This window comes from Candidatus Zixiibacteriota bacterium, assembly GCA_040753875.1.
Classification (GTDB): domain Bacteria; phylum Zixibacteria; class MSB-5A5; order GN15; family FEB-12; genus DATKJY01.
Genome location: JBFMDV010000005.1, coordinates 57,672 through 173,014 on the forward strand (window position 1 = coordinate 57,672; position 115,343 = coordinate 173,014).

The following is a 115,343-nucleotide window of genomic DNA, read 5'->3' on the forward strand; positions in this document are numbered from 1 at the left end:
ACAGCGACCAGGATTTTTTGGTTCAAGCAGCCGCTCCGCTATTTCGATGTGACCACGAGGCCATCGCTCAGTCGGTACGAAAGACCGCAGCGACAGCGTGCGACTCTTGACCCGCCCGATTCTTCGTCAAAAATCAGCCGTTCCGTGCATTTGCAGATATAGGCAACGAACCTGGCCGGGTTCCCGAACCAGAGGCTGAAATCGGGCACGTCCCTGGTGACCACCGCACCAGCACCGATCATAGCCCACCGGCCGATGGTGTGCCCGGCAACGACGACAGCGTTGGCGCCGATGGTGCAGCCTTCTCTCAGCAGCGTACGGTCGACCTGGTCGTGGTACACCTTGCTGCGGGGATAGATGTCATTGGTGAAAACGGCGTTCGGACCGATGAAGACGTTATCCTCGATAGTCATGCCATCCCACAATGACACGCCGTTCTTGACCGTAACGCGATTCCCAATGGTAACCCTGCTTTCTACAAAACAGTGGTCGCAGATATTGCAGTCCTCGCCGATGACGACATCTTTCTGGACATTCGCGAACGCCCATACGCGACTCCCCTTGCCGATCCGGTCGGTGGCCACAAGAGCGTTAGGATGGACAAAGTACAGGCGGTCGTTCATACGATCACAGCTCCACCACCTGGCCGTTGTTCCGAATGGAACGATTGGCGGCCTCAAGAATCCGCACAACCTGAAGCCCGGCCTGGCCATCGGTGAGCGGCTTTCGCCCATCCTGTATGGCGCGACAGAACTCAAGACTCACCTTCTTCAACGCTTCGGTCAGATCGATCTTTGGCGCCAGCATATCGCCAGTCCGGTACTGCACCAGCATATGGTAGATCTGGTCACGGTCGGTGATGAATTCGACACCGCTGTCGTAGATCTTGACCTTCTCCGATGGCTCCATGTCATCGTAGATGATCATTTTCTTCGAACCGGAAACCAGCGTCCGGCGGACCTTCACCGGCGCCAGCCAGTTCACGTGGATATGGCCAAGCAGATTGTTGTCATAATAGGTTGAGATGTACGCGATATTCTCGACACTGTTGGGAAAATGGGCTACCCCTGTGGCGGAAACCGCCAGAGGCGGTCGGCCCAGCAAAAAATCCATGATGGAGACATCGTGCGGCGCCAGATCCCAGATCACGTTAACGTCGTGCTGAAACAGCCCGAGGTTGACGCGCACTGAATCGAAATAGTACAAGTCGCCAAGATGGCCGGCGTCGATGTATCGCTTGATACTTTCGACCGCCCCGGTATAAATGAACGTATGGTCCACCATTAGGCGGAGATTCTTCGCCTGGGCGAGGTCGATCAACTGGCGCGCTTCGTCAGACGTAGCCGTAAAGGGCTTTTCCAAAAGTACGTGTTTGCCGTTTTCGAGCGCTTGTCTGCCGAGAGCGAAATGAGTCGAGACGGGCGTGCAGATTACCACGGCATCCACGAGCGGCGATGAGAGCACCTCGGCCGCTCGAGTGGTGTACAGTTTGACGGCAGGATACTGACGTCTGACAAACTCCAGCCGTTCCGGGCGAAGGTCACTGACTGCGGCCACTTCGACATCGGGTAAAGCGGCAAAATTGCGGACCATGTTGGGGCCCCAGTAGCCGCACCCGATCACACCTATTCTCATACACGTTGTCCTTTACACCACGTATTAGTAGACGGCCAGACTGCTGTCGCTTCGGAAATGCATCAGGAGTATGTGAAACCGACCTGTCTGCAAGCCCGGTGCATCCGACAAGTCACCGCCACTGTTTTCCGCGCCACTATTGGGGCCAATATAATAGGAAATCGCCGAATCTGACATGAAATCTGCCCGCAGTCGAAGGCGCGGATCATCGGCGCACACCCATCGCTCGAGACTGGTGTAACGCATGGATGGAATGAAGGCATCGCGACCCGAATCTCTGGTGGCGTACACAGTCACGCTGTTTGCGCCGAGACTGTCGGCGAGCGGGCTGATGCTCACATCAAGGTACCCCGCTTTCGCCACTTGTTCGGCGATCAGCGTCCGGTCGACTGAAATGTATGCGTACTGGCGTATCTCGTTCCGGGCGATATCGGCCAGTTTCATCACGTAATCATAGTTAGTTTTGACATAGCTCTGTTCGAACGGAGGCTTTTCGGCAACCTGAAACTCATGAGCAAACTCGCCGATCCTGAGCGAATATGCGCCGCTCATGGTCCGATTGCTGGTCATGTCGAGGACTATGCCAAGGGGATCGCCCGCTTTGATGGCGTCGAGATCGGAGATATACAGTCTGGTCCCGGCACGATGGTCGGGTGAGTTGAGTCGGCACGAAAACTCGCTCCAGTTGTCTCTTGAGATCGCCCGGGCGAACATCGGGACGGCAAGGAACCCTGCCACTGTCAATATCAGCACCATGCTCCGCCAGCGTGGCTCTCCTTTGAACAACTGCGTCGACAATAGCGCCAGGCCACTCATCAACAATCCAGTCTTGACGACGAGCATGAGTACAACCCACCCGTGAGTGAGCGCGACGATACCAATGCTTTCCGGCCATTGGTAGTCCAGTATCCACGCGGCCGCCAAGACAACAACACCGAGGACGACCGGTTTCCTGATGGATGAACCGTGAAGAACTGCGGCGCCAACCGTTACGAAAGCGTACGCGGCTGAAATCAGCACCAAGGGAAGGGCATTGAAACTGTATCGCGATACCGAATGATAGATAAGATGGATGGCCGTGTAATATCCTGCTATCAGGAGACTCCAGCTTCCCAGGTGAGGTGACCGTACGGCCAGAAGGATCATCCCGAACAAACCGGCTACCACCAGTATCAAGTGGAAAGACTCGTCAAACCGATACGGTGTGATGAAACTCTTGCGGAAGTCGTTGTACGGCCGACCCCACAAGCGGTCGAATTTTTTGATGAACAAACCTGCATACTCAAGGGGACTTTGCATTATGTCCGAGTAGATGCCCCGGCTCCAAAAATTGGCCGAGACGATATCCAGATCGTAGCCCTCGTAGAGGACGGACGAAGATGACCGGAGTCCCGATTCCTGATACATGGGGTCCCTCAGTGACAACTGACCATATTTGATGGCGCCGACTGTCAACCAGGCAGCAAATACCACGGCGACCGGAGCCACGAACCAGCTCAATCGCCGGAGTTGGTCCTTCGTACGGAGTTGTGATGGATGATTGACTACAATTCCGATTGCCAACGGAATGACAAGCAACATGGCGGTTGGTTTGTTCAAAACCAGGACCGCGACGAGTGAACCCGCGCCCAGATACATGCTGCGCGAGTCATTTTCCAATGCCCTTAGCACCAGTGCGATTGCCGCCAGGAGCAGAAAGCTGGTAGAACTTTCCAACAACAGCATGGTACTGGTCTGGATGAACGGAAAATAGAGGGCGTAGAACAGCCCGGCCACGAACGCCGCAGCAGTTCCGACCAATCGGCGGGCGATCAGGATCACCAGAAGCGTCGAGACGATATCAAGCAAGACGCCAAACAGCCGAGCGACGGTGAGGTCTCCGACCGGCGACACGACGAATAGAATCGCCAGCACGGAGGGATAGAGCGGCCCACCCACCATGATGTCATCGCGTGCTTCGCTAAGCGTGTGCGGCTTGTACGGCAACCAGTGGATTCTCTCCCCCTCAAGGTACTTATCGACATAATACTGTAGATTCGCTCGATCCTGGTTCTCATCATCAGGTGCGGGCCGGACAGAACGGTCAAGATAGGAAATGACCCCAAGCGCCGCAGCAGCGTAGCGTCGGGCGTCGAATATGACCGGCACGACATCGCCGAAAGTCAGAAAGCCCACGCGAAGGAGCGCCGACGCTACCACGACGGCAATGGTCAACTGCCGAAAGCGCCGATTATCGATCATGCTTCCTCACCTCAAAAGCTCTGCAGGCGACGCCTCGGATGCACCGGAGGATCAGTCGGTCTTCTCGACCGCCTCGGCCTCCAGGCGCTTCAACGACAGATGCTCTTTCTTGAGATAGTAGAACCCCATCAGCGTAATGGGGATGTACTGCGCGGCGTGAAGCACCAGCGCAAACGAGAGCGCCTGCTCCTTGGCGATGCCGTAGCTGGCCAGTGTCCAGACGGTTCCGTAGTGGTAGACACCCACGTATCCGGGAGATGATGGTATGAGGATCGAGATCGACACCACGACCAGCAGCACGAACGAGGCGGTCAGCGGCAGGTCGAACCCGAAGGCCAGGAACACGAAATAGTTCGAGAGTCCCATAAACAGCCAGAGGACCACCGTTTGGACAAACACCCAGACAAGCGTCTTGGTGTCCTTGATGAACTCAAGCCCGCGGGAGAATTTCAGGACTGTCCCCTGCACGCTTTGGCGGACCCGTTCCGGGGCGAAAAAAAGCAGTTTGGCGATGACCTTACCTGAAGCTGCCGGTCGCAGGGCGAGAATGATGACGAAGATCACGCCGACCAGGGCAATGAGGACCGCCAGGAGTGTCCCCTGTTTCATGTCGTCATGCAGCGCCATATGTGACGACGCCACCACCGCGCCGAAAATGAAGAGCAGCACCACCAGATCGAACACCATCCGCTCGATGAAAATGGTCCCCAGCGAGGCCGACTTGGTAACCCCGGGGTCTTGATAGGAGAGCGAATAGGCACGCACGAATTCGCCGAGACGAAGCGGCAAGACGTTATTGGCCATGAAGCCAATGCAAGTGGCAGCAAGCAGCTTGGGATAGGTGACGGCCTTGATCGGGGCGAGCATGAACCGCCAGCGATAGGCACGCTGGTGCATGGCAAAGACGACAAAAAACAGATTCGGCAGCAACCACCAGTAGTTTGCCTCCTTGAGGGCGGTCACAAGCTCCGAGAAATCGACATTTCGGAACAGCGCCCACAACAACACCAGTGAAATGCCCACGCCGACCACAAGATAGAGGAGGCGCTTCTGCTGCATCGTCACAATGGTCTCTCCGCTACCTGTTTCAACAGTTCATCGAATTTGCGCGCGGCAACATCCCAATTAAACCGTTCGGCCCAGGAGAGCGCCCCCTGCTCCAGTTGCATTCGCAGTTGCTCGTCTTTGAGAATCCGCAGCAATTTGTCCGCCAGTTCGGCCAGGTTGCCGTGTTCGTACAAGAACCCGGACTGACGATCGCGGACCGAGTCGCGCAGACCAGGGGCGTTGGCAGCCACGACAGTTGTGCCCACCGAGTTCGCCTCGATATTTGTCAGTCCCCATCCTTCCTTGAGCGAGGGGAGCACTGCCACATGAGCGCGGCGCATTCGCATCACTTTGTCCGCCTGCGGCACAAAACCGGTGAATTCCACGCTATTGGCAAGGCCGAGTTTGCCGGCCAGTTCCCGCAAGTACGGCAGATAGTCTCCGTCGCCAACGATCATCAGGCGCGCGTCGGGCAGCTCTTCAATAACGCGCTGGAACGCCAGTATCAAATGATGAATGCACTTGTACTTCTTGATCCTCCCCAGGTACAGGACAGTCGGTCGATCGTACTTGGTTACCGAGGGATCATGGGCGTAGAGTCTCCGGTCGATCCCGCAATGGATGATCGAGACATCACTGCGTGGGATCCCTCGGGCGACGATATCGTCGGCGGTAGATTCGGAAATGACGTTAAACGCCCTTCCCCGGTACACCGACACGAGCGGTCGCTCGGCCAGGTAGATGTAACTGCCGAGAAGAAAATTGATCTCTTGAAACACGGTGGTGGCGAACAAATGCGGTATCACAACTAACGTCTTCAGGTTCAAATAGAGCGGCGTGTAGAAAGGGATCTTGTTGATATCTTCGATCAAAAGGTCAAACGGCCGGCTGCGTGCCAGCCGCCTCAGATGTAACGGCGCGATCAGGTTGAAATCGTACCGGTTACCGCGCCGGATGATCTTCACGCCCTCGACTGTTTCCTCGGGGAGACCGCCGGGGAAATTGGAGCAAAATAGAGTCACGTCGTGGCCATAGGTCACCAGACGCCGCAGCAGTTCTTCAAGGTGCACTTCCGCGCCGCCGGCGAACGGATTCTTGAGGTCGTTCCAGTTGAGAGCCAGTAGTTTCATTTGGGCTGAGCTGACGGAGTTGGGGCGGCGCCGCTCATCTGTTTGACGAGGTCGTCACGCAGACGGCGGACATCCTGGTCCGATGGATCCGAGTTGAGCCACATATCCAGAAGTGTCTTTAGACTCGGGTATTGATTGGTTTCCACATACAGTCGTGCGAGTTCCTCGAAAGCCGGGCGGTAGGTCGGGTTCTGCGTCAACACCTGGGTCAGCAACTGCTCTGCCTCCAGAGGTGCGCCAGCTTTCCGCTTGATCCGTGCCAACATAGTGCTAAGCCACTTGCGGTCCCCTTCGGTAGTTCGGTCCATGAGATCGGCCAGCGGACCGGCTTTCCCCTGCTCGGCATATACGGTGGCCAGGAAGTTGATCAGATCGCCCGAATATGGGATGGCCGCCAGCGCGTAGGCAGCCAGCCGCTCGGCATCGTCAAAACGCCTCGCCCGCCGAAGCGTGTCACCGACCACCACAAAACTCTGGCCGTAATTGACTGACAGTCGCAGCATGTTCTCGTCTTTATACAGGTTGGGGTCGTTCAAACCGCCCAACCGAAACCGCTCCGGATTCATGAGGAACTCCATGGACTCGTCCGTCGCCACATCGCGCCCGTCGGCAGTTTCCTTCCACCGCCATTTCATCCCCACCAACCGCAGGTGCGCATCGGCTGACTCGCCGCGGTGCTTACGGCTGTCTGCCGGTACGGTCACCGAGAAATTTATGGGACGCTTTGCGCGATTATTGTCGATGACGGCATCGACCAGTTGGTCCGATATCTGGAAAACTCTTCCATCCTCAGTTCGGTATGGTTCGATGGCGTCGATCTGGCGGTCGCTCATACCGAGGTCTACCTCCATGTAATCTCGCACCTGCTTCTGATACCATTTCATGCCCGACAGAGACAGGTTGACCACCCGTACGTCCTTGCGGATACGGTGCGCCTCCTGCAACGCCCATAGGGGAAACGTGTCGTTATCGCCGTAGGTGAAGAACACCGCGTTGGTATCCGCGCTCTGGAGAAGATTCCAGGCGTAATTGAAGGCGATCCGGTTCTGTGAGCGGTCACTCTCATGATAGTTGCGTGCCAGCGCATACACAGGCAAGAGGAAAAGTACCAGGCTCGCAGCGATAACCGGGCGGCGAAGATTGAGCGACAATTTGGCGACCGAATCGCGGATGTACTGGATGGTGGAGGTAATGCCGAGGCCGATCGCAAGTCCAAAAAGCAAGAACGCCGGGGTCCAGAAATAATCGCGATCACGTACTTCGATATAGTCCTGACCAGTGACCGGATTCTGTCGGGTCCCGTCCGCAAAGTTCATATACAAGACCAGACCGACCGAACAGACCAGTACCAGCACAGCGAAACCAAGCCCAAGTTGCGAACGAATACGAATCGCCTCCCAGAGACCGAACAGTCCCAATACGAATGCGACAAAAAAGCGCGGGCCATTCAGTCCGTATTGCTCATTGAAGAATCCCCAGAACCCCATCCGTCGATAATTACCGAATTGGTTTTCCCATTCTCCACGGCGGGTGAACATGCGGGAGGTCATAGACTCGGCCCCGTATTGCTTTCGTTCGAGGAAATTGACGAAGGACGCAACATTCTGTGACGGATTGTTTTCGTTGATATACGGGTGCTCCGCCGACCGAATCGGAATATACAGATGGACCGAGAATCCCAGCCAGGCAGCTACGACTATCAAGAGCGCAGTTTTCCACGAACCGTCTCGAAATGCTTTCGCGGCCAGCAGAATTACGCCGACGGCTGCCAGCGAGCCGTACCAGAATGGCCGCTGGCCAATCGCTATTAACGCAACGCCTGCAAGAGCGACCAATATTAGCCATCGAACATACTGTCGCACTGCCAAAGCGAGAACCAGAGTTAACAGAATTGACACGACGCCGAATGCGGTATACCCGCGGACACCAAGCAGCAGAACGCCGGCCATGAGGCCGGTGCCGATGCCAAAAAGCGCTACGACAAGCAGTGACAGCGGTTCGGGTTGGCGAGACTTCGCGCGTGACAAATACCGTCCCAGAAGGACAATTGAGTACAACACCAGTCCGGCCAGGCCGATCAGACCAATAATCGAGGCGACCGGATTCGCAGTTTCAAGCGGTGCACTCATGCCGCTCATGGCGCGCCGGGCAGCGGCAAAGAGGAACTGATACACCGGCAGCATCGCCACCAGAAACCCGCCTCCCACAACCAGGGCAGCCTTGGGTACTTGTTCCAATGAGAAGACATAGAACAGGAACAAAACGAACGCGACGATGACCGGAACATAGTACCCAACTTCGTGGGGCCGCGAAGACAGAGCGAATATCAGGTACAGCTCGAAAAACAAATAGATGGCCGTAACGAACCATACCCATACCGGACTCTCTTTGCGCAGGATAAAGAAAAGAGCACAAAACGGCAGGATCAGAAGCGTAGTCTGGTGTGCGCCGATCCCCAGAAACGCGATGTACAGAACGGCGAGCATGATCCGGTCGGCAGCCGACGACCGTGGTGTCTCGTGATAAATAAGTGTCAGCCAGAACGCTCCCATAAACATCGCCATGGATAATCCATACACTTCGGCTTCGACGGCATTTCCCCATCCTGTCCGACCGAGTGCCAGAAAGAGCGCACCAGCCGCGGCGCCGGCATAGATCATGAAACGAGATAACGTAGAGTTGTCCGAGGCGAACCAGGGGCGCATGATACGGACCCCCGACAGATATCCAAACAGCGCCGCCAGCGTGGAACAGATGACGGACACGAAATTGATCCGCGCCGACGCGTCAGCGAAAAAAGGGAGCATCGCGAACAGGCGTCCGACCAGCACGAACAACGGTGTGCCGGGCGGGTGCGGGATGCCGAGAATGTGACTGACCGCTATGAACTCACCGCAATCCCAGAACGTCACAGTGGCCGCCATCGTGGACAGATAGACGAGAAACACCGTCACCGAAACGCCGGCGGCCACAAGCGCATTGGTCCGGTCCAGATCCTTCAGCCAGTCCCTTAACATAAAGGCAGCTAATATAATGCCCCGAGACCGGATGTCCAGTTTGATTCTGCGCCTGTTACTGAGAGATCGGCATCGCGCCAAGCCAGAAAGCCGAAACCACCTCGAAATGAAGTGCCCCCAAAAATCACTTTGAGTGCGGCGTTTTCTCCATCCCCTTCACAAAGCTGTCAAGAATACCGTTGATGAAAGATGACGATTCACTGGTGGAAAACTTCTTGGCCAGTTCTATCGCTTCGTTGAGCACCACTTTCACGGGAGAGTCAGGCATCTCCTTGAGTTCCACGAGAGCCATGCGGAGGATATTGCGGTCCAGGTCGGCAATCCGGTCTATAGCCCAGTTTTTCGCCAGTGCCTGGATCTGTTCGTCGGCCCACTGCTTGTCGCGGCACGTAAGCAGAAAGAGCGATTGGGCGAACTTCTGGTGTCGGGCAGCCAGCTTGTCGTCGGTGACAACCCTGTCGAGAACGGTGCTCTGATCAAGTTCCTGAACCTCACAGGCATAAAGCCCCTGAAGCACCAGTTCGCGGGCGCGGCGGCGCGGTGTGGTATCCGCCATGTGCTAGCCCAACACCCGATACAGATTGACCATCTCTATCGCCGTCATGGCGGCATCCCAGCCTTTGTTACCGGCTTTCGTCCCCGACCGCTCAATCGCCTGCTCCAGATTGTCAGCCGTGATTATTCCATACACGACAGGAATATTCGCCTCCATACCAAGACGCGCAATCCCTTTCGACGCCTCTGCCGCTATATAGTCGAAGTGCGGTGTGTCGCCACGAATCACGGCGCCGACGCAGAGAACGGCATCGTAGTTGCCGCTCTTGACCATTCTCGATGCCGCAAACGGTATCTCGAACGAGCCGGGAACATGAACAATGGTAATCTGCTTGTCGTCGGCGCCGTGACGGATCAGGCAATCGAGCGCTCCTTCAACCAATTTATCAGTAAAGAAATTGTTGAAGCGGCTCGCCACCAGGCCAAAGCGAAACCCCTTCGCTTCCAGCTTGCCTTCAATTCGCTTCACGTTCACTGTGAACCTCCAGTCTCTCCAAGGGACAGCATATGGCCGAGCTTGTCCCGCTTAGTCTCAAGATAACGATGGTTGTATTTCGAGGGCTCCACCTGAAGCGGAACACGCTCCGTAATTTCCAGTCCATACCCGGTCAATCCGATCACCTTGCGCGGGTTGTTGGTCAACAAGCGAATCGATGTCAAACCCAGATCGACGAGTATCTGCGCTCCGATGCCGTAATCACGCAGGTCGGCGTCGAAACCAAGCTCTTCATTCGCCTGTACCGTATCCCGGCCGGCATCCTGGAGTTTATAGGCGAGAATCTTGTTGGCCAGTCCGATGCCTCTTCCCTCCTGGCGCATATAGAGCACGACGCCGCACCCTTCGGCCTCCACCATTTGCATTGCTCTGTGCAACTGTGGGCCGCAGTCACACCGGTACGACCCGAACACGTCGCCGGTCAGACAGCTCGAGTGAACCCGGACCAGCACGTTTTTCCTGCAGGCAATATCCCCTCTGGTGAGCGCCAGATGGTGGTGATCATCGATATCAGACTGATACAGATGCAGCTTGAACGTCCCATGCTCGGTGGGAAAATCGACCGATGTCACTCGGGTGACCAGTTTTTCGGTTTGGTGACGGTAAGCGATCAGGTCTCGTACGGTAATGAATCTCAGATCGAACTCTTTGGCTATCTGGGCCAGGCGGGGCACCCGCGCCATGGTGCCGTCATCATCCATGATCTCGCAGAGCACTCCGACCGGTTTCAAACCGGCGAGACGAGCCAGATCGACTGCGGCCTCGGTGTGCCCGGCGCGCGAAAGCACACCCCCTTTGAGAGCCTTGATGGGAAAGACGTGTCCAGGGCGACCCAGGTCCTCCGGCTGCGTGTGGTCGTCCGCAAGCGCCTTAATAGTTACCGCCCGGTCGTGCGCCGATATGCCGGTCGTGGTGCCGCGCAAGGCATCGACCGAAACCGTGAACCGTGTCCCGAGCTTGGCGGTGTTCTTCTCCACCATGGGGTGAAGCCCCAGATTCTCGATCCGCTCCTCGGTCATCGGCACGCAGATGAGTCCGCGCCCGTGACGCGCCAGGAAATTGACCGATTCCGACGTGACTTTCTCGGCGGCCATGATCAGGTCCCCTTCGTTCTCGCGGTCTTCATCATCGACCACCACGACGAATTTGCCCCGACGGATATCTTCGATCGCCTCGGGCACGCTGTTGAACTGAATCGTACCCGCCATATCACCACCCACTTTCGCGCAGCTTTTCAAGTGTAATCGCGTTATGCTCATATGAACTACTCAACCGTGAAACATATTTGCCAATGATATCAAATTCCAAGTTGACCCGGTCCCCCCTCGAAAGAACTCCCAGTGTGGTTGCCTTAAGTGTATGCGGTATGAGGTTCACGCTCATTCCGCCCGACCAGGCCTCGTTGACCGTCAGCGACACGCCATGAATGGCGATGGAGCCTTTGGCGACGAGATAGCGGTCGAATTCCGACCGGTAACCGATCTTCAGTTCCAGCGATTCACCGATCGGGAGGATTGACACGATTGTCCCGCAATCATCAATGTGACCAGTTACCAAATGTCCACCCATCCGGCTATCGGCGCGGAGCGCCCGTTCGAGATTCAATCGTGTTCCGGCTCGATAATCCCCGGCCACCGTCCGTGCAAGCGTCTCCTGCGACGCTTCGACTTCGAAACTGTCTCTATCGAACGAAACAACGGTGAGACAGGCGCCATCGCAACAGATCGATTCGCCGATCCTCATGTCCTGTTCTACAAGACGCGAAGCGATAGACAGCACGCGATAATTTCCGTGTGGTCGAACCGACACTACCGTTCCGATATCTTCAACAATGCCCGTGAACATACTATCTCTTTGTACTGGGGTATCCCACGAACAGATAATCTTTTCCACAAGGCAGGAACTCGTACTTGTCGAATTTCACAGACTTCGACAGGGTCGTCACGGACAGGTTTCCAACCGAACTTACGCCCTCGCCGATCACCATCGGCGCCAACACGACAATGTATTTGTCTACCAACCCTGCCTTTAGAAACGAGGTGGCCAGTTTTCCGCCCCCCTCGACCAGCAACGAGCGAAAACCGAATTGCCGGGCCTTAGTGACCAGATCGCCGAGGTCGAGCAGTCCATGTGTGTTCGTCGTGATCTCCCACAGTATTGGGCTGTGCCTTCTTCGTGTCGTGCCAAATCGCGACAATGATCGGCGGCTCGATGCCACGATGGTCTTCAAGTCTCCGTCCTTTTCCAGCAATTGGCAATGGCGAGGGAAACTCATGCTGCGCGTCACGACGATCCGGTACGGATTCGCGCCGGCCACATGACGAACGGTCAGGGCCGGATTGTCGGCGATAACCGTCCCCATACCGACCACGACGGCGTCGGCTTCGGCCCGCAGTCGGTGCGCGAACACCAGGGCATCATGTCCCGAGATCCATTTTGAGTCACCGGTCGCGGTGGCGATGCGCCCGTCGATGGATTGCGCCGTCTTGAGCACGACAAACGGGCGGTGTTTGGTATGGTAACAGAAGTACGCCTCGTTCAGCGTCCTCGCCTCATGGCCGAGTAATCCTTTTTCAACGATGACACCCGCCCGCCGCAATACCGTCGCCCCCTGGCCGTCGACGCGCGGGTCAGGGTCGTTGGTGGCGTAGACCACGCGAGATATCCCGGATTCGATGATAGCCTGTGTGCACGGTCCGGTGCGGCCGGTATGGCAGCAGGGCTCAAGACTGACCACAAGTGTGGATCCCCAGGCGAGATGTCCGGCACGTTTTAAGGCGACGATTTCGGCATGATCGGCGCCGGCACGCCGGTGGTACCCCTCGGCGATTATCCGCCCGCGCTTGACCACCACGGCCCCTACCATCGGATTCGGCGATGTGTTGCCTCGTCCGCGTGCGGCGAGCGTCAGGGCCCGCTCCATGAACTGAGTGAATTGTCGGTCCACCATAAAAATACCCCAAAGAGCTTCGGGGCAAACGGACAGACCGATAGTGAGACGAACTCCTATCTTGGTTTTCTACCATCCGGACTTTAACCGTCGGCGCCTGAATTGCACAGGCTCAACCAGCTTTTGGCCGGGTCGCGGGCTGTACCGCCGATCGAGGAATTGCACCTCGCCCCGAAAACCGCTTTGTGAGCGTTAATATATGGGGTGGCACAGAAAAGGCAATCAGATATTTTGTGACTCGAGTTCCCTGCTCCGCTCGTGGGTCAGCTCGTACACAAGGGCCTTTACGTCTTTCAGATGGAACGGCTTGGGGACTACAGCCTTAACTCCCTTGTGGGCTATCTCTTCCTCGTTTAATTGAGTGCCCCAGCCGGTAATCATCGCGATCGGCATCTTGGGGTGAGCCTGGTGAGCCGCCCCGGCTAGCTCCAGACCGGACATGCCGGGCATGCCAAGGTCGGTAATCAGAATATCGTATTTCTCCCCCTTGAGTTGTTTGAGGGCCGAATACCCGTCGGCGCACCCAACCGTGGTGTGCCCCTCAAGGTCCAGCATGTCGGCCAGGATACCGCGGATCTGCTCGTCATCATCCACCACCAGCACGCGGAGCGGTCTGGTAATGCGGGTTTTACTGGTACTGTCGGATACCGCATCGGCGGCGCCTGTTTTCTGCAGCGTGATCCGGAAAACGGATCCAACGCCGGCGTCGGAATCAACCGTCACTTTGCCGCCCCAGCGAGTGATAACGCCATGGACAATAGCCAATCCCAGCCCGGCGCCGCGGATACTCTTGGTCGTAAAGAACGGGTAGAATATCTTACTGCGGATACCGTCCGGTACCCCCGGTCCGGCATCGATGACCGACAAATGAAACACGCGATCATTCTCGGTCAGGGTGACGCGAACGGACGATTGGTCGGGCGCGAATTCGACGGCATTCTGAACCAGCTTATCAAGAACGGTCGTGAGATCCTCGCTCGAACCATCGACACGCGCCTCGGCCGTCTCGATGGAACAGGTCACTGTGACCCGTTTGCCAAGCGCGAGATCGCTCCAGACGTGGTCGTGACAGTCGAAGTACCCTCGCACACAAGAGACCAGGTCGATCGTGTCGAGCTTGCGTGCCTTCACCGACGTGCTGAACTGCTGCAGTCGGGAAATCGTGGTCGCGGCTTCGAGTGCCGTCGCCTCGATCTTTCCGAGGGAATCGACGGTGGCCTCGTCGGGACATTTCATTTTCAGCAGCTGCAACCGGCCCACAATGCTTCCGATCACGTTATTCAAATCGTGAGCGATCCCCGAGCTCATGTCGGCCAGGGTGGCCATGGTTTCCGCGTCAGCCAGACGTACCGAAGTCTCCTTAATACGTTCGTTGTGCTTGCGAAGCCCCCGTACCAACAGCGCGTTATTGATGATGGAACGGCAGAACATCCGGACCAGACTGATGAGTTCGATCTCCGCTTCGGCAAACGAGATCTCGTCATCGCGCACGAACGCGGCGCCATATTGATACTGCTCATCGCCGTACAGCTCGATCGCCATCACTTCGCGGCGGTACTTATTGAACCGGTGGCTGAGATCGTGCCAGCCTCGTGTCGTGACTTTGCGTTTTCGCAGACCTTCAAGGAGCGCTTTGCACTCGTCCTGAAGATCGTCGTACAGGTCTTTCGGCAACGGCGATCCGCCGATCGGGTCGGTGGTGGTGTACTGGCCGGTGACTATGTCGCGGGTGACGAGAAGGATTGATGCCCCCGGCAGCACTGTACGCACCGTTCGCAGCATGCGCACGACCAGCTCGGACACCTTGTATTCGTCGAGCGGCAGATCGAACAGACTGATCAACGCCGACAGCCGAAGGGAGAAGTTGTCGGACACATGGATCTCCTCGATCAGTGCCATCCAGCCCAGTAAGACTTCCGAAAGCGGCGTGATGATATAGCTGACGTTGGTCAGGTTGTTCTCCGGACGAGTCTTCCAGTAAGCCACGATGACGGCGCGAAGATTTCCGCCCACGTAGATCGGGTATTGAAAGCGGGTGACGAGCCCGTTGGCCACGGCGAAGCGGTCCGTCTCGTCGGCGGCGCCCGATCGATCGTTCAGATGGAAGATGCCGCGCCGTGATGCCTTCCGGGCACCGGTCGCGCCCTGATACGCCGATTCGAGCTCCCGCAGCTCAGCCACACCGCGGTCGTCCCATCCCTGAAAAGCAGCCGGCACCAGGTCTTCGCTGTCGGAGCGGCGGTAGAAAATGGCGGCAAAGTCGCACGAAAACAGCTTGAGAAGCAGCTTGGCGACCGTGTCGATCTGTCCCACAATCCTATTGATGCGCGTGCTTTGACGCACGTGGAAATACTGATGAATCAACTCCGATGAGCTTGCCATGCGTTACCTCATACGATTCCCCGGGCGGTCGTCATAGGTGTCGGTGTCGAAGAATGTCGTGGAGCACCACAGTCTATACACAGTTCATAGGTGTCATCGTCAACAACGTGCACGTAACATGTCGCCAGGCCGCTCACGTAGCCATCCTGGCCGTTGCTGTTCGGCGCGGGCTCGTATCCGTGCAGCACACCGGCGCCGAATTCTGTCAGACTGATATCGCCAATCAGGGCGCGATCAAACAAAATGGTCAACCGGCATTGATCATCTTCCGAACGCATCGACACCCCGACCGTCCCCGAGCAGACAGCGCTGCCGAGCACCGATGTCACCAGTGGCAGGAGGAAATCGTAGATGGCCGCGCTGCCTATCGCTATAGCTTCATCGGGTACCTCATCCGAGTGCACCGACACGCTGATGTTCTTTGTGTCTCTGATCTGACGGATGGTCCCTTCAAATAATAGCGGCAACAGTCGAATGAAAGCTGATGCATCGCCAATAGTCATGTTTGTCGGCTCGGCGCACGCGCAGATCTGCCCTATCCCTTCGACATGTTTCCATACGGCATCCATAGCGTCACGCATACGGGCCGTACGCAATTCGTGGTCACCGGTCGAAATATCCTTCCCGCTCTGACTCAACAGTTCAAGTTGTCCGTCCGCCACTGAAATAGCGCTGTTGAGCCCGTGGAGTGTTGCCAGAGAGAGCTTCTGTACAGTCTCCAGTCGTCGGAGCAGCGGTTCGATCTGCGGCCCGGTTGTTCGTGTCGAGGATGGGATCTCCCCACGGGTGACCGCGTTCAGCAGTTTGCCATGCAGGCGAATGTAGTCAGCAACACACTGCAGAAACGGCAGCATTGAGCTCAGGTAGTCACCCTGTACCGGGCTTCCGAAAACAACCATGCCGCTTTCCACGCCGGCATCTCCCAAGGGCAAGTACATCTCGGCACGGACGTTTCGGACGTAGAGCTCCTTGGCGGTCTTCTGATCCAGGTCCGACAGGCCGATCTCCTTAACGACGAACGGCCGACCCGCAGCCAACGTTTCGACCGCTTGCGACGGGATCGCAACGCCCTCAGCGACCCCTACGGAGGCGGGCCGACCAGGTTGGATGACGATCTCACGATAGCGCTCCCGTGTCGAATCGACACCAAGGTCTATAGCCACACGCGTCAGTGCGATCTGTTGGGACAACACGTCGAACAGCTCCTTCAGGTCTTCGTTGAACTGCCGTTCCGTAGCGGCGCTGGTACCCAAACGACCGAAATGACGGGTCATTTCGGCGCAGGTCGTGAACTGGCTGACATGCAGACGCGACAGCAGACGAAGTATTTCGCCGAGGCGACATACGGAGGCATCCAGCAGGTTACCCGGCCCGGCTATCACAAGAAGCTGCTTTTGCGGCTCGCAGACGACCCCAGGGTGCATGAAGAGGAAATCGGGCGGGGCAGTCAGGAACATGGGATGGTCGGGCAGGATTTCCGCCGGAATCAATCGGTTCGCCAGGCCAATATCATTCTCCCAGGGAGCGGCAACCTCGAAAGGGATCTCGCGGGCCAAGCGATGGCACCGCTCGAGACTGCCCACGGTAAGGCGTTGCACATAAACTCCCTGTGCTTCCACATACACACCGGCGTAACTATTGGTCCAGATATGCGACATCCAGGCCAGTGTCCTGCGGACGAAGCTGTCGACGCTGTTGTCGCGGTGAAAGAGACGGCTCACGAATTCTGACGCGATCTCTGTCCGGAACACCGCGTTGGCGTTATATTTGACGGCAAGACCGGCGCAGAGCTTCTGTAACTCCTGTGCCGGCACATCCTGTCCTGCGTTGACGGTCAGAATTGCGGCAACACGATGGTCTGTCAGAAGCGGGATAAGCTGGTACTGTTCACTTTCCACAGGATTGCCGACGGCTGTCGACACGTCGATCTCGGACTCGAACGGTTCCACTGAGCGGCGCATGGTGTTGAGGTGCAGACGGGGCACATAGAGCCAGGAATCCTCGAACTGTTCGCCCCGGCCATCCCCCACCCGTGCAAACAGCTGCGGCACACCATGGGTGGCGTACAAGCGGACACCGAGACTGGTCGCCTGGCAAGCCAGCGCGGCCCAATCGACACCCGTTTGCCGAGTCGACGTGTTCAGCGGTTCGATCATAGCGACGCGTCCTCGAAGAATAACGGTTCTTTGTAACGCTCACCCGGAACCACAAGGGCCGACCTGGACGCGACGTCAGCATCGCGCAGAATTGCACCCTCCCGTTCAACTGAGAGACGAATGGACAACCGCGAGCCGAGGGTAGCGAGTTTGGCGGCTTGTTGCCGAAACCGAAGACGCAACCGTCGCTCGTGATCCCGGCGGAGAAGCTCCGCGAAGATGTCGGCGGCCACGCGCAGCAGACCCAGATCAACATGGCTGACCGACCGCGTAGCAGCCGGTGCGAATGAAAGCACTGCCCCGGAGCCGTGACGAGCGATCACCGGCACCTGCGGCGATATCGATTGACCCAATGATTGAGACCTTCCGGCCGGCATCCGGAGGACGTCGCCGATACTATCGGGCAGGGTCGTGATCGATCTGTTTTCAATCAGCGGGTTTTCGCTCGGTCCCCAGGTGTATCGACGAATTCTGCCGGCCCGGCGGTTGACCATCGTCAGTGTCACCAGGTCGCAGTGAAGTTTGCGCCTCAGGGCAATAGCCAGCCGGGACAGTTTGGCAGTCAGGTCCCCTCGCGCTGAGAGCAACCCACGCAGTTCCGCGCGGAGTTTAGCGCATTCGTGAAAGTAACGGCATTTGCGAGCGTCGAGATCGTGGTGGATCGATCGGGCCAGTACATCTGCAGCGAGTCTCAGGTCCAGCGACGTTGATTCATCGACGGCAGATTCGCCCGCCCAGACTAACATGAAAGCTACGGGTTTCCGCTCGATGAGCAACGGTACCACCAGCGAAGGCTTCCCCAGACGCGGATTGAGGTTGTCGAAAGGTGACACCGTGTGTGCAACAGATCCCGATTGGACGCGTGCCCAGGCGGCGCGGTCGAACCGGACGGCCGTTTGTACGAAGCGAAAATCGGCCCACGGGCTGGCGGTCGTCAGGTGCAAGACGTTGCGGCGAGCTGACAGCCGATAGATGGCTCCATATGGAAGCTGAAAACCCTCTGCGATATACCCGAGCGCCCGTTCGAGCAGATGTTCGGGGCGCGTCTCAACACCGACAAGCTGCACGAGCTTCTTCAGTGTCTCAAGCCGTCGAATGGTGACGCGATCGCGTTCATTACGCGCTCTTCTGTGTTGTAACCAGATCGAAATGCCAGTGGACACACACACGGTCCCAAGGATCGTCCCAACCCACACCAGTACGCGATGAAATAACGGGTCGGACAAGAACGGCACTTCGTTCAGATAGCCATACTCAAAGTAGAGCTTCAGTAGTGAGGTAAGCGCCAGAATGCTGATGCCTGCGGCGACATACCGGAAAGCTTCTCTTTGTTCGCGCCAAATGTCAGCGCGAAGTCGGCTGAGCATGATGAGCGCGACCACAAAGAAAAGCGGCACGAGTAGTTCGGTTGGCAGCCTGAGCATAAGACGTTCCGCAACGCTAAGTCGTTATCGTTTTATTGATTATCGGCAATTGGTCGCCGCAGTTTAGGTGGGCGACGTAAGATGCGGTGAGTGAATCTCAACGCATGGACGACTGGCGAAAGTGGATTCGGTCCCCCACGGCCGGTTCAACCTGCCAGAACAACGTCACTGTGAAATCACTTGAATAGCGAACCGGCGGTGGCACGCTGGAAGTTCTTAAAGTGTACTTTAGATACTTGCTCTAACACATTGGTGCCGTGCATCTTAACAAACTCGCGGCCCGCCTTGTCGACGATACCGGAGGCTCCCCTGGGGAGTTCCATGCCAAATTGCTTCGACAGACGATCCATCTCCCGCAGAAAACGTGCTCTGGCCAGAATGGAGGCTGCGGCCACTTGAAGGATCGACTCTCCGCGAACAATCTGTGAAAGCGAAATCGAACAGCCAATCCGCGCCAGCGCCGATTCGACAAGCTCGGGCTTTCCGAATTTGTCCGAGATGGCACGGTCCGCGCGGGTAATCTTGAGAACTGCTGCTATCGCGTCGGCGTGTCCTTGTGCCAACAGCTTGTTGAGATTCTTGATCTCGCGATACGTCCGATTGTACCGCTCCGGCGAGATGACAATGACTGCATGCTGAAACTGTGCACGGAGTTCCTCATCCACACGGAGGAGTTTCTGGTTGCTGACCAGCTTGGAGTCACGAGCTCCCAGTGCTCGCAGTTGAGCGCTCGACTCATCGTCTGCGACCAGCGCTGCGATCACCAGGGGACCGAAGAAGTCTCCCTTGCCGGATTCATCGACACCAACTATGACCGGCAATGTGCCCCGCCGTCAGTTGGCTCGTTCCAGATATTCACCGGTGCGCGTGTCTACCTTCACCTTGTCCCCCTCCTTGACGAACGGCGGGACACGGACCTCGATGCCGGTCTGGAGCTTGGCCGGTTTGGTCACGTTTGTCACCGTGTCCCCGCGTACTACCGGCTCCGTTTCGGTGACTTCCAAAATGACGGAGGCCGGCAGGTCGACAGAGATCGCCTGATTGTCCAGAAACAGCACCTGGTATTCATGGTTCTCCAGCAAATACCATCTGGCATCCCCCAGACTTTCCACCGGGACCGAGAGTTGATCGAAGTTCTGGACATCCATAAACGTGAACTCGCCGCTGTTCTCATACAGGTACTGCATCCGTCGGTTCTCCAGATCGGGCGGTTTGAAGCTGTCGTTGGACGAGAACACCTTCTCGACAACCGCACCTGTCTTGATATGCTTGAGCTTGGTGCGAATATTGGCGCGACCGCGCCCCATCTTGAAATGCTGATACTCGACTACATAGTACGGCTGGTCATCCACCACGATCGGCAGTCCCCGCCGAAAATCGGACACAGTATACATCAGACCTCCTGCAAAAAAGCGGGGTCAATATAATCGAAATACGCCGATTGAAAAGGAGGATTTCTACGTCGTTCGGATCTGGGGGCGGATGTCCGGCACTGAAAGGCCGATGGGAACATGGATGGTGAAAACCGAACCTTGGCCCGCGGTTGACTGGACCGTAATTCGGCCCCCGTGAAGGTCTACCATCCGACACGCCAGCGGCAGTCCCAGACCGGTCCCGGAAGGGCGCGAGGAATAGAACGGCGTAAAGATCGACTCAAGATGCTCAGCGTCAATACCGTCAGCCTCGTCAATGACATGGATGACAAACTCGCTTCCACACATAGCGGCTCTGACCGTGACCGTACCGGAACGTGGTGCATAGGCTCTGGCGGCGTTGTCAATCAGATTGCAGACGGCCTGTTTGAACAACAGTGGGTCAAGCGCCATCTCCAATTCGGTCGTGCAATCAAGGTGGAACTGGAGCGCGCGATACTCCTCGCGCAGCCGAAAGGAGTCCACGATCTCGGCAAGGAATTGGTCGATCCTGACTAATCCAAAATTAGGCGTTATCGGTCGGGCAAATGTCAGAAACCGCTCGATCAGCAGCTCGGCTTGACGGGTTTCGTCGCTGATCGATTCGACGGCGCTGTCGATCTCTTCACCTTTCGCCGCCTTTCGCCGAGCCAGCGTGCTGTATCCGGCAATGGCGCCCAGCGAGTTTCGCAGCTGGTGAGCGATCCCACCAGCCATCTCACCAAGAGCTACCAGACGGCTCCGCTGCTCCAGTTCGGCGCGCAACTGTCTGAGTTCACTCAGGTCGTTGACAATCAATGATAACCCGACCAGTTCACCGTCTGAGTTTCTGACAAACGACGTTGTTATCCCCAACGTCTGCTTCCGTCCGCCGACGGCTGAGACGGTGTATTCGCGATATGAACTTCCCGCATGGGCATCCAGCATCTTGTGAACGTCGCCGGCCGGCATCGGATATCCGCCCAGCAATTCGGAAATAGCAATGCCGCGGCTGACCTCCGGCGTTACGCCAAGTATCCGGCCGGCGGCGCTGTTGACCTCCAGCACTCGTCCTGTCATATCCATGGTGACGATGCCGGTGTCGACCGACGCCAGCAGATACTGATTGAACTGCTCCAGCGATTCGGCGCGGTTTTGCAGCTCGCGATTAAGCCTGAGCAGTTCATTCTCTTTGTCGCGCAATTCCGAGATGACACGGCGGTATTCCGCTGCAACCTCATCACCAGTCTCGACCTCGGCGCCAGACCGTCCGGCGAGCTGCGCTTCCTTTCTTATCTTGCGGATGGGTGCAAAGATCTTGCGTGAAAGCGCCAGGTACATGACGATCACCACCACCAGCGACGCCACACTGATCATGAATATCAACCGCGATGCATCGTCCAAGAGTGCCAGTTCAGAGACGTTGGTCGACAGGATCAGAAGATTCTGACCCTTCCCGTTGGGAATAGGCGACACGAAGAAATACTCGTTCCCTTCGGCCCGCGTCAGCTTTTTGAAATCGGCGGCAAGAAGTCGCTCCGCCATCCTGGGGAGGCTTCCCACAGGCAGGTCGCGTGCGATCGAGACAAACCATCGGCGCCGGGTTTCTGGCGAGTTGTCGTCAGGCCCCGATGCCACCAGTGTGACTCCGCTCAGTCCGTATTGAGCGCGGAATTCCCGCCGCTGGACCTCCGATAGCTGCTGCTGGCTGTTTCCTTCAACTACGCGAGTTATGGCCAGTGAGGCTTTCTGCAGGTGCGAGGTAATATCCTCGATCTGCCATGTCCGCGCCCGAAAGATAGTGTAGTTCGAAACCACGTTCAAGGTCAGCAGGACGCAGATGATCAGCAGGAGGCCGAGATGCACCTCGGTCTCGTATTTATGCAGACGTTTTGCCATACTCCTTACTCAATCATCGGAAGGAGCCGCACAAAACTGCACGGAAGTATCAGGGGATGGCCAGGAGCGTATGGACGTAAAACCCGAGCAGACGATCACCGTAGAGCACCGCCAGCATGGCGGCCAGCGCCAGAAACGGGCCGAAGGGGATCACACGATGGCGGCGCAGTTTCTCGGAAACGCTCATGGCCCCCAGCGCAACCAACAACCCGATCACCGAGGAGACGAAGAACACGAGCAAAATCTTCTGCCATCCGAGGAAGGCTCCAAGCATGGCTGCCATCTTGATGTCACCGCCCCCCATCGATTCCTTCTTGAACAGCCAGTCTCCCAGCATGGCGATCAGGTAGAGCGCCCCGCCCCCCACGACCATCCCGATCGCGGCATTCAAAAAACCGATGCCGCCCGGCCACGCGGAAGATGACAGACCAACGACGATACCGGGGAGGCTGAGAACATCGGGAATGATCTTGAATTCAAGATCGATAAAGAATATGGCTATCAAGACGGATGACAAGAAGGCGTAAGCAGGCAATTGGGCACTGAAACCCAGTTGCCAGAGGAAATAGATATACGCAGCGGCATTGAGGGATTCGACAACCGGATACCGCCACGAGATCGGCATGTGGCAGAAAGCGCATTTGCCTCGAAGCACTGCGAAACTCACGAGCGGAATGTTATGGTACCATTTCAACGGTGTCGAGCAATGCGGACAGGCGGATCGCTCCAGTAAGAACTTGATCTTCCTGGGCAGACGGTAAATGACCACGTTGAGGAACGAGCCGATCGCCAGACCCAGTAAGCCAACCCAGATGTACGTGATCAGAGTCATTGTACTGCTATGTATCGGACAATTCGCATGTCAACTTAGCTCTCCAAGCATCTGGAGCACCAGCGCGACGCAGACCGGTCCTGCCGTTTCGGTGCGGAGTACCCTGCTTCCCAGGGTCACCGTGACGAATCCCGCCTCGACAGCCCAGCGGACCTCGTCGGCACTGAAACCGCTTTCGGGTCCGATCAGAATAGATACGCGGCGAACCTCGCCAGTCCGGGTTACGCGAGACAGCGGTGTCGCCGAGGGGTCAGGTACAAAGATCAGGTTGAGACTACCGCCGTCAGTTTCCCGAAGGTACTGCTTGAGTCTGGTGGGAGTGGAGATTACTGGGCGGTACGACCGTCGGCACTGTTTGATGGCTGCGAGGGCCACTTTTTCAAGCCGTGTAACTCGAGTATTCGCCTTGGAGGCAACATCCAGGCGGACTTTGGACTTGTCTGTGATGATGGGCACGAATCGGGACACCCCTAACTCCGTCCCTTTCTCAACAACCTCATCGAACTTGGACCCGGTCGATAACCCGGCCGCAAGCGTGACCTTGACCATCGGCTCGCCGAAATTCCGTATTTCGGAATGCACTCTCACGGACAGATGACGGCCACCGGACAGAATGATCTCCCCAACTCCGGCTCTCCCCAGTCCGTCTATCACCGTTACCAGAGCGCCTGCCCTGAGCCGCAACACCGTCTGGGCGTGGTGTGCCTCAGGGGCCGGCAATTCGATTGTCCCCCCGTCCCATCGCTCAGGCGGTGCGTAGAAAACCGGCGATTCCATCGCTCAACTCTTTCGTACCGTGTAGGTCAACCATTTGTTATCGGTTAGGATCGTGAATTCGGACTGGTGGAGATCTCGCAGCGCCGCCGCGACCTCTTCTTCATCTTGCTGCAGCAGTCCGGAGAGCACGAGAAATCCGGCCGGCCGGGTCAATTCGAACATGCGCGGCAGCATTGGAAGTATAGTGCTCTTGATGATATTCGCGCAGACGAAATCGTACGGATCATCCCGTTCGCATTTTTCGATCGAACCGAAGAGTATCTCGTGAGGTGTCGACACGGAATTGAGCGCAAAATTCTCGCGGGCGTTATGTACCGCCGTCAGGTCATAGTCGATCGCTTTGACGTAGCCGGCTCCCATTTTCGAAGCCAGAATTGACAGGATCCCGGAACCGGTCCCCAAGTCGAGAAATCTCATGCCCGGCGCAAAGTTCTCGCGCAGAACCACAAGGCAGCTTCGTGTCGTTTCGTGGCTTCCGGTCCCGAACGCCATTTTCGGTTCGATGATGATGTCATATTTCGCGTCGGCAACGACAGGCTGCCAGGTAGGTCGCACCACAACGTCACCTGCAATTCGAACCGCTTGAATGGATGCCTTGTAGTGTTCCACCCATTCGACATTCTTTACCAGCTTTTGACGAAACGGCGGAATGGCCGAGGCCGGGAGGATCTGCTCTAAATATCCGCGAAGCGCTGTCAGGTAGACTTCTTCTTTGTCCTGAGGGATATAAAAGAGGACTCCGACTTCGGGCGAATCCTCCTCTTCTTCGAGAACCATGCCGTTCGTGATGTTGTCTACGATGAAATTGCAGACGGCATCGGTCTGCTCTTTCGGCACCGCTACCCTCACTTCAAGGTAGTTCTCCGGTTCGCGCTCAGGCACGATCAGACTCCGAGCGTCTCGCGAAGGCGCTCCAGAAACGACTTGTCCGCGCGCGGTGGTTTGAACGACTCCGAACGTGACAATGTTTCCAGCAGGTTCTTGTCATTAGCGCTCAGCTTCGTCGGTACCCAGACCAGCACTTGTACCAGTTGGTCACCGCGACCGGTTCGGTTCAGATGCGGGATTCCTTTCCCTCGCATCTTCAGCAGCTTGCCGGACTGAGTGCCGGCCGGAATTGACACCATGTCATCCCCATTGAGGGTAGGAACTGCCACCTGTCCACCCAAGGCGGCCACCACAAACGAGATAGGGAGTTCGTAGACAATGTTATCACCGTGACGGGTGAACAGCGGATGTTCCTCCTCCTCGAAAACCGCCACCAGGTCGCCTGGTTCGCCGTTTCGCGGAGCGGCGTTTCCCATGTTCTCAATAGTCATGTAATTGCCGCTGGTAACGCCCGGGGGAATCTTGATCGTCACCCTCGAGGATCCGCTCATTCGTCCCTCACCACCACAGCTCCGACACGGGTCGGAGATCACTTCCCCTTTGCCGCGACACATGTTGCAGGTAGTGACCTGCTGCACGGTCCCCAGGAATGTCCGGCTGATCGTGCGGACTTGCCCGTTCCCTTTGCACTGCGGGCACGTCTTTCGCGATGAACCGGCGGCCACACCGGAGCCGGCGCAGGTGTCACACCGGATCATACGATTGACCTTCACGGTCTTCTCGATGCCATCGGCTATCTCATTCAGGGTGAGCTTGATGCGTATGCGAAGATCTTCACCACGTTCCGCGCGACGGCCGCGTCGTGAACCCTGCCCCATATCGAAAAAATCCTCGAAGATCGAACCACCACCGAAATCGCGCATGAAAGCACGCAGCGCGTCGCTCAGGTCGAACCCCTCGTATCCGCCGTAACCGCCGCCGAAACCTGCTCCCTGACCCACCCCGGCGTGGCCAAACTGATCGTACATTTGGCGTTTCTGGGGGTCTTTGAGAACCTCGTACGCCTCGGTGGCTTCTTTGAATTTCTCCTCGGCCTCTTTATTTCCCGGATTACGGTCCGGATGATATTCCATGGCCTTCTTCCGATATGCGCTCTTTATGGAAGCCTCATCGGATGCTCGTTCAACGCCCAATATGTCGTAGTAGTCTCGCTTGGCCATGGTGGCTACTTTTTGTCGTCGTCGACCACCTCAAAGTCGGCATCGACCGCACCGCTCCCCTTGTCATCACCTCCAGCTGCCTTCTCACCGGCGTGCGGGCCGCCAGTTCCGGTTTCAGCTCCGGGCTTTGCTCCGGCGCTCTGCTGAGCCGCCTTGTACATCTCCTCGGCGAGTTTGTGTGAAGCAGAGGTCAGTTTGTCTCGGGCACTGGTGATGGCTTCAAGCGATTCCCCTCCTATAGCGGTGCGCAGGTCCGTTATCGCCTGCTCGATATTCTTCTTGTCGCTATCCGAGACCTTGTCGCCGTTCTCCTTGACGGTCTTCTCGACGCTGTAAATGAGCTGGTCCGCTTCGTTGCGCGCCTGGATCAGGTCTGCCTTCTTCTTGTCTTCGTCAGCGAATTTCTCGGCGTCCTTCACCATCCGCTGAATCTCACCTTCCGACAGACCCGACGAAACCTCAATCCTGATCGACTGCTCTTTACCTGTGGCCATGTCTTTGGCGCTGACATGGACGATGCCGTTGGCGTCGATGTCGAATGTTACTTCGATCTGTGGCATGCCGCGCGGCGCCGGAGGGATGCCGACCAGGTCGAACCGTCCAAGCGTGCGGTTATCCACGGCCATCCGACGTTCCCCCTGCAGCACATGGATCGACACGGCCGTCTGGCTGTCGGCAGCAGTCGAGAATATCTGTGATTTCTTGGTCGGGATAGTCGTGTTGCGCTCGATCAAGGTAGTCATCACGCCGCCGAGCGTTTCGATGCCAAGCGACAGCGGCGTAACATCGAGCAGCACGATGTCCTTCATGTCACCGGAGAGAACGCCTCCCTGGATGGCAGCACCGACAGCCACAACTTCGTCGGGGTTTACTCCCTTATGTGGCTCCTTGCCGAACAACTCCCGGACCGTCTCGACGATCTTGGGCACGCGCGTCATGCCGCCGACCAGCACCACCTCATCGATATCGGAAAACGAAAGCCTGGCGTCGGACACGGCCGCCTTGCACGGACCGATAGTCCGCTGCACCAAGTGCTCCGTCAACTGTTCCAGTTTCGCGCGGGTAAGCATCAGGTCCAGATGCTTGGGGCCGGATTGATCGGCCGTAATGAACGGCAGATTGACGTTTGTTTGCATGGTCGACGAGAGTTCGATCTTGGCTTTCTCAGCCGCTTCCTTCAGGCGCTGAAGCGCCATGCGGTCTTTGCGCAGATCGATCCCCTGCGACTTCCTGAACTCATCAGCCATCCAGTCGATTATGCACTGGTCAAAATCATCGCCGCCAAGGTGCGTATCGCCGTTGGTCGAGCGGACCTCGAAAACACCATCCCCGATTTCGAGGATCGAGATGTCGAACGTCCCGCCGCCGAGATCGTACACGGCGATCTTCTCGTTTTTCTTCTTGTCCAGACCATATGCCAGCGAGGCCGCTGTAGGCTCGTTGATGATTCGAAGGACATCGAGCCCGGCGATCCGCCCGGCATCTTTGGTCGCCTGACGTTGCGAGTCATTGAAATAGGCCGGGACAGTTATCACCGCCTGTGTGACCTCATACCCAAGGTAGTTCTCTGCCGCTTTCTTGAGGTATTGCAGTATCATCGCGGAGACTTCCGGCGGCGTCAGCTTCTTCCCCTGCACTTCCACCAGTACGTTGCCGCTGACGTCCTCGCCCACTCGGTACGGCACCAGCTTCTCCTCGGCGGCCACCTCGTTGTGACGGCGTCCCATGAAACGCTTGATCGAGAAGATCGTGTTCTCGGAATTGGTCACTGCCTGGCGTTTGGCCGCGGCGCCAACTATTCGCTCGCCGTCTTTCGTGAAGGCCACCACCGATGGAGTGGTGCGAGCCCCCTCCTGGTTGGGAATGACTACCGGATCCTTCCCCTCCAGCACCGCCACACATGAATTGGTGGTACCAAGATCAATGCCGATTATTTTGCCCATACTGTATCTCCTTTTCCTTGCTTTACCGTGCGCCGTCGGGGCGGCCTGAGGCGGTCACGACGATTTCCCCTTGCTGACCCCCACTTTACTGTGGCGCAGGACTCGGTCGGCCTGTCGATACCCCCTGGCCATCTCCATCGCCACTGTTCCCTCCTCATATGTAGTTGATTCAACCTGCAACATGGCATCGTGCAGCGCCGGGTCAAACTTCTGGCCGATCGCTTCGATCGGAACCACATCATACCGCTTGAGCAGCGCTCCCAGTTGATTGTAGATGAGTTCCATCCCTTTTTGCAGACTGTCGGCATCAGTTTTCTCATTGATGTGTGAGAGTGCACGCTCGAAGTTGTCCATCACCTCGAGCAGTTCACCGAGCAGCCGGTCGTTGGCGGCCCTGATCTGCTCGTCGGCCTGCCGAAGAGTCCGTTTGCGATAATTCTCGTACTCGGCCGCCGTGCGCAGAAGCCGGTCCTCAAGTTCCGCCACCCGCGACTGCAACTGCTCTTCGGGCGTAAGCTCCGCCTCTTCCACCGTCGGCGCTTCTGTTGCCGATGAAAAATCCTGGTCTTTCTCGATCGCATCCGGAGGCGGAGTCTTCTCGCCAGACGCTGCGGCGGCCTCGCTGGTTTCGATTTCGATACGGTCTTTGGTGTCTTTGTCTTCCGTCATATTGCTATATACCCTGCTTTTCATTCAGACCCGAGAGCACTTCAGTGATCGAACGGGCCGTGTATTCCACCACTGATACCAGCTTGTCGTAGGCCATGCGGGTGGGACCGATAATGCCGATCGTTCCGGTGATATTCCCTATCCGATAAGTCGAGGTCACGACCGAGCAGTTGAGAATCTCACGGATGCGGTTTTCACGGCCGATGGTTATGACCAGTCCCTCTTCATGCGCCTGCGTGAGGAAATCCGAAAGTAACTTGCCGTCTTCCAGCAGTTTCATAAGTCGCGACAGTCTGTCCCGGTCGGCAAACTCCGGCTTGGCCAGCAACTGATCGGTACCGGAGATGCGAATATCACCGGCCCGGTCCTCGGTCCAGATCTTCTCTTTGGAATCGACGATCAACTTAAGCAGTCGGGCGTGGCCCGTGACCGCCGCCATGCGTTGAGAGATAGTATCCCGAATGCACGCCAACGTAAGCCCGGCCAGCCGCTCGTTCAGCAGCGATTCAACCTCGGTCAACGAGGTATCCGCCACCGAGACCTCGATCTCCAGAATAACCGATCGAGCCAAACCGGACCCGACAACTACGACCGCCATGATGCGGCTGTCGGCAATCGGGATGAGACGGATCGATTGCAGTTTACCTTCTTCAAATTTGGGTGCAATCGTGACACCAAGCTGACTGGTGATATCGCTGAGGAGTTTGGCGGTCTGACCGAGTATCTCATTGATACTTCGTCCCTCCTTGAGCATCGTCTGACGGATCGCCTGTTCTTCAGCCGCCGTCAGCTTCTGTGGCTTTAACAGATAATCGACATACACCCGGTAGCCGATATCCGTGGGGACGCGTCCGGCCGATGTGTGAGGTTGTTCCACCAGACCCAGCTCCTCCAGGTCCTGGAGCGTATTACGAATAGTCGCCGAGGATAGTCCCATCTGAAACTTATTCGCAATGACACGGGAACCAACGGGGTCGGCCGACGCGATGTAGTAGTTTATCAGGTTTGCCAGGACCCGTTTTTCCCGTTCGGACAGGTTTTCGAACGCCGTCATACTCTTGTTCCATTCATGCCAACTGCCTTTTTGGCAGTCATGATGGCAGCAGGAAATAAATCTATCGCTTTTATAACGAGAGTCAAGAGGAATTGGTTCTAAACGACATGTACGCAAAAAGAAAGGCCGCTGTTCTGATAGCGGCCTGATACGTTTCTTGGCGTCACACGACTACTTATCTGGTTTTTTCTTGTCCTTCTCCAGACGATCATCGATGCCGTTGTTATTGGCATCGACGAACTTGTCGTATTTTTTCTCTTCCCCTTGTTTCGGCTCCTTTTTAGGCGGCTCCTGCACCTTCGCCGGAGCTTTCGGCGCAGGTTTAGGTTGAACTTTGGCCGGCTGTTCTTTCTGCTTCTTTTCGACCGCGATCGTTGACAATGGAAGGGCAATCAACACCGCAGCCAACAGCACTGATTCAAGCAGTTTCTTCATAGTACCACTCTCAGCTTTCTGTACGGTAGGGACGTCCTCGCTGTCCGGTCAAGACAAAACTACCGCTTCTCCTTGCCGCCACCGCCTCCTGAGGGTTTCGAATGTCCGCTCTGTCCGCCCTGCTTGCCACTGCTGTGAGACTGGCCGCTGCCACTCCCACCGGATGGCGATACCCGGCGCCCTTCAAGCTTCCGGCCGCTTGATTCACTCTTCGACCCTTCATTCCCTCCGCTCTGCTGCGGATGGCTCACCTGCCGCTTTTCGACCTGCTGCTCCCGCTTGCGGCTGGTCGATCCGGAGTTCCCCTCAGACTGAGTCTCGATTCGCTTATTCCTAAGGCGGCTCCGCTCGCTGCTGGACGAGCCGGCGTCGCTGGAACCCTGGTTCTTCACCGAGCGGCGTTCAAACGTGTTGTCTCTCGACCGATCGGTGCTCTGCGACTCGGACGAACCGCCCGTACGAACTGATCGTCGCGAAAGCTCCTGCGAACCCTTGCGATCATCGAAACCGCCGGTGGTCTCAAGGCCTCGTGAGGACTGTCTAACGCTCGTCGAGCCGCGAGCATATTTCTTTGGCAGACTGATATCGCCACCTGCGAACTCGCCGACAGTCGTCTTGCTTCGCGAGATCGTGCCGCTGGCTCCACCACCTTGCCCATCAACCCGGGCTGAAAGTTTACCAATGGTCTCTTTATAGTGCGGGTACCCGTTGCGCACTGGATCGCGATACCCCACCTGTCGCACTTCTTTGAATTTGGAGACAACCGTCGAACTGGTACGAATGACCCGGTGGTCCAGCACGACGGTGTTGTAGCGGCTGATGTGTACGTCGCGTTCCCAGCAGTACCCCCACGGGTCGTAGATCGTGAAGGTGTGCCATCCGACCAGGATACGTGGGATGTATAGAGGCGCAATACCCCAATATATCCCGTTGACATATACTGAGCCGCCCCACGGATAATCGATATACAGATTGCCGTAGAGCGACCAGCTCGGGTAGGTCGGATAATAGATCGGCCGGAAGTATGTCGGCTCCCACTCACGAATAAACAGCACCGCCCGGTCATAGGCGAACCGCTGGCCGCCATAGCGGACGAAATACCGATTGTTCAAGTAATCCATGTAGTCGTCGCGATCGTCCTCGTCAGCCACCAGACCCGAGTTACCGTACCAGTTGGGAATCGGGAATCGTTCGCGTGACGCGATCACCTGGACATATTCTCGCCCCGAAGGTCCGTTGACCACGAGATCGTAATCGTCGTTCGGACCCGGCAGCGTATAGGTTTGATCTCCGAGCACGAAGTTGTCCTCGGCGCGATTCGACGGGAACAGGAGATTCACCCGGCCGCGGCTGTCGATCGAGTATATCGCCACGAACGCATCGCGGTTTGCCCGGAAGTGGATCCTGACGTTGTCTCCTTCATAATAGTCGCCGTCGGACTGGTCTGTCCAGACCTCGACATCCAGATAGCGGTCGATCCGGGCGCGCTCGCGAGCTTCATCCTGCTGATAGGAGTCGTCGCGGTAGTCATCGCTGCGCTGATCCTCGTCGTAATCCCGCTGGATATTCTGCGCCGTCGCAGGCACAGCGGCCAGAGCCAGCAGTGCGGCTCCAACCATCAGAAGGTACCATTTGCGTAACATATCATGCCATCCTTTCGGCTTTATCGCGTCGAGCTTTCGCTCGTAGTTTGATGTCGCAAGTAACCCCGACCATGCACCGGTTTCTGTTCGCCCGGGAACGGCGCCACCAGCTCGCGGTTATCTACTGCGGTCTGGTACGCCCATTGGCAATTAACAGCGCCGGACGATGTCTGAATCGCAACCACCCGCAGCTTCGCATAGTGCGAATCGCGCGTCCACACCACGTAGGTATGACCTGGGATCAGTTCAATGAAACCGAGATCAGACCAACCATTAGCGGGTGAATATCCAATCTCATCGAAATCACTGGTGTATCCCATGTCCTGTATGTCAGTCTGGATATCTCGCGCGTTGAGATAGTATGTCCCCTGGAAGATGTCTATGAAGATGTCGGCGGCGGGACTGGTATCCGGAACTTGGGCGTGCGCTGCGAAACTGAATCCGGACAAACTCTGCTCTACGGTGTTCGGGAACAGGACTGTCTCCCCCTCCGGTCGCGGCGTATCGAATACCTCTTCGGCGGAGAGATCGGACTCGTGGCCGGCATCATCGACAGCAGTGACTGCATAATAGTAGGTTGTGCCGTTGGTCAGAGGAGCATCGATAAACTCGTAGATCAGAAGATCAAGATTGGGATTCGGGTCGGCAGCCACGGTACCGATCTGCGTGTAATCTGTCGTGGCCTGTAGCGAACGATATACGCGATACTCTCGTATGTCGCTCTCGTACACGCCGTTGAAATAGACATAGACAGCCTGGTCGCCGGTAACGCTGTAAACCCCCTGCGGCGTGGCCGGGACCGGGTCAAATATCTGATTGTTGTCATCGCAACCCACCAAGCCAACCAAGCCTAGGGCGGAAGCAAGTATTGTCTGAAATCGGTTCATGTTCGTCTCCTGTACTTTTCGTCTATCTCGACACAGAGTTATACAACTGCCATGCCAACATGCATAACTACTTATATTTCAATAAATTAAGATGCCGAAAGACAATACCAAACCGCGTCCTGCGCACAATAATTGTGCACGGAACGGCTGATGTGCACGAAAAATGTCAGCGGAGTTTCTGCGGGCTCAACTGGTATTCTTTGATCTTGCTACGGAGGGTGTTGCGATGGATTCCGAGGCGCTCGGCACAGAGTCCCAGATTCCAGTCAAGTTGATCGAGACAAAACTGGATGTGTTCGCGTTCAATTTCACCGAGCGGGCGGACCTCACGAGGCTGAACACCCGTTCGCGCCGGTGCGAGACCGGTGAGGTCATTTTTGTCTATTGCAGAGTCGGTGCTTAATACCACGGCTCGCTCAATCACGTTTTCCAGTTCCCGCACATTGCCGGGCCAGGAATATGCGGCCAGCGCCGCCGCCGCGTCCGGCGTGATAGAATCGATCTGCTTGCCGAGTCGCCGCGAGAATTTCTCCAGGAACTTGTGTGCAAGAAGAAGGGTATCGCCCGGTCGTTCGGCCAGTGACGGGAGTTGAATTCTCACGACATTGAGGCGATAAAAGAGGTCCTCGCGAAACGCCAGCTCCCTCACCATGTTGTCCAGATCGCGATTGGTAGCAGCGATGATGCGGATATCAAGCGATATCTCCTTCACGGAGCCGAGCCGCTGGATATGCCGGTCCTCAAGCACACGCAGAAGTTTGACCTGCATGCTCTGGGGCATTTCACCAATCTCGTCAAGAAACAAAGTGCCGCCGTCAGCCAGTTCGAACCGCCCCTGCTTTGGTTTGTCCGCTCCCGTGAACGCCCCTTTCTCGTAGCCGAAAAGTTCGGCTTCGAGCAGTGTCTCCGGAAACGCCGCGCAATTGATAGCTACCAGCCGTTTGTCGGACCGTGGGGACAGCGCATGGATAACGCGCGCCACCAGTTCCTTGCCGGTTCCGGAGGCACCGGTCACCAATACCGTTGCTTCACGCGGTGCAACCAGTTTTATGAGCTCCCGGACTTTGTTGATGGCCTGCGACTCGCCGAGCAGTTCAGAAGCGGGGAACACGTCGGCGATCCGATCCTGCATAATCTGGTTATCTACGACCAGGCGGTTCTGTGCGGTCGCTTTCTCGAGTTTCACCAGCAGTTCATTGAGATCCTCGACCGGCTTAGTGAGATAATCGTAGGCACCGGCTCGCATAGCGGCGACGGCCGTCTCAACCGAGCCAAACGCGGTCAGCACGATGACTTGAATGAGCGGATTGAGTTCGCGAAGCCGCGCGAGCAATTCGAGACCGGTCATACCGGGCATTTTCATATCGATGAGTGCCACCGGAGCGAACACGCCGGGATAGCGTTCGAGCGCCTCTTCCCCGCTTCCCGCCTGGGTAATCTCGTAACCCGAACGCGAGAGAAAACCGGCCAGCAGTTGTCGCTGGTCAGACTCATCATCAACCATGAGCAGGCGGGTGGCAGCCATGTTCTGAAACGTAATGTCCCCATTCACCGCGGGCAACTCAAAATCAAAGGCCCATCGTTACCGATGGGCCTCACAATTTATGGTGTTCGTGAATTGCTATTGGCCTGAGCCAAAGAACACGTTGATACCGGCACGCACTTCAAGCGCACTGCTCGATTCACCGAAGACGTATCTCGTGCCGCCCCATGTCTTGCTCACATCCTTGGTGAAGCCGTGTTGGAATTCGGCCTCGGCGAATAAGCCGCCGTAGTCCGATGTATAGTAGAACACGCCGGCACCGAGCCCTGCGGCGACACCGGGCTTATAGGACAACTGGCGAAACTTGCCGACCCCTTGATCGACAACGAAGGTGGCAAATTTGGGAAAATCAAGCCCGGCGTACACCTTGACATAGGGGACCCAGTTGGATTCGCCAAAGAAATAGCGTTTCAAATACAGTTTGGGCGTGTACAGACGGTGTTTTATGTCCAGTGATGCCGTATTGGACTCAATGTCGAACTCATTGAACGAGAAGCCGAGTCCCAGCACCATCTCGCGGGTAAGAAAATAGCCGACCTCGAAACCGACATTCCAGCCAACCTTGGCGCCGAGAGAATCGTTCCAACTGGTGATGCCGCCTACCGGGACCCCAAGTCCGCCGCGGATACCCACCTCCAGTGCATCTTTCTCTTCCGCCGCCTGCTCCTGCGCCACCACCAACATGGGAACGGCCATCACCAGAGCTATTGTCAGGAAGGTTGACAGTCGTTTCATCACCGCCTCCTCAGGAATATGTCCAAACCACACTATCATTCAATCCGATTCCGGGCCGCGAGCGCAATGAATCGCCGCCCCGTACCGAAAACAGGGGGTCAAGATACGAACCCCTTTGACGCCTTGTCAACAGATTATGTGCAATCGTGTCCGAACGAAAAAGCCGGCCCACACAGGGGCCGGCTTTTGTGCTTGTGGACAGATCTCGCCACTATTACGGACAGACCGGCAGCGGCGCGCCGAAGAAGAGATAATCGATCAGCGCCTGCAGATCGCTGATATCGACCGCGCTGTCGCAATTGAGATCACCAAGTTGCCACGGGTCAGGGCCGATGCCACCGAAAAACAGATAATCGACCATACCGCTGAGGTCGCCGATATCAACCGTGCCGTCGTTGTTGAAATCACCCGCAACGAGCTGGTCGTACACGGAGGTGGCAACCAGATTGCCGAGCCGTCCCTCCTGACCCTGAGCATCGGTTGCGCGAGCCCGATACCAGTAAGTTCCTGGCGTCCTATTAGTGAATGCGTATGATGTGTCGATGATCGTCCCGCCGATCTGCGTCGAGCCGGCGAACATATCCACGTTGCCGATATCATCGAGCCAGACGCCGAGGCCGAGAGTGTATGAATCCGTGAAATACGACAAGCGTATAATGACCTGCTGACCCGCGTATGCCGACAGGTCATACGCCACCCGCACCCAAGTGCCGGAACTTCCGGTAATACCGTTTCCAAGATTCTGATTGTTCGGATCGGAGTTGGTGGTGAGGTCGTTGGCCAGATTCGCAAACTGGTAGCCACCGTCGGTCGACACTTGTGCGTAGAAGTAGTCCCAATCCTGCTCGATATCATACCAAATCCAGAAGCGCAAGGAATCCCCCGACGTGACCAGATACGGCGTCCGCGAGACCAGCCAGTGATTGGCACGGTTGGCGCTCTGGCTGCCCCACGACCAGGTGCCGGCATGTTTGCGCACGGTGGAACGGATCATCCTGGCTGCGTCCCAATAGCCGTGGTCCACTTCCGCATCATCAGTAACCGTCTGCTTGCCGGTGAGCTCGTAGAGACGATAGGATACCGGCGTGTTGATCGAATCATCGACATGCCAGTGCACCGAGTACGACGGACCGGAGGAATCCGGCACCGCGAGAATTGGCTCAGTCGGCGGTGCAATGACATAGGGGTTGTCCGCAATCCTGGCCAGGAACAACTGCGGGTCGATGTTCTCGGCTTCCAGCACCGGGATTCGCGAAGGGGGCGGCCAGAAACCGTCGCTCGGTCCGCCGATCTCGGTCGTCAACGAGATGATGCGAGGTTTGGAGATAGTATCTCCCCACATCCAGTCATCGGCCGCACCGTTCGTCGGGTACAGCACCCAACTCACTTGCGGCGTGTAGCCGTTAAACTGCGTCATCGAGTCCCCCAGGTTGTTGAAGAAATCGTCGCGATGCGTGTAGATACGGTCGTAGCCGAACGGCCAGAGCACCAGATTGGAATAGGTGTGAATATTGTGGCATATGACGAACTGGCGGGCATTTACAAAATCGCGGATGTTTTGTGTTTCGGGTTCGGAGAATGGGCCGGTGCCTCGGTACGTTTCCGATGCAGGCAGCGAAGACGAGCCGAGGTCATCGAAACCCCATTGGGCGGAAAAATTACGATTCAGGTCTATCCCATAGTCGCCGCCGACAACACGACGGTTCTTCCGCCACATGCCGCCTCCGGTTGGATCGGTGACCTCATTGTAGTAATAGCCATCGGGATTGGTGACGGGGAGGAAATAGAACTCCCTGTTGTCGACAAGATCCGTGATCCCCTGGTCCACGCCGTAATTTGACAATAGGTAATCGATAAACGTCAGTAAGGCAGCAGCACCGGCGGGCTCCCGGGCATGGATAAGCGAGTTGTAAAAAAGTTCGGGTTCGTTCTCGTCGACAGCAGGGTTATCGGAGACTTTGATCACCCACATCTGCCGACCTTCGATCGTCGTGCCGATAGAGAATTTTTGAGTGCAAAGATTGGGATAGACGGTAGCCAGCGTGTCGAGATACGCCTCGATCTCCGAGAGCGTCCGGAAACCGCCGTAGTCGACGGTCGGTTCGTAACGCGAAGCATAAAACGCCGCCATGTCCGCCTGAACGACATCGTAAGAAATGCCGAGAAAGCGGAGCTTATCCAGGTCCCCCGGCTTGGCCAGTATCTCGAATTGGTCCCCGTCGGCTTCGAGAATGTCAAGCCCTAGGCTGATCATGTCCAGATACTGTGCCTTGGTCATCTGGTGAACCTTGATCTGGGAGACCGGCTCCGCCGCCGCCCGCGCCGTTTGAACGCACGCCAGCGCGCTGAGGCACGAAAGGAGAATTGCCTGACGAATCATAGTGTAGCGAACTCCCTGTTGCGTGGATTACCGGGGCGCCCCGGTCCGGAGCCGCCCGCCGTTGTTAGAGCAAGTATTGGCAACAAGATAAGCCAATTGTCCGATTTGGCAACGGGAAACCGCCGGATCAATGCCAGCATTCAAAAAACTGTTGAAATTCAGGACGCAGGCGGTATACTTATTGATTCAACCGTGTAACAGGTAGTTGGATGAATATATTGGTGATCGGCTCTGGCGGCCGCGAACATGCCATAATCTGGAAGCTCCGCCAGTCCAAGAAAGTCGACAAAGTCTTCTGCATCCCCGGCAACGGCGGCATTTCGCTTCTGGCCAAGTGCGTCAACATGAAGCTGGAGTCTAACCGGGCGCTGGCCGATTTTGCCCTGCGGAACAAGATCGATCTCACGGTCGTCGGCCCCGAACAACCGCTCGCGCAGGGAATAGTTGATGAATTCCAGAGGCGAAAACTCCGCATATTCGGACCCGACAAGCGTGCCTCGCAGCTCGAAGCAAGCAAGATCCGCGCGAAGGAGTTCATGCAGAAATACCACGTCCCGACAGCGCCGTTCCGCACGTTCCAGATGGCGGCAGAAGCGATTGGGTTCTGCAAATCCGTGGAGTATCCGGTGGTCATCAAAGCGGATGGTCTTGCCGCCGGAAAAGGTGTTACGGTTGCCAAGTCCCTTGATGAGGCAGTCGCGGCGATCGAAGCCATGATGCTCAAGCGGATCTATGGCAAGGCCGGGGACCGGATCATTGTAGAGTCGTTTCTCAGCGGACAGGAAGTATCGATCATGGCGGTGACCGACGGCAAGGTGGTCATACCGCTCCTCCCCAGCCAGGACCACAAGCAGGCGCTTGAGGGGGACAAAGGGCCGAACACCGGCGGTATGGGGGCGTATTGTCCGACGGATTTCGTTACACCGGAGATCCTGGAGCAGATTGAAGAACATGTGCTGACTCCAACGATCGCCGGCCTGCGAAGCGAAGAGATCAACTATGCCGGGGTGCTATACGCCGGACTAATGCTGACCGAAAATGGACCAAAGGTGCTGGAATTTAACTGCCGGTTCGGCGATCCGGAAACCCAGGCGGTATTGCCGTTGTTAAAAACAGACTTGGTGGACTTGATGATGGCGGTGGTGGAACGGAAGCTCGGGAATTTCGGCAGGCTGGACTGGCGCAAGGGTGCGGCCGCGTGCGTGATCATGGCATCGAAGGGATACCCCGGCCAGTATTCCACCGGCATGGCGATAAACGGCCTGCAGAATACCAAGGACAACGGTGTCTTTGTCTTTCACGCGGGTACGCGACGAGACGGCAGCAACTGGCTCACCGCGGGCGGAAGAGTGCTTGGCGTGGTGGGCGTGGATACTGAGTTAAAGGGGTCGTTGGACCGAGCCTACGCAGCGGTCAAAAAGATCAGGTTCGACGGGGCCACGTATCGCCGGGACATTGGGTTCAGGGTCCTGCAGGCCAAGCCGCAAGCATGAGGTAAAATGCCTAAGGTACTCATTTTGCTTGGTTCCAAGAGTGATCTCGAATATGCCGAGAAGTGCCGCGAGCAGCTTGGGGCCTTCCAAATCGAGGGGGATATCGAGATCTCGTCAGCCCATCGTCACCCCGAGAAAACTGCCGATCTGACCGCAAACGCACAGCAGCGTGGTTACGAAATTATTATAGCCATGGCCGGTTTGTCGGCGGCACTGCCCGGCGTGGCGGCGTCGCATTCAAACCTGCCGGTCATCGGGGTGCCGCTGCCGGCGGCTCTTGATGGTCTTGACAGTCTGCTTTCGGTAGTGCAAATGCCGCCCGGAATCCCGGTAGCCGCCGTCGCCATAGGACTCCCCGGGGCGCGCAACGCGGCGGTGCTTGCGGCCAGAATCCTGGCCCTCAAGTACCCGCAGATAGCCAAGACGTTGGCTGAGTTCAGGCAAGCGCTGTAAAGCGCCGGGACCCAAATGGAAACAAGAAGTGTATCAGATATCAGGAACTATTGGAAAGGAGAGAACTACATGGCAAAACAGTCGACGATGAGAGCCTTGCCTGTACTGCTGGCGCTGGGGTTGGTGGCTTGGGGATTGCTTCCAGGGGTTGCATCAGCGGATGAGAAAGCGAAAGAGTTATACAACCAGGGCGTCACCGCCATGCAGGCCGGAAAGCTCGATGATGCCGTACTGGCGTTCAAGGGCGCTATTGCGTCCGACGGCAACTATTTCGACGCCTACCTGAACCTCGGCGCCGTGTATTTCCAGAAAAAGCAGTACGATGATGCGGCCAAGATGCTTCAGTCGGCCACGGAGAAAAACCCCAAGAGTATCGAGGCTTTCTCCAGCCTGGGACGGGTCCAGTACGTGCTGAATCGCTTTGTGGAGGCGCAGATGGCGTACAAATCGGCGCTCGCGCTTGACCCCAAGAACGCATCACTCTACAAGGAACTGGCCAAGGTCTGTTTGAAGCAGGGGAACAGCACGGAGTTGGTGGCAACGATACAGAAATGCCACGAGCTTGGCGGCGCTGATGAGCAGACGTACTTCTGGCTGGGCAAAGGCCTTGAAAAAGAGGACAAGACTACCGAAGCCCTGGCTGCCTATCATAAATCGATCAAGTTAAAGGCGAAGAACTATGAGGCCCAATTTGCTGTGGGCAAGATCTATCTCGGGCAGGAGAATTACGACGGCGCCGCCAAGGCATTCAGGTCGGCCCTGACCGCCGATCCGAAAGGGTTCCGCGCTGCCTACAATTACGCAGTCGCGATGGAATCGAAGGACCAGGAGGCCACTGATCAGAATATCGCCAACTGGAAAGAATTCGTCCGCATCGCGCAGGGGAACCCCAAGGCAAACGGAGACGTGCAGGTTGCCAAGCAGCACATCAAAGAGCTTGAAGACGCCAAAAAGGCGAAACAGGGTTTGTAGACGGTAGAAGCTGCTGTTGATTTGAGACCCTCTCGCCTGCGAGAGGGTCTTGTGCTATCAGGTGCCCGAATTCACGGGCAGTGCCGCCCCGGAAATCACCACGCTTACTTGCGCGTAAACTCCACGCGGGAAAACTCGTCCCAATCCACTTCCACCTCACGTCCCTTTGGTGAAGTGGTTATGAATATCCCCTTGTTGTCCTCGTCGACATCATTGGAGCCCCGCAACACGAAGGTGCGACCATCCCAGGTCGTCACCTTGCTGGCACGGAAGGATTGTTTGGAGATCTCTTTTATGAGGCCGAATTCAATGTCGAACTCGCAGTTCCGATAGGCGCCATCAAGAAATTCCCAGGTGGACTCTTCATCGTTGTCCCATCGGATCGTTCCGGTGTAGCTGTCTCCATCCTCTGTGTACACGGTGCCGGACAGCGGCCGCCCACCGTCGAAGTCGGCGTATGTGAGTGGCTGCGGCGCCTGGCTGAACACGAGTTTATCGAAATCATCCCACTCGATCTGAACCTGCCCAAATCCGGGATCCGCCACCAGGATACCGCGGTTGCTCTCATCGACATCATTGCTCCCACGCAGGACCAACTCCTCGCCTGACTTGAGCGCCACGCTTGCCGCGCTTGCGCTATAGCGCGCAATTGAGGCGATCCGATCAAACTTGACCTTGCGATCCCGATCTTTCTGTTCTCCCTCAAGGAGATCATTGGTGAACACTTCGTCGATGTCCCAGCACACGAACCCGGTATACTCATCCCCACGTCGGGTCGTCACAGTTCCATAAAGTCTCTCACCGAACACCGAGGCCTCGCCGGTCTTCGCCGGCTCCAGATCGACCCGTTCTATATCGTCCCAGGCGAGCTCGGTCTCCCCTTGCTTTTCATCTTCGATGATTATCTCCCTTATGTCCGACCCGATATCAGTGGAGCCCTCCGACAGCGTGACCGTCTGACCGGATTTGAGTTCGATGATTGCCTCGTCATCCCCGTCAACTTCCAGACTCTTGATATGTCCAAACCGAATCCCGGATGAGGCCGAGCCCGACCACGAGAAATCTCCGTCAGACTCACCGATCTTTATACCGAACACCTCTATTCGGGTGGTTCGCTTGGATCGACGGCTGCGGCTTGACCTGTCCCGATCCTCGTCCGACAGCTCTTTGGTTCCATTGAGGATATCGCACCAGTTTGTCTCATTCTTGTCCCACCGGATAAGGCCGCGGTAGACGTCACCGTCGGTCGTGGTGATCCGGCCATAGATTCGTCCGCTGTTGTCTTCTGCCAATACCGCTCCCCCGACCGCCAGCAGTCCCGCCAGCGCGATCAGCCCTGCTCTACGCACCATAGATCCTCCATCGTGAAGCAATAACTTCTTATAGAGGGAGTTTACGTGGAATCAGGGAAAAGGTTGTGTGGGACCCGAGGTCTGATGCCGGCGGAATGATCCCGGCTGCAGGCCTACTTGATCAGGACCATTTTCCGGACAAGTGACACATCGGCGGCTTCAAGACGGTAGAAATAGATACCCGATGTCAGCAGACGCCCGGCCGCCGACTCGCCGCTCCAGGATGCCCGGTACTGCCCGGCTGCCTGCGTGCCAACTGCCAGCGTGGCGACCCGCTGCCCCAGTATGTTGAAGATCTCGAGCGTCACACTGCTGCGTCGTGGCAGGCTATATTGGATAACGGTTGAAGAATTGAACGGGTTGGGGTAATTCTGCCCAAGGGTGTATTCCTGGGGTAATCCTGTTTCTGTGGGGTCATCGGCGGAGGTCGGCAGGGAGACCGTGACCGTCCCGCGCTCAAACCAAGGAACGAGCGACTGCCCCTCGGCCGTTATGATTTCAAGATGACCGGTGCCAATGGATGTAGTATCGATCGGGCTGACACCAACCAATTGGCCGGCAGTGAAGAACAGTTCCCCAAGCACATGTGTACCGACGGACAAAGCCGTACCGTTGGCGAACATTCGAATGATCGCCTGCCCAGGGACCGTGTCGGGCAGCCATTCCATGAGCGCAGTGGCAGGCATACTGGTATCGAATTGGATTGAGTCCACGCTGATCACTGTGCTGTCCCATTTCAGCGGCAGTACAATGGACTGAATGCTGGTGACAAGCGTCAGTGTAATCGGAACAGAGCGGACCGTGCCAGGCCGCACTTCCGCGGAAGTGATGGCGATGCTGTTCTGTAGCGGACTCTCCGAGGATACTTCAAGTCGGACCGGCACGGCTTGCGATGAATCAGCGCGATCAGTATCGATAAGTGTGATATCAGCAATATATGTTCCTTCGGCCATCGACTGGTCGACCACGGAAACTGTGAGCGTGTCGGGCGTCGCGCCGCTCGTCGGAGAGACACTCAACCAGGAGGCTGCGGCAGTGACTTGAAAATGCAGCGAGTTGTATCCGCCATGGTTCAAGGCCACGCGCGCCGATGTCGGCAGAGCTCCTCCCGGCGACATACGGAACGCCAGCGATGCCGGTGCGGCGATCAGACGAGGTGTATTGTAGGTGGTGATGGAAGCGAAAATGTCGTATTGTCCCGAACGCCGGTCCGTCCAGACGGCATACCGATAGCGACCATCGAGCGCGACATCCGGCTGGAGTTGCGCGCTGTCTCCTGAGCTGTTGGCACGGAAATTCGTCTCCCGCACAACTCCGTCGACATCGATCATCTGCCCCACTATATCCCACGAACTGGAGGTGGAATCGGCCCACAGGATCGCGACGTTTCCCATCCGGTCGGCTGCGATCGACGGGTCCCGTTGCGGACGGGCATTGACATCAAAGTTGACCTTCCTGTCGGAGTAAAGAGGCGTCAGGATAGTATCGTATTTTCGCGCGTAGATGTCGGGATTAGCCGGATACACACCGTTGCGCCAGTCGGTCCAGACCATCGTGAAATGCCCCATGGCGTCAGCCGCTACATCTGGAAACGCCTGCCGGGCATTGGTGCCATCGGAACTGACGCGGATATTAGGACCAAAGCGCGTACCGGATGAATCAAAACGCTGCGCGTAGATGTCGTCATTGCCAGAGCGGTTGTCGTACCAGGTCACCACGAACCATCCGTCCGGCGACACGGCGACACGCGGCGCATGTTGCTGAGCGGTGGCCAGGTCATCGTTGACACGGAAATTGACTCCCAGCAGGGCGCCATTCGCGGAAATGCGTTGTCCGTAGATATCCCAATTGCGATTACGATAATCCGCCCACACCACCACCCCATCACCCCACGGTGCCAAAGCGATATCCGGATTCTCCTTGAGGGAGTCGGGCAATTCGAGTGTCAGTCGGGCATTGGTACTCAGGAATGCCGCATTGGTGTCAAAGCGTTGACTTAGTATCTCTGGATCAAATGGGTACGTGCCATATCTATAGTCCTGCCAGACGGTCGTGTAATGGCCCGCGTAATCGACGCCCACAGCCGGACCCGCCTGGTGTGCTGATGTCGTATCGTCGTTTACTCGCTGATTCTGCCCTATGGCCGCGCCGACTGAGCTGAATCTCTGGTAGTAAATGTCGCTGTTACCGTTGCGAGCGTCAGACCAAACGACGATGAAGCAGTTCGATGAAACCGCCACGCGGGGCTGTGTCTGCTCAGCGACCGTGCCATCGTCATTCACCATGAAATCGGTCCGGTCGGCACGTGCGGTCTTCGCTGCAACGGCGAAGGCAAAGCATACCAGCGCAGTCGGTATGAGAAGAGCGTGTTTCACCGCCAAACGCCATGGCAATAAGAATGCCTGCCGGTGAAGGCAGGCATTCATAACATTTCCGCTGTGAGAAGCGCTTGCAGGCTAAAAGGATACATCGTCGCGGCGTCTGGCGGTTTCACGCGAGAACCGGACTGAAGCGGTCACACAGGGAAGGATTTCACCGTGCGGTTGGGCCCGCTGTTCCTACAGGGCTTAGCGTACTTTCTTTTTATGACGGTCAGCGCGTCTACGTTTCTTGCGCTTGTGCGTGTTGATTTTGTGGCGCTTACGTTTCCTACCGCAGGGCATCAATCCTCCATCTTAGACAAATGTTACAGCGAAAGTTTGGTGATCATGTTCTTGAACTCATTGGACGGCTTGAACACCGGCACTTTGCGATCCGGCACCGGCACCACATCCCCCGTGCGGGGATTGCGAGCCTTCCGAGCCTTACGCAGCTTGATTTTGAATGTGCCAAAGCCACGTATCTCGATATTGTGTCCGTTCTCGACGGCCTTCTTCACCGTGTCCAGAAAAGAGTCCACAACAACGGCTACGTCCGTTCGTGTCAGGCCGGTTTTCTCGGCCACCTTCTCGACCAGGTCCGCTTTCGTCACTGCGACCTCCCTCGACAATCGAGTCTATACTGCATTAGTTTCTTTGTCCACAACTCCGGCTGAATCCACTGCCTCACGGTCATCCATTTCATGCCCATAAGCTTTTGGGGCAGTGCAGGATACTCTATGTCGCCGGCAAAGGAAAACAAAAACTTTTCGGCTGTCCAGCGATTTTTTGAAAAAAGCGACAAAAAAGCGGGCTAACTCACTGATACAGGTACAGTAGCTGAGGACCGGAGAACGCCTGATCGATCTGACCATTCACTTTGCCGGCCATCTGACCCATAAGGTCAAAAAGGGAAATCTTTTCCCGCTTGTAGGGCCGAACCACGTTCGGTTCTCCCTGGATATCCGCCAGCTCAGCCGCAACTTCTATGGCCTGCTGCAAGCCACCCAAGGTATCCACGAGGCCGAGATTATAGGCTTGCAGACCGGTGAATATTGATCCATCGGCCAACGGATATATCTCCTCTTTCTCTTTCTGGCGTCCAGCCGCCACTACCTCGACAAACTGCTCGTAGGTATTGCTCACTACCGCCTGGAGCATCTGCTGCTCCTTCTCGGTCATCGGGCGGGCGTATGAGCCAACATCTTTGAGCTCGCCGGACTTGATGGTCTCTGTGCCCACCCCAACCTTGTCGAGAAGTCCCTTGAGGGTATGGAACTGGAAGATGACTCCAATTGAACCGGTGATGGTGCCGGGGTTGGCGATCACGCGGTCGGCAGCACAGGCGACATAATAGCCGCCGGAGGCTGCCACCGACGCCATCGCCGCCACAACCGGCTTCTCCTTCTTCGCCCTGATAATGGCATCGTATAGCTCCTGCGATGGCGCTACGACGCCTCCGGGTGAGTCGATGTGTACGATAATCGCTTTGATCGAGCCGCTCTTGGCCCAACGATCGAGCTGCCGTATGACCGGACGGGCGCTTTGTTCGTCGATAATGCCGAACATCTCGACAATACCCACCTCCCCGCCGCTCAGACCGGTAAACTCGAGTTCATCGGTTTGCGAGAGCATCCCGATCACCATGAAAGCAAACACTGCCAGCGCCATGAGAAACGCCGCAGCAATAATGATTCCGATAACGACGTCGCGCGTCCGTGCCATCTTACTCCGTCCTCAGTCAACTGCTATTTTGATCCGGTCGCCGATCTTAAGCTGGTGCGGGTCATCGAGGCTGTTCAGCGCCAGTATCTTGTCAATGGTGGTCCGGTACTTCTGGGCGATTCGCGTCAGCGTGTCGCCGTATTTCACCCGATACACCACGTATTCGCCTGAGGCCTGCTCGCCGGGAACGATCAGTTCCTGGCCGGCGTGAATCCGGCTCGAATTGCTCAGACCGTTCATCCGCCGGATCCATTCGACCGATGTACCGTACAGCCGCGCGATACCCCAGATGCTGTCGCCCGAGCGTACCGTATGGACGGACACTTTGGCGGCCGTACTTGCAGGAGCGGACGAGCGCGACTTCCCAGCGTCCGTCTTTGAAGTCGAAGTGGGCGGGGTGTTCATAGCGCTGGCCGGAATCTGGAGTTTCTGACCGATGCGCAGGCGGGCTCGCTTGTCCATGTTGTTGACCCGCCGGAGTTCGTCTACTGTCACGCCAAGACCACGGGCTATATCCCACATCGTGTCCCCTTCGCGGACAGTATACACACTCCCGGAAACGTCAGTGGGCTTGATCGCTCTCTTGACGCTTTTTTTCGCCGGCGACGGTGTACTCGTTGAGGCGTGGTCAGCCGGTATCGGAATGATCAGGTCTCGCCCGGCCTTTAGTTTCGTGCCCTTGGGCAGATTGTTCGCCTCAAGTATGGCGTACTGAGACACGCCGTATTTGCTCGCGATCGAGGCGATCGATTCGCGCTTACGAACTTTGTGATGTGCGAACGCCGCCTCCTTGGGAGACTCGAGCTGCTCGTACACGGCCCAGAAACTCTGCTTGAGCCCCTGCGGGATTTTCAGGGCGTAGTTCTTGTCGTTCGGCGGCGTGTAGATGCGAAGCAGTTCGGGATTCAGGGTTTTCAAGGTGTCCACGCTGCAGCCAACGCGCGAAGCCACGTCGCGCAGATCCAGGCACCTATCGATGACGACCTCATCCCAGTACACCGCCGGCTCGAACAACACGTCGCCAAAACCGAACTTGGCCGGTTCCTTGGCGATAATGGTAGCGGCATAGATCAGCGGCACATAGTCCATCGTCTGACGGCGGAGGCGGAGTTTCCAGAAATCATCGGTCCGCTGGCTTTTCATCGTCCGCTCGACCCGTCCCGGCCCGCCGTTATAGGCCGCCATCGCGAGGTCCCATTTGCCGAACTTGTCGTAGAGATCTTTGAGGAAACGGGCCGCCGCGCGAGTCGATTTCACCGGGTCCTTCCGTTCATCTATCCACCAATTTCGTTCCAGTCCATACAGTTTTCCGGTGCTCGCGATGAACTGCCAGAGACCGACCGCGCGGGCCCACGAATACGCGTGGGGGTTGTACCCCGATTCGACCAACGACAGATACACGAGATCCTGCGGCAGGCCGTACTCGGCGAGGACTTTGCTGAACAGGTGATTGTATTTCCTTGACCGACTCAGGTACCGACGGAACGCGTCGTTGGCAACCGTCTGGAAATACACGATCGAACTGCGCACCCTGTCATTCATCACCACCGGCAGGTCGTAGGAAGCCGGTCCCCCCTCACGCTTGAACACCACCATGGAATCGTGCTCGAGTTTCGACTCCAGGTCACCAAACCGCTCGATAATAGCCGATGGCGCCGCGTCTTCTCCAAGGCGGCCAAGTGACCGGAGAGCAACACGGTAATCGGCGACAATGTTGTCGAGCAGAGTATTATATTTCACCGCCTCGGGAGTGAGCGTGGAGTCGGTCTGGACATCGAGACCGGCGAGCACTTTCAATGCGCGTTCGAAATAATACTGCGCCTCCTCCCAACCTCCTTCGCGGTTGGCGATCCCCCCCATGGCATAATATTCTTCGGCCATGGCGAACATGCGCCAGAGGGAATCGTTGCCATTCGATTCGCTGTCGCTGGGCCATTCCGGATCCAGTATTAACTGCTCAAGAAGCTCGTCGTCCAGAATCGATTCCGAATCCGCCGGTAGAGCAGCAAATTTGTCAATGTCGGTATTAGAACCGTCTGAAGTGTCTGGCGCCAGGCTGTCGTGGTGATCGGCCCGATATTCGCCATCGAGCCCACTATTCTTCATCCCTTTAGAGCCGCCGCAACCGGCGAGAAGCAGCGCAACGCCAGCCAGAGACAAAAGGACCCATGTCGCAAATTCAAATCGTCTTTTCATACGCACAGTGCCGCCATTGAATCGGTCAATGGGGTTTTCTCCATTTATCGGTTATACGCGGCACAACCTTTATAGCGCCACGGCTAAGCCCTTGCTATATAACGGGTACTGTAAAATAGTGTCAAGTTTTTTCCCTTTCGGACCAGAGAGTGGTCAATCGTCCTGCAACGGCGTCCATCAGTAGCCCTGGTTCACCGAAATACAGGCAGCCTGTTTGTTTGCGGAACCAGGTCATCTGTCGTTTGGCATATCTCCGGGTATACTGCTTCATCAAACTCACTGCCTCGTCAATAGTGAGACGCCCATCGAGGAAATCCAGGAGTTCATCGTAACCGATAATATTGGACCGTCTGATTGCGTCCTTCATGCCTTGCAACACCAAACGCTCGAGTTCGTTCAATAGTCCCGACGCCATCATCTGGTCTACCCGCCGGTCTATGATGTCGTACAAGTGTTGGCGAGGGGGCAGCAGACAAAAATATTCGTAGGTATACTTTGGATGACGATGGTTCGACGAAGTTCGCAGTTGTGACTTGGTCAGTCCGGTGAGTTCGAAAATCTCCAGTGCCCGCAAGACACGAACAGTGTTGTTGGCGTGAACCAGTGCCGCTTCAAGTGGGTCGATCTGCCGCAGTCGGGCGTGCATCTTCTCCGCACCGACCCGAGCCAGATCTTTTTCCAATTGCTCGCGAACGGGCATGTCGTCTTGTTCAATTTCGATCACCCCTTCCGTGAGCGCTCGAAGGTACAGGCCGGTTCCGCCGACTACAATCGGCAAACGCTGTCGCGCGCGTATATCGCCGATCGCCGCTTCGGCATCGACTATGAACCTGTAGGCGTTGTACCGCTCTCCTGGCTCCACCAGATCAAGCAGGTGAAAACGGACGCGCAGCTGCTCTTCGATCGTAGGTTTGGCGGTGCCGATATCCAGGTGCTTGATTATCTGGCGTGAGTCGGCCGAGACGATCTCAAGCGGAAACTGGTTGGCCAAGACAACTGCGACGGCGGTCTTGCCGGACCCGGTAGGTCCGCAAATGATCGGTATGGGCGGGAAATCAGGCACGGCCAAACTGCCGGTCGAGTTCCGAGCGGGACAACTTGACGAAGGTCGGGCGGCCGTGTGGACACGAATATCTGTTCTCACACGTAAGCAACTGGTCAAGGAGCACCACGGCCTCCTGGTCACTCAGTCGGTCTCCGGCCATGACCGCAGCACGGCAGGCTATCGACTGGGCCATTCCCTTTTTCAGATCCTGCCCGGACCTTCGCATGGAGACCAGGTCATCAATCACCTTGAGTAGCATGCGCTCCGGGGACTTTCGCGACAAAACCGACGGGATAGCCTCGATCTGCACCATCCGACCGCCGAACTCCTCAACGGAGAAACCGGACCGGCTCAGCAGTTCTCGTACTTCGCCAAAGACCCCGAACTGTTCCGGATTCAATTCGAGCTGCACCGGCAACAACAGTTGCTGACCGACCATCGCCTGGCGATCGATCCTTCGCAGCGTATCCTCGTACAGAACCCGCTCGTGCGCCGTGTGCTGATCGACGATATAGAGGTCATCTCCGGCCTGCAGCAACAAATACAGATCGGCAAAACGCCCCACTAATCTGACACCGGCCGTGGGCCCGCTCGGTCTGGCAGCGTCCGGCGCGGGCGGCTTGGGCGTCGATTGCTCGATGATCTCTCCGGTATGCGTATCGACATGCACGATGGACGGCAGGCTAAGGCTCGTGGCTGTTGTCGGGCGGCGGAAAAGTTCGTTGAGCTGTTCCTGGCTTGAGATCGGGTGTGAGCCGATGCCCGGGATCACCGTCGGTCTGTTCTGCTCCAAGTGTCCGGACGGCGCATGCGAACGGGTTGCGAACATCGGGATGATCCCGTCCTGCGCCAGAGCCTTCTTAACACTCTCCATGATAGCGGCATAGAGTTCCCGCTCTCTGGCGAGCCGCACCTCGGTCTTAGCCGGATGGACATTAACATCGACCTCGGTTGGTTCGACTGACAGAAGCAGAGCGCCCACCGGGTAGAGGCCTCGCGGCAATAACTCGCCATAACCGGCACTGATGGCATGCGACAGAGTGGGGGATTGAATGAATCGACCGTTTATGAAGAGGTAGTGGCCCCAGCGATTGTTCGTCGCCGTGTCCGGCGTGCCCACAAACCCCGCGATTCTCACAGCCTCAGTCGCGCCGTCAACCTTGACGATCTTGCTCTTGAGACTTAACACACCAGACACGCGTGAAGCGAGATCTTGCGACGGAGGCAGGGCAAAAATAGTGCGGCCGTTCAGCGAATAGGAGAAGCCGATATCGGGCCGCCCGAGCGCGAGCGCGGTGGCTACGCGCGAGATATGGCGTGCCTCAGTGGTTTCCGCTTTGAGAAACTTGCGCCGCGCCGGCGTATTGTAGAAGATATTTTCGACTTCGACCGTAGTGCCGGGCGGGCAGGACACCGGCTGGTGCGACTCAAGCACGCCCCCTTCATAGACAATCTCCGCGGCCGACGATGCCTCGGGCGTCCGCGACACCATCCGCATGCGGCTGACAGAGGCAATCGATGGGAGCGCCTCGCCTCGGAAACCATACGACACGATCCGATCAAGATCGGAGAAGTTGGAGATTTTGGAGGTTGCATGCCGCGAAAAGGCGATTTCGATCTGGTCATCCGGAATCCCCCAGCCGTTATCGACGATCTTGATCAGCCGGGTGCCGGATTTGTCTATGATGATATCGATCCGCGTGGCGCCGGCATCGATCGCGTTTTCGACAAGCTCCTTGACCACCGCCGCCGGGCGTTCCACCACCTCACCGGCGGCGATCTTATTGATCAGGCGTTCCGGTAGCGGACGAATCGGTGTGCGGACCCGCTGGGCTCCAGTGCTGCTCACAAGAGACGCTCCTTCAATCGCCTGAGCAGGTCAAACGCCTGCACCGGGCTGAGTTGGTCAAGATCAAGTTCCGCGATATTTTTCTCCACCTCGCTCATGCGCGGCTCGAACAACGTTGTTTGGATCTTCTCCTTGTACAGCCCCTTCCCCAGCTCGCTCTGGGTGAACTTACCGGACTCCAGCAGCCTGAGAATCTGCTTCGCCCGATTGATCGCGGGACGCGGCAACCCCGCCAGCTTGGCGACTTCGATACCGTAAGAATCATCACACCCGCCCGGGATAATCTTGTGAAGAAATACCACCTTGTCTTCCCACTTCTTCACGCTGACCTGAAAGTTGTGGACTGTCGGATATATCTCCGCCAGGCCGGTCAGTTCGTGGTAATGCGTCGCAAACACGGTCCGGGCTTTGGCATGCTCGTTGAGATGTTCGACCACGGACCACGCCACCGAAAGACCGTCAAACGTGGACGTCCCCCGGCCAACTTCATCAAGCAGAATCAGCGAGTGCTCGGTGGCGTTATTGATGATGTTCGCCGTTTCCACCATCTCGACAAGAAAGGTGGATTGACCGCGGGCCAGATTGTCGAGTGCGCCGACGCGGGTGAAGACTCGATCGACCAGCCCGAGCTCCATGGTGTCGGCGGGAACGTAGGAGCCGATCTGCGCCAGAATCACGATCAACCCGATCTGTCTCAAATAGGTTGACTTCCCGGACATGTTCGGTCCGGTCAGGATGAGCATGCGGTTGGTGTCGGTGGCAAGGGCGATATCGTTCGCTACGAACGAGCCGGGTGGCAGCACCGCTTCGATAACCGGGTGTCGGCCGTTCACAATGGTAAGCCGCGTGTCATCGAACAACGTGGGACAGCAATACCCTCGATTGATCGCCAGTTCGGCCAGCGCGGAGACAAGATCTATCTCGGCCAAAAGCTCTGCCGTGAGGATCAGATCAACGATACCGCGATTCAGGAAGTCGATCAATTCCTGAAACAATTCCCCTTCCAGGCGGTTGATCTTCTCCTCGGCGGCCAGGATCAACTCTTCCTTCTCTTTGAGCTCCGGCGTGATATACCGTTCGGCGTTGACCAGTGTCTGTTTGCGGATGTACTCGTTGGGCACATTGCCGCTGTTGGTACGGGTGACCTCGATGTAATAGCCGAACACCTGATTGAACCCGACTTTCAGGGTTGCAATACCGGTCCGTTCTCGTTCTGACTTTTGCAGAGAACCGATATAGAGCCGCGCCTCTCGGATTGAGTCATTCAGCTGATCCAGCTTGTCGGAGAACCCCGGTCGGATCATGCCCCCTTTATTCACAGCCACCGGCGGATCATCGACGAGAGCGCGACCGATCCGTTCGATGACAGCTTCCAGATCCGGAAGCTTGCCACCGATATCGGCCAAATGCCGGCTGCGAGCATCGGCCAGAATCTGCTTGATCGTGCGTGCCGTCGTGAGCGCGTCGCGAACGGCAACCATCTGTCGGGGATTGAGCCGGCCGATGCCGAGTCGGCCGTTCAGTTTCTCCAGATCGGGAAGCTGTTTTGTCTTTTCTCTGATACTGCCGCAGAGATCGCGATTTTTGACCAGCTCCGTGACTCCGGACAGGCGGGTTTCGATACGTTGCCTGGTGCGGAAAGGCCGAAGCAGATTCTGTCGAAGGCGTCGCGCACCCGCTGCGGTGTGGCTGAAATTGACAACTGAAAGAAGCGTGTTACTGTCGCCGCCATCGGTCAGGTTTCTTACCAGTTCAAGATTGCGGACCGAACTGTAATCGAGCGTCATAAACTCGGCTTCCTCGAACCGGTTCAATCGCGTCAGGTGCCCCAGCTTCTCGCGGTGGTTTTCTTTGAGGTATCTGACGATCGCACCAGCTGCAGTCAGGGCGAGATGACAATGGTCCACACCAAAGGAATCGAGTGTCGCAGTCCCGAACTGATTATTCAGGTCCCGCCGCGCAGTCGCCAGATCGAAATTCCAATCCTCATACGTGGTCAGCATCGGCGAGTCTTTGGCCACGCCGATCATTGTTGCAACATGCTCACGACCCAATTCCGAGGGAAAGAGCAATTCCGATGGTTCCGCCACACGCAATCGCTCGACCATATCAGGCAGCGGTCCCTCATCGATCTGAAACGCGCCGGTACTCAAGTCCAGTGTGGCAATGCCGAGCTTTCTGTCCGTTGATGCAAACAGCGCCGCCAGACACAGCGGCTGAGAGGCTGGATCGGGAAGGTCGATCGTAGCCGTGCCGGGGGTCACGATCTCGACAATCTCCCGCTTGACGATCCCCTTGGCCGTTTTCGGGTCTTCAACCTGCTCGACCACCACAACTTTCTCCCCTTTGGCCAGAAGCCGGGCCAGATACCGATCGACGGCGTGATAGGGAACGCCCGCCAGCGGGATCCGCTCGGAATTGCCGTGCGCGCGGGACGTGAGAGCTATGCCAAGAATCGGCGCCGCCTTGACGGCGTCGTCGCCGAACATCTCATAAAAATCCCCCATGCGAAACAGGAGGATCTTGTCGGGGTGTTGTTGTTTGACGGCGTGGTACTGGCGCATCAAGGGAGTCAAGGAGTTCTGTTGGTCCCCCTGAGCGCTCATCGCGCCACCACCTGAAAGGTCTCATCGAAGGACTTCTCCAGTCTTTCTTTGAGCTGACCGGCGGACTCAAACGTTCCAAATCGGCCTACATAGACGATGTGATACGTCTTTCCCGAGATGGTCTTGACGACCACCGAAACCTGCTTATCGAACTCCTTGAGGCGGGCGGCAAAACTCTGCGCGTTGTCGGGCGACGAAAACACGCCTGCCTTGACACTGTAGTAGGTGCCGGTAACCACTTCGGCGCGGGTCTGATCACGCTGCGCGGGCGGGAGTTTGCCGATCTGTTCCTCCAACAGATCGATGCCGATAGCGTTGGGAAACTCGTCGCGGAGGAGATTGTAGTTCAGCACGGCCTCGTCAGTGCGCTTCTGCTCTGCCGCAACTGTTGCCAGGGCAAACAGCGCTAGAGGCACTCCGGGACCGGACCGCTCCTGAGACAGTTTCTTGAGCATATTCAGATTACCGATTGTCTTGTCGTTGGCCTGCATGATGCGCGCCTTATCGATGAGCCCCCATTGACGATCATCGCCGTCCTTATACGCCAGAAGATAGCGGTCGATCTCCTTAAGCGCCGCGTCGTAGTTCCGGCTCTGTTCGTCGACGGCAACAGCATAGCGGAGCAGCACGGCACGATATTTGCTGGCCGGAAACCGAGTAACATATTCGCCGACCACTCTGATGACCTGCTGCGGGTCCTGCTTGATAAAGTAGTACTGCGCCAGACCGAGGTAAATCTCTTCTTGATAGCGCGGGTTGGCCGAGGCATCCAGCGCCGCCTGCATCGTGCGGGCGGCGTCGGCACCGTTCTTTTCGAGCAGACTCTGGCAAAAAAGCAGATTGCCGTCCCGGGTGGCAGCGCTCGTCACGGCCGACAGTGAGTCGGCCGCTTCGGCCAGGTGCCCCCTCCTGATCAATGAATAGGGATCGTCCCCGAGGAGACTGGGAGTCGCCAGCGCGGCGAAAAGGCTCGCCCAAGCCAGCGCGCGTGCCACGATGATCACCCGCGTCGTCACCATATGCCAGGGTCAGCGACCGGGTGTGGTTACGGTCTGCGGTCGAGTGTGAGATGTGCCTTTGAGCTTCTCCCGGCGCCGGTCAAGGTTACGCCGCAACTCCATCAGCTTGGGATGATTCCCCTGCTCCAGATAGATGCGCACCAGGTCCAGCACCGCCACCGGGTCATCGGGCTGATCATCGAGGATTTGTTCGAGCGCCTCCCCGGCCGATTCCAGATCCCCTTTTTTCTGGTAAAACTCGGCCAGCGCGCGACGCGCTTCGAGGTTTTTCGGCGAGTGTTCGAGTATGGTCTGGCATATCTCCACAATATCCCCGAACCGCCCAAGGGCAAAGAGCGTATTCTTGAGTCGGTCGATAACCAGGTGCGCCTGTTCCGGCACGGCACTGATCAACTTCATCCAGAAATTGACCGCATCCTCAAATCGCTCTTCTTCGTAGTACGAATCACCCACGGCCAGGTAGGCGGTCACACAGGTCGGATCCAGGCCGATCGCTTCCCGGTACACGACACGGGATTTGTGATACTCCCGCTTCTTGAACAGCTGGTCAGCTTGCTGGCACTTGTACCGGGCCAACGGTTTCTTGGATTTGTTCGATTCGAGCTTCAGAAGTTGTGCCGCCGACTCGTACGCCTCCTCCCAGAGCTGCATTTTCTCTTCCATCTTCAACCGCTGTGTGAACGCCCAATGGTTGTCAGGGTCGAGCGATACCAGTTCTTTCAGCGCTGCCTGGGCTGTTTGCGTCTCGTTCAACGCGATATAATCCGACGCCAACTGCTGCAGGATGGATATTTTCTCGGTTTTGGAGAGCCCAAATCGGAGCGTGAGGTCCTTGTGTACCTGCAGGGCCCGGTCGGGACGGTTATGCTCCCGGAGGATCTGCCCTAATCGAAGGTACGCATCGATATTGCTCGTGTCCTCGGCCACCACCTGACGCAGCTTGGTGAAAGCCGCCTCATGTTTGCCGTCGAGCAAATTCCGCAACGACTCCAGGTACAGTGACTGATCCCGCGTTACCGACTTCTTGTAATACCGCTCGTACAGCAGATAGAAAGCGGTGGCGCCGGCGACCACGACGATAAGCAACAGCAGCGATTCGGCCACGATCATCACTCCATGAACGGTGACTTGGTTTCGACTATCCGGCTGTCCGCGCCGCGAAGCAACTCGACGGACTCTTCGATCGGGCGGTTCCGCAGAATGGCCACTTCACTCTCGAGCGCCCGGATCCGCTTGCGTGCGGCGTGACCGTCGACGGTCTGCTTGACGTACATGGTGATGAACAGCAGCAACGACAAGAGGACGCCGGCCACGAACGACCAGAATACGACCGTCACCAGCGGGACATCGACGTAATTCGGGAAAAACGGCTGCAAATAGACATCCACCTTCTGATCGGGGCCGAAATTATTATACGCGAAAGCCACCATCAGAATGATGATGACGACGATCAACACTGCACGTAAGACCCACATAGCGCCTCCTGTAAGCTGCCGTCAGGAACGTGCCGCCAGTATACGGCTGGAGTGGTCGGTGGTCAATCTCATTTGCGCCCGGGCCCTCAAGCTCACTCCGTCGGTTTTGGCCACGAGAGGGAATTCACGATTCCCAGGGCATCCTTCATGACATCATTATAGAAATCGTCTTCACACATAAGATGAAAGAGCAGGATCGTGTTACCTTTCTTGGTGGTAATAACAGCACCACCGTACGCTCCGGACTCGCGAACACCGCCGACATCGGAAGTCGAGGTCGAGATGTCTTTGACGTACTTGACAGTTCCCTCCCAGACGACCGCCGCTTCCCCTGCTACCTGGGTGAATTTCCTGTTGCGCGGAATGATATCATTCAAATTAAGGAATTCAAATTCTTTCAGGATTTCTTTCTTCTGCTTCGACTTACAGGTCTGACTCAGTAGTGAATCCAGCATGGCCGCAGCTCCCAGCGTGCTCGTGTCGGCAAACACCGCGATCCGCGGGATGACCGTATAATCGGGCGCGTTTTGGTATCGGGGTGGTATGCCGTAATTCCGTTGCACCAGTGCCAGCCGAAGGTTGTCCTCATCTTTGCTGATGATAGCCTTCCAGTTTTCGGACATTTTCAGTTCAAAACCGTATTTACTGTCCCGGTACACGCCCTCCTGGATGGTCCCGGCTGAGGGTTTCTTCCGAGCCGCATCAGCCGATGGCATCGCCGCGAGCACCGCAAGCAGCATCAATATAGATCGTCTCATCGTGTGTCTCTCCTCGTTTGGCGTATCCAGTACCGTAAGTTCATACCTTATACACGGATTCGTCAAGTGTTTATTCGGCTTTCACGGTCGGCGGACCCGAGTCCAATAGGGAGCGGCGGGCGAATAGCGCACGCTGACGGCGGCTACTCGAACCCGATCCGTTTGCGACTGATGGTGCCGAGGTAATCGGAGATCGTCGTGAACTCGAATTCGCTTAGCAACCGCTCCACTTTGCGGGCAAGTATGGCGGTGGAACCGTAAGTGCGAAAACGCTGCACCGGACTCAGTCCTTCAACCCGGGGCGGTTCCGGGTCCAGTTCCCATGGATGAATGTAGACCATGGCCGGCAGCTTCTGCTTGTTAAGATTGTGGATCATCCACCGGGAATACCAGTACGGTGAGTGCCGCAGGTATCCACCGCCGGCCAAGGGAAGATTGCGACCGAATATGCGGAAGGTCGAGTTGGGGATCTCCCAGAGTGTCAAACCGTCGTCAAAGGTCATCTTGAATGGCTCCCGAGGCCCGTGCGGCATGCCGTAGATATCATGCTTGATGGGGAAGATCGACGAGTCGTAGGCGAACCCCAACTCGGCGAGGACCTTGAACGCCCAAGCCGACTGCGGTCCCATCGACCAACTGGGTGCCCGGTACCCACGCGGGCGGAACCCTACGGCCCCGAATATCGCGTTGGCAGCCCGGTAGGTGTCCTGCCGGAATTCCTCCGGCGACAATTTGTCAACTCGGCAATGGCGATAGCTGTGGCAGGCAATTTCATGCCCGTGGTCGACGATCTCTTGTATCAGCTCCGGATGTTGCTCGGCCACATAGCCAAGCACGAACCAGGTAGCCTGCACCCGTTTGTGTTCAAACAGCGCCAGCAACCGGCGGCTGTTGCCGACTACCGTCGAAGGGAGCTCGGGCCACTGGTCGTATTCGTGGCGTCCGGAAAGTGCCTCCACAACAAACCATTCTTCGAGATCAACAGTAAGGAGATTCAGCATGACGATCACCTGGCCAGAACTGTTCGCGACCGACGGTGCGGATGATCAGGGAGTGACTTTCTTCTTCTCGTCAGGCGGAGCCGCCTTGCGAGATTCGGAACCGTTGTGATTCCTGGAGTTGTTCCTGACGCCGGACTTTCCGCCGCCCGGAGCCTTCTGCCCGTAATCATAACCATAGTACCCCTGATCGTAGTAGTACGGCAGGCTGTTCTCGGCGTTATTCAAGACGATTCCCAGCACCCGGTTGGTAGCAGCTCCCATGATCTCCTTGGCGCGGTGAACAACATCCCGCTGGGTGGAACCGGCCCGAACCACTATCAGAACACCATCCATTTCCGGAGCCAGCAGCATCGGGTCAGACACCGGAATAATGGGCGCGGAGTCAACGACAATGAGGTCGTAGTAGAACTTCATTTCTGCAATCAGGCGACCGATCGCCGGGGCGTCAAACACTTCGGCCGGATGCGCCACCACCTTGCCGGCCGTCACCAGGTCAAGCTTATCAAGGCTGGTCTTTTTGACCACACTCTTTCCTGCAGCCCCTTCAGCCAGGACATCAACCAGTCCCAACTCCCGCGGCATGACGAACAGCTTGTGGAGACTGGGTCGCCTAAGGTCGCTGTCGACCAGCAGCGTGCGCAGACCCTTTTTGGCTGCAGTAACCGCCAGAAACGCGCACACGGTCGATTTGCCTTCAGACAACATGGCCGAGGTTACCAGCACTGATTTCAATTCATGATCGTGCAAAGGATTCTGCAGCGTGTTCAGAAGCCGTCGAAATTCAGTCGCCAGAGCGCTTTCGAGACTGAAGAAATCGATGATAGAGATCGTATGATGGGCCATCAGCTCGACTTCTCCGAGATGGTACTGACCGTGGCACACAAGTGGCCGTAGAGTGCCTGGGCCTGCTCGAGGGCGGTCTGAAGGTTTGCAAGCGAAGGGTTGATATCGGCGGCTTGCTTATACTGCTCGACGCCCTTCTGCCAGGCGATCCGGCCCTGCTCGAGGTAGCATTGGGCGAGCTCCGCCTGAAGGTCCACATACGCCGGGTTCTTCCTGATCTCCTGGGTCAGAAATTCGATGCGGTCCGTCACGGCTTTTTCCGAAGCCCACTCCGGGAACAGGATCAACTTCATATGGAAGCCCGCGAATTCCTGTCGGTGGTGCTCCTTTTTCGTTTCTCTGATGGACTTGAATGTGTGCAACGCCCGATTGAGATCACCGTCTTTCAGCGCCGCCAGACCTTCGTCAAGCGATTGCCCCTGATAGGCGGTGTTGATGAGTGACGCTTTGTAGAAGCAGTCGGTCATACGTGCGATCCGGTCCTGGGTCTGTTCCCGATCGGGGAACGCCTGGGCGTTGAGCAACTGAGCCAGCCCGAGATTGAAATAGGCATCGGCATAATACAGATTGATGCTGATCGCCTCCTCGAATTCCATGATCGCCTTATGACAGGCGCCATCGGCCAGAAAAGACTCGCCGAGATTATTATGGTAGTCTGCATATCGCGGGCGTTTCGCCACCGCAGCCTGCGCCGCAAGTATCGCCGTACGGACATTCCCGAGAGCCAGCTCGGTGAGAGCCAGTTGATTGAGCGCCTGGTGATGGTTGGGGTCGATCGACGTCGCAGCCCGAAACAGCTCGCGTGCTTCTTGATAGAACCCCTTATAATAAAACGCCGTGCCGAGGTGATGCATCGTCTCGGCCTCGCCGGACTCCAGAACCCGCCGGTACGACTGCAGAAGTGTTTCGATCTCTTTTTTCTTTTCTTCGTGCGACGCCTTCACCAGCGACAGCACTTCCTGCGGTCGGATGTCATCCGGATGGGGACAATTGGTGGTTTCAGTGAGGATGCCGTCCACGAAAATGGTCGTGGCCACGAGCCCCAGGTTGGCATCATTGGCCGTCTGGATCAGGTATTCTTTGTCCTTCTCGCGAAGTTTACTGCTCAGTCGATAGGTTTCCATACTGCCATTCACTCATCGGCATCCCCGAGGATTTCCACACATTCGAGGCGTTTGAATCCGCGCTGCTCCTCTCAGCGGACGTTGACGGTCGTGCCGCGGTCGTTTTGACCAAGTCGGTCTATCAACAGGATGACCGTGGTGGTCGTGGTGGCCAGGGTCGCCAGCGTCTGCACGTCGAGCCGCAGCCCCAAAAACCCACCACGTTTGGCCGGCACGATAAACGCGTCCTCTTTACGCATGGTATAGCGGGCAGGTTTCCCTGATTTTGAATACTTCTCCAGATCGTACTGAAACGATTGGCTATAGAAGTTGTTGTCCTTCGTCAATACTCTTACGCGCTTCAAATCGGCATCGGCGCGTTCGCCACCCGCTGCGGCGATGACTTCGGCAATATCCATATTCTGCTGGAACTCGATCGGACCGGGACGATTCACCGCTCCGTAGACGAATACGACACTACGGCGTTCCTGGCTCTGGGCGAGGTCAGGCGACGTCAGCCCTCCTGGCGTCCGCGGTATCTCGATCGTGTCCTGGCGGCGGATCTTCGGCAGTTTCCCGACCTGGCCGGACGCGATCGCAGCGCTGACATTCACGACCTCGACTTTGCCCGCATCCTCGCCTCCCCTGATGATGGCAACTCGTGACAGGTCTCCGGTCTCCGAAGCCCCACCGGCTTCGTTGATGATCGTCCACAAGTCAGGTATTTCTTCAAAGGTCCGCTTGCCGGGAGTGCGGGCCTGCCCGGTGACGAAAACGTAGTTGTGGTTATACTCAGTGACTCGCACAACAGCCTGCGAGATATTGGAATTAAGACGGGAGATCTGCCGCACGATGTCGTTTTGCAACTCGACTGTCGTCTTGCCAGCGGCATCGATCTGTCCAATGATATCGAGTGTGATCTTGCCGTCCTGCCCCACGCGAACGGTCTTGTTAAGGCGATTGTCCTGCCAAAACGTTACTTCCAGAGCATCTTCGGCGCCGATCTTGTATTCGGCGGCCCGCAGCGACATGCCCAGGCACAGGGCCGCCGCGGTCACCAACAACACCGAACGCGCAAACTCCATGTACCTCATACGTATCCTCGTTTTCGAAAGTCTCCTCAATCGGCCGTCCATGCCCACACATTGGGCACGGCAATATAGCCCGTTTCGCTTCATCCTGTAAAGCTTAAAACAGACGTGCACCCGGTGGTTCCAGTTACCTCTCGGTCTGGAGAGCCTGGCTATAAAGGACGCAGGCGTTCCGGCCCATGTCCTTCGCCCGTAACAGAGCCATGTCGGCCATGAAAATGAGCTTCTCCGTATCGGAAGCGTGGTCAGGAAAGGTCGCTCCCCCTTGCGAAATAGTGAAGTTCATTTCGAGGTCCGCTTCGGGAACGATGAATCGCGAACCTGCGATCTTAATCTGGAGGCGCTGCATGAACCGCTCGCAAGTGGCGCCATCGGCTTCCGGCATGATCACACAGAACTCGTCGCCACCGTACCGGGCGATAATGTCGATCGCGCGGATCGACGTGCGTAGTATCTGACCCATCCGCCTAAGTACGGTGTCACCCGCCTGATGGCCAAATCGGTCGTTTATCCCTTTCAAGTCGTCCATATCGAAGATTATCAGCGCCAGCGACCGGTGATACCTTCGGGCGCGGTCGATCTCCTCGGACAATCGCTTGCAGAAATAGCGTTGATTCGCCAGTCCGGTCAGGTTGTCGGTGTACGACAGCGCTTCGACCTGCTCGAACTGTTCCGCGTTGTCGTACAACTCCTGGGTGGGGTGCTGCAGTGCCGCCAGCAGTCGTCCCAATTCGGCCGCAGGGCGCTCGCCGCTCAGCGCCAACAAGCCGGATCGGCGGGGCGATAATGGAAATCGCGTGAGAAACTTGATACCGGCTTCACGCATTTGCCGCGGCCACGGCGAGCTTTCGTGATCGGATATCAGCGTATCGATTTCGGCCACCCCCTCCTGTCCAATCCGGCTCAGCAATTCGCTGAACCAGCGCCGTTCAGGTGCGGCCATCTTTGCAGGAAGGCCGCTCGATATCAGTTGCACCGCAGACTGATCATCCTTCGGCTCGTAGCAATACACCAGGCGGCTCAAGCCGAGTTCCTGCTGCACGGATTCCATGAGCCTGGGGACCAGACTCTCGGAATTGCGATGTCGCACCAGGCGGAGAATCGACGTAGACATGCGCTTGCTATCGGCGGTGGGCACGGCAGTGCGCTGCACCTCATCGGTCATCTTCTGGAGGAGCTTCTCGTAGCGGGTCTCGTGCCACTTGATGTGATACGCCGCCGACAACGACTGCGCCAGCCCGGCCACCAGCAACGCGAATGTCGGCGTGATAGTGCCGAGCGAGTTCTTGACGAAATACACTCCATACAGGTTGTCCCGCCAGAAAATCGGAAAGAAGGTGTCCAGTTCGTATTCCTTCAGACGACTGGCCAGCAGGTCGGGGAGCTCTGCGCTGAGCGATGTTACTGAACGAGGGGCGAAGCTGTCACGCACACGCTCGACTATGGCCGGCGAAAATCGCATGCGGAAGTCGATCCGATTAAACCTCCGGATGCCGTGATAGTAGTTCAATTCAAGGAATCCGCGCTGCTTGCGAAGGAAGACTATGCGTTCGCATGCAAAGGTGGATTTCAGGAGTTCCGATACTTTGCCGGCAACCACCTGGATCGTACCTTCAACGCTGTTGGTACGCAAAAAATCGATGAATTGGGCGACATCCATCCGTTCGATAGCGGACTGTCGCTGTTTCTCGGCGCGGATTCGGGTGAAAAGCAGAAACGACAGCACCACCACCAGGATGCCCAGTAGGATGATAAGGGCCAATTGGGTGTCGAGTGCCAAGTCCATCAGAGTGATCACTCTCCGACTCTACAAGTAATATACCGGCTCGGTGCACGCTGTCAATCTAAAATTCGACAAGGACTTACACCCGGCGACGGGCATAGCGAAAACGGGAACGTTTGAGCAGCAACTTGTGCCGTCGCAAGACGCCAAAGATGCGCCACCAGCTCACCAGTGGCGCATTCGGCGCCCGATTCAGCTCACGACGAAGGTCGGCGATTGTGGCAAAGGGATCCTGCCGGACTAAGCGAAGAACGCGAGTATCCAGATCGGATGTGGCCGGTTCGGCCATATCGTCGAAAAAGGAGACGCTCGCCTCATGGTGCGGCAAGCTCGCCTGACTGAGCGTCTCAATAACGGTCAGCCGAGTTACTTCCCGGCTTTTTTTTTTGGTTCTTCGTGGGGAGCAGTGAAATCAAACGTCGTGCGCGCCTCATCCATGCTTGGGTAAGCATGCAGGACATTGTCGAATTCGAGCAGCTCGTATATCTCCCGCACGTTGGGGATCATACCTGCCAGCTTGATGTCACCGCCGCGAGACCGTACGTCCTTGATGTGTGAAATGAATATCCCCCATCCGGCCGAGGAGATATAGTCAACACCCGCCAGATCGAGAATGAGGCGATAGCGCCCCCGCTTGAGGAGCGAGTCTATGACTTCCTCAAGTTCCCCTGCCGTCAGCGTGTCGATGACGCCATCTACTCTGATCTCTGAGACAGCTCGTTCCGGTCCGCTCTCCGACAACGAAATGCTGATAGACTCCATCGCCCGCTATTCGCTTTCCGCCCGTAATTTCACCCGCCCAATCAACCACAACCCTGCCATGGCCGCAAGCAAAATCGTGTGGTGCAGGCTCGTGGATCAGGAGTGAGCAATGGAGGGGTAATGAGTCACTGGTCAGTCCGACTGGCGGACAGCCTGAGCCATAATGAACGTGATGTCATCGGCCTGTTTGACGAATCCGGAAAAGGAATCGAGCTCGTTCACCAGTTCCGCCGACAGCCACCCAAGGCTGGGCGGGTGCCCGTTGCGCAAGTGATCGGCCATGAAACGTGCCAGGCGGTCGAAGCCGTATTGATGATGTTCGTTGTCGGTGGCTTCGGTGACACCATCAGTGTAGATGAAGAACAGGTCGCCAGGTGCGAGATCAAGTGACAACTCTTCGAGTCCCTCGGAGAACCCCTTGCCCAAAGTAACATCAACGCCCAACGGCATGCCACCCGGATTGACCCGGATCAGTTCGCGGCTGGAAGCACGATAAAAAAGCATCGGCGTATGCCCCGCGGAGACAACATGGATGCGCCGGTGGCGGGCATCGTACAACACCATTAGGACCGTGATGAACATTCCAGGCGGGACGTTTTTCACGAGGTAATCATTGACCGACAGCATTGTCTGGCGGACCGACACGGCGTTTTTGGCCTGGATCTGAATGACCGTGCGGAGCATTGACATGACTAGCGAAGCCGGCACCCCTTTCCCGGAAACGTCTGCGACCACCAGACAGTATCGATCCTCGCCGATGGCGAACACGTCGTACAGGTCTCCGCCCACCATTGAGGCGGCGCGATAAAACGTCTCGATCTCCATGCCGGGGAGCTGTGGCAACTGCTGCGGGAGAAGTGTCTTCTGGATCTGTGAGGCGACCTCGATCTCTTTGGCCATCTTCTCCCGTTCGATAACATTGCGACGGTCCCGGCTCAGCCGGGTCATCATGTCGTTCAGAGCGCGACTGATCTCGAAGAACTCGTCGGCTCCCTCCAACGGCAGTTCGGTTTCAAGATCACCCGATGAGAACCGGCGCACGCGCTCGGTGATTTTGGCGATCGGCTTGACGAAGTAGTTAGAAAGCAGGTATATCCCGCAAATACCGATAAAGAGCAGCCCGGCGGTCACCACCAGCGTTTTGCGCCTGGCATCGGCAAGCAAGGTGTGCATCTGTTGTGACGAGTACGTGACATGAACGAGACCGAGCGTCCGTTCACCCGTCTTGATCGGCAGCGCGACATAGTTCATGCCCGCCCCGCCTGATTCGAAACGGACCGGTTCCCCGATCGCATCGGACGCCACTTCCGCCGGTACCCGATACGGTTTGCGGATATTGCGGATGTCCTCGGAATGCGCCATGATGAGTCCGGCGTTGTCCGTGAGGACGACCTGCCGGAGCATGGGGTTGGACCGTACGTAACTGACGATCAATTCGTCGAACTCGACATCGCTCCGCCGATTCAGAATGTACCCGGCCGCCTGATCCGCGATGGTTTTGCCGAGCGCCTCGACCGTCTGATCGAGATGAGCATACACTTCCCGGGTGGTGCGGCTGTCGACATAGTAAAAGGCCCCGGCCACGATCAGGCTGACGATGAAGAAGGTCCAGAACGAGAACTTGACCCGAAGCGTGAACAGGCGCCGGAGAAGCGGCGGCGCCGACGTAAACGGCTTCTCGATCCGTTTGATCATGCGCAGCTCGTTGTAGCCGCCCGATGAGATATACTCCACGGAATCCATGATCTTCTGGATCATGTAAAAGCCGAGCCCGCCTTTGCGCCCGGACTCGACCAGCTTGGCGAGGTCGACCCGCCCGCCTCCCTGCGGTTCAAACGATCGGCCGGAATCTATCAGCGAAAACGCGATGAGCCGTTTGTAAATGACGATCCGAAAACGCAGCAGCCCCTTTTCGTACAGGTAGGCGTGGCGAATGATATTGGTCGCCCCTTCCTCGAGTGCGAGCAGGACTGATGCCGTATCCTTCTGCGGCATGTTGGCCGCTGTGCAGCTTTCTTTCGCCAGCCGGCGTATCCCCTCCAGATATCTCTCTTCAGCTGGGAATTCGGCGTCGATCTCTTTGATGGGGCGGTTGAACATACCGGTGAAGGTATCCGAGATTGCCTCAGCTATCGACTAAAAACCGGCCGTATCGATCTTTTAGTCGGGTTTCTCTGCTTTCAAGCGGAGTCTGGCTTGTTCGAGGTTATCCCTGGCGTTGGCGTTGTCAGGATACGCTTCGAGCACCTTCTCCCACGCCTCGATTGCCTGTTCGTAGTCTCTGTTGCGCATGTGGCGCAAACCATCGAGGTAGAGCGGCCATATCTGTTTGTCGCGCTGGAGATCCTCGAGCGTCGAGGCCTGCCGGGGCTGAGTCGTGAGTTTGTGCATGTACTCCAAAGCCAGCGGCTCTTCGGGATTAGCCTTGAGCACCGCCTGGAACTGCCTCGTAGCATCATTGAAGCGTCCCTTGTTGTACAGGGCGATTCCCAGGTTGAGCTGCTGGGCAACGTCGAGGCTCGAAAGCGCTTTGGCGCGGGCCTGACGCACCTCAGCATTGGTGGAATCAAGCTCAAGCACGCGAGAGTAGGCGGTGATGGCATCGAGGGTCCTTCCCTGCTCGGATGCTGTCCGCGCCGACTGCAGTGTACGCTCGATTTCGTCGCTCCGTGCGGCTTGAATCTGCTCCTGAAGGACACTTGCCTCGGCGTTGTTGGGATCGATGTCGAATATCAAGGCCAGCAGGTCGCTGGCCGCGGAATAGTATTTCTTGTCATAAAATGCTTTGGCCTGATCGAAATAAGCGGCGATCGATCTCTCCATTTCCGACCGCGCCTGCTGGATCCGCTGCTCTTCCTCGCGCTGCACCCGGAGAGCATTGTCGACCGCGGCCACCGTACCGATCACTTCCTGGTTGTTTTCGTCGAACGCCAGAGCGCGCTGAAAATTGGCCAGCGCCGAATCGAGCCGGAACTGGCGGTAGAATTCATCCCCTTTTCTCTTATAAAACTCAAACTGTCGTTTCCGCTCGTCCTCAAGCAGTCGCGTGCCGCGCTGCGCCTCTTCGGCCGCCCGCCGGGCCTCCTGCTGAGTCATGGACTCCCCGATCAAGAAGGAGAGAGTGAAACGGTGGCTGTCCTGCAGGTACTTGATCAGCTTGTAGGCGTAATCGATTTTCACATGCCCTTTGGCCAATCCGGCGCCGAAGGAGAGATTGTCCCTGTCGTAGCCACAGCGCAACGCATAGTTCTCGTAGAATAGTAACTCACCACCGGCGTGTATTTTGGTCGAGCGATGTTCAACCATTTCCAGATCACAAGTCGCCGTCAATTTCATGGTCCTCGACAGCCCCACGGAGTGCAGCGAGGCGCCGCCCACAACCGATAGCGGCACATCTTCAGTCGCCGAATCCAGCATAAGGCGTGGCGGGACCAGATCGTGCATGGCAAGCCCAAACGAGAGGTGATGATGCGGTGCGATCTTGAAACCAAGATCGCCGCCGATGCCGTAGTCGGAAAACTCACCCAACGACTGATTGACTATTTTCAGGCTCAAACCGACCGAGATGTTCTGTTCGAGCCGGCGACCGTACGACAGCAGGAACTGCCAGGTGGCATAGTCGAAACGGCCCAGATCGACATAGTTCCGACGGCGAATCAGATCTCCGGTCCCCGCCCGCATGAAGCCAACGCCGAATCCGGTCCGCTGCGTGACCGGGTAGACCCAGGAGACGGCATCGAAAATGGTCCCCTCAAAAAGTGTCGCATGCATGAGAGAAACCTGCTGGAAATCGACATCCGGCAATGCCGATGGATTGTAGTAGACAGCCGAGGCGTCGTTGGCCAGCGACGTATAGCCGCCTCCCATTCCAAGCGCCCGCGAGCCGACGCCAAGCGAGAAAATGCTCTCACGTCCGGCATCATCAGCCATCGCGACAACCGGGACAGCAGAAAGGGCGCACAGCATCAGTAGCCGGTAGCAGTGATTCATTTGACTACCGCCAGTTTAAGCCTGCTTTCGACGCCGCTTCGAAGCGCCGTCAACGAGACGATATAGACACCGTTCAACACCGCATGTCCGCTTCCATTTCGACCATCCCATTCAATGACGTGCGTGCCCACACCTGAAGCGCCATTTCCTTCGGGAATGGTGATCTCATATACCTGTTCCCCCTGGAGACTGAAAACGCGTAGCAAGACACCGGTCGGATCGGTGAGCACATAGCTGAATCGCGCCGGGCCTTCCCGCGGACGGTACGGGTTGTCCTGGACAACGAATGAACTGGCAAAGTCCGCCACAGCCGTTGCAAACTGTGCACTTACCAGATCGGGGCCACCGGCAGCTCCCACCACTTTCACCGCGCTGTCCGCACGCGGCCCCTCGACAAAGCGTATGTCCACCGCTCCGGTATCGAGACGCAGACCGAACCCCCTTGGCGCGAGGGCCAGAATGAACGCGCGCAGATCGAGGGTTGATGTTTGTTGTTCTGGAATAATGAAGTCGGTGAACGTGAACGTGAGCAGACTATCTTGTGCCGAAGCTGAGGCCACCTTGGTGCCATTGGCGAACAAACCGGACAGCGTAGGGTTTACGATCTGTCCGACTTCGACCGGACGCCCCTCGATATCGCTCATGCGAAAGGTAAGCTCATGCACGCGCACCGCCGTGGCCGACGATTGTCCCCGGTTGGCCAGATGCAATCTGAGCAGGCGCGTCTCGGCACCTACTATGACGGTTCCCGGCGCTTGGTCCGAGACGGTCAACAGGAGGTCCCCCTGGGTACTGACCACCATCACCGGCAAATTAAACACTGGACCCTGAAGAGGCGCGGGCTGCAATGTATTCGAATCAAGCGGCTGCTCGATTACGGTGAAATTGATGGTGGTGGATAGATCCTGAAACGGCGCGTGAAAAATGAAACCAACCGGCTGACGTGCGTCAATCGAGCCTTCCAGCGAATCCGGGGACCCGAGGTCTGCGCCTCCGGTGGTGAGTCGGTACCGCCCCGGGCTGATACCGGAACGGCCAAAATTGGACAGCGTCACCGTAAGAGAAAAGGTCTCGCCATACGTGAAATACCCGGCGCTGCCGCCGACCACCGTATAGGTCAGCGCCAGCGAAGCTGGTCGCTCGACCGTCATCAACGCCACGTTGTCGACCGGGGGCAGTTGGCTGACATCAGGAGAGACTATATCGACACGGAATATTTCCGCCGGATCCTCGGTTTGGGCTGCAGTCACCGAGAACAACAGTTCCACCGTGTCATTGGCCGGGACGGAGGGAACTGTCAATAGCGGCGTGAAAGTCGAGGCGCCGGTCGTGGCAAGCCGAAGGTCAACGCTGTCCGAGGGAGCGGCAGTCAGGTTGGCGAGCAGGCAACTGATCTGAAAATGCTGCCCCGTGTTTACTTTGGGGACGTTCGGAGCCAGGGACGAGACCTGGAGAATCTGCACGACCGGTAGTTCACCGACCGGCACCAACTGATTGTTGAAGGTCGTGAGGAAATTGAGATAGCTCGGCGACGCCGACCGGCGATAGTTGAACGTCAGAAGTACGGCTAGGTTCTGGCCCAACAGCGATGGCGGGATAAACACCGGCGCTGTCTGCACATGGTTCACTCCGGCCACCAACTGGGTGAAGGCGGCGCTCATGCTGACCGACGAACTGAATCCGCTGGTTGTCAGCGTGAACACGGATGATCCGGGCTGGATCTCGACCGGTACCGTTCCGGAGAAGACAAGGTCGAAACTGAATACGGCTTCAGCACCTGCGGCCACCTGAGACGGTGCCAGGGTGCCGGTTACGTAGGCCAGAGGGTTACGGCGCAACAGAAATAGCGAGTCCTGCAAAATGGTGGTCACTGACAGAACGCTGCCGCCGGAAAGAACCCGATGGCTCAGGCGGATAGCGTAGGACTGCGAGACGAGCGCCAGCGCGGAATCTATGCGACCGACCAGAGCACCGTACGCAATGACACCGTTGTTGAACGATGACGCCGATGCAGGTCCTTGACGGATGGTCGCCACCGGGAGCGTAGTTGCAGGATCAACGAGTTCCACTATCGTTGAGCTGCTGTCGATTGGCCCGTCGAAATTCGGCGCGGCAATGTCGTAGGACAGCGGGAAATCGACCCCGGCATACACGGAATCCGGTTGGAACGTACCGGCCACTGGGGCAAGGGTGACCGATGTCAGGATTGTGACCGGCAATAACTTTTCGTCGATTGTGGTCTCGGAGGCGCCATTGACCGGGAACACTGCTTCCGCCTGCAAGACCAATGTGTCGGGGCCGGGCGTGAGTCCGGCAGTGGGCAAGGTGACGGTTATGGTATCCAGTTCACCCAAAGACGCAGGTGTGAATTGCGCCGTGGACTGGGTAGCGGAAGAACGGAAAGAAGCTCGGATCGTGGCCGGAGAGTTCGGTATCAGGTTCCCCTTGTTCTGGACTACCACACGAACGCTGGTCGGATTACCGGTGAAAATTTGACTAATTGGCGCACCAACATGATCGAGTCCGGCGAGAATATCATAGCCGCTAACGGTCACTGTCACGCTCGACGAACGAATCGTACCGTTCGTGGCATAAATGGCGACCTGCCCTGTCCTTCCCCAAAACCTGACGGAAGCAGGCAGAAAATCAATGATGCCGCTGTCAATAAGTGCGGGATTACTGAGTGTGTCGGGATCTAATTGTCCTCGGTCCGGCACCAGCCAGATCGGCTGGGCGGCAAGGTCGTAATCTGTTTGGAGGTTGTTGGCAGAATCGAGGAGGATTATTTCGGCGCCGGTCCGAAACGGTGCGCCTACGATTTGATTCGGCGAGATGTTGAGGATGATCTTCGCCAACTCACCGGCAGCCGGCGTGGCAGTTACTCCAGCCTCAACCGAATCAATCCCAAACGGGCTGTTTGCGCCCAACCAAAGGAATCCGACAAGGGCAGCTACAACAGTCTTCACTTAATTCCATTCAAACCTGCGGTGCATTCTCGTTGTGCAAGTGTTATACAAACAGCAAAGCTTGTGCCTTTGCAGAACTTGCACAGTGAGGTTTTTCGGCCCTTTGGAAATTGAACCTCACCTACTGCCAACTACTATTTATCATTATGAATGACAATACGTTAGACGGACAGAAACGGCCATTTCGTGAAGGACCTGCGGATAAACGGTCCGAAGTCCTGGCGCTGGAAGTTCCCCCATATCCTGACGTGCACGAGCTTGCACATTTTCAGGAACTGATTGCAGCTCGTTGAGTTCTATCCGCGTACGCCGTGTGTGAGATTTTCGGCAGCGGTAACCGTATTGGCCATGAGCATGGCGATAGTCATCGGTCCTACGCCACCTGGGACCGGCGTTATGTAGGAGGCCTTTGCTACGCAGGTACCAAAATCCACATCGCCGACCAGACGGTACCCTTTGGCCGAGGTCGCATCGTCGACCCGGTTGACACCCACATCGATCACCACTGCTCCTGGTTTGATCATGTCACCGGTAATTGTCCGCGGTTTTCCGATCGCAGCGATCAGAATGTCGGCGCGACGAGTAATGCCCGGGAGATCCCTGGAATGCGAGTGAGCGATGGTGACCGTCGCATTGGCCATCTTCCCTTTCTGCATCAAGAGCGCGGCCACCGGTTTACCGACGATATTCGAGCGGCCCACGACCACTACTTCACGACCGGATGGATCGATCTGATAATGTTCGAGCAACTTGATGATGCCGTGCGGCGTGCACGGCAAAAGCGTTCCACGACCGAGCAGCATCAGCCCAACGTTATACGGGTGGAAACCATCGACGTCCTTGGACGGATCTACGGCTAACGTTACAGTCAGTTCATCGAGGTGACCGGGCAGCGGTGACTGAACGAGAATGCCGTGGATCTCGGGACGGGCGTTCAGTTGCTTCACAATCCCGAAAAGCTCCTCCGGTGTCAGCGTCGCCGGCCGCCGGATCACTTCGGAATAGAGTCCTAGTTCCTGACATGCCTTGGCTTTGGCGTTGACATAAGTTTTGGAGGCAGGGTTGTCGCCCACCAGCACGGCAGCCAGGCCCGGCGTCACGCCGGACGCGGCAAGTGCCGCGATTCGCCCGTTCAGCTTTTTGCGGATTATATCGGCTACCAGCTTCCCGTCGATTATGACGCCGTCCACAGGTACACCCGACTCAATCTTCCACCTGAATGGCGTTGGCACCGACCTTGGCAATATCGAAAGCTACCATGAAGCGTTCAATATGCGTGGCTCTGCCTGACTCCGGCTCCACCTTAACGATCACGCCGGACAGCTTGACGTCCCCACTTGCAGTGGTGAACCGCTTGGGCATGCCGGTCAGAAACCGTCCCAGCGACGGTCCCTTTTCCATGCCGATGATAGAATCGTGCGGGCCGGTCATGCCGGCATCGGTAAGGTACGCGGTTCCCTTTTCGGAGATCTGCTCGTCGGCCGTCTGCACGTGTGTATGAGTTCCAATCACGGCTGACACGCGACCATCAAGATAATACGCCATCGCTTGCTTCTCAGACGTGGCCTCAGCGTGAAAATCAACGAAAATGATATTCGTGCTGTTGGTCAACTGGGCAACCTCGCGCCGGGCGACCCGAAACGGGCAATCGGTGTCGCTCATGTAGGTCCGGCCCATCAGATTCACGACGCCGACCTTGAATTCACCGCACGTGTCGAGATAGACGCCGGCACCGGGCACGCCGTATGGATAATTGGCCGGACGCAACAGTTTTGGGCGGGCCTCCAGATATTCGATAATGTCCACCCGGTCCCAGATGTGGTTGCCTGAGGTCTGTAGGTCAACGCCGTAGCTGAAGATTTTGCGAGACATCTCGGGTGTTACGCCAAACCCGCCGGCGGCGTTCTCGACATTGGCTATGACATAATTCGCAGCATACTGTTCTTTGAGCGATTTGCACAGATGAGCGACTGCCTGCCGACCCGGGCGACCGCAAATATCGGCGATGAACATAATGGTGAACTCGGACATGAGGAAACTTTCTAAGGCGGACTCGCGCGTACCGGGTCATCGCCGCCTGAATTGACCGGCACTATTCTCGAAAAAAACGCGTCGTGCGGAGTGTACGAAAACTCCCCACGACGCGCAACGGCAATCTTGGACGCTCGGCGACTCTATTTGGCGAACTCGGTGGCGCGAGTCTCACGTATCACCGTCACTTTGATCTGTCCGGGATACTGCATCTCCGTTTCGATCTTGGCGGCGATGTCGCTCGCCAGCACGGCGCTGGCGAGGTCATCGATCACGTCGTGCTCTACGATCACGCGGACCTCACGTCCGGCCTGGATGGCGTACGCCTTGGACACACCCTTGAAACTGTCCGCCAACTCCTCAAGCTGCTGCAGACGCTTGACGTAGGCCTCGAGCGGTTCGCGACGAGCGCCAGGACGGGCTCCGGAAATGGCGTCGGCCGCCTGGACCAGCACCGGATACGGGCTCAACATCGGCACGTCACCGTGGTGCGATTCGATGGCGTTGATCACGTACTCCGATTCCTTATATCGCCGAATGAAGTCGGCGCCGATCTGAGTGTGCGTCCCCTCCGTCTCGCGGTCGATGGCCTTGCCGACATCGTGCAGCAAGCCGCACCGTTTGGCCATTACCGCATCGAGTTCCAATTCAGCCGCCATGAGGCCGCACAGCATGGCCACTTCCTTGGAGTGAGCGAGGACATTCTGTCCGTACGAGGTCCGGTAATTCAGTTTTCCAAGCTGCTTGATAACGTCAAGGTGCAGACCGTGGATGCCGAGTTCAAAACAGGCTTGCTCCCCGGCCTCCCGCACGATCACATCCATTTCCCGCTTGGTCTTGTCGACCACTTCTTCGATACGGGTGGGATGAATGCGGCCGTCAGAAATGAGCTTTTCGAGTGACATGCGCGCGATCTCGCGGCGAACCGGGTCGTATCCGGATAGAATGACCGCCTCCGGTGTGTCATCGACGATAACATCTATGCCGGTGCAGGTTTCAAACGCCCTGATATTGCGACCTTCGCGCCCGATGATGCGCCCTTTCATCTCGTCGTTGGGCAGGTTCACCACCGAAACGGTCGACTCGACCGTGTGGTCGGCGGCGCAGCGATAAATCGACGACAGGATGATCTCCTTGGCCTCTTTTTCGGCGTTCTGCTCGGCCTGCTCGCGGATCTCCTTGATGTACGCCGCGGCCTCCATTTTGGCCTCGCTGACCATGTTCTCCATGAGCTGACGCTTGGCTTCTTCGGGGGTCATCTGGGCGATCTTCTGGAGTTTCTCATTCTGCGTGGAAATCATGCCGTCGAGCTCGGTCTCGCGGAGTGTGATCCCTTTCTCGCGAGCCTGCATTGCCTTCTCGCGGCCAACCAGGTCTCGCTCACGCGACTCGACAAAATCGAATTTCTTCTGGAGGGTGCCGTCCTTCTCGTCCAGCCGCTTTTCCAGCTTTTCGAGTTCGCGCCGCTTCTCCTCCATCTCCTTTTCGAACGTGCTCTTTATCTTCAGCCACTCTTCTCGTGCCTCGAGAGCGGCCTCCTTTTTCTTCATCTGGGCTTCTTTTTCCGCCTCCGCCCGGATGCGCTTGGCCTCAACGCGAGCGTTCGCAACACTGCGTTCGCCCACGCGATGCGCCAGCACCCAGGCGACGACGAAAGCTGCTCCACCGACGAGCAGCGCCACCACCAGCGTTATGACGAGATTGTTCACGATGTCCTCCCACCCGGGCAGTTGATCCGCCGGGTGAATCTATAATTCAAACTGGAAGGATAGGAAGGGAGCGGACGGGGTATGTCAGCCCAGATTCAATGGTTCATGCGTCAGCGCCTTGTCCAGACGCGTCAGCAGGCCGTCGATCTCGGTGTTCCGGCTATCCGTGACGGACCGCAACTGCTCGATTGTCTCATCGAGCTCCGATGCGATCGTCAATGCCGTCAATATGGCGACTTTGTCCCGGGCCTTCGATCGGCTGATCCGGGCAACCTCTCTCATCTTGGCGTCAACGTACTCGGCAACCTTGTATATGTGCGCCGGGTCGCTCACACCAGTGATAGGGTACTCTTCACCAAATATCTTTACGATAACCTTGTTTTCCACACACGAGTCAGACATAGGGCCTTTCGCTACCACACCACGGGATGTTCCTGTCCTATCCGACTATCTTACAAAATCTTATACCAATTTGGTCGTCTTATGTCAACAAAAAACTTACCGGCTGATCTGCTCCAGTTCCTGAAGATGCGAGACGAGTATTTGCAGCCGGTCCTTGATCGCCTGGGAGTGGTCATTCTGATTTACGCGGAGTCGGTTCACTTCGCCCTGCACCCGGGATAACTCATTTCGGAGCTCCAGGTTCTCCGCTTTGGCGGTGCTGTTTTCGGTGCGCAGCTTCTCGACCAGCTGGACGAGCTGGTCAACTTTTTCTTCCAGCGCCTGCAGCTTGTCAGCCATGCTTACCTTTCCCGAATCTCAGCGTTGAACTTCTTTTTCAGCTCGGCGACGATCTTCTGTTGGACGACGTCCACCTCGTCACCGGCGAGACTTCGTTCGCGGGAGCGATATGTGATCGCTATCCCCACCGACTTTTTCCCCGCCCCGATCTGTTGGCCGGTGTAGAGATCGAACATATCGACGGACTCGGCAATCTCACCGGCCATAGTTCGAACCAGGTTGAGGATCTGGCCTACCGGCACCTGCTCATCCACGATCACGGCAAGGTCGCGCGGAGCCGACGGGTACGCCGGAAGCGGCACGAACTGGCGTCGCTCGTGACTCAAATCCATCATAGCGGCAAGATTGAATTCAGCATAATACACCGTTTGCTTTATGTCAAATCGCTTGAGCGTTTCAGCGGAGATAAATCCGAGACTGCCGATCGTCGTGCTGCCAAGGGACGCTTTGAAGGACGCCGAACTCTCCAGGAACGGAACGGCAGTCAGCGCGAAGGTCATCTCCGGCCAGCCGTAATGACGCCCTATCGACGCAATCGCGCCTTGAAGATCGGCGAACTCGGCCGGGCGCGACTTGACTTTCCAGTTGCCGGGAATGTTACCGGTGGCGAGCAAAGACAAGCGGTCCTCCTCGACCCATTCCCCTTTGTCGTTGGGGGGCCAGTAGACAGCTCCAATCTCAAACAGCCGAATATCGGTAAGTCTATGGGCGATATTGTGCGATGCCGCGGTCAACGCCGTCTGGACAAGCGTGTTCCGCATGATGTCGAGTTCATCGGACACCGGGTTGACGAGCCGAACTTTCGGAAGCTCCGGATAGAGCTGTTCCGCAATCCGGCTGTCCGCCAAACCATGCCCCAGAATCTCGTCGAACCCGGCGGCAGTGAGAATGTGCCGCAAATCCGTTTCGAAGCGGTCACGCTCATGGATTGGCGTATAAAGGGGACCATTTGTTGAAACGGCGTCAGGGATGTTGGCCCAACCGATTATCCGCGCCACCTCCTCAATAAGGTCAATTTCATTTGCGATATCGGAGCGAAACGTGGGAATCGTCACCTGAAGCTGGTTCCCTTCGGCAACGGGAAGACCCAGGGCATTCAGAATACCCGCGATCTTGTCGGTCGAGATGTCCGTACCGAGTGAGGCCCGGCATCGTTCCGGTCTGAGACCGATGCACTTCGGCCGCCGCGGCTCCGGGTAGGAATCCACCATACCGGTGAGCACCTCGCCGCCACAAAGCTCTTGAAACAGGAAAGCTGCCCGGTCCATGGCATACGGGATGCCGTTCGGATCAACGCCCCGCTCGAAACGATAGGAGGACTCGGTATTGAGACCAAGCTCGCGGCGCCCCTTGCGGATTACAACAGGGTCAAAATAGGCGGCCTCAAGGAGAATCGTGGAAGTTGTGTCCTGGACTCCCGACCTGAGGCCGCCCATCACCCCTGCTGCGGCTACACCCTCCACGCCATTCGTGATCAGGAGGACATGAGAACTCAGTGTGTGGGGTTGCTCGTCGAGCGTGACAAACTTCTCGCCTTCGCGGGCCCGCCGCACGACTACAGTGTTCGAACCGAAGAGCTCCAGATCGAACGCATGGAGCGGATTGCCGGATTCGAGCATGACCAGATTCGTAATATCGACCACGTTGTTTATAGGCCGGATACCGGCCAACATGAGCTTCTTTTTCAACCACCATGGGGATGGACCGATCCTGACATTTCGTATGATCCGGGCCGCGTATCGGGGGCAACCTTTTGGGTCCTCGATCTTCACACTGACAAATTCATTGGTGCCGGTTTTGGATTCGCGCAGAGCGATTGTCGGCAACTTGAGTGATACCCCACCCAGGGCAGCCAGGTCGCGCGCGATGCCGATAGCCGAAAGGAGGTCGCCGCGATTCGGCGTGACCTCAAATCCCATGATGTAGTCATCGAGATCCAAATGCTCGATCAAGGGTTTGCCGACGGGGGCATCATTGTCGAGCACCATGATCCCCGAGTGATCGGCCGAGAGGCCAAGTTCCTTTTCAGAACAGATCATGCCCGAGGATTCGACGCCGCGGATCGTTACCTTCTTGATCTCCATATCGCCGGCGAGTCGGGCACCAACGTGGGCAAGCGGCACCTTCTGGCCGACTGCGACATTGGGCGCCCCGCAGATCACCTGTAGTCGCTCGCGACCGGTGTCGACCGTCGCTTTCTGAATCTTGGAAGCACCCGGCACCGACTCCAGCGCTGTCACTTGGCCAACTATGACATTTTTTAGATAAGCGCCTGCTGGCTCAATCGACTCGCAGGCGCAGCCGGATAGGGTGAGCCGCTCAGCCATTTCCGGTGCGGACCAATTAAGCCCGGTCAGTTCTTTCAGCCAAAGGTACGAGAGCTGCATGTTTACACGAATTGCCTGAGGAACCGAAGATTGTTATTGAAGAACAGTCGAATGTCGTTAATGCGATATTTCAGGATCGCCGGGCGTTCCACTCCCATGCCAAACGCGAAGCCCGAGTAGATCTCGGGATCGTGTCCCGCCATGCGAAGCACGTTGGGGTGGATCATCCCGCTGCCAAGGATCTCCAGCCAGCCGGCGAACTTGCAAAGCTGGCACCCCTTGCCATGACAAAGGAAGCAGGAGATGTCGACCTCCGCTGAGGGCTCCGTGAACGGAAAGAACGACGGGCGGAACCTGAGCTTGACATCAGCACCGAAAAACGCCTTGCAGAAGGCATTCAGCGTCCCCTTGAGGTCCGCTACCGATACACCCTTGTCCACCAGGAAGCCATCGACCTGATGAAAGGAAATGTGCGATCGGGTGGAGACATCTTCGTGTCGGAACGTGCGCCCCGGCATGAGGATCTTCATGGGAGGCGTGCGTCGTTCAAGCTCCCTGGCCTGGACCGGCGTGGTGTGGGTGCGGAGCAGACGTCCCCCCTCGACGAAAAATGTATCGTGCTCATCGCGGGCCGGATGGTCCGGCGCGAAGTTGAGCGCTTCAAAATTGTAGTAGTCGGTTTCGATATGCGGGCCGCGAGCGATCTCGAAGCCCATACCGTGGAAAATGTCGCAGATCTCCCCCATCACCTGATTGATGATATGTACGGCGCCGATGTATTGGCCAATGCCGGGGAGCGTGGGGTCAACTGATGGGCCAGCCGCTATCGCAAGTCTGGACGTAGTCTCTTCGATCGATTGTTCGAGCAGGGTGCGGACCCGGTTGGCTTCGGCGCCGACTGCTTTGCGCTCATCGATCGGCAACGAACCGAGCGCTTTGAGCACGGCGGTCAACTGCCCCTTTTTGCCGAGATACTGGACCGAGAGCTCCCGTAACGAATCGAGCGAACCGGCCTGTCCGATTCGCTCGAGAGCTTCCCGTTCGATCGCTCGTATGTCGTCAACCAGCGCCATACCGCGTTCAGCCGTCTACTTGCCCGAGGCGATATTGGCGAGGCTGGTGAACGTGGCCATATCACGGACGGCAATATCGGCGAGGGCTTTGCGATCCAGTTCCACCCCGGCCTTCTTGAGGCCGTGCATCAGGCTGGAATAATTGAGACCGCACAGCTTGGCGGCGGCCGAGATTCGCGCGATCCAGAGAACGCGAAATTCCCGCTTTTTGGCGCGACGGTCGCGGTAGGAATACCGCAGACCGCGGCGGACGGTCTCGAGGGCAGTCCGGTACAGACGGCTCCGCCCGCTGAAATTGCCGCGGGCTTTTTTCAGGACCTTGTTGTGGCGGCGCTTGGCCGCAACGTTGTTTTTGGCGCGAGGCATCTCTTCTGTATCTCCACTTTCTGTTTATTGTCGTGCTCAGTCGTTCGGCAGCATCCGCTTGACCCGTTTCAGGTCCGAATCGGACACCAGCGCCCCTTTGCGCAGATGGCGAATCCGCTTCGTGGACATCTTGGTCAGGATGTGCGTTTTGAAGGCGCGTTTGCGCTTGAACTTTCCGGTGGCGGTCTTCTTGAACCGCTTCGCCGCGCTGCGGCGTGTTTTGATCTTCGGCATACGATTTCCTTTATTCTCAGTTCTTCTTGCCTACGTTTGCGACAGAGTCTCGTCACCACTCTCTATTTCGATTTCGTCGACCAGCTGCTCCGGCGCGGCGGCCTCTTTCTTCTGGACCGCCTTGGATGCCTGTACCTTGCGAATGACTTCCGGCCTGGGACTGAGCACCATGCTCATGTTGTTCCCTTCCTGCTTCGGCGGCAGGTCCACCAGCGCGATATCGGCCAGGTCGGTGGTCACACGGTCGAGAATCTTGCGGCCGAATTCGGTGTGGGCCATCTCGCGTCCCCGAAAGAACACGAACACCTTCACCTTGCTCCCGGAGAGGAGGAATTCGCGTACATGCTTGGTCTTGAACAGATAGTCGTGCTCATCGATCTTGGGTCGGTACCGCATTTCCTTCAATTGGAAGGTGTGCTGTTTCTTCTTGGCCTGCTTGTCCTTCTTGGACAATTCGTACTTGTACTTTCCGAAGTCAAGGATGCGGCACACCGGCGGGCGGCTGTTCGGGGCCACCTCCACCAGATCCAGACCCAATTCCCTTGCCCGGTCCAGGGCCTCGCGAGTCGGCACGATGCCGATCTGCTCACCGGCCGGACCAATCAGTCGCACCGGCGACACGCGGATACGATCGTTGACACGTATGTCCTTAGTGGTGATACACTCCTCCTGTAACTACAGCGTCTTTCCTACGAGAGTCCTTTACCCGTAATTTCCTGTTTCAACATGCCGACAACCTCGCCAAGCGATTTCACTCCGAGGTCGCCGATACCATGCTTGCGCAACGCTATCGAACCGTTCTTCGACTCCCGTTCCCCGACAATAAACATGTAAGGGACCTTGGACATCTCGGCATCTCGTATCTTGGCGCCGATCTTCTCGGAACGGTCGTCAACAGCAGCCCGTATATCATCTTTCTTCAGAGCCTCAACCACACCACGAGCATACTCGTTGAAGCCGTCGGTGATCGGCAGCACTTTCACCTGCACCGGCGCCAGCCACAGCGGGAACGAGCCAGCATAATGCTCTATCAACACGCCAAAGAACCTCTCGATCGATCCGAGCAATGCCCGGTGAATCATGTACGGCCGCTTTTGGTGGCCGTCCTGACCGACATAGGTCAGATCGAAGCGCTCCGGCAACGAAAAGTCGAACTGGATGGTCGAGCATTGCCAGCTTCGGCCGATCGCGTCTTTGATCTTAATGTCGATCTTGGGGCCGTAGAACGCCCCGCCGCCGGCATCGACCTGATAGGCCATACCGGCCTGCTCCAGTACTTTTCGCAAACCGTCCTCAGCCTTGATCCAATCGGCCGGATCGCCGACCGCTTTCTCCGACGGTCGGGTGGAAAGATACACATCGTAATTGGTAAAGCCAAACGATTTCAGAATGTGTACACAGAAATCCAAAAGCCAGACCAGCTCGGCCTCCATCCCCTCCTGCGTCACAAAATGGTGGGCATCATCCTGGGTGAATCCGCGCACGCGCATGAGCCCATGAAGCACGCCCGCCCGCTCATAGCGGTAGACAGTACCAAGTTCCGCCCACCGAAGCGGCAGGTCGCGATAGGACCAGAGTCGTGACTTGTACATCTGAATATGGAACGGGCAATTCATCGGCTTGAGCTGATACGGCCGCTCGTCCACCATGGTTGGTGCGTACATGTTCTCGATGTAGAAACCGGTATGGCCGCTCTTGTTCCAAAGGTCCAGATTGGCGATGTGCGGCGAAAACACCAGTTCATAGCCGTTTCGCAGATGCTCTGAGCGCCAGAAATCCTCTATAATGGTCCTGATACGCGCACCTTTCGGCAGCCACAGAATCAGGCCGGCTCCCACTTCTTCGGTGATATGGTACAACTCGAGCTGTTTGCCCAGCATGCGGTGATCCCGCTTCTTGGCTTCCTCGATGCGCGCCAGGTATTCATCGAGCATCGCCTTCTTGGGAAACGAAATCCCATAAATACGCTGAAGCATCTGCTTATGCTCATCACCGCGCCAGTAGGCGCCGCTGGTCGCGGTCAGCTTGAACGCCTTCACAATCCCCGTGCGCGGGATGTGCGGTCCTCGACAGAGATCCTCGAAACGCGAATGATAATAGAACGTGACGGTATCGTCGGCTATCCCCTCAAGAAGCTCCACTTTGTACGTAGCGCCCTTGGAGCGATAGTAATCCATCGATTGCTCCCGGCTTTTCACTTCGCAACGGAAAACGGCGTCCTCGGCAATAATCTGCCCCATCCGCTCCTCTATCCGGGCCAGATCCTCCGGTGAAAACGGCTGTGGCACGTCGAAATCGTAATACCACCCTTCGTCGATGGGGGGGCCAATAGCCAGCTTGACGCCCGGAAACAGTTCCTGTACCGCCTGGGCCATAATGTGCGATGACGAGTGCCAAAACACCTGACGCCCTTCGGGTTGATCGAAAGTCAGGATCTCCACCGGAGCGCCCGCGGTGATCGGATAACTGAGGTCACGCACGACACCATCGACTTTGGCGGCAATAGCCTCTTTAGCCAACCGAGGCGAAATGGACTCGGCGATTTGGGCGCCGGTCACGCCGGAGCGGAACTCTTTGGCCGATCCGTTCGGAAATTGTATGCTCACCTGTGACATCAACTTACTTCTCTATCAAAAAAGGCGGGCGGCCGGCCGGAGTGAGACTCCATCGGCTTCCCGCAAAACTAATGGTGGGCGATACTGGAATCGAACCAGTGACCCCTTGCATGTCAAGCAAGTACTCTAACCATCTGAGCTAATCGCCCGTCCCGTATCAGGTTGTACGCCTGGCAAGGCCTGGACGCAGTCTTAAAGTTTACTTTGGATGGTCGCACTTGTCAACTGTTATTTTGCGATGCAACAGCATACTTGACTGTTGGTTCCGCCAAATGCCTGACGTCGCCTCCCCTACGTCACCGGCCGCACCTTCAGCCGATGACCGCACGCGCCGATAACAATGGTATCGGACGAGGAATGTCAGAACTGTCCATCCCCTAAAGGAGTGGACTCGCAAGTGAGATAGGAACTATGCCATCAAGCAGCGCCCAGCAGATCAGCACCATCGTTGAAATAATCCGCGCCACCAAACCAAAGTCGGTCCTCGATATCGGCATCGGGTTCGGCAAGTACGGTTTCCTGTGCCGGGAGTATCTCGAACTCTGGGACGGACGCGACCGATACAACGACTGGCAGACTCAAATCGACGGAATTGAGGCATTCGAGGAGTATGTCACGCCGCTGCATCGCCTCATCTACAGCAATATACATATCGGAGATGCGCTGGTTGCTGTCCCCCGGCTCACCACATACTACGATCTTATCCTTCTCATTGATGTCATCGAGCATTTCTCGATTGAGGACGGCCAACGCTTGTTGCGGGATTGCGCACATCGTGGGCGCGCCTGTCTCGTGTCTACGCCTCTCGAGGTTTCGGCTCAGGGGAGCGCGTTCGGCAACGCCTATGAAACGCATCGCTCGCAATGGTCACGCGATCATTTCGCCGAGTTCCCGGAGCACATCATTATTCCCAACCCGCAGTCGCTGCTCTGTTACTTGAGATTCGATGGCGCGCGCGTGGCATCCGCGTCTGCCTGAAACGGGACATACGGTCACTCCGTCACATCGCCCAAAAGAAAACGCCTCCCCATTAGGAGAGGCGCCAATCACGCACGTCGACGCGCCACGCTTAGCTGATGCCGGCCATTTTCATGAACGTCTCGGCCTTCACGTACTCCTCGCGGAGGGCCTGGCTGAAGCCTTCCAGGTCTTCGATGCCGACGCCAAGGACTTGCAGGGTCGATTGGTCCCACCCGCCCACCAGGTGCGCTTCATCCCGATCATAAAACGTCTTCTTGGCAATGTAGTTGGCCAGGTGAACGGTATGGATGAGCGGCTCAGGGGCCGGGCTCTCGGCAGGGTGATGGTGATAGGTAATAGCTTCGCCGAGCCGTGAGGGGAGCTTCCACTGGACAGCCAGCAGTGAGCCAATCTGGCAATGGGTGTAACCGAGCACTTGTTCTTCTACTTTGTAGGTCTCGGATTGATTGTCGGTAACACGAACTTCTTTGAATCGACGGTACTCTTCCGGTAGGAACGCGCACAAAATGATCTTGCCGATATCATGAAGCAGCCCGGCCGAAAAGGCAGCGTCGGGATCGACCATGGCATTGCCCTGGACCTTCCGCGCCATCAAACGACAGCAGAAAGCCGTGGCCAGCGAATGACGCCAGAATTTCTCCTCGAATTCCTGGTCGATGTTCTTCCCCTTGAACATGTCCAGCACTGACGCTGACAAGACGAGATTCTTGATTGCCTCGAGTCCGACGATGACGACCGCTTGTTTGACGGAATCAACCTCCCGTGTTAAGCCGTAGAAGGCCGAGTTAGTCAGTTTGAGCACCTTGACCGACATCGCCGGGTCCTCGGATAGTATCGATGCTATCTGGCCCGCCGACGTTCTGGGGTCATTGATGACTTTTTGGATTTGATGAAATACAATCGGTGGCGTCGGCAGATTACGAATGTTGGAAACAATCTGCTTTACCCGGTTGTCTACAGTCACCGTCGTCATAGCTCATGCACCCCGTCGTCTGTCTTATACATCATCGGCAAGATGGTCGGCAATCTGTTCCTTAATCTCGGGCCGCCCGTAATAACCTTCTTCGATACGGCGCTTCACTTCGGCGATGCGCTTGTTGCCGGCCAGATCGCGTGCCGGATTTCCGCCGTCAGCCTGGTCCTGCCCGAGGAGTTCATCGCGGGCCACCGCGGCCAATTGCGACAATCGACGGCGCGCGTCGTCTGTAATCGTCACATTGTCGCAGTGTTTTTGCGCGCCGGCAACGTTATCGCTACTGGCTGTAACGGCCGGACGATTCGGCTTCGAAGCTCCACCCGGCGTGGTCGGTCCTATCTTCATACATCACCCTCCTTACATCCTATATTAGGGCGATCGCTGTCGGCCGGCGACATCAGCCACGGCCGCAGCGCATATTATTTCCTGCCGTCGACAAATTGCGGCGACGGCTCTTCCTGTCGAAAGTACTGGAGAATTTTGTCGCTTCCGCGCAGCTCTTCCAGTTCACGGCGAATGCGGTCCTGGCGCTCCTGGACATACGCCTCGTTTTCGCTCACCAAATTGATGTTCTTCTTCACCAGCGTAGTGATACAGTTCACCATTTTCCGTACTTCGGAGCTGTCCGAAGCGGCCTGGAATACCGACGGCGTCTTACCGCGCAGCTCCACGAGCTTCTTTTCGGATTCCTTGATCCGGACATGACACCGCTCGATCTCGGCAAACAGATCAAGCAAATGCTCATCGCGGTCATACTTGATGAGGTCCCGCTGCTTGTCCAGGAGCAGATACAGGGACTGGTAAAACGAGTACTCCTCGTTCAGTAGGCGAACGAGCTCACGCTCCATTTGGCTGACATTGGTCTCTTTCATAGGTGCGCTCTCAGGCCGAGGCCTCGAATTGTCCGGCGGAAGCCATTGATTCGGAGACCGACTGTCCTTCCTCAGTTTCCGGTAACTGCCGCTTCAGACCGGCCCAGCCATCGCGAAGATTTCGCATGACGGCAACGTTCTTGTCAAGTTGTTTGAGATCGTGTGTGGCCTCTACCAGGTTGATCTGGTTGAGTGTGAAGGCATACAAGTGCCCCAGCCGGTCCGCCACTTCGCCACCCCGTTCGAAATCCAGCGTTGTGTACAGGTGCATCAGGAACCGCTTGGCCCTTTCGAGCTCCTGGTAGCCGGATTCGGTATCCTGCGTCTGGTAGCAGGTGCGGGCGCGTTCAAACGACCTCAGCGCACCGTCGTAGACCTGGATGATCAGGTCGAGTTGCGATTTTCCGAGCGTATCGATTGTCTTGTAGGTGTCGAGCTTGGTGTCCATCGCCGTTCCGTTCTTCCTATGTTACATCAACTATTGTTGCTCGAAGTCGAATTGTTATTGAACGACCAGTTGGCGCTGAGCGCATTGAGCTGTCCGGTCAGATACTGACCTTCGGTGCTGAATTGCGCCAGCGCTTCTTCCATCGCAATAAACTGCGCCAGCAGCCTCTCACGACGTGAGGCCAGCCGCTTGTCGAAATCCTCGACCCGCTCTTTCAGGTCGGCGATCTGATTTTCGTATCCGCGTATACGACGGTCGATCAATCCATCTCCGGATCTGGTAAGGCTGCTGGTGAGGTCGTACATTTTGGAGGCCACGCCTTTGGCCAGCGTGATCGAACCATCCTCCCCTGACAGCATCTGTTGCGACGTCAACGTGACTTTCAGCTTCAACCCCTCGGTGCTCGTATTGCCGGTCTTGCCCGTCAAGAGTTGGCCGATCCCCTCGGCTTCTTCGCCGTTGATGGTCCCCGCCACGTCAGTACCGGTCTGGCTGATGCCGGTGTCTAAGCCGAGGGCGCTGGTGGCACTGTTGGAAATCGCCACCGTGTTAACACGAGACGATGCGCCGTAGCTCGAACTGCGAAAATCAAGGTAACCCGTGCCAACACCGGCATCGACCCAGGTCACGACAACACCACGGCTGCCGATTGTACTGTCGGCACTTATGCGATCCTGGAGTTCCTGCACCAGCTCGCTGGTGGTGGCGTACGTTTTTTCCGCCAGCACGATTTCAGCGGAGGTTAGACCGTCGACGGTTAGCTTGAGGCGATTGTTGCTGCTGGTCAGGGTGAGCGGCGTCGAAGCCGGACTCGCCATACTGCCGCCGCGGAAGCCGCCACGGGTGGCCACCCTGGTGATGTCAACCACGTAATCCTCACCGACTTTGGTCTTGTCTGTCGAGGAGACAAATTCGATGCCGGTGTTGGTCGAGGAACCGGAACTCGTGAACAACTTTATGACATCATCGAGGTTGCTCGTAAGCGCGGAATCGAATTTGGACTGGTCGCGTATGCTCAGTTTGCCGTCGGTCCCGGAGCGAATACCCATAGCGGCCAGCTGATTGTAGTTGCCGGTGAGCCCAGCGACACGCGACCCGATGACGGCGCGCAGGGAGATTTGCATCGACTGCAGCGAATAATCGCCGAACAACACGCCCGATTCCTTGGAGTCGCTGTTGTACTTGTTCTGCTCGTTGATGTAATCAATGATATCGTTATACCGCTTGATGAATTGATTAACTTTGTCTTTCAGGCCAGAGGTGTCTACATCCGCCTGAATAGTGACGGCGGTACCCGGGTCGGAGACCTTACGCACATTCAGTGTCACGCCACCGATGACATCCTTGAATTCGTTGGTTTTCGACGAGACCGTGATGGGAGAACCGTCCCCGCCGGTGGAGCCGAGGGCGATGCGGGCATCGGCAGCCTGCTGCAAGAGCGGCGAGAATGTACCCACCTGAAATTTGTCTCCGCCGTACAGGACGCCCGAACCGAGTGATATTTTTAACCCGTCGGCGCCGGTCCCAACCAGCGCTACCTCGGTGTCGGCTTGAGTGACCAGAATGGAGCCGCTGTTGATGCCATCGCTCCAGTTGAGCGTGATATTGTTGGTTCCCACGGTCTGAGCACCGGTACCGGCAACTGTGAACGTGTAGATCTTGTTGCTGCTGCCCGTGTACGAGGCAGTGCCGCCCAGCGTGATCTGCGCCGTGGACGACGAATTGCGGATCAGCGATTCCGGACTGTCGAAGGTCGACGTGCTGAAATTCAGCCCTGTACCGCCCGTAAGACTCGCCGAGAACGTAATCGCGTTCGTTTGACCTGTTTTGTCACCGGAGAGCACCAACCGGTAGGGGTCGGAGGAGGAACCATCGTTCACGATAGACGCCGTAACGCCAACCTTGGCGTCGTTGATGGCCTTGCGAATCCCTTCGAGGGAGTTATTGGTACTGTCAACCGTTATGGTCCTGGCCGAACCGGTGCCGATCTGGATCGTGATAGTGCCGGTACCGAGCAAAGCCAGCGACTGGTCTGAAATACCCTGGCTGGCAATCTGGTGGTTACGGGCCACCGAAAGTACTTGAACATCGTACGATCCGGTGCTCACCCGACCAGTACTGGTAGCGGTCAAGACCGTGTCATCGGATACGTTCAGAGAGTAGGCTTCAAAGGAAGAGCGCTTGGTCAACTGGTTGGCCTCGGTGACCAGCGCCAGCAGCTTCGCCTGAAACGCCTTCCAGGCCGAGACGATATTCGTCTTCTCGGTCTGCTCCGCTTCCATAAGGGCGGCCGGGCGACGTTCCACCTGAATAATGGAGTCGATGATTTCGGTAGTGTTCAGGCCGGAGCTGAGTCCGTCAATTGAAGTAAGCGCAGCCATGAAACTCCTGTCAGAACCATGACATCACTGTTGGTGTGCGGTTCGTGGTCCTATTCGGTTCGGAGGAGACTTTCGTCTCCTCCGAAACTCATGTTCCTATTACTGGAAGAGCGACAGAACCACCTGCGGCATCTGGTTGGCCTGCGCCAGCATGGCGGTGCCGGCCTGCACCAGAATCTGATTCTTGGTGAATTCTGACATCTCTTCAGCCATATCAGTGTCACGAATCTGCGACTCGGAAGCCGTCAGGTTCTGAGCGGCAATCCGCAGGTTACGCAGGTTGGATTCCAGAGTGTTTTTCTGGAAGCTTCCCAGCGTGCCACGGGCCGTCGACACCTCGTTGATCGACGCATCGATGAGAACCTGGGCATCCTGAGCGCCCAACACGGTGGTCACATCGATCTGCGCCAGCGATGCGAACGAATTGCCCGGCTGACCCTTGCCCAGGGACGAAGCGGACATGTTCCGGATACCAATCGCGGTCGTCTGACCGACATTGGCGCCGATCTGGAAGACCAGGGACTGATCGGTGTTGTTGATCGTCTCCGTGCCGCCCTGAGAGGTCAGCGCGTAGTTGAGAATGACGGACTGCGTACGGTCAGCCGTGAAGATGGTGGTGTTGACACCAGCTGACACGGAGGTCGCAGGACCGCCGTCGAGACGGACGTCAAACTTGGCCGCCTTCACGTCCAGAAGCAGGTTGCCGACATTCACGCCGTTCAGGGCGGTGGCTATCGTCAAACCGATCGAACCGCGACCCGCGGCGCCGACCGCCTTGTTGTACAGCGTCACCGCGTTGGTGGCGTTGTACTTCACCTTGGTGACGTTGTTGGTATAGCCGTCGAAGCTCACCAGGGCGTCACGACCGGTGACCGCCAGCGAGTCGGTCGTCAGCTTCAGAACGTTGATCAGGTTGCCGAAACCGGCCACACCGGCATTCAACTTAATCGAATAATCAGACCCCTCATCGCGCGTGGCGAACTGGATCTGGTTGGTGTTAACCACAGCGGCCTCGATATCATTGACTCCGGCAACGATCACACCAAAACCGCCGGTACCACCGGTGGTGGCCAGAGCGGTGTTGATCGCGGTCACCAGACTTGCCAGCGAGCTGTAGGAAGCAGCCGCAACGGTGGCATTGGCAGTGCGCCCGCTGGCCCACTTGTCGGTGACGACCGTGAAGTTCAGCAGGTTCGCCGATACGCCGCGCGCGTCACCGGCCGCCACTGAGAAGTACCCCTGGCTGGCCGTGGTCGATGAGGCCGCGGTGGCCAACGAGTACTGAGCGCCCTGATTGGCGGTCTTGATGCGGAGCGGGTTGGTACCCGCGGTCGCCGTCACGACCACTTTGCCGGAGAGCGCCGTGTTCAGGTTGATCTGCGTCTGCAGCTTGGCTGCGATAGTGGCGGAAGTGTCACCAACGACCACGTCGACGTTCAACGTCTGGTTGCCGGTCGGAGACTCGCCGTTCTCCTGGTAATTGATAACGAAGGTATACGTGCCGGCGTTGCTGGCGGTAGCCGCCGCACCCACGGCTGCGGTCGATGACAGCATCGCCACGGTGGCCGCAGCAGCCAGAGTCAGGTCGTTGCCGAAGGCGTCGGCCAGCGTGACGCTGCCGGAAACCTTCTTGGCCACGTCCGACGCCTGCACGACGTCCAGATTGTGGATCTTCTCGGACAGATTGTAGGGATCGCCGTCGGTGTTGGTCAGGCTGATACCCAGCGACGTGGTGTTCAGACCGGCGGTCGAGTCGGCGGTCTTGGTGGCCGTGATGGAGTGCGCACCGGTCCTCATGTTCGACTGCTTGATGGTCAAACCGGACGAGTTGGCGCTGGTGATGGTCGCAATGTTGTCTTTGGAACCATCGAGGATCTTCTTCGTGCCGAACTGTGTGTTGGCCGCGATACGATCGATGGTCTTCAACGCGTTGGCGATTTCAGCCTGATCGGCAGCCAGCTGGTCGGTGTCGTTGAACCCTTCGTTGGCCGCGTGGATGGCCAGTTCGCGCATCGAGATCAACAGGTTGTTGATTTCGGTCAACGCGCCCTCGGCCGTCTGAATCATGCTGATCGATCCTTCGGAGTTCTGAATCGCGCGATTCAGACCTGCGATCTGCGAGCGGAACTGCTCGGAAATCACCAGACCGGCCGGATCGTCGGCAGCCGCGTTAATGCGGAAACCGGACGACAGCTTCTGCATCGACTTGGACATCATGCCGGTCGTCTGTTTCAGATTGCGGTTGGCATTAAGCGCCGCAAGGTTGTGGTTGATGCGAAGTGACATTACTCAATTCCTCCGTGAAATGTTTGGACTCCTTGCCAAACCATTCTGTTGTTCATTCCGGATTCGTCACTTCCAATGTTCGTGCATCGTAAGGGTGCCCCACTCCAATTGACACCTGAACCTTGACTTCGTTCTGGAAACCCTCCTTCGCTTTTTTGGTTGAGCATGTTTATGGTTGTTCATAGAGATTATGATTTCATGCTTTCATCATCGGCAAATCTTTGGCAGACTTTACGCTTTGTGGACAGACCCGACTGCTTTCAGGAGGGCAGGCAGGGTCAAAGGGTTGGAGCGGGGTCTTGAAGTTCCTGAAGCCGCCTAGCCGCTGCGGGATGGCCAGGGTGGAACCGGAGAACTTGCTCATATCCGAGGATCGCCGCATCTTTATGTCCCATTTGAAGATAGCAGTCGGCGAGGGCCAGCAAAGCATCGGTGTCCAGAGCCTCGACCTTGAGAATGGCCTCAAGGTGTGGGAGCGCTCGCGCCGGATCTCCGTCGGCTCGATGAAAATCGGCCACCAAGCGCCGGATTTCGACATCTTCCGAGCCGGCTTTGAGGTACCGCTCGAACGGTTCGACTGCCGCACTGCGGCGGCCCTGACGAGCCAGCACGAGTCCGTAGTTGCGATAGGCCGAGGGTGCGACCGGAACAGTCTCTGTGGCTCGACGGTAGTACCGTTCGGCCTCATCGAATTCTCCAAGCCTGAAATAGCAATTCCCGAGGTCGTTGAAGTTCTCCGACGAGCCGCTGTCCCTCCCAAGGGGGCGCTCGTAATATGAGATGGCTTCGCGATAAAACCCGGCGCGTGAGTACGATTCAGCGATTTCGACGGTTCTTGCCGGATCGGCTTGGCTTGCTCGGTTGAAATATGCGCGCGCAACATCCGCACTCCCCGATCGAAGTGAAATCTGTCCCAGCCGTATCAGCGCCATGACCTGGTGATCGTCGATCTCCAGTATCTGGTGAAAATACCTCTCGGCATCGGAAAACGCATGCTCCTGCATGGAAATGTAGCCAAGGCCGAGGAGTGCGTCTATGGAATCCGGAGTTGTCCGCAACTGGCGCAGGAAGCAGTTCTTCGCCTCGGCCAGGTCCCCATCACCCAGCAGGAGCCTCCCCAGATTGGCGTTGGCCTCAAGATGCCCGGACTTGACGGCCAGCGTCTGCTCATAAAGTTCTCGCGCCTGATCCGGGTGGTTGGTAAGCTCGGCGATCACCGCCAGGCCATAGAGCGCCTGGGCACGGCTGTCGATATGCATCAGGATGATGTTCTCGGTCTCCAGTGAACTGTCATATTCCGATTGCAGCTTGAGATACTTGGTATACCATTGTGTGGCCTGATCATAGTTCTGCATTCGGGCATAAACATGTCCCAGTAATAGCAGCGGATCGAGATAATCCGGCTTGAGTGAAAGCGCGCGACCTGCGTACTGCACGGCATCGTCGTACTTCTTCAAGTACATGTTCACCCAGCCAAGTTGGTCAAGGCACATCAAATGAATGTGCCGTTGCGATGGGTCATCGGGGTTCGTGAGTGAAACCGCCCGGCCTGCCGATTCGAGTATCTTCGGAGCATGGAGTTCAAGCGAATTCTCCCCGGCCCCCCGCAGAAGCTGGGCATAATTGAAGAGCGCGAACGGATTGTCCGGATCGGCGGCCAACTGCGACTCCAACAAGGCGCGCGACCGCTCGAATTTCTGTTTCATCTTATCGGGTGAAAGGTCGTAGCCGTAGTGCTTAAGGCGCGCCGAAACACGGGCGACCGACGCATTGGGCGGAAGCAACAGCGTATTGTGGACAATTCCCTCGTAACGAAGTCCAAGTCGACGGCGAAAGAGACGGATCGACGGCAGAAACGTGGTGGTGGCTTCATCGCTGCCGTACACGTTAAACACGTTGATGGAGATGATATCAACATCGTCCGAGTCGAGCGCGGCTCTCACCTTAGGCCGGTCATCCGCGCAGAACTGTTCGTCGGCATCGATGATGAAGATCCAATCCCCGGTGGCCTGGTCAAGTGAGTGATTGCGGTGCTTGGAGAAGTCTCCTTCCCAGGGCTGGTGAAAAACCCGGGCACCGTAGGAGGTCGCAATTTCCACGGTTTTGTCTGAGGAACCGGTGTCCACAATGACAATTTCGTCCACCCAATCACGAATCGAATCAAGGCAGTGGGGCAGTTGATCTTCTTCGTTTTTCACGATCATGCAGGCAGATACCGTCGCATGTGGCTTCAGAATCGCCGACAGCATCCCGAGCTCAGTTGCTTCGGGACACTGTTTTGATCCGCGAGCTACAACCTTTTCTGCCTCCGGGATCCTGTTCTGCCGCCGGTAGAGCCAAGCCAGGCCAAGATAGGCCGACTGGTTGTGTGGCTGAATGCTGATGGCACGCTCGAAATGCGTGATAGCACTGTCGGCAGCGCCGGTTTGCTCATTGGCAATTCCAAGTAACGCGTACAAGCGCGCCCGCAGATTGGGACTATCCGTCAGTGCTGATTGCACCGGGGTCGCAGCGCTCGGTAATTCCAACAGTTCCAAACAGCGTCGTCCCGAGTCAATAGCCTGACGATACTCGCCCAATTGCACGGCCACGGCGCATCTGACGTAATAACAATCTGGGTTTCCGGGATGCAGGTCGAGCGCACGAATAGCTGCGGCCTCGGCTTCGGGCAGGAGCTTTGAATCGAGGTATTGAAACGCCAGCGCTCGTGGATCGTTTGGATCGGCGGCCAATGCCTCAAGCCACCATGTCCGAGATTCGGCGTTCGCCGACAACCGGATTGCTGCTCCCTGGCGTTTTGCTCCCGATTCGGTGCGTGATTTTTTTCTTCGTTTACTCATATGTCAACGTTTCAGCCCGACGCCCTTCGTCCGTGCCGGCCATGAGAACTTCGCACAACAAAGATTCGATCTCTTCTTGTTTGCGTCGCTGGTCGTACTGTTTGCAAACAAAGACTCTATTGGCCTCCGCCCTTGATGCCCTGTCTTCCTGCTCCAAAGTCTGAAGCAGTTTCAAACAGTCATCCGGGTCGCCAAACAGATACTCCGAGGGATACACCATATCTGCCCCGTACCAATCATGGATGAGCGGCATGAGACCGCACGCCATTCCTTCGGCGATGGAGTAGTGAAACGACTCGAAGAGCGAGGTCGAGATGACAAAATCTTTGTTGGCATACCAGGCAGGCATGTCGGTAACCCAACCGTCGAAACGAACCGGCAGCGGGTGACGCCTCAGGAAGTTGTCTATGTACAGTTGCATGCGGGGATCCTGGTGCTCGCCGGCGATGTGCAAAGTGTAGGCAGGATCATATTCATGGATCTTCTTGAAGCAATACAAGAGGAGCGGCGTGTTTTTCTTGTAGTTGATATAGCCGACCGACGCGATTCTTTTGCCGTATCTCTTCCGTGCGGGAATCCGGAATCTGTCCAGGTCGACGCCGTTGGTTATCACATGCGTTTTAACGCGCCCACGGAGTTGCGGCTCGACCAGGCGTCGCACCGCTTCACTGACAAACAGGAGCCGGTCGATCTTGCTCCAATCAACCCGCGACGGCATATCGGTGAATGCTTCGTAGCTGTGAAGGCGACAGATGACCGGACATCTTCTGGACCATTTCGTGGCTTGTATGACAAGTTCGTCGCACCATTCAAACCAGGCCAGATCCGCCCAGCGCAGAAGCTGCTTCATGTCGTCGGCACTGCCGGATCTGAACAATCGTACCAGGTTGTGCTGACCCACTCCGGCCATGATGTCCTTGATGAATGTCTGATGTGACGCAAAAAAGGCCAGCTTGCGACCGGTCAACCTTTGGCTGAAAGCGCGAATTGGCACATCGACAACGGCGTTGGCAGGGGTGCCGGTTGAAGTCGGCCGGTCATGCTCCAGCAGTCTTTCTCGCCATCGAGCGATCTCCGTCCGCGAGGCGGCAGAGACATTGTGTAACGTCTCGTTCCAATCAAGGAACCGCCCTGCTTCCACGAGCAGATTGTTATCCAGGTAGAATTCGAGTGCGGCATCGCGTGGCTTGCTCAAGTTGGGATCTGCCCGCAGCGCTCGGCGAAAATAACCGAGGGCGCGCCCGGTACGACCCTGTGTCATGAGAATGACCCCGAGATCGCTCAAAAGCTCATGGTGGTCTGGGTTGTTTTTCAAGAGTGTCCGAATATGCTCCTCAGCCTGATCAGGCGACCCAGACATCAGCTCGATCAAGGCAAGATTGTAGCGGGCATCGAAATCCAGTGGTGATTTGGCGAGCGCTTGGTTGAAATAGGTTCGGCTCTGGTCGAACTCGCGTCTTTCTGCCGCAAGGATGCCGGCTGCGACACACGAGCGAACCGACGCTTCGGGCCTGGCTGTTATCTGCTCCAGAAATTCAAACGCGACAGTGTTGTCATTCCGCGCCAGGGCCTCATTTGCTAACTTGGTTAACTCGACGAGATCGGTCGAAGTTGCTGGCAGGCGAGATTGAGTGATGTCGATGTTGGACAGAACGGGCATCCCATTCCCTTTCCTTCGATCTGGTACTCGGGCCGGGTTCCGTCCCTGCCCGGATCGGTTCGACTATACGGTGACCAGTTTGTGACGCCGTTCGGTCTGGCGTTCAGCCACAGGTTCAGCGAACAGCAGGTGGCGCACCGTGTATTCCGAATTGACCAGCACCAGTTGCTTGGCCAGGTTGTTTTCCGTGTTGATCAGGACCGGTCCCTGCAGATTCACCGAAGTCTGGCGGGGATCGTCGGTCATCGTAATGATGACGTACGTTTCGACCGACGCCACTTTGGCCACCCTAAGTTCGGCGATCTCATTGGGATTCACCTCTATCCGGTAGTCGGGATAAATGCAGCGCGGATTGACCACCAGGAACGCCACCGCCGGGTCCTCCATCGACTGCAGCCACATCATTGGGGACATGTCGTCACGCTCGACCAGACAGAAAGTGGTAAGGTGCTCAAACCCAAGGATGGGGCGTTCCATATATATGACTTTGTCATCCGGAATCTGCACCGGTCCGAAACGGTGGGTATTGATGGTCATGGGTCCTATCCCCTCACTTTCTCATCACCTCAGGAAGTCCAGGAGGCTTGGCTGCACAATGAGTGCCGACGCATTCAAGGCAGCCTTATAGTTGTTTTCATATGTGGCCAGGTCGGTTACCAGTGTCGTAAGGTCCGCATCCTCGACCTCCGAGAGCAGCTTGGTGAACCCCTCGAACATGTCGGAAAGTCGGTTATCAGTAGCTTCGAGCTTCTGGGCCCGGGCTCCCACGATGGCTCGCTGGTTCAGTACGTGTTGAATAGAATTGTCCAGATTCCCAAGCAGCATGCCGGTTCCTTCCTGATCGTCGCGCTTGAGAGCATTGAGCAGCACAAGCATTGTCCCCATCGTATCGCTCGAACCGAACAAGCCCATGTCCTTTGCCGCCCGTCCGGCGCCGACGTCTTCGATGGTGAAGCTCTTGTTGGGATCATCGTTGTTGATCTGGATACCGGTGCCGGCGGCGTTGATCGACGCCGTAACGGTCAGGCCGGACGCATTGATAGCATCAATCAGGTCCTGAACCGTGACAAGCGACGGGCTGGACAAATCTATAGTCGCGTTAGAGCCCCCTTGCCACATCACGAAACTGGAACGGTCCACTCCGGAACCATTGCGGAAACTGGTAAGGAGGGCATCCGACGTGAGCCTGGGATTAAGGTCGCCGCCCGAGAAATCGGCCGAGAACTCACCCTGAATCGTCAGGTCAGCAGCAGTCGTACCGGTAGTATCAGCCACGGAGAAGAACACTGCCGGGTTGAGCGCCGCGCCGGTCATGGCTGCCCCCACCTGACCTGCAATGCCAAGCATGGCCGCGGTCTGTTCCTGATCCGAGGTTTCCGAGATGGTCAGATTCAGCGGCACACCATTCGTGTCGGTGATCGCCAACCCGGTCTGTGTTCCATTGATCGACATGGTGACATTCGCCACACCGTTCGCCGCTAACTGCGTGTTGAATTTGGTTATGATGTCATCAACCGTGAGCGAACCGGACAGATCGACAATAACGTCCACTCCAGCCCCGTTGCTGACGCGGATATTCCCGGGATTCAGATCGACCCCATTGCCGCTGTTGAGTTTTGACAATTGCGTGCTGGTTGAGATAAGCCCGTTCGGCGTTGAATCCAGTAGGATATTGTTCCCTTCGGCGCCGAGCGTCGCCGTCAGATTGGTGATACCGTCAGCGGCCAACTGCGCGTTGATCGCGGCGAGGGCATCCCCGAGGGTGGTCGCACCGCTTAAATCGATAGTGGAAGTGATATTCAGGTTTCTGTCGGTGATGGTGAACGTCCCCGGCACCTGACTGATGCCGGCGCCGCCATTCAAGTCGGCAAGGAGCGTCGACGATGTTACCCCGACATTCAGATCCGCATCTTCGCCGAGCGGCCCGAATTGACGCAAAAACAGTTCGGCGCCGTCCAGATTGACGATTGTCCGGCTGCCCGGTTCGATCTCGAATTCGAACTTGCCGGTATCACCGCGGTATGCCACACCGTTGGCATAGAGCGCCAGCGGCTCGGTTTTCGTTCTAAAACCGCTGAATACCTGCCGACCTTCCAGTTCCGTGCCCGACAGTTGGATCAGTTGATCGAACAGCAACTGGACCTCATTGGCCGAGGACTGCCGAGCGATATCATCGTAATGGCCGTTTGCCATGGCGATTGCGATCTCTTTGGCGGTGGAGACGAGGTCCTTGGCTTCGTTCAGCGCCGACTCGTAGGTGGCCTGCCAGTTTTGTCCCTGTGAGATGTTCTTCTGGTACTGCTCGATCCGAGCCAGTTCCGCGCGATAGTTGAGATCGCGGACCGCTCCCAGCGGGTCATCCGACGGCAAATTGATTCGGCGGCCGGTGGACATGTTGGTTTGCAGATTGAGATAACGGCGGATCGACCGCTGCAAATTGAACACCACGCGGCCAGAGATCATCTCGTTGGTTACTCGCAATGCCATAGTGATCCGCTATCCTTTATTCGAGGCTCCGGCCGCGTCATCTGGGCCGTCGCCACGCCGCTTGGGTTGGTCCTTGTAATCGACGGTCGGCGCATCGGCCGGCCGGGGAGTTCCCTTGATCTTGCCTTTCAACAGACTTACCATCCCCATCAGGTCCCCTTTCACGGTCTTGGAGGCCTTCCGGTTCTCCGCCTGTATCTTGACATAGATTTCCTCACGGTGAACCACCACTTTTGCCGGCGCCTCGATACCGAGCCGTACCTGGCGCCCGCGAATCCCCAGCACCGACACCTTGATGTCGTCGCCAATGGTGATCGATTCACCCAACTTCCGTGTCAGAATCAGCACTGTGCCCTCCGTGGAGGCGAGCTCCCACTGGAGCCGCCGCTACGATCGTCCTACTATGCCCATGCCGTTGATGACCACATCGAGCGCCTCATCCATGGTCGTGATCACCCGTGCTGCGGCGTCATAGGCGTGCTGGTACTTGATGAGATTGGTCATCTCTTCGTCCAGCGACACCCCCTGCACCGCTTGTCGTTGATTCTCGATCTGCTGCACGAGCAGTTCGAAATTCTCGGAAAACGACTTCGACTCGTGCGTCTCGATGCCCAGATTCCCTACCAGGCTGTTGTAATACTCATTTATCGAGGTCGTATTGCTGTTCATCGTTCGCTTGTTGCGGAGCTCGCTGAGTGCCAGCGCGATCAGGTTGTCCCCGTCCTGTCCCTGCGATGCCACCACTCTGGTGGGATCGAGCTGGATCAGGTTGTTCACCCGGATGGTGGCGGCATCGGTGAAATTCGGATCGAAAAACGCCACGCCCGTGGAGCCATCCTGTGCATAGCCGGCGACATGAAGCGCATTCACCTCTTCGACCAGCGTCCGCGTGAGTTCATTCAGTTGTTCGATATACCGCGGGATGACCACGTCGCGTGATTCGAGCAGCCCGCTCAGTTGGCCGTTGTAATTCTGCAATTCGACATCGGTTCCAGCCCAGACAAACTGGTGACTGAACTGGCCGTCTTCGCTGACGGCATTGACGCCGATATCGAACGAATCGGAGCCGTCCACGAGCACCATCGCTCCCATGTAGACCATCGTCTCGCCGTTCGCCTTTTCGCGCGTACGCACGTCGATGATTTGTGACAGCTGATCGGTTAGCAGGTCCCTTTGGTCGCGCAGGTCGTTGGCCGAATTCCCGCCTAATTCCGCGGTCTTGATCTGCTGGTTCAGATTGGCGATCTCGGCCGTCAGGCGGTTAACTTCGTTAGTGAAATTCGTCAGATCGCTGTCGATCGATTGGCGAAGACTCTCAAGTTGGTTGGCCAGTTGATGGATACCGTCGACCAGCTTGTTGGCCTGGGCCACGACATTGGACCGGTTACTGGATGAGTCGGCGTTGGTAGACAGATCCGACCAGGCATCCCAGAATCCGTTTAGCAGATCCCCGACGGCGTTATCCTGCGGTTCATTGACGGCAGCCTCGATCTGTGAGAGGGTGCTGTATTTGTACGACCATTGGCCCAGCGACTTCTGCGCCTCGCGATACTGAGCGGTCAGGAACAGGTCCCGCACCTGCCGGACATTGTCGGCTTTCATACCAGTACCGACCGAACCGAAAGTCAGATTCTCCGGCATGGTCGTCGATATAGAAACACGCTGACGGCTGTAGCCGGGCGTGTTCACATTGGCGATGTTATGTCCTGCCGTCTGTAGTGAAAACTGGTGCGCCAGAAGCGCCCGTTTCCCCAATTCCAATCCCTGGAACAGCCCCGGCATCATGCCCTCCTGTCGACGGCAACCGCCGCCGGTTGGTCGGTGGTTTCGGCGCCTCGGCCGTATCCCGTGTCCGCGGTGTGCATCTGCGACAGCATGATCATGATGCGGCTGATGAATTCCCGCGATCGGTTGACCAGCATGGCGTTGCTGTTGCGCGTCTGTATGATCTGCTCGTTGAGATTCTGGATCGTCTCGCGAAGCGTGCGCAGTTGATTGGCCTGCCCTTCGTCCAGCAGCGACAACAGGCGAGTGATCGTGACGTCGCCGTCAAGGCTGTTGGCTGCCTTGATCTGTGCTATCAACTCCTCGCGTTGACGATTGAGCAGGCGGCTTTCCACCAGCTTCTCACGCTGCTTGTCCGTGACAACCCTCAATCCCTCCAGATCGTTGGTCACGAGCATCTGCTTTTGCTGTTGAAGCAGGTCCAGAAAAGATTCAAACAAGGCCGCTTCCTTGCCTATGATTCCGATCAATTGGTTGATCATAATCCTATCACCGAGGTCGCATGTCCTCGTATCTCCGTTATCGGTCAATCCTTAGCGTTCTTTAGGCGCGCGTCGGTCGCTTCGCTTAGAAATCCCGTGACTTTCGCCACATATTCCTGCGTTTCCCGAAAAGGCGGGATCCCGCCATACTTGTCGACATTGCCGGGACCGGCGTTGTACGCAGCCAGCGCCAGCTTCACATCCTGGTACTTGTCCAGCAGGTATTTGAGGAATTTGCTGCCGGCTTCAATGTTCTCTTTTGGATCGAAACTGTTGGTCACACCGTAGGTCTGCGCAGTCGAATCCGCCAACTGCATGAGTCCTTTGGCTCCCTTGGGTGAGACCGCCTGGGGATTGCCGCCCGATTCCGCACGGATGACCGAGAGAATGAGACTTGAATCCACCGCATGTTTCTCCGCAGCATCCTCAATATGTGCGCCGAACTGTCGAAGGATCGGATCGGTGCTTGTCTCGGGCTTGGTATCGGGTGTTTTTGGTGGCGTGATCGGGCGGAAGAGCGGCTCCGCCGCCGTCGGCACTGCCTTTGTTTCGGTCGCTTTCGGCAGCGAGATCGACTCCTGCTTCAATTCGATAGGAACGCGTTTGGCGCGTGCAACCGGAATCTGCTCTGGCGTCTCGGTCGGAGTGCGATACTGTGCCTCGACGATCTTCTCAAGCGAGTGGTACATGATGTCGCCGATCGACCGGTTTCCGGCTCGGGCCATCGTACGGGAAACTTCCATATCAAACATGTCCGTGAACAGTTCTTTGCCCATGCCGTCCTGCATCGGAAGTGCATCCGCCAGAGCACTTTTGGGGATGGTCTGGCGCATGGTCTTGAGCAGGTAGTAAGTGAAAAACGACTCGAACTCCTTCGTTGCCTTGCGAAGCCGCGCTTTCTCGCCTTCAAGCGAACCCACGCGCTGACCCTTCAGTCGTTCGATATCGCCGTATGGATTGGGCGGCGCCGCTATGGGAACAGTTAGTTTCATTACATGATTACCAGCTCGCAACGGAGGGCACCGGCCTGTTTAAGAGCCTGGAAAATTGCCACGATATCTCGCGGCGTGGCGCCGATTTTGTTAAGAGCGTTGGCCACATCGGCCAACTTGACGCTCGCGTCGAGTTCTACCACCCGTGCAGCTTCCTGATCGACCGTAATCTCCGATTCACGCGTCACGACTGTCTGACCCTGGCTGAACGGTTCCGGCTGTGATACTAGCGGGTGCGACTTGATATTGACCGTGATAGTGCCGTGGGCGATCGCTACCGGTTCGATCATTACGTTCTGCCCGGCCACGATGGTGCCAGTGCGCTCGTTGATAACCACCCGCGCGTTGGCGTCCGGAACTATGGCCAACTGCCCGACATCCGACAGAAACTTGGTTCTCAGGCCCGGTGCAGCGAGCGAATCCGGCACGTGCAGCTTCACACTGCCGCCATCGACAGCATACGCCGTGGTACCATATTCGATATTTATCTGGTCGGCGATGCGCTGGGCCGTCGTCACGTCGGGATCATGTACCGAAAGAATGACCTCCTTGCTCGCCTCGTCAGCCGTAAGGACTCTTGTTACCTTGCCTCCCCCGGGCACACGCCCCACCAGGGTGTAGTTGTTGACGATCCGGTTGGTCTCGTCGACCTGAACGTTGAATCCACCGATCGACACCGCTCCCTGCCCCACACCGTACACGACACCGTCGGGGCCGGATAGCGGCGTCAGAAGCAGCGTGCCCCCTTGAAGAGAACTGGCATCGCCGATCGACGACACCGTGACGTCGAAATAGGCACCGTCCGTCATCCGGCTCGAAAGCCGCGCGGTCACGATGACAGCCGCGATGTTCTTGACTTTGACTTTGTTGGCATCAACCGTCAGCCCCATTCGCTGCATCATGTTGACCAGCGACTGCGTGGTGAACTGGGTTCCGTTGCCGTCGCCGGAACCGTCGAGGCCGATCACCAGCCCATAGCCGACCAGGTCAAGTTCGCGGCCATCCTGAAATGTACAGATATCCTTCACCCGCACCTGAGCCGCATCCACAGGCGTGCAGATGAGCATCAGCAGGAACAGGATAAAGAAGAATCCAGCCGGTGTGGCCAGTCGCATGTACAACCCCTGTACCATCGGTGTGCTCCTTAGAAAAACCAGCTTACCAGTCTGGCAAACCACCCCGGACGAGTCCCCGTGTCAACATTTCCCTTGCCTGTGTATTTGATCTCGGCATCGGCTATTTGATATGAGTTGACGGTATTATCCGGGCTTACATCCTTGGTGCGCACGACGCCGCTGAGGCTGATCGTCTCGCGGTCGTGCGAGATTCCCAACACCCGCGATCCCTCGATAATCAGATCACCGTTGTCCTTCACTCCCACCACCGTCACCGACATGCGGGCGCGAAGCGAGCCGTTCCGCAGGTTCTGCCCTTTGCCGTTGAAATTCACTTCGGATTCGGCATCCATGCTGAAAGCGGGAATGAATCTCAGGAGAGGCCCAACACCGGGGCCACCCTTGGTGGAGGCATCGTTGCTCTTCTCAGTTTTGGTCTGTACTTGATTCGAGGCCTGATTCTGTTCGTAGATCAACACCGTCAGTACGTCACCGACTTTGTGCGCTTTGATATCACTAAATAGCGACTGACTCTGTCCAAAATCCTGCCCCTTGCCCTTGAACGCAAACGGCAAAAGCAGCAGTATCAGAATGAACAGAAGTATGCGGCTGGCTTTCATGTCTTGCTCCTTGCATCCTATGACGTCACGGCATCACGGTGACGGTGGTCTGGTCGATCACTTTGGCGACCACGATTTTGCCGGATGTCCTATTTTTGACTCGCACATACTCACCGGCACGCCCCTTCTGAAGTGCCTGCCCCGAAGCGGTAACCGTGATAGCTCCGTCCGTGCAGACGATTGCCACCTCCCGCCCGACCTCAATGTCAGGGATTGGTTCGAGCGCACCGGCAGTGATTATCTGTCCTTTGCCGAGCGCGCGGCTCAGGCGCCGTCCGCTCAGTTCCTGCCACGAAACGATCGGCTGATCGTACACGGCGCTGATCTCCCTCCGCTGAAGCTCGGCATTCTCAGGAGAAACAAGCTCGTGTCGCCCGACCGGCCCACGGGCCACGAGCACATCGGCGAATTTTCTTATCTTCAGATTGACCTGCCCGGACTCCACGACACTGTCTTGTCGCTCGACCGCGACATACACGGTGTACAGACCAAGCGGCTCCTTGGTGCCGATGGGGCGTACGGTAGCCGTCAGGTCACCCATATCCGTCGTCTTCAACCGGTTCGAAATGACCTGTATTTCGTAGTAGTTCGCATCGAGATGATTCTGCGCGAGCACCTGCTGCGCGATTGTCTCATCCAGCGTCACTGCCTCCACGGAGACGGTCATGACCAAAGCCAGCATCACTTTACAGGCGGTGAAAGGAAATCCTCGTTTCATAGATCATCTCTTGAGGTTGTTGGCGATCTGCGCCATGTCATCGGCCGTCTGGATCGCCTTGGAGTTCATTTCGTACGCTCGCTGGGCGACAATCATGTTCACCATTTCATCCACCACCGAGACATTGGACATTTCCAGATACCCCTGATCGATCGTTCCCAATCCGCCCTGGGTCGGCACGTTGGTAGTGGCCGTGCCCGATGCCGCCGTGGGAACCAGCAGGTTCTTGCCAATCGCTGACAGACCAGCCGGATTGATGAACCGAGCCAATTCCAATTGCCCGAGTTGCGCGGGTGTATCCTGTCCGAACTGGATGACTTCGATCATGCCGTCCCCTCCCACTGCTATTGAGGTCGTGTTGTCTGGAATTGTGATCTGCGGCAATAGAAAGTAACCGTCGGACGTCACCACTCGACCATCTGCAGAAATCTTGAACGACCCGTCGCGCGTGTAGGCGGTGGTGCCGTCCGGTCGCTGAATCTGGAAAAACCCGTCACCATCGATCGCCAGATCGAGCGGGTTGCCGGTTTGCTGCAGATCGCCGGGGGAAAATTCGCGGGTACTCGATGCCGGGCGGGTCCCATAGCCGACCGCCAGGCCGGTTGGCACCTGTGCGCCGACGGCCGACGCAGACCCCGCTTTGCGGTAGTTCTGGTACAGCACGTCCTGAAATTCCAGTTTGCTTTTCTTAAAGCCGCTCGTGTTGACGTTCGCCAGGTTGTTGGCGATGTTGTCAACATTCATCTGCTGCGCCATCATGCCCGATGCAGCCGTTCGCATTGCTTTAATCATGGCACGTGTCCTTTATGTCCTATTGTTTGTTCTCTATCCGTTACCGGCGACCCGCTTGAACAGCGTGTCCAGCGATTCATCCTGCACCTGAAGCGCCTTGGCATTCGTTTCATAGGTGCGGTATGCTATCATCATGTCCACCATCTCGCGGACGATGTCTACATTGGAGGTTTCCAAATACCCTTGGCGAAGCATCGCATTGGCCGCCGGCGAAGTCTGCACGCCATCCGGCACCCGGAACAGTGAGCCCCCCACTTTCTCGAGTTTGTCCATATTGTCAACGGTCATTGGGATTATCCGTCCAGTCTGATTGCCGTCCACTTCGATTTCCCCACCCTGTCCTACATTGACCGCACCGTTGCCGACCAGTAACGGCCCGCTTTCGCCGATCACCCTGAAGCCCCCGGGATAGCTAAGGAAGCCGGCATTGTCGACCTGAAATGTGCCGGAGCGGGTCAGGAACTCGTTCCCATCCTGATCCTGCAAGCGAAAGAAACCGTCGCCGTCGATAGCCAGGTCTAACGGATTGTCGGTGCGATCAAATGTCCCCGGCGTGTAATCAACATAGGTCTCATTGACCATTGGTTTCTGCCAGTCGGTCTGCTTGGGGGTGAGTTTCTGCTCAGCTTTCGAGAGTTCCCGTATGAATATGGCGTCCTTCTTGTAGCCCGCAGTGGCGGCATTGGCGACGTTATTCGCCACCAGTTCCTGCTTCTTCACGCGCGGGATCATACCGGACGCCGAGGTGTACATACCCTTGATCATATAGTTCTCCGTCAGACGATTGAGCATGGCGCGTGCCACCGGGTCTGCGACGCACCTAACTCGTTGCTTCAACCGGAGATAACCGACTCGGTGCATATTGTGCGGTCGCCGGCAACAGAGAAATGGGGAATTATTTTCGGAGAGGATGAAGAAAGATTTTCGATTCGAGGCGGCGTTACTGAGGGATCTTCTCGAATTTTGCCTTGGTCTTGTTGATCAAGGTATCCATCGCTTCATGGAACTTCTCTTCACTGTACGATTCGCCGTTGGACTGCTGATAGAGTACGCAATCGGTCTTATAACCGAAGCATTTAAGCGACTCGGCGAGATAGCAGCAGCGCAGATAGGCGCACCGCTCGGTCTTTTGTTTGGACTCGGCCATAAGCTATGTCAGGAATATCGGCAGTCGGTTGCGAAACATTGAGAGTCGTTTCAGAGCCTGCGCGAAGCACTCGCTATCTGCATCTTGCTCTGGCCGTGTACGACCGCCCGGCAATTTCGTCAGACTCCTTCCTTTCGGATGAATTCGCTTCCCGATAGAATGCTTCCTGTCGCCGCTCTTTCAGTTTCTCGAAGATCTTTTTCTGCTTGGTGGCCTCGACCAGGCGGAGGCGTCGCTTTTCAGCTTCGCGCTCGAGACCTTTCAGAAGCTCCCCGCCAGTCAGGGAATCCCGTTTCAGCTTGAGCAGGTATCGGGAGGTCATCTGCAGGCGGAATGCCGCAATGCCCACTTCGGAATACCGTCGCTGAATATCCATGGTGGCGCCTCGCGCATTCTCGATCTCAGCCAGATGCTGTTCTTGTCGTTGGACCTGCAGAATCGCCACAGCATGCTCTTTTTGACGCTGTTTCTCCAGATGTTCCCGGAGACGCAGAAGCGGCTCCAGCCGATACTTGAACTTCTTCATGGGAAATCTGCTCAGGAATTGACGATCGCCGCCAATCCCTCAACCGCCTGTGCATGTTCGCACTGCTCGTATATCGCCTGACGGAAGAACGCATTCAGCGCGTCATATTTGGCTATCGCCAGATCGATCTTCGCGTTTGACCCTTTGACATACGCGCCGATGTTGATGAGATCTTCGGCCTCACGGTAGGTTGCAAACAGCTCACGCACTTTCGCCGCCAGTGCCATCTCTTCGGCCGTCGACACATCTTTCATCAGACGGCTGATGGAATCAAGACAGTCCACAGCCGGATACTGGTTCAGCGCCGCAAGTTTTCTGGAGAGCGCGACGTGACCGTCGAGAATCGAGCGCACGGCATCCGATATCGGCTCGTTGAAATCGTCCCCTTCCACCAGCACCGTGTAAAGTCCGGTGATCGAGCCGCGCTCGCTGGTGCCGGCCCGTTCGAGCAGGCCAGGCAACATCGCAAACACCGAAGGCGTGTACCCCTTGGTGGCGGGCGGCTCCCCCACGGCCAGACCGATCTCACGCTGGGCCATGGCCAAACGCGTCACCGAATCCATCAGGAGCATGACATCGTTTCCCTGGTCACGAAAATATTCGGCGATAGTGGTCGCCACCAGCGCCCCCTTGATACGTATCAACGCCGGTTGGTCAGAGGTCACAGCGACAACAACCGAACGCTCCATTCCTTTGGGACCGAGATCGCGTTCGATGAACTCGCGCACCTCTCTCCCCCGTTCGCCGACCAATGCTATCACGTTGACGTCGGCTGATGAGCTTCTCGCCATCATGCCCAACATGACCGATTTGCCAATACCGGAGCCGGCAAAAATACCCATCCTCTGCCCTTTTCCGACAGTTGATAAGAGATCGATCGCTTTGATACCGGTCCGGAGCGGCTGGGTGATTCGCTGGCGTGCCAGGGCTGCGATCGCGCGGCCATTGACAGCTCGGGTGGTCGAACTGGCAATCGGTCCTTTGCCGTCAAGTGGCTGCCCCAGACCCCCCAGCACCCGCCCGATGAGACGTGATGACACCGGCACACGCAACTGCTCGCCGGTCGAGGTCACTATCGCCCCCGGCGTAATACCCGAGATCGGTCCGAGCGGCATCAAAAGCAAACGGTTGTCGCGAAACCCGACAACCTCAGCTTTGATATAGGAACCGTCTTCCTGGTTTTCGATGCGGCAAAGCCGGCCGATGGAAACGGCCGGACCGATCGATTCGATGACCAGTCCGACTACCTGGGAGACTCTGCCAAACTGCTTGACCGTGCTGGCGCGCGCAATCCGGTCGGCGTACATGTCGTACGGCACAACACTCAAGCCGACTCCTCGGCGCCGACCAGCGTGTCGGCGATCACGTCAAACTGCGATTCGATCCTGGCGTCAATATCGCCGGTGGGAGTTTCGATAAAACAGCCGCCGTGGCGGACCCTGGGGTCCGCCTCGAAGGTTATCTCTTTGATCGCGGCCGAACTGCTCAGGAATCGGTTCATATTCTGTTCCATGATCGGAAGAAAGTCCGGGTGCACTCGGATTTTGAGCCGGGACCGATCGATGAGCTGATTGATGACGCCGTTGATGAGCTCGACCGTCGCCTCGCGGTCAGCCTCGATGGCATCGAATGTCACTTTGCGACTTACTTGCAGCACCAGTTCGAGAATGCGCGACTTCGCTTGCTGCAGGAGGGTCTCGCGCTGCGTCACTGCATCTTTGATGGCCTGGTCGAATCGCGCCAGTACCTGGCGGGCCTCGTCGAGCCCTTTGCGCACCCCGGCCTCATGCCCCGATTGGTATCCTTCATCCCGCGCAGACTCCTGCGCCTGCTGTAATGCCCGTTCGAACTTGACGACTTCGGTGATCGGGATGAACTTAACGTCGTCGCCGCTGGTAATGCACTCGACTGTCGGATAATGCTCGGCCAGGATGCGGACAGCTTTCGTCTCAGCTTGCAGGTCTCGTTGCCGTTCGCCGATAAACACCACCGGCGCGTCCGTGACATTTCGGACAATCTTAGACAATGATATCCTCTTTGCCGCCGCGGCCGGAAATGAATATCTGGCCTTCTTCTTCGAGGCGACGTACCGCTTCGACTATTCTCCCTTGTGCCGCCTCCACGTCAGAAAGGCGTGTTGGCCCCATGAATTCCATCTCTTCTTTGATCATGACCGCCACACGTTCGGAGACGTTGGCGAATATCTTCCCCTTGACCTCGTCGCTGGCCGCCTTGAGCGCAATCGACAGGTCCTTCGTCTCCACTTCTTTGAGCACCCGCTGGATGGAGCGGTCATCAAGCAACACGAGGTCGTCAAACACGAACATCATGTTCTTGATTTCAGCCGCCAGGTCCGGGTCCTCAGCCTCAAGCGATTGAAGAATATTTTTTTCCGCGGTGGTATCGATCAGGTTAAGGATTTCCGCGATAGCCTTGGCGCCTCCAGATACGGATAGGTCGCGACTCGATGACGCCCCGAAATGGCTTTCCAGCGTCCCTTCGATTTCCTTCAGAATCTCAGGAGAAATCTTCTCCATCGTGGCGATTCGAAGCGCTACTTCCGCCTGAAGCTCCGGCGTCAGTTCCGAAAGGACCGCCGCCGCCTGCTGCGGGCTCAGTTGCGTCATGACCAGCGAGATGGTCTGTGGGTGTTCATTCTGAAAGAACGCGCTGAGCTGCTTGGGGTCGATATCCTTAAGAAGCGAAAACCCTTTTGATTTGAACGAGGACTCGAGCCGGTGCAGGATCTCCTTGGCCTTGTGCGGGCCAACCGCTTTCTCGAGAATCTGCGAGGCAAAATCGACACCGCCCTGCGAGATGTACTGGCGCGCCATGAATATCTGATGGCACTCCTCGATTACCTTCTGCTCGATCTCGGGGGGGACGTCGCGTAGGTTGGCAATTTCCACCGTCACTTTTTCAAGATCGGCTTCCGACATCCCCTTCAGAACCAGCGCTGAAACCTCGGGACCGAAAGCCACCAGGGCAACTGCCGCCTTCTGCTGTGGTGTCATTACCTCGTATTCCATACCGACCTCTACTCAATCATGAGCGTCTTAATGACCTTGGCCACTTCTTCCGGCTTTTCCTTGGCCACGTGCTGCATCTGATCAACCAGGCGCGGCTTGCGCGGCTCCATCGCTATCGGCCCCGACTCTTCTTCGCCTCCCTGTTGCGCCTGCGCCCTTACCTGACGGGGCACTGAAGGCGGCAAAATCTGACCGAGTGCCGAAAACAGTTTCTTCGATTTACGCTTGAGATACAAGAGCGCCATGATGACCAGAAGTACGATGCCGACTTTCTTGGCAATTTCCCAGTAGAACTCCCGCTGATACATGGTATCAAGCTGCTGTTGTTCCACCTGAATCTGATCACGGTTGAATGGCACGTTGAACAGCTCGATCTGATCGTTTCGCTGTGAATCGAATCCGACAGCGTTTCGCACGACCGCCGCCAGGCGATCCAGTTCTTCCTGCGACCGCGGCTGGTACACTTTCTCGCCGGCCTCGCCGCCCGCGGCTTGCTCGGAATAGGTGCCGTCGACCGTGACGGCCACCGACAGCCGGTTGATCGTTCCGACTGCGTTGACTATATGCTCGACCGTCTTGTTCAACTCGTAGTTGGTGACATAGGTCTCTGAGTTTTCCTGCTGGGAACTACCAACACTGTCCTGGGCTTTGTTGCTTGAGTTGTTGGTCGTCTTGGTGTGCTCTTCACTCCGGATCTGCGAATTGTCCGGGTCGAACTTCTCTTCCGTCCGTTCCAGCTGCTGGAAATTCAATTCTGCCGTGACCCGCACGATTGCCTTGCCGGGTCCAAGCACGCCGTCCAGCATAGACTGAGCTTTTTCTTCGAGATACTTTTCCACCTGTTGCCGGACATCGAGCTGCGAACTTGACATACCGGCCAACGGGTCCGCTTTCTGGCCACCCGAGATCAGATTCCCCTCATAATCGACTATGGTGATGTTGCCTGGACTCAGACCTTCGACCGATGATGCTACCAGATGGGTGATTCCATTCACCTGCTGCCGCCCTAATTGCGAATGCCCCTTTAGCTTCAGTAATACTGAGGCGGTCGCCTCACGTTTGTCTTCCTTGAACAGCCGGTCCTTGGGAATGACGATATGCACCCGCGCCGCCTGTACTTCGGAAAGCTGCATGATCGTCTTGGTCAGTTCCCCTTCCAGCGCGCGCCGGAAATTGAGATTCTGAAGGAAATCGGTCATCCCCAGATTGTTCTTGTCGAATATGGAGTACCCCATCACGCCCCCCTTGGGCAGCCCTTCGGCGGCCAGCGAAATGCGGGTCTTGTATACCTGGTCCGAGGGAACTTCAATCGAGGTTCCGTTGTCGGTCAGTTTGTATGGGATCTTCTGGTCGCCGAGATAGGAGACTATCTCGCCGGCTTCACCTTCGTCCAGATGGGTGTAGAGGCGAGCATAGTTGACATCCTTCACCCAGCCGACCACAAAGAAGATACCAACGATAGTACCACCCGCCAGGCCAAACAGCATCATCACCTGGCTTGCCGTCATGTTGGCCACATAGGCGGAGAAGTTCTTAAAGCCGCTTTTCAGATCGTTCATGGCAATTCCTATTGTCTATCACGGTTCAGCCGTCCCTGGCTGAATGGCGTGCCGCTGGTCGTTCTGACTAAATCGGCATGCGCATAAGTTCGTTATAGGCATTCAACAGCTTGTTCCGGATCTCCAAGAGGAGATCCATCGTCAGCCCTGCTTCCTCCGCTTTGATCATCACATCGTGCAGCTCGATCGGCTCGCCGGACATGAACGCCTGCTGCGCCTGTCCCGCCGAGTGCTGCGCGTCGTTGACGCCGTTCAGGAAATTTGAGAACATTTCGGTGAAATTGGCCTGGGCCGCCCCTTCCGGCGCCATCTCGTCGAGCACCGTCTTCCGTCCAAGCCGCTCGACCAGCCCAGGTACGAGCCGCGTGACATTGTTCACCGGTGTCGCCATGGTCACACTTTCACGTCGATGATCTGCCCGACCATCGGATCTGGCGCTTCGGCGGCGGCAGTTGCCTTATAGCCGGTCCCGAACCGCTGGTTGTCTTTGAATCGGGCGAATAGAAGTTCGAGTGCTTTTTGTTCGTCGACCGACAGAAAATCGGCGTAGCTCCCCTTGGGCGCCGTCACGGCCAGTTTCGATCCCGAAGTGCCTTCCTGCGGTTCAATAACAACGGTAGCATCGTTCGTCGGTCGTGCGGCCGGATCCTGAGTGACCGGCAGTTGGTTGTCCCGACGATTGACCTGCTGGTACGATTGTATGCCGACTTGGTTGATGTTCATATTATCTCTCTCACTTTCCCGATATCTCGATAGCATCTCTGGCCATCTGTTTGGCGGCGGCGATCGCGTTGGCATTCGCTTCATACGCCCGGCTGGCCGACATCATGTCCACCATCTCATTGATGATCTCCACGTCCGGCATTTTCACGTATCCTTGTTCGTCCGCATCCGGATTGGTTGGATCATACACCAGCTTGAAACTCGAGGCCGGATCGGTGACCTCGCGTGGCTTGGCCGATGACATCTCAAGTTGGTCTCGAATGATGAGTGACTTACCCGGCCGATGTCCAGGATCAGTCTGCGCCAGCGGTGTTTGGGCCTGTTGCAGAAATGACTCGAACGACCCGGGCTCCTTCTGCTCCGCCACCAGAACGCGCTTGCGCCGGTACGGCCCACCCTCGGTCGTTTCGGTCGTCTCGGCGTTGGCGATATTCTCCGCCACCACGTTCATTTTCAATCGTTGGACCGTGAGACCCTGGGATGAGACTTCTATGGAATGGAATATGCCGCCCATGATGATCTCCTTATTCGCTCTTTATCGCGTTGCGAAGACCGGCGAACTTCATCTGGAGCAGCCGCGCCGCCACCGAGTACGCCAGTTGGTTCTGCACCATGCCGGCCATCTCGTGATCCACGTCAATAGAGTTCATATCGCCATTCGCGATCCGTGCTTCTTTCACATCCGGCGTCCGTTCCTGATGCGCTCCGATGGGCAAGTGGTGGACATCGGTGCGAGTCCCCGCAAGATGGTTGGACTTGGCGGTCAGGCGATTGAACTCCCCCTGGAAATCGATATCGCGCGATTCATAGCCGGGCGTGGCGACGTTGGCCAGATTGCCGCTGATGAGTTTCTGTCGAAACGAGCCGAGATTGAGATATTTCCGAAAGGTGGGCACCGCCATCTTGTCGAAAATGAACTGCGTCAGCTTGTTGTCCATACCTTCGTTTTCGTATACACGATCTCCGACCGGTGCAAAGCAAGGGCGGTGCCAAGCTCCCGCGTGATGCGGTAATGCTATGCGAATCAATTGAATAGCGGCGACGAGGCAGTGCGCTCGGCCGGCGTCAAAGGTAGTTATCGGAAACGATTTCCAACGATGATGGAAGATTTGTATCGGTGCTACAAGGTGTCACCCGCCGCGACGGCAGGATAGTATAGTTGCGATGATGGCTCTTTGAGGGTCTGTTCCATCGTCAATATCACGATATCCACCCGGCGGTTTTGGGCGCGGTTTTCGATGGAGTTGTTCGGTCTGACCGGACGGTACTCACCATAGCCGAGCGCCGATATTTGATCCGGTTTGACCGCCCCCTCGTCGACAAAGAACCGTACCACTGAGGTTGCCCGCGCTGACGATAACTCCCAGTTCGACGGATACTGGATCGTACTGATAGGGCGGTCATCGGTGTGTCCTTCGATACGGATATGATTGGGCAGGCCGCTGATCTTGCCCGCGATGAGGTCGAGCATCTCCACCGCACGCAGTTCGAGATTGGCGGAGGCTTCCTTGAACAGCGCCGACTCCATAATATGCACCACCAATCCGCGCTCGGTGATCTCGGCTTTGAATTCGTTCTGGCGGTTGACTTCCTTGAACCGCTCCGCAAGCTGCTTTTGGATCATATTCAGGTCACCGAGCTTGAGCACGCCGTGACCGGTTTTACTCTTTTCCGCAGGGCGTTTAACCAACTGGTCCCCACCCTTCAGCACACCTTGAAGCGCCTCTGCCATCTTGCCGAATTTTTTGGCATCGATCTGCGACATGGAGTACATAACCACGAAAAAGGCCAGGAGTAATGTGATCAAGTCGGCGTAGGTGAGCAGCCAGCGTTCGAGGTTCTCGTGGCCGTCATGCTTCTTACGGGTACGGCGCACGGCTCAGACCTCGCCGCGGCGGTGCTGCGGAGCAATAAATGAATGGAGACGAGTCCGGATATTTCGCGGATTGTCGCCGGACTGGATCGCCACAACCCCCTCTGTGATCAATTCGAGATGGGCCATTTCCTCCTCGTGACGAAGGCGCAGCTTGTCCGAGACCGGTAGGAAAAACAGGTTGGCCAATCCCACTCCCCAGAGCGTGGCAATGAAAGCGGCAGCTATCGAAGCTGCCATGCGACTGGCATCGGAAGTGTTCCCCAGTGTGTGCACCAGACCGAGTACAGTTCCCAAGATTCCCAATGTTGGCGCAAACCCGCCGGCTTTTTGGAAAAACGTGATACCTCGCTTGTGACGTTCCTCGACATACGCCATCTCGGTCTCCAGTATCTCCCGCAATACCGTGACTTCCGTGCCATCGATCACCAGTTGAACCCCCTTACGATAGAACGGATCGTGGATCCGCTTGAGATCCCCTTCGAGTCCCAGAATCCCCTCGCGTCGCGCCTTCTCCGCCATGCGGACGATTGATTCGATGGTCGCAGTGAGAGGATGAGACGGGCCAAAGAAAGCCAGTCGGAGATAGCTTGGAACCCTCTTCACCGTATGTATAGACGTCGTAATGATGGTCGCCCCAAGCGTGCCACCGATCACCAGGAGAATAGGGGCGGTGATGAAAATGGCGTCAAGCTCGCCCCCTTCCAACTTGAAGGCACCCAGGACCGCACCGAATGCGAGAATCAGACCGATGGCTGTTGCAAGATCCATGACCGACGGTGTCCGTTCCGTTTATCGTGACCTGTTTATTATTTGCGCATTTTGTGCGCACAACGGGGCTTTACCCCGTCTGGCATAATATCGGCAGGAAATCCGGTTTATAAAGCCGGGTGATGTGTGATCTCCAGCGGGTCCAGGTGGAAGGCGGCCTACGTGGCTTTCTCGTCTTCGTATTCGGCCAGTTTGTTGCGGATGGTGCGGGTGGTGATACCGAGCGCCTCGGCGGCCCTGGTCTTGTTGCCGTTGAACTTCTCCAAGGTCTTGAGAATCAGATATTTGCTCCCCTCTTCGAGCTTCATCGGAATCTTCAACATCGGCATGTCATCGGGCATCTGTCCGAGCGCCAGCTCGACGGGAAAATCATCTTCGGTCAGGAGTTCGGCGCGCGAAGTAACCACGGCACGCTCGATGAGATTCTCCAGCTCTCGAACGTTACCCGGCCAGTGATATTTCACGAACAGCCGCAGCGCGGCATCGTTCAGCCCTTTGACCTGCTTGTGGTTCTCGCGATTGTACCGCTCGACGAAGTGGTTCACCAGCGGTGCAATGTCTTCCTTTCGATCGTTCAGTCGCGGCAAATAAATGGGAATGACATTCAACCGATAAAACAGATCTTCCCGAAACAGCCCGGCTGAGATGAACTCCTTCAGGTTCCTGTTTGAGGTCGCAATGATGCGTACATCGACAGAAATAGTGGTGCTGGAACCGACGCGTTCAAACTCCCGTTCCTGGATGACCCGAAGCAGCTTCGATTGCAGATTGAGCGGCATCTCGGAGATTTCATCCAGAAGCAGCGTACCGCCATCGGCCAGTTCGAACCGGCCCCGATTAGTTTTTTTAGCGTCGGTGAATGCCCCCTTCTCATAGCCGAACAGCTCCGCCTCGACCAATGATTCCGGCAATGCGGCACAGTTCAGCTTCACGAATGGGCCCTCACGACGGTTGGATGCATAATGGATCGCCCGTGCGACCAGCTCCTTGCCGGTACCGGACGCCCCGGTGATCATCACGGTGGAGCGGGCATCGGCCACCGACTGGATGAGGTCGAATATCTCCTTCATGATCTTGGATTTGCCGATGATATTCTGAAACCGGTCGGCCAGATCTCTGCGAAGCAGGCTGTTCTCAGTCTTAAGGTGGATCAACTCGGCGATGCGGGACATGATATGCTCGACAGCATCCGGCGAGACCGGCTTCAGGAGAAAATCGTAGGCGCCCCGTTTGATCGCCTTCACCGCCGTCTCCACCGTGCCGTATGCCGTCATGATCACGACCACTACTTCCGGATTCAACCGTTTGAGATGATCCAGAAGCGCCAGTCCGTCGATCTCCTTCATTTTCAAATCAGTCAGCACGATATCGAAAGAGCGGGCTTTGAATTTCACCAACGCCTCCTCACCGGAGAGTACCGACACACAGTCGTACCCGGCGCGAGCCAGAGTCTCGGTGAGGTAATCGTTCACCAGTCTGTCGTCGTCGACGACCAACACGGAATACTTCATAGTCCCTGCTCCCTGTTCACATGATCCATTTTGACCGGCAGCAAAATGCGGAATCGCGCGCCCCCTTCGGGTCGGTTGTCCGCCACGAGGTCACCGCCATGTGCCTTTATGATCTTCCAAGCCACCGCGAGTCCCAGGCCGTTTCCATCAAGTTTGGTGGTGAAGAACGGCGCGAATATCCGGTCAATATGCTCCGGCGCAATTCCGGGTCCGCTATCCGCAACGGTAGTTTCCAAAACGGTGTCATCAAGCCCGAGCAGAAGTCGCTCACCGTACAGATGTGTCGCGCGCTGCCTGCTCAGCCGCTCGCACCCGATTTCGACCCGGCCGCTCTCGCCGCACGCCTCAAGCGCGTTCTGGAACAGGTTGAACAGAAGTTGCCGCATCAACATGGGATCGATCCACACCGTTGATGATGCACCATCCGATCCGACCGAACCGCGCACCACGATACTGAGCGGGGCTGCTCGTTCGGCGTTGTCGCGCCTGAACTGCTCGATAGTCCGATGAAGGAACTCTTCGATATTTGTTTCTTCCTTGTTGACCTCGTCAAACCGGGAATAATTGAGAAGCGTGGTGACTGTTTTGTTGAGACTCTCTACCCCGTGCATGATCTTCTCGACCAGCGCGCGGCGAGCATCATCATCGGGAAGGTCTCGAAGCAACAAGGCCGCAAAACCACCTATCCCCGCCAGCGGGTTGCGGACCTCATGGGCGATAGTCGCCGCCATTTCACCCAGCGCCGCCAGCGTGTTCAGCCGCGCCAGTTCATGTTCCATCCGCTTGAGCTTGGTCAGATCATGGAGCACCTCAACCGCTCCCGCCGGACGGCCCTCGTTATCCCGCAACAGCGCCGTCGAAGCCGAGAGGTGCAGCCGCGCGCCATCGGCCAGATTGATAACTCGTTCGACCGAATCGACCGCGCGCCCGGTCTCCGCCGCTCTCAGACAGTTGGCGTCGATAGGGGTACCGGGAGTGATGATATCTCTATATGGCCTCCCCAACGGCTCCTCAAGCGGCAGTCCGAATAACAGGGATGCCGCCGGGTTGAAATGCGTGATCCGGCCGCTCTGGTCCACCGCGATCACGCCGACTCCCAGCGAGTTGAGAATGCCGTTGAGAAACTCCGTGGCCGCGAGGTTCTTTTGCGTCATTTCGACCAGTTTGCGGTTAGTCTCCGCCAGACGGTCATTCTGCGCGGTGAACTCTTCCTTCAGCTCGAGATATTGCCGCTGCAGGCCGTTGATTATCCGGTTGAATGAGGCATACGACTCGGCAAACTGCGCCACATTCGGTTCTGCGTCTATGGCTGTCGGGGTAAACTCTGCCTGCTGCTCATCCATGGGAACAATGGTCCTCCATTGCAGCGAGAGTAGGCCAGATTTGGCGTCTATTCAACAAAAACTTTGATCAGAAGTAGCTGGCTAGTTCGGCGGCAATATCCTCTATGGGCACGATATGGTCGGCGATGCCGGCTTCGATGACGGCTCTCGGCATCCCATACACCACGCAGGTGGCTTCGTTTTGGGCGATCACTACGCCCCCCTTCTGCTTGAGATTGGTCA

General features: G+C 56.9%; 100 protein-coding genes, 1 tRNA gene, 3 pseudogenes and 1 riboswitch (2 of these 105 cut by a window edge). Of the genes and pseudogenes, 4 read left to right on the plus strand and 100 right to left on the minus strand.

From position 1 onward, the window contains the following. The 31 genes from AB1644_01775 to AB1644_01925 form a co-directional block, all read right to left on the minus strand. Positions 1–26: the start of a glycosyltransferase family 2 protein gene (locus AB1644_01775; protein ID MEW6049778.1), read on the minus strand. It extends 688 nt beyond the left edge of the window; 26 of the gene's 714 nt are visible here — the first part of the coding sequence; it begins with the start codon at positions 24–26; the stop codon falls past the left edge of the window. A gap of 12 nt (positions 27–38) precedes the next feature. Continuing rightward, entirely contained in the window at positions 39–623 is a 585-nt protein-coding gene (locus AB1644_01780; protein ID MEW6049779.1) for an acyltransferase, read from the minus strand. A gap of 4 nt (positions 624–627) precedes the next feature. Next, a complete protein-coding gene (locus tag AB1644_01785) occupies positions 628–1,635 on the minus strand; it encodes a Gfo/Idh/MocA family oxidoreductase (GenBank protein MEW6049780.1) in 1,008 nt (335 codons plus the stop codon). Between the two features lie 24 nt (positions 1,636–1,659). Then, the gene (locus AB1644_01790; protein ID MEW6049781.1) at positions 1,660–3,876 is read right to left on the minus strand and encodes a glycosyltransferase family 39 protein; all 2,217 of its coding nucleotides are present in this window, start codon (positions 3,874–3,876) and stop codon (positions 1,660–1,662) included. A gap of 51 nt (positions 3,877–3,927) precedes the next feature. Then, positions 3,928–4,935, minus strand: a complete 1,008-nt coding sequence (locus AB1644_01795; GenBank protein MEW6049782.1) for a lysylphosphatidylglycerol synthase transmembrane domain-containing protein — start codon at positions 4,933–4,935, stop codon at positions 3,928–3,930. 2 nt (positions 4,936–4,937) lie between these two features. Continuing rightward, positions 4,938–6,053: a glycosyltransferase family 4 protein gene (locus tag AB1644_01800; GenBank protein ID MEW6049783.1), complete on the minus strand. Its 1,116-nt coding sequence runs from the start codon at positions 6,051–6,053 to the stop codon at positions 4,938–4,940. Beyond that, positions 6,050–9,070 (minus strand): DUF2723 domain-containing protein, encoded by a 3,021-nt coding sequence (locus tag AB1644_01805; protein ID MEW6049784.1) that lies wholly within the window; start codon positions 9,068–9,070, stop codon positions 6,050–6,052. The genes AB1644_01800 and AB1644_01805 overlap by 4 nt, the downstream gene beginning before the upstream one ends. Before the next feature lie 124 nt (positions 9,071–9,194). Then, on the minus strand, positions 9,195–9,626 hold the full coding sequence (gene nusB / locus AB1644_01810; protein ID MEW6049785.1) for a transcription antitermination factor NusB: 432 nt from the start codon (positions 9,624–9,626) through the stop codon (positions 9,195–9,197). 3 nt (positions 9,627–9,629) lie between these two features. Next, positions 9,630–10,094 (minus strand): 6,7-dimethyl-8-ribityllumazine synthase, encoded by a 465-nt coding sequence (gene ribE / locus AB1644_01815; GenBank protein MEW6049786.1) that lies wholly within the window; start codon positions 10,092–10,094, stop codon positions 9,630–9,632. 2 nt (positions 10,095–10,096) lie between these two features. After that, positions 10,097–11,329 carry a bifunctional 3,4-dihydroxy-2-butanone-4-phosphate synthase/GTP cyclohydrolase II gene (locus tag AB1644_01820; protein ID MEW6049787.1) on the minus strand — a complete coding sequence of 411 codons (1,233 nt, stop codon included), beginning with the start codon at positions 11,327–11,329 and terminating at the stop codon, positions 10,097–10,099. 1 nt (position 11,330) lies between these two features. Beyond that, positions 11,331–11,966: a riboflavin synthase gene (locus tag AB1644_01825; GenBank protein MEW6049788.1), complete on the minus strand. Its 636-nt coding sequence runs from the start codon at positions 11,964–11,966 to the stop codon at positions 11,331–11,333. Between the two features lies 1 nt (position 11,967). Then, positions 11,968–13,071, minus strand: coding sequence for a bifunctional diaminohydroxyphosphoribosylaminopyrimidine deaminase/5-amino-6-(5-phosphoribosylamino)uracil reductase RibD (gene ribD / locus AB1644_01830; protein MEW6049789.1), 1,104 nt, complete (start codon positions 13,069–13,071; stop codon positions 11,968–11,970). Positions 13,072–13,131: 60 nt separating this feature from the next. Beyond that, a riboswitch (FMN riboswitch) is annotated at positions 13,132–13,254 on the minus strand. Between the two features lie 39 nt (positions 13,255–13,293). Further along, positions 13,294–15,453, minus strand: coding sequence for an ATP-binding protein (locus AB1644_01835; protein ID MEW6049790.1), 2,160 nt, complete (start codon positions 15,451–15,453; stop codon positions 13,294–13,296). Between the two features lie 8 nt (positions 15,454–15,461). Further along, positions 15,462–17,609 (minus strand): hypothetical protein, encoded by a 2,148-nt coding sequence (locus AB1644_01840; GenBank protein ID MEW6049791.1) that lies wholly within the window; start codon positions 17,607–17,609, stop codon positions 15,462–15,464. Then, positions 17,606–19,033: a hypothetical protein gene (locus tag AB1644_01845; protein ID MEW6049792.1), complete on the minus strand. Its 1,428-nt coding sequence runs from the start codon at positions 19,031–19,033 to the stop codon at positions 17,606–17,608. Before AB1644_01845 ends, AB1644_01840 begins: the two co-directional genes overlap by 4 nt. Positions 19,034–19,209: 176 nt before the next feature. Then, on the minus strand, positions 19,210–19,854 hold the full coding sequence (gene rnhC, locus AB1644_01850) for a ribonuclease HIII (GenBank protein MEW6049793.1): 645 nt from the start codon (positions 19,852–19,854) through the stop codon (positions 19,210–19,212). 12 nt (positions 19,855–19,866) lie between these two features. Next, positions 19,867–20,427, minus strand: a complete 561-nt coding sequence (efp, locus tag AB1644_01855; protein ID MEW6049794.1) for an elongation factor P — start codon at positions 20,425–20,427, stop codon at positions 19,867–19,869. 63 nt (positions 20,428–20,490) lie between these two features. Continuing rightward, a complete protein-coding gene (locus tag AB1644_01860) occupies positions 20,491–22,323 on the minus strand; it encodes an ATP-binding protein (GenBank protein MEW6049795.1) in 1,833 nt (610 codons plus the stop codon). Positions 22,324–22,372: 49 nt separating this feature from the next. Then, on the minus strand, positions 22,373–23,155 hold the full coding sequence (locus tag AB1644_01865) for a prepilin peptidase (protein ID MEW6049796.1): 783 nt from the start codon (positions 23,153–23,155) through the stop codon (positions 22,373–22,375). Between the two features lie 30 nt (positions 23,156–23,185). Beyond that, positions 23,186–23,932 carry an RsmE family RNA methyltransferase gene (locus AB1644_01870; GenBank protein MEW6049797.1) on the minus strand — a complete coding sequence of 249 codons (747 nt, stop codon included), beginning with the start codon at positions 23,930–23,932 and terminating at the stop codon, positions 23,186–23,188. A gap of 3 nt (positions 23,933–23,935) precedes the next feature. Beyond that, positions 23,936–24,814, minus strand: coding sequence for a 50S ribosomal protein L11 methyltransferase (locus AB1644_01875; GenBank protein MEW6049798.1), 879 nt, complete (start codon positions 24,812–24,814; stop codon positions 23,936–23,938). Positions 24,815–24,816: 2 nt separating this feature from the next. Next, positions 24,817–25,980, minus strand: coding sequence for a molecular chaperone DnaJ (gene dnaJ, locus AB1644_01880; GenBank protein ID MEW6049799.1), 1,164 nt, complete (start codon positions 25,978–25,980; stop codon positions 24,817–24,819). A gap of 5 nt (positions 25,981–25,985) precedes the next feature. Next, positions 25,986–27,923, minus strand: a complete 1,938-nt coding sequence (gene dnaK / locus AB1644_01885) for a molecular chaperone DnaK (protein MEW6049800.1) — start codon at positions 27,921–27,923, stop codon at positions 25,986–25,988. A gap of 54 nt (positions 27,924–27,977) precedes the next feature. Next, complete coding sequence (gene grpE, locus AB1644_01890; GenBank protein MEW6049801.1) at positions 27,978–28,592, minus strand: nucleotide exchange factor GrpE; 615 nt, start codon at positions 28,590–28,592, stop codon at positions 27,978–27,980. A 4-nt stretch (positions 28,593–28,596) separates the two neighbouring features. Continuing rightward, entirely contained in the window at positions 28,597–29,646 is a 1,050-nt protein-coding gene (gene hrcA / locus AB1644_01895) for a heat-inducible transcriptional repressor HrcA (protein ID MEW6049802.1), read from the minus strand. A gap of 171 nt (positions 29,647–29,817) precedes the next feature. Next, positions 29,818–30,081, minus strand: coding sequence for a hypothetical protein (locus AB1644_01900; GenBank protein MEW6049803.1), 264 nt, complete (start codon positions 30,079–30,081; stop codon positions 29,818–29,820). A gap of 59 nt (positions 30,082–30,140) precedes the next feature. Beyond that, positions 30,141–31,724: a DUF4384 domain-containing protein gene (locus AB1644_01905; GenBank protein ID MEW6049804.1), complete on the minus strand. Its 1,584-nt coding sequence runs from the start codon at positions 31,722–31,724 to the stop codon at positions 30,141–30,143. 20 nt (positions 31,725–31,744) lie between these two features. Further along, a complete protein-coding gene (locus tag AB1644_01910) occupies positions 31,745–32,611 on the minus strand; it encodes a hypothetical protein (protein MEW6049805.1) in 867 nt (288 codons plus the stop codon). A gap of 166 nt (positions 32,612–32,777) precedes the next feature. Beyond that, entirely contained in the window at positions 32,778–34,163 is a 1,386-nt protein-coding gene (locus AB1644_01915; GenBank protein MEW6049806.1) for a sigma-54 dependent transcriptional regulator, read from the minus strand. Positions 34,164–34,232: 69 nt separating this feature from the next. Beyond that, on the minus strand, positions 34,233–34,889 hold the full coding sequence (locus tag AB1644_01920; GenBank protein ID MEW6049807.1) for an outer membrane beta-barrel protein: 657 nt from the start codon (positions 34,887–34,889) through the stop codon (positions 34,233–34,235). Positions 34,890–35,103: 214 nt separating this feature from the next. Beyond that, complete coding sequence (locus AB1644_01925) at positions 35,104–37,269, minus strand: M14 family zinc carboxypeptidase (protein MEW6049808.1); 2,166 nt, start codon at positions 37,267–37,269, stop codon at positions 35,104–35,106. Positions 37,270–37,478: 209 nt separating this feature from the next. Between AB1644_01925 and purD the strand changes: the two genes are divergently transcribed. The 3 genes from purD to AB1644_01940 all read left to right on the plus strand — a co-directional run bounded on the left by purD (position 37,479) and on the right by AB1644_01940 (position 40,187). Then, positions 37,479–38,762 (plus strand): phosphoribosylamine--glycine ligase, encoded by a 1,284-nt coding sequence (purD, locus tag AB1644_01930; protein MEW6049809.1) that lies wholly within the window; start codon positions 37,479–37,481, stop codon positions 38,760–38,762. Between the two features lie 6 nt (positions 38,763–38,768). Next, positions 38,769–39,215, plus strand: a complete 447-nt coding sequence (gene purE, locus AB1644_01935) for a 5-(carboxyamino)imidazole ribonucleotide mutase (protein MEW6049810.1) — start codon at positions 38,769–38,771, stop codon at positions 39,213–39,215. 69 nt (positions 39,216–39,284) lie between these two features. Further along, entirely contained in the window at positions 39,285–40,187 is a 903-nt protein-coding gene (locus AB1644_01940; protein MEW6049811.1) for a tetratricopeptide repeat protein, read from the plus strand. Positions 40,188–40,291: 104 nt separating this feature from the next. Here the strand turns inward: AB1644_01940 and AB1644_01945 are convergent, their stop codons facing one another. From AB1644_01945 to AB1644_02110, 34 genes are all read right to left on the minus strand, one after another. Further along, entirely contained in the window at positions 40,292–41,539 is a 1,248-nt protein-coding gene (locus AB1644_01945; GenBank protein MEW6049812.1) for a hypothetical protein, read from the minus strand. Between the two features lie 113 nt (positions 41,540–41,652). Continuing rightward, on the minus strand, positions 41,653–43,914 hold the full coding sequence (locus AB1644_01950; GenBank protein ID MEW6049813.1) for a T9SS type A sorting domain-containing protein: 2,262 nt from the start codon (positions 43,912–43,914) through the stop codon (positions 41,653–41,655). A gap of 311 nt (positions 43,915–44,225) precedes the next feature. Then, on the minus strand, positions 44,226–44,528 hold the full coding sequence (locus tag AB1644_01955; GenBank protein MEW6049814.1) for an HU family DNA-binding protein: 303 nt from the start codon (positions 44,526–44,528) through the stop codon (positions 44,226–44,228). Between the two features lie 187 nt (positions 44,529–44,715). Then, positions 44,716–45,621 (minus strand): signal peptide peptidase SppA, encoded by a 906-nt coding sequence (sppA, locus tag AB1644_01960; GenBank protein ID MEW6049815.1) that lies wholly within the window; start codon positions 45,619–45,621, stop codon positions 44,716–44,718. A gap of 12 nt (positions 45,622–45,633) precedes the next feature. Continuing rightward, complete coding sequence (locus AB1644_01965; protein ID MEW6049816.1) at positions 45,634–47,817, minus strand: LysM peptidoglycan-binding domain-containing protein; 2,184 nt, start codon at positions 47,815–47,817, stop codon at positions 45,634–45,636. A 121-nt stretch (positions 47,818–47,938) separates the two neighbouring features. Then, the gene (gene miaA, locus AB1644_01970) at positions 47,939–48,880 is read right to left on the minus strand and encodes a tRNA (adenosine(37)-N6)-dimethylallyltransferase MiaA (GenBank protein MEW6049817.1); all 942 of its coding nucleotides are present in this window, start codon (positions 48,878–48,880) and stop codon (positions 47,939–47,941) included. Next, positions 48,873–50,711 carry a DNA mismatch repair endonuclease MutL gene (gene mutL / locus AB1644_01975; GenBank protein MEW6049818.1) on the minus strand — a complete coding sequence of 613 codons (1,839 nt, stop codon included), beginning with the start codon at positions 50,709–50,711 and terminating at the stop codon, positions 48,873–48,875. The genes miaA and mutL overlap by 8 nt, the downstream gene beginning before the upstream one ends. After that, on the minus strand, positions 50,708–53,317 hold the full coding sequence (mutS, locus tag AB1644_01980) for a DNA mismatch repair protein MutS (protein ID MEW6049819.1): 2,610 nt from the start codon (positions 53,315–53,317) through the stop codon (positions 50,708–50,710). The genes mutL and mutS overlap by 4 nt, the downstream gene beginning before the upstream one ends. Continuing rightward, entirely contained in the window at positions 53,314–54,336 is a 1,023-nt protein-coding gene (locus tag AB1644_01985; GenBank protein MEW6049820.1) for an SPOR domain-containing protein, read from the minus strand. Before AB1644_01985 ends, mutS begins: the two co-directional genes overlap by 4 nt. Before the next feature lie 9 nt (positions 54,337–54,345). Then, positions 54,346–55,440 carry a tetratricopeptide repeat protein gene (locus tag AB1644_01990; protein ID MEW6049821.1) on the minus strand — a complete coding sequence of 365 codons (1,095 nt, stop codon included), beginning with the start codon at positions 55,438–55,440 and terminating at the stop codon, positions 54,346–54,348. A gap of 5 nt (positions 55,441–55,445) precedes the next feature. Next, entirely contained in the window at positions 55,446–55,811 is a 366-nt protein-coding gene (locus tag AB1644_01995; protein ID MEW6049822.1) for a LapA family protein, read from the minus strand. 92 nt (positions 55,812–55,903) lie between these two features. Then, on the minus strand, positions 55,904–56,569 hold the full coding sequence (locus tag AB1644_02000; protein ID MEW6049823.1) for a hypothetical protein: 666 nt from the start codon (positions 56,567–56,569) through the stop codon (positions 55,904–55,906). A 143-nt stretch (positions 56,570–56,712) separates the two neighbouring features. Then, positions 56,713–57,570 carry an XrtA system polysaccharide deacetylase gene (locus AB1644_02005; GenBank protein MEW6049824.1) on the minus strand — a complete coding sequence of 286 codons (858 nt, stop codon included), beginning with the start codon at positions 57,568–57,570 and terminating at the stop codon, positions 56,713–56,715. A gap of 45 nt (positions 57,571–57,615) precedes the next feature. Continuing rightward, positions 57,616–58,413: a CpsD/CapB family tyrosine-protein kinase gene (locus tag AB1644_02010; GenBank protein MEW6049825.1), complete on the minus strand. Its 798-nt coding sequence runs from the start codon at positions 58,411–58,413 to the stop codon at positions 57,616–57,618. Continuing rightward, entirely contained in the window at positions 58,413–59,537 is a 1,125-nt protein-coding gene (locus AB1644_02015) for a tetratricopeptide repeat protein (GenBank protein MEW6049826.1), read from the minus strand. Before AB1644_02015 ends, AB1644_02010 begins: the two co-directional genes overlap by 1 nt. Before the next feature lie 71 nt (positions 59,538–59,608). Next, positions 59,609–60,610 carry a polysaccharide biosynthesis/export family protein gene (locus AB1644_02020; protein ID MEW6049827.1) on the minus strand — a complete coding sequence of 334 codons (1,002 nt, stop codon included), beginning with the start codon at positions 60,608–60,610 and terminating at the stop codon, positions 59,609–59,611. A 124-nt stretch (positions 60,611–60,734) separates the two neighbouring features. Continuing rightward, positions 60,735–62,393: a GGDEF domain-containing protein gene (locus AB1644_02025; protein MEW6049828.1), complete on the minus strand. Its 1,659-nt coding sequence runs from the start codon at positions 62,391–62,393 to the stop codon at positions 60,735–60,737. Between the two features lie 76 nt (positions 62,394–62,469). Next, the gene (locus AB1644_02030) at positions 62,470–62,718 is read right to left on the minus strand and encodes a hypothetical protein (GenBank protein MEW6049829.1); all 249 of its coding nucleotides are present in this window, start codon (positions 62,716–62,718) and stop codon (positions 62,470–62,472) included. 38 nt (positions 62,719–62,756) lie between these two features. After that, complete coding sequence (locus AB1644_02035) at positions 62,757–63,152, minus strand: STAS domain-containing protein (protein MEW6049830.1); 396 nt, start codon at positions 63,150–63,152, stop codon at positions 62,757–62,759. A 132-nt stretch (positions 63,153–63,284) separates the two neighbouring features. Beyond that, positions 63,285–65,252, minus strand: coding sequence for a SpoIIE family protein phosphatase (locus tag AB1644_02040; protein MEW6049831.1), 1,968 nt, complete (start codon positions 65,250–65,252; stop codon positions 63,285–63,287). A gap of 60 nt (positions 65,253–65,312) precedes the next feature. Next, entirely contained in the window at positions 65,313–67,142 is a 1,830-nt protein-coding gene (locus AB1644_02045) for a PorV/PorQ family protein (GenBank protein MEW6049832.1), read from the minus strand. Beyond that, positions 67,139–70,108: a hypothetical protein gene (locus AB1644_02050; protein MEW6049833.1), complete on the minus strand. Its 2,970-nt coding sequence runs from the start codon at positions 70,106–70,108 to the stop codon at positions 67,139–67,141. The genes AB1644_02045 and AB1644_02050 overlap by 4 nt, the downstream gene beginning before the upstream one ends. 296 nt (positions 70,109–70,404) lie before the next feature. After that, positions 70,405–71,298: a bifunctional 5,10-methylenetetrahydrofolate dehydrogenase/5,10-methenyltetrahydrofolate cyclohydrolase gene (locus AB1644_02055; GenBank protein MEW6049834.1), complete on the minus strand. Its 894-nt coding sequence runs from the start codon at positions 71,296–71,298 to the stop codon at positions 70,405–70,407. Positions 71,299–71,311: 13 nt separating this feature from the next. Further along, a complete protein-coding gene (locus AB1644_02060; protein MEW6049835.1) occupies positions 71,312–72,139 on the minus strand; it encodes a TIGR00282 family metallophosphoesterase in 828 nt (275 codons plus the stop codon). Positions 72,140–72,282: 143 nt separating this feature from the next. Then, the gene (gene rny / locus AB1644_02065; protein ID MEW6049836.1) at positions 72,283–73,848 is read right to left on the minus strand and encodes a ribonuclease Y; all 1,566 of its coding nucleotides are present in this window, start codon (positions 73,846–73,848) and stop codon (positions 72,283–72,285) included. Positions 73,849–73,932: 84 nt separating this feature from the next. Next, positions 73,933–74,250 (minus strand): cell division protein ZapA, encoded by a 318-nt coding sequence (locus tag AB1644_02070; protein MEW6049837.1) that lies wholly within the window; start codon positions 74,248–74,250, stop codon positions 73,933–73,935. Positions 74,251–74,346: 96 nt separating this feature from the next. Beyond that, positions 74,347–74,589 carry a cell division protein ZapB gene (gene zapB, locus AB1644_02075; GenBank protein ID MEW6049838.1) on the minus strand — a complete coding sequence of 81 codons (243 nt, stop codon included), beginning with the start codon at positions 74,587–74,589 and terminating at the stop codon, positions 74,347–74,349. 2 nt (positions 74,590–74,591) lie between these two features. Next, a complete protein-coding gene (pheT, locus tag AB1644_02080) occupies positions 74,592–76,976 on the minus strand; it encodes a phenylalanine--tRNA ligase subunit beta (protein ID MEW6049839.1) in 2,385 nt (794 codons plus the stop codon). A gap of 2 nt (positions 76,977–76,978) precedes the next feature. Continuing rightward, on the minus strand, positions 76,979–77,989 hold the full coding sequence (locus AB1644_02085; protein MEW6049840.1) for a phenylalanine--tRNA ligase subunit alpha: 1,011 nt from the start codon (positions 77,987–77,989) through the stop codon (positions 76,979–76,981). Positions 77,990–78,004: 15 nt separating this feature from the next. Beyond that, positions 78,005–78,355, minus strand: coding sequence for a 50S ribosomal protein L20 (rplT, locus tag AB1644_02090; protein MEW6049841.1), 351 nt, complete (start codon positions 78,353–78,355; stop codon positions 78,005–78,007). 36 nt (positions 78,356–78,391) lie between these two features. Further along, positions 78,392–78,589 (minus strand): 50S ribosomal protein L35, encoded by a 198-nt coding sequence (gene rpmI, locus AB1644_02095; protein ID MEW6049842.1) that lies wholly within the window; start codon positions 78,587–78,589, stop codon positions 78,392–78,394. A 30-nt stretch (positions 78,590–78,619) separates the two neighbouring features. Then, complete coding sequence (infC, locus tag AB1644_02100; protein MEW6049843.1) at positions 78,620–79,249, minus strand: translation initiation factor IF-3; 630 nt, start codon at positions 79,247–79,249, stop codon at positions 78,620–78,622. Positions 79,250–79,278: 29 nt separating this feature from the next. Further along, entirely contained in the window at positions 79,279–81,204 is a 1,926-nt protein-coding gene (gene thrS / locus AB1644_02105; GenBank protein ID MEW6049844.1) for a threonine--tRNA ligase, read from the minus strand. 72 nt (positions 81,205–81,276) lie between these two features. Further along, positions 81,277–81,353 (minus strand) — tRNA-Val (locus AB1644_02110). 262 nt (positions 81,354–81,615) lie between these two features. Here AB1644_02110 and AB1644_02115 point away from each other — a divergent pair. Further along, entirely contained in the window at positions 81,616–82,182 is a 567-nt protein-coding gene (locus AB1644_02115) for a class I SAM-dependent methyltransferase (protein MEW6049845.1), read from the plus strand. A 91-nt stretch (positions 82,183–82,273) separates the two neighbouring features. Here the strand turns inward: AB1644_02115 and AB1644_02120 are convergent, their stop codons facing one another. From AB1644_02120 to AB1644_02290, 35 genes and pseudogenes are all read right to left on the minus strand, one after another. After that, on the minus strand, positions 82,274–83,158 hold the full coding sequence (locus AB1644_02120) for an HDOD domain-containing protein (GenBank protein ID MEW6049846.1): 885 nt from the start codon (positions 83,156–83,158) through the stop codon (positions 82,274–82,276). Between the two features lie 24 nt (positions 83,159–83,182). Continuing rightward, on the minus strand, positions 83,183–83,506 hold the full coding sequence (locus AB1644_02125; GenBank protein MEW6049847.1) for a hypothetical protein: 324 nt from the start codon (positions 83,504–83,506) through the stop codon (positions 83,183–83,185). Between the two features lie 74 nt (positions 83,507–83,580). Beyond that, positions 83,581–84,033, minus strand: coding sequence for a hypothetical protein (locus AB1644_02130; GenBank protein ID MEW6049848.1), 453 nt, complete (start codon positions 84,031–84,033; stop codon positions 83,581–83,583). A gap of 10 nt (positions 84,034–84,043) precedes the next feature. Further along, positions 84,044–84,481, minus strand: a complete 438-nt coding sequence (fliS, locus tag AB1644_02135; protein ID MEW6049849.1) for a flagellar export chaperone FliS — start codon at positions 84,479–84,481, stop codon at positions 84,044–84,046. A gap of 26 nt (positions 84,482–84,507) precedes the next feature. Further along, positions 84,508–86,862, minus strand: a complete 2,355-nt coding sequence (gene fliD, locus AB1644_02140) for a flagellar filament capping protein FliD (protein MEW6049850.1) — start codon at positions 86,860–86,862, stop codon at positions 84,508–84,510. Positions 86,863–86,961: 99 nt separating this feature from the next. Next, on the minus strand, positions 86,962–89,148 hold the full coding sequence (locus AB1644_02145; GenBank protein MEW6049851.1) for a flagellin: 2,187 nt from the start codon (positions 89,146–89,148) through the stop codon (positions 86,962–86,964). Between the two features lie 278 nt (positions 89,149–89,426). After that, positions 89,427–91,988 (minus strand): tetratricopeptide repeat protein, encoded by a 2,562-nt coding sequence (locus AB1644_02150; GenBank protein MEW6049852.1) that lies wholly within the window; start codon positions 91,986–91,988, stop codon positions 89,427–89,429. After that, complete coding sequence (locus tag AB1644_02155; GenBank protein ID MEW6049853.1) at positions 91,981–93,648, minus strand: tetratricopeptide repeat protein; 1,668 nt, start codon at positions 93,646–93,648, stop codon at positions 91,981–91,983. The genes AB1644_02150 and AB1644_02155 overlap by 8 nt, the downstream gene beginning before the upstream one ends. Before the next feature lie 63 nt (positions 93,649–93,711). Then, positions 93,712–94,185 carry a flagellar assembly protein FliW gene (locus tag AB1644_02160; protein MEW6049854.1) on the minus strand — a complete coding sequence of 158 codons (474 nt, stop codon included), beginning with the start codon at positions 94,183–94,185 and terminating at the stop codon, positions 93,712–93,714. 24 nt (positions 94,186–94,209) lie between these two features. Further along, on the minus strand, positions 94,210–96,135 hold the full coding sequence (flgL, locus tag AB1644_02165) for a flagellar hook-associated protein FlgL (GenBank protein ID MEW6049855.1): 1,926 nt from the start codon (positions 96,133–96,135) through the stop codon (positions 94,210–94,212). A 174-nt stretch (positions 96,136–96,309) separates the two neighbouring features. Continuing rightward, positions 96,310–96,483, minus strand: a pseudogene (gene csrA, locus AB1644_02170) (carbon storage regulator CsrA). Between the two features lie 39 nt (positions 96,484–96,522). Next, positions 96,523–97,917 carry a flagellar hook-associated protein FlgK gene (flgK, locus tag AB1644_02175; protein MEW6049856.1) on the minus strand — a complete coding sequence of 465 codons (1,395 nt, stop codon included), beginning with the start codon at positions 97,915–97,917 and terminating at the stop codon, positions 96,523–96,525. Then, positions 97,917–98,402 (minus strand): flagellar protein FlgN, encoded by a 486-nt coding sequence (locus AB1644_02180; protein MEW6049857.1) that lies wholly within the window; start codon positions 98,400–98,402, stop codon positions 97,917–97,919. The genes flgK and AB1644_02180 overlap by 1 nt, the downstream gene beginning before the upstream one ends. A 44-nt stretch (positions 98,403–98,446) precedes the next feature. Continuing rightward, positions 98,447–98,833, minus strand: a pseudogene (locus AB1644_02185) (lytic transglycosylase domain-containing protein). 264 nt (positions 98,834–99,097) lie between these two features. Further along, positions 99,098–99,394, minus strand: a pseudogene (locus AB1644_02190) (rod-binding protein). Further along, on the minus strand, positions 99,394–100,527 hold the full coding sequence (locus AB1644_02195) for a flagellar basal body P-ring protein FlgI (protein MEW6049858.1): 1,134 nt from the start codon (positions 100,525–100,527) through the stop codon (positions 99,394–99,396). Before AB1644_02195 ends, AB1644_02190 begins: the two are co-directional and overlap by 1 nt. A gap of 11 nt (positions 100,528–100,538) precedes the next feature. Beyond that, on the minus strand, positions 100,539–101,129 hold the full coding sequence (locus AB1644_02200; GenBank protein MEW6049859.1) for a flagellar basal body L-ring protein FlgH: 591 nt from the start codon (positions 101,127–101,129) through the stop codon (positions 100,539–100,541). A gap of 25 nt (positions 101,130–101,154) precedes the next feature. Continuing rightward, positions 101,155–101,847 carry a flagellar basal body P-ring formation chaperone FlgA gene (gene flgA, locus AB1644_02205; GenBank protein ID MEW6049860.1) on the minus strand — a complete coding sequence of 231 codons (693 nt, stop codon included), beginning with the start codon at positions 101,845–101,847 and terminating at the stop codon, positions 101,155–101,157. 3 nt (positions 101,848–101,850) lie between these two features. Beyond that, complete coding sequence (gene flgG, locus AB1644_02210) at positions 101,851–102,639, minus strand: flagellar basal-body rod protein FlgG (protein MEW6049861.1); 789 nt, start codon at positions 102,637–102,639, stop codon at positions 101,851–101,853. A 33-nt stretch (positions 102,640–102,672) separates the two neighbouring features. Then, positions 102,673–103,431: a flagellar basal-body rod protein FlgF gene (flgF, locus tag AB1644_02215; GenBank protein MEW6049862.1), complete on the minus strand. Its 759-nt coding sequence runs from the start codon at positions 103,429–103,431 to the stop codon at positions 102,673–102,675. A gap of 148 nt (positions 103,432–103,579) precedes the next feature. After that, positions 103,580–103,786, minus strand: coding sequence for a hypothetical protein (locus AB1644_02220; protein ID MEW6049863.1), 207 nt, complete (start codon positions 103,784–103,786; stop codon positions 103,580–103,582). Between the two features lie 73 nt (positions 103,787–103,859). Continuing rightward, positions 103,860–104,312 carry a flagellar export protein FliJ gene (gene fliJ / locus AB1644_02225; protein ID MEW6049864.1) on the minus strand — a complete coding sequence of 151 codons (453 nt, stop codon included), beginning with the start codon at positions 104,310–104,312 and terminating at the stop codon, positions 103,860–103,862. An 11-nt stretch (positions 104,313–104,323) separates the two neighbouring features. Next, entirely contained in the window at positions 104,324–105,619 is a 1,296-nt protein-coding gene (locus tag AB1644_02230; GenBank protein MEW6049865.1) for a FliI/YscN family ATPase, read from the minus strand. Between the two features lie 17 nt (positions 105,620–105,636). Beyond that, a complete protein-coding gene (locus tag AB1644_02235; protein ID MEW6049866.1) occupies positions 105,637–106,338 on the minus strand; it encodes a FliH/SctL family protein in 702 nt (233 codons plus the stop codon). Next, positions 106,331–107,341 (minus strand): flagellar motor switch protein FliG, encoded by a 1,011-nt coding sequence (gene fliG / locus AB1644_02240; protein ID MEW6049867.1) that lies wholly within the window; start codon positions 107,339–107,341, stop codon positions 106,331–106,333. Before fliG ends, AB1644_02235 begins: the two co-directional genes overlap by 8 nt. 8 nt (positions 107,342–107,349) lie before the next feature. Then, on the minus strand, positions 107,350–108,900 hold the full coding sequence (gene fliF / locus AB1644_02245) for a flagellar basal-body MS-ring/collar protein FliF (protein MEW6049868.1): 1,551 nt from the start codon (positions 108,898–108,900) through the stop codon (positions 107,350–107,352). Between the two features lie 67 nt (positions 108,901–108,967). Continuing rightward, the gene (gene fliE / locus AB1644_02250; GenBank protein MEW6049869.1) at positions 108,968–109,291 is read right to left on the minus strand and encodes a flagellar hook-basal body complex protein FliE; all 324 of its coding nucleotides are present in this window, start codon (positions 109,289–109,291) and stop codon (positions 108,968–108,970) included. 2 nt (positions 109,292–109,293) lie between these two features. After that, on the minus strand, positions 109,294–109,623 hold the full coding sequence (locus tag AB1644_02255) for a hypothetical protein (protein ID MEW6049870.1): 330 nt from the start codon (positions 109,621–109,623) through the stop codon (positions 109,294–109,296). 10 nt (positions 109,624–109,633) lie between these two features. Then, positions 109,634–110,137, minus strand: a complete 504-nt coding sequence (flgC, locus tag AB1644_02260; GenBank protein ID MEW6049871.1) for a flagellar basal body rod protein FlgC — start codon at positions 110,135–110,137, stop codon at positions 109,634–109,636. A 10-nt stretch (positions 110,138–110,147) separates the two neighbouring features. After that, positions 110,148–110,561 (minus strand): flagellar basal body rod protein FlgB, encoded by a 414-nt coding sequence (flgB, locus tag AB1644_02265; protein MEW6049872.1) that lies wholly within the window; start codon positions 110,559–110,561, stop codon positions 110,148–110,150. A 182-nt stretch (positions 110,562–110,743) separates the two neighbouring features. After that, the gene (locus AB1644_02270) at positions 110,744–111,499 is read right to left on the minus strand and encodes a flagellar motor protein MotB (GenBank protein MEW6049873.1); all 756 of its coding nucleotides are present in this window, start codon (positions 111,497–111,499) and stop codon (positions 110,744–110,746) included. Positions 111,500–111,502: 3 nt separating this feature from the next. Continuing rightward, positions 111,503–112,267 carry a flagellar motor protein gene (locus AB1644_02275; GenBank protein MEW6049874.1) on the minus strand — a complete coding sequence of 255 codons (765 nt, stop codon included), beginning with the start codon at positions 112,265–112,267 and terminating at the stop codon, positions 111,503–111,505. Between the two features lie 158 nt (positions 112,268–112,425). Next, positions 112,426–113,778: a sigma-54 dependent transcriptional regulator gene (locus tag AB1644_02280; protein MEW6049875.1), complete on the minus strand. Its 1,353-nt coding sequence runs from the start codon at positions 113,776–113,778 to the stop codon at positions 112,426–112,428. Next, positions 113,775–115,121 (minus strand): ATP-binding protein, encoded by a 1,347-nt coding sequence (locus AB1644_02285; protein MEW6049876.1) that lies wholly within the window; start codon positions 115,119–115,121, stop codon positions 113,775–113,777. The genes AB1644_02280 and AB1644_02285 overlap by 4 nt, the downstream gene beginning before the upstream one ends. A gap of 67 nt (positions 115,122–115,188) precedes the next feature. Then, positions 115,189–115,343, minus strand: partial view of a chemotaxis response regulator protein-glutamate methylesterase gene (locus tag AB1644_02290; GenBank protein MEW6049877.1) — the 3' portion only. It continues 964 nt past the right edge of the window; 155 of the gene's 1,119 nt are visible here — the last part of the coding sequence; the start codon falls outside the window, past its right edge; it ends in the stop codon at positions 115,189–115,191.

What these genes read in the sequence shown, in the direction of transcription:
- AB1644_01860 (MEW6049795.1), bottom strand. Translation starts at nt 22,323, where the DNA reads ATGGCAAAACGTCTGCATAAATACGAGACCGAGGTGCATCTCGGCCTC.
- dnaJ (MEW6049799.1), bottom strand. Translation starts at nt 25,980, where the DNA reads ATGGCCAAGCGAGACTACTACGACATATTGGGCGTTGAACGAGCATCC.
- efp (MEW6049794.1), bottom strand. Translation starts at nt 20,427, where the DNA reads ATGTATACTGTGTCCGATTTTCGGCGGGGACTGCCGATCGTGGTGGAT.
- AB1644_02125 (MEW6049847.1), bottom strand. Translation starts at nt 83,506, where the DNA reads ATGAAGATAGGACCGACCACGCCGGGTGGAGCTTCGAAGCCGAATCGT.
- pheT (MEW6049839.1), bottom strand. Translation starts at nt 76,976, where the DNA reads ATGCAGCTCTCGTACCTTTGGCTGAAAGAACTGACCGGGCTTAATTGG.
- AB1644_01905 (MEW6049804.1), bottom strand. Translation starts at nt 31,724, where the DNA reads ATGTTACGCAAATGGTACCTTCTGATGGTTGGAGCCGCACTGCTGGCT.
- flgA (MEW6049860.1), bottom strand. Translation starts at nt 101,847, where the DNA reads ATGAAACGAGGATTTCCTTTCACCGCCTGTAAAGTGATGCTGGCTTTG.
- AB1644_02160 (MEW6049854.1), bottom strand. Translation starts at nt 94,185, where the DNA reads ATGACCATCAATACCCACCGTTTCGGACCGGTGCAGATTCCGGATGAC.
- AB1644_02200 (MEW6049859.1), bottom strand. Translation starts at nt 101,129, where the DNA reads ATGAAAGCCAGCCGCATACTTCTGTTCATTCTGATACTGCTGCTTTTG.
- AB1644_02180 (MEW6049857.1), bottom strand. Translation starts at nt 98,402, where the DNA reads ATGATCAACCAATTGATCGGAATCATAGGCAAGGAAGCGGCCTTGTTT.
- AB1644_02155 (MEW6049853.1), bottom strand. Translation starts at nt 93,648, where the DNA reads ATGCCCGTTCTGTCCAACATCGACATCACTCAATCTCGCCTGCCAGCA.
- AB1644_02145 (MEW6049851.1), bottom strand. Translation starts at nt 89,148, where the DNA reads ATGTCACTTCGCATCAACCACAACCTTGCGGCGCTTAATGCCAACCGC.
- AB1644_02285 (MEW6049876.1), bottom strand. Translation starts at nt 115,121, where the DNA reads ATGGATGAGCAGCAGGCAGAGTTTACCCCGACAGCCATAGACGCAGAA.
- AB1644_02035 (MEW6049830.1), bottom strand. Translation starts at nt 63,152, where the DNA reads ATGGAGTCTATCAGCATTTCGTTGTCGGAGAGCGGACCGGAACGAGCT.
- AB1644_01870 (MEW6049797.1), bottom strand. Translation starts at nt 23,932, where the DNA reads ATGGAATCGCCGGTTTTCTACGCACCGCCTGAGCGATGGGACGGGGGG.
- fliE (MEW6049869.1), bottom strand. Translation starts at nt 109,291, where the DNA reads ATGGCGACACCGGTGAACAATGTCACGCGGCTCGTACCTGGGCTGGTC.
- flgB (MEW6049872.1), bottom strand. Translation starts at nt 110,561, where the DNA reads ATGGACAACAAGCTGACGCAGTTCATTTTCGACAAGATGGCGGTGCCC.
- nusB (MEW6049785.1), bottom strand. Translation starts at nt 9,626, where the DNA reads ATGGCGGATACCACACCGCGCCGCCGCGCCCGCGAACTGGTGCTTCAG.
- hrcA (MEW6049802.1), bottom strand. Translation starts at nt 29,646, where the DNA reads ATGACGGCGTTCGAAAACCTGTCCGAACGGGAAAAACGGGTCCTGGCA.
- AB1644_02020 (MEW6049827.1), bottom strand. Translation starts at nt 60,610, where the DNA reads ATGAGGTACATGGAGTTTGCGCGTTCGGTGTTGTTGGTGACCGCGGCG.
- AB1644_02130 (MEW6049848.1), bottom strand. Translation starts at nt 84,033, where the DNA reads ATGAAAGAGACCAATGTCAGCCAAATGGAGCGTGAGCTCGTTCGCCTA.
- AB1644_02060 (MEW6049835.1), bottom strand. Translation starts at nt 72,139, where the DNA reads ATGTCCGAGTTCACCATTATGTTCATCGCCGATATTTGCGGTCGCCCG.
- fliF (MEW6049868.1), bottom strand. Translation starts at nt 108,900, where the DNA reads ATGAACGATCTGAAAAGCGGCTTTAAGAACTTCTCCGCCTATGTGGCC.
- mutS (MEW6049819.1), bottom strand. Translation starts at nt 53,317, where the DNA reads ATGAGCGCTCAGGGGGACCAACAGAACTCCTTGACTCCCTTGATGCGC.
- AB1644_02275 (MEW6049874.1), bottom strand. Translation starts at nt 112,267, where the DNA reads ATGGATCTTGCAACAGCCATCGGTCTGATTCTCGCATTCGGTGCGGTC.
- AB1644_02115 (MEW6049845.1), top strand. Translation starts at nt 81,616, where the DNA reads ATGCCATCAAGCAGCGCCCAGCAGATCAGCACCATCGTTGAAATAATC.
- zapB (MEW6049838.1), bottom strand. Translation starts at nt 74,589, where the DNA reads ATGGCTGACAAGCTGCAGGCGCTGGAAGAAAAAGTTGACCAGCTCGTC.
- fliD (MEW6049850.1), bottom strand. Translation starts at nt 86,862, where the DNA reads ATGGCTGCGCTTACTTCAATTGACGGACTCAGCTCCGGCCTGAACACT.
- AB1644_01820 (MEW6049787.1), bottom strand. Translation starts at nt 11,329, where the DNA reads ATGGCGGGTACGATTCAGTTCAACAGCGTGCCCGAGGCGATCGAAGAT.
- dnaK (MEW6049800.1), bottom strand. Translation starts at nt 27,923, where the DNA reads ATGGGCAAAATAATCGGCATTGATCTTGGTACCACCAATTCATGTGTG.
- AB1644_02120 (MEW6049846.1), bottom strand. Translation starts at nt 83,158, where the DNA reads ATGACGACGGTGACTGTAGACAACCGGGTAAAGCAGATTGTTTCCAAC.
- AB1644_02015 (MEW6049826.1), bottom strand. Translation starts at nt 59,537, where the DNA reads ATGGAAACCTATCGACTGAGCAGTAAACTTCGCGAGAAGGACAAAGAA.
- AB1644_01940 (MEW6049811.1), top strand. Translation starts at nt 39,285, where the DNA reads ATGGCAAAACAGTCGACGATGAGAGCCTTGCCTGTACTGCTGGCGCTG.
- flgK (MEW6049856.1), bottom strand. Translation starts at nt 97,917, where the DNA reads ATGCCGGGGCTGTTCCAGGGATTGGAATTGGGGAAACGGGCGCTTCTG.
- flgL (MEW6049855.1), bottom strand. Translation starts at nt 96,135, where the DNA reads ATGGCATTGCGAGTAACCAACGAGATGATCTCTGGCCGCGTGGTGTTC.
- AB1644_02025 (MEW6049828.1), bottom strand. Translation starts at nt 62,393, where the DNA reads ATGGACTTGGCACTCGACACCCAATTGGCCCTTATCATCCTACTGGGC.
- AB1644_02230 (MEW6049865.1), bottom strand. Translation starts at nt 105,619, where the DNA reads ATGTACGCCGACCGGATTGCGCGCGCCAGCACGGTCAAGCAGTTTGGC.
- AB1644_01945 (MEW6049812.1), bottom strand. Translation starts at nt 41,539, where the DNA reads ATGGTGCGTAGAGCAGGGCTGATCGCGCTGGCGGGACTGCTGGCGGTC.
- AB1644_01835 (MEW6049790.1), bottom strand. Translation starts at nt 15,453, where the DNA reads ATGGCAAGCTCATCGGAGTTGATTCATCAGTATTTCCACGTGCGTCAA.
- AB1644_02010 (MEW6049825.1), bottom strand. Translation starts at nt 58,413, where the DNA reads ATGGCCCATCATACGATCTCTATCATCGATTTCTTCAGTCTCGAAAGC.
- AB1644_01925 (MEW6049808.1), bottom strand. Translation starts at nt 37,269, where the DNA reads ATGATTCGTCAGGCAATTCTCCTTTCGTGCCTCAGCGCGCTGGCGTGC.
- AB1644_02005 (MEW6049824.1), bottom strand. Translation starts at nt 57,570, where the DNA reads ATGCTGAATCTCCTTACTGTTGATCTCGAAGAATGGTTTGTTGTGGAG.
- AB1644_01780 (MEW6049779.1), bottom strand. Translation starts at nt 623, where the DNA reads ATGAACGACCGCCTGTACTTTGTCCATCCTAACGCTCTTGTGGCCACC.
- AB1644_01840 (MEW6049791.1), bottom strand. Translation starts at nt 17,609, where the DNA reads ATGATCGAACCGCTGAACACGTCGACTCGGCAAACGGGTGTCGATTGG.
- AB1644_02195 (MEW6049858.1), bottom strand. Translation starts at nt 100,527, where the DNA reads ATGGTACAGGGGTTGTACATGCGACTGGCCACACCGGCTGGATTCTTC.
- purE (MEW6049810.1), top strand. Translation starts at nt 38,769, where the DNA reads ATGCCTAAGGTACTCATTTTGCTTGGTTCCAAGAGTGATCTCGAATAT.
- AB1644_01910 (MEW6049805.1), bottom strand. Translation starts at nt 32,611, where the DNA reads ATGAACCGATTTCAGACAATACTTGCTTCCGCCCTAGGCTTGGTTGGC.
- purD (MEW6049809.1), top strand. Translation starts at nt 37,479, where the DNA reads ATGAATATATTGGTGATCGGCTCTGGCGGCCGCGAACATGCCATAATC.
- flgC (MEW6049871.1), bottom strand. Translation starts at nt 110,137, where the DNA reads ATGGGCGGCATATTCCATTCCATAGAAGTCTCATCCCAGGGTCTCACG.
- thrS (MEW6049844.1), bottom strand. Translation starts at nt 81,204, where the DNA reads ATGTCACAGGTGAGCATACAATTTCCGAACGGATCGGCCAAAGAGTTC.
- AB1644_01965 (MEW6049816.1), bottom strand. Translation starts at nt 47,817, where the DNA reads ATGAAAAGACGATTTGAATTTGCGACATGGGTCCTTTTGTCTCTGGCT.
- fliJ (MEW6049864.1), bottom strand. Translation starts at nt 104,312, where the DNA reads ATGAAGAAGTTCAAGTATCGGCTGGAGCCGCTTCTGCGTCTCCGGGAA.
- AB1644_02040 (MEW6049831.1), bottom strand. Translation starts at nt 65,252, where the DNA reads ATGTTCAACCGCCCCATCAAAGAGATCGACGCCGAATTCCCAGCTGAA.
- AB1644_02150 (MEW6049852.1), bottom strand. Translation starts at nt 91,988, where the DNA reads ATGAGTAAACGAAGAAAAAAATCACGCACCGAATCGGGAGCAAAACGC.
- sppA (MEW6049815.1), bottom strand. Translation starts at nt 45,621, where the DNA reads ATGGCACGGACGCGCGACGTCGTTATCGGAATCATTATTGCTGCGGCG.
- AB1644_02220 (MEW6049863.1), bottom strand. Translation starts at nt 103,786, where the DNA reads ATGGCCGAGTCCAAACAAAAGACCGAGCGGTGCGCCTATCTGCGCTGC.
- grpE (MEW6049801.1), bottom strand. Translation starts at nt 28,592, where the DNA reads ATGACGGAAGACAAAGACACCAAAGACCGTATCGAAATCGAAACCAGC.
- AB1644_01920 (MEW6049807.1), bottom strand. Translation starts at nt 34,889, where the DNA reads ATGAAACGACTGTCAACCTTCCTGACAATAGCTCTGGTGATGGCCGTT.
- ribD (MEW6049789.1), bottom strand. Translation starts at nt 13,071, where the DNA reads ATGGTGGACCGACAATTCACTCAGTTCATGGAGCGGGCCCTGACGCTC.
- AB1644_01845 (MEW6049792.1), bottom strand. Translation starts at nt 19,033, where the DNA reads ATGCTCAGGCTGCCAACCGAACTACTCGTGCCGCTTTTCTTTGTGGTC.
- flgF (MEW6049862.1), bottom strand. Translation starts at nt 103,431, where the DNA reads ATGCTCAATCGTCTGACGGAGAACTATATGATCAAGGGTATGTACACC.
- AB1644_02085 (MEW6049840.1), bottom strand. Translation starts at nt 77,989, where the DNA reads ATGGCGCTGGTTGACGACATACGAGCGATCGAACGGGAAGCTCTCGAG.
- rplT (MEW6049841.1), bottom strand. Translation starts at nt 78,355, where the DNA reads ATGCCTCGCGCCAAAAACAACGTTGCGGCCAAGCGCCGCCACAACAAG.
- AB1644_01995 (MEW6049822.1), bottom strand. Translation starts at nt 55,811, where the DNA reads ATGTGGGTCTTACGTGCAGTGTTGATCGTCGTCATCATCATTCTGATG.
- AB1644_01985 (MEW6049820.1), bottom strand. Translation starts at nt 54,336, where the DNA reads ATGGTGACGACGCGGGTGATCATCGTGGCACGCGCGCTGGCTTGGGCG.
- AB1644_02255 (MEW6049870.1), bottom strand. Translation starts at nt 109,623, where the DNA reads ATGAACATCAACCAAGTCGGCATACAATCGTACCAGCAGGTCAATCGT.
- AB1644_01790 (MEW6049781.1), bottom strand. Translation starts at nt 3,876, where the DNA reads ATGATCGATAATCGGCGCTTTCGGCAGTTGACCATTGCCGTCGTGGTA.
- AB1644_02000 (MEW6049823.1), bottom strand. Translation starts at nt 56,569, where the DNA reads ATGAGACGATCTATATTGATGCTGCTTGCGGTGCTCGCGGCGATGCCA.
- AB1644_01900 (MEW6049803.1), bottom strand. Translation starts at nt 30,081, where the DNA reads ATGAAGAAACTGCTTGAATCAGTGCTGTTGGCTGCGGTGTTGATTGCC.
- AB1644_02280 (MEW6049875.1), bottom strand. Translation starts at nt 113,778, where the DNA reads ATGAAGTATTCCGTGTTGGTCGTCGACGACGACAGACTGGTGAACGAT.
- fliS (MEW6049849.1), bottom strand. Translation starts at nt 84,481, where the DNA reads ATGGACACCAAGCTCGACACCTACAAGACAATCGATACGCTCGGAAAA.
- AB1644_02070 (MEW6049837.1), bottom strand. Translation starts at nt 74,250, where the DNA reads ATGTCTGACTCGTGTGTGGAAAACAAGGTTATCGTAAAGATATTTGGT.
- fliG (MEW6049867.1), bottom strand. Translation starts at nt 107,341, where the DNA reads ATGGAATACGAGGTAATGACACCACAGCAGAAGGCGGCAGTTGCCCTG.
- AB1644_01825 (MEW6049788.1), bottom strand. Translation starts at nt 11,966, where the DNA reads ATGTTCACGGGCATTGTTGAAGATATCGGAACGGTAGTGTCGGTTCGA.
- rpmI (MEW6049842.1), bottom strand. Translation starts at nt 78,589, where the DNA reads ATGCCGAAGATCAAAACACGCCGCAGCGCGGCGAAGCGGTTCAAGAAG.
- AB1644_01800 (MEW6049783.1), bottom strand. Translation starts at nt 6,053, where the DNA reads ATGAAACTACTGGCTCTCAACTGGAACGACCTCAAGAATCCGTTCGCC.
- flgG (MEW6049861.1), bottom strand. Translation starts at nt 102,639, where the DNA reads ATGATTAAAGCAATGCGAACGGCTGCATCGGGCATGATGGCGCAGCAG.
- AB1644_01865 (MEW6049796.1), bottom strand. Translation starts at nt 23,155, where the DNA reads ATGACTCTGATCACGTACATCTGGGTTGGCTTACTGGGTCTGGCGATC.
- AB1644_01785 (MEW6049780.1), bottom strand. Translation starts at nt 1,635, where the DNA reads ATGAGAATAGGTGTGATCGGGTGCGGCTACTGGGGCCCCAACATGGTC.
- AB1644_01795 (MEW6049782.1), bottom strand. Translation starts at nt 4,935, where the DNA reads ATGCAGCAGAAGCGCCTCCTCTATCTTGTGGTCGGCGTGGGCATTTCA.
- AB1644_01805 (MEW6049784.1), bottom strand. Translation starts at nt 9,070, where the DNA reads ATGTTAAGGGACTGGCTGAAGGATCTGGACCGGACCAATGCGCTTGTG.
- AB1644_02045 (MEW6049832.1), bottom strand. Translation starts at nt 67,142, where the DNA reads ATGAATCACTGCTACCGGCTACTGATGCTGTGCGCCCTTTCTGCTGTC.